Consider the following 115343-nt stretch of genomic DNA (forward strand, 5'->3'; position numbering starts at 1 on the left):
CCAGGATGGCCATGTGCTGGCCATAATTGCCATTGAATAAGACGACGCGCGTGACGTCGGGGCGCTGGCGGAACTGTTCCGCCAGGATGGCCACCGAATTGTCGCGGCTGCCATCATTGATGAAGATGATCTCGTAGCTCGTCTGCAAGGCGTCGAGGGCCGGATACAGGCGGGCGAACAGGCTGGCCAGGCCATCCTGTTCGTTGTAGATCGGAATGATAATGGACAGTTCAGGTTTCATCGGCGCGCTGCTCACTTGATGAGAATGGATTTGACGGTGGCGACGGCGCGTTCCACATCCTGTGTCGTCATGGCGTAGAACATCGGCAAGGTCACGGTCAGGCGGCCGATCTTTTCCGAGACGGGGAACATGCCCTCAGTAAAGCCGCGTTCGCGGTACATGGTAAACAGGTGGATCGGTGCGTAATGATAGCCCGTTCCCACGTTTTGCTGCGCCATGGCCTGCATGAACGCGGCGCGCGTGCCGGGGCCGTTGTCGGGCAGGATGATCTGGAACAAGTGCCAGTTGCTGTTTTCAAAGTCCTGCACGGGCAGCCGGGCGCCGCTGGCCGCTTCGAAGTCGCTGCCGAACTGCGCGAAATAGTGGCGCGCCAGCGCGCGGCGGTGGGCCGTGATGGCGTCGATATTGGCGAACTGGCCCAGGCCGATGGCGGCCATGATGTCGCTCATGTTGTATTTGCCGCCCAGCACATCGACGTCGATGCCGTCCACGCCGCTGCGCGTGACGCCCTGCAGCCGGTATTTCTCGGCCAGTTTCGCTTCTTCCAGGTTGTTCAGGACGAGGCAGCCGCCTTCGCCCGTGGTGATGTTCTTGTTGGCCTGGAAGCTGAACGAGACGAAGTCGCCGAACGCGCCGATGCGCTTGCCTTTCCAGCTGGAGCCGAACGCCTGCGCCGCGTCCTCCACGACCCGCAGCTTGTACTTCTCGGCAATCGCGTACAGGCGGTCCATGTCGACGGGCAAGCCGGACAGGTAGACGGGGATGATGGCTTTCGTCCGCGGGGTGATGGCCGCTTCCAGCTTGTCGAGGTCGATATTCCGCGTGACGGGATCGATATCGGCAAACACGGGCGTGGCGCCCACTTCGATGATGACGTTCGCCGTCGCGACCCACGACACGGGCGTGGTGATGACTTCGTCGCCGGGGCCGATGCCGGCGATGCGCAGCGCGATTTCCATGGTGCACGTGCCCGAATTGAAGGTGCGCACGGGACGCCCGCCGAAATACTCGGACAGCTGGGCTTCGAAGGCTTGCACCTTCGGGCCGCTGGTGATCCAGCCCGAGCGCAGCACCTCGCCGACGGCGGCGATGGTCGCTTCATCGATGGTGGGTTTGGAAAAAGGCAAAAAGGGCAGGGTAGAGGTCATGGGGCGCGGTTCTTGGGTCGGTATGGTGTCGGGTGTCGGTGTCGCCGAGGCTGCCGGTGCGGTCAAACACCGCCGGCAGGCATGGCTATTTTATATCGTTCATAGGGCGGCGCGGCCCCTCGGCGGTGAAAAATCCTGCCGCTGCGGGGCGGGGCAAGCCGGCCGGGGGCGCGATCCGTGCTGCTTCGCGCCCCGGTTCTCCATCTATTTGTTGGCAATGACCATGCGGCGCGCATCCTCGGCAATGACGCGCATGGGCACGCCACGCTGTTGCAATTCCTTGTAACGGTTCAGGCTGATAATGGCCATGTCGTGCACGCCGGCGTTGGCATCGTTCGTCCACTGCGTGATGAACGGCTCGATGGTCGGGATCGACAGTTCCGGCTGCTGTTTCAGGCCAAACGTGAATTCATCCCAGTAATCGACGAGGATCACGGGCCGCTGCAGGTAATACGTCAGCGACTGTTCATAGATGCCGACCGAATAGAGCTTGGTATCGGCCTTCAGTTCGGCCTGGATCTGCGGCAGCATGTCGCTGCCCGCGCGGTTCTGGCCATACAGTTCGGAGCCGGCCAGGATGCAGTGCGTGGCCAGGAAGCCGGCGCCGGCGATCGTCAGCACGGTCATGTCGCGGCGCAGCTGGCGCGCATGCAGCAGGGCCAGGGCGCCGCCGGCCAGGGCGAAGAAGCCGGCCGCCATCAGCCATGGCTGGTAGCCTTTCAATGCGATCAGTGCCGCCGGATCGCGCGCGCTGGCCTTGCCGAAGGCGATCGGCCCGCCGATCAGGATGGCCGCGCCCAGCACGCACAGCAGGCCGGCGGCGAACAGGCGCTGGCGGCGCGATGCCGATTCGAGGTACAGCGCCACCAGCAAGGCCAGCGCCGGGAAGATCGGCACGATATAGCCGGGCAGCTTCGAGGTCGAATAGCTGAAGAAGAAGAAAATGAAGACGGCCCAGACCAGCAGCATCAAGCGCGGCTGGAAGGCGCCCGGCTGGCGCTGGAAGGCGGCGGCCAGGCTTTGCGGCAGCACGCCTATCCAGGGCAGGATGCCGGGAATGAGCAGCACGAGGAAATAGTACCAGGCGCCTTCGCGCTTGTGCCCCTTCATCAGGAAGCGCTGGAAATGCTCGTGGATGAAGAAGAAATGCGGCTGCTCCGGATTGCGCAGGGCCACCAGCACGAACCAGGGCGCGGCGATGGCGAAAAAGACCAGCAAGCCCTTGACCAGGTGCAAACGCGTCCAGATGCGCCAGTCGCGCGCGCACAGCGAATACAGCACCAGCACGGCGCCCGGCAGCACGATGCCGATCAGGCCCTTGGCCAGCACGGCCAGCGCCATGCCGGCCCAGCAGGCCAGCATCCAGTTGCGCCGCTCCGTCGCCGTGGCGTCGTCGCGCTGGGCGATCAGCAGGCTGCCCAGGGTAATCGTCATCATGCCCGACAGGCCCATGTCCAGCGAATTGATCTGCCCGGAAGCGAGCCAGAACAGGCTCGACGCCAGCACCAGGCCCGCGTACAGGCCCACGCGGGGGCCGAAGACCTTCTTGCCCGCATAGGCCGTCATGCACACGCCGATGATGCCGCACAGGCCAGTCCACAGGCGCGCCTGCCACTCGCCCAGGCCGAAGGCGGCGAAGGTCAGCGCATTCATCCAGGTTTGCAGCGGCGGCTTTTCAAAGTACTTGATGCCGTTCAGGCGCGTGGTGATCCAGTCGCCCGTGACGAACATTTCGCGCGCCATCTCGGCGTAGCGGCCCTCGTCGGGCGGCACCAGGGTGCGCACGCCCAGCGCATACAGGGTGACGACGATGAAGATGCCCAGCAGGGACCACATCAGCACCCGCGACGAGTGCAGTTCGTTGACATTGATTTTCATGCGGCCTTGCCTGCGGCCGGGGCCAGGATCAGGGCCAGGGTGACCTTGCGGCCTTCGCCCATGAGGATATTGTAGGTGCGGCAGGCGGCCTGGCTATCCATGCATTCGACGCCGATGCGGCGCATGGTCAGCGCGGCCGTCAGCTTCGGGTGCACGAAGCGCTGGCGCTCGCCCGTGCCGAGGATGACCACGTCGGGCGCATCGGCCAGGATCTGCGCGAAATGCGCCTCGTTCAATTGTTCGAAACTGTCCACTTCCCACGCGCGTGGCGCCATTTCCGGCATGACGATCAGGCTGTAGTTGTAGGGCTGGGCATTGATCTCGACGCCGTTTTCGTCATAGCCGGTGACAGTCTGGTATTGTTGGGTGCTGCTGGCGTGGAGTTTCATGGCGATATCGGGGCTGGTCGTGTCGGTTGATCGGTGCGCGCGCGGCCAAACTGGGTGCCGCGGCCAAGGGCGTAAGCATGCCATAAATGACAGAAAAGAGCGACTGAAAAGCAACATCCTTTCCAAATTGCAATGTTCGGCGCCACAGTGACGCTGCCTGCCTGCGCCATGGTAATGGCGCAAGATTAAGGGAAGATGAAGATGGCGGCCGCCGGATGGGCTTACCGATGCGCCGGCGTGGCAGAATCGGCGTCAAATGCTGCAGTTCGCCATGTTTAATTTGATAAAATGGCCTGTTTTCGGCGAGAATGGTTGTTTTCGCCTTGCAGTCTTTCGCATCGCAGTTTCACGGGTTCATAGTTCTGGCGCGGCGGCCACGCTGCAAGCTCAAGTCTCCGCGCCGCATCACGACAGGGATTTATTTTGCGACCGATTCAGAAATCGAATAAATTGGCGGACGTCTGCTACGACATCCGCGGCCCGGTCCTGGAAAAATCCAGGCAAATGGAAGAAGAAGGCCACAAGATCACCAAGCTCAATATCGGCAACCTGGCCGTATTCGGCTTCGATCCGCCCGACGAGATCGTGCGCGACATGATGCTCAATCTGCAGAACGCGGCCGGCTATACGGACTCGAAAGGCATGTTCGCGCCGCGCAAGGCCGTCATGCACTACACGCAAGGCAAGAATATCGCCGGCGTGACCATTGATGACATTTACCTGGGCAATGGCGCTTCCGAACTGATCGTCATGTCGATGAACGCCCTGCTCAACAGTGGCGACGAAGTGCTGGTGCCGGCGCCCGATTACCCGCTGTGGACGGCCGCCGTCAGCCTGTCGGGCGGCAATCCCGTGCATTATGTGTGCGACGAGCAGAACGAATGGTATCCCGACATCGAGGACATGCGCCGCAAGATCACGCCGCAGACCAAGGCCATCGTCGTCATCAACCCGAACAATCCCACCGGCGCGCTGTACCCGGTTTCCGTGCTGCTGCAGATCGTCGAACTGGCGCGCCAGCATCAATTGATCATTTTCGCCGACGAGATCTACGACAAGGTGCTGTACGACGAAGCCGAGCACGTGTCGATCGCCTCGCTGGCCGACGACGTGCTGTTCATTACCATGAACGGCCTGTCGAAGAATTACCGCTCCTGCGGCTACCGTTCCGGCTGGATGGTGGTCTCGGGCGAAAAGCGTCACGCCAAAGATTACATCGAGGGCCTCAACATGCTGGCCTCGATGCGGCTATGCGCCAACGCGCCGGGGCAGTTTGCCATCCAGACGGCACTTGGCGGCTACCAGAGCATACAAGACCTGGTGGGGCCCGGCGGGCGCCTGTTGAAACAGCGCGATCTGGCGCACAAGCTGCTGACCGACATTCCGGGCGTCACCTGTGTCAAGCCGAAGGCCGCGCTGTACATGTTCCCGCGCCTGGACCCGGAGATCTACCCGATCGCCGACGACCAGCAGTTTGCCTATGAATTACTGGCCGAAGCCAAGGTCCTGATCGTGCAGGGCACGGGCTTCAACTGGATCGCGCCCGACCATTTCCGCGTCGTCTTCCTGCCCAACTCCGATGACCTGACCGAGGCCATGGGGCGCATTGCGCGCTTCCTCGAAGGCTATCGCAAGCGTCACGGCCGGGGCTGAAAGCCAGCAGCAGCAATCTCGATCAACCTGGCGCCGCCCAAGGGGGCGCCACTTATGAGCAGTCAAGCACAACTATGAAATCCATCAAGATCGGCCTGCTGGGCCTGGGCAATGTCGGTTACGGCACGTTCAGCGTCCTGAAACGCAACCAGGAAGAAATCAAGCGCCGCGCGGGCCGCGGCATTGACGTCGTCGCCGTCGCCGTGCGCGACGTGGCGCGCGCCGAAGCGCTGGTCGCCGGCGGCTGCAAGGTCGTCAATGATCCCTACCTGATCGTCAACGATCCCGAGATCGACATCGTCGTCGAACTGATCGGCGGCTACGACCTGTCGAAAACCCTGGTGATGCAGGCCATCGCCAACGGCAAGCACGTGGTCACGGCCAACAAGGCCCTGCTGGCCGTGCACGGCAACGAAATCTTCGCCGCCGCCCAGGACAAGGGCGTGATGGTGGCCTTCGAGGCGGCCGTCGCCGGCGGCATCCCCATCATCAAGGCGCTGCGCGAAGGCTTGACGGCCAACCGCATCGAATGGATCGCCGGCATCATCAACGGCACCACCAATTTCATCCTGTCCGAAATGCGCGACAAGGGCCTCGATTTCGCCACCGTGCTGAAACAGGCGCAGGAACTCGGCTACGCGGAAGCCGACCCCACGTTCGACATCGAAGGCGTGGACGCCGCGCACAAGGCCACCATCATGTCGGCCATCGCCTTCGGCATCCCGGTGCAGTTCGACAAGGCCTACGTGGAAGGCATCAGCAACCTCAATGCCGTCGACATCCGCTATGCCGAGCAGCTGGGCTACCGCATCAAGCTGCTGGGCATCACCAAGCGCGCCACCGTCAACGGCGTGGAAGGCATCGAGCTGCGCGTGCATCCGACCCTGATCCCGGCCAAGCGCCTGATCGCCAACGTGGAAGGCGCCATGAACGCGGTGCTGGTGCATGGCGACGCCGTCGGCGCCAGCCTGTACTCGGGCCGCGGCGCGGGCGCCGAGCCGACCGCTTCGTCGGTGATCGCCGACCTGGTCGACATCACCCGCCTGGCCACGGCCGATCCGGAACACCGCGTGCCGCACCTGGCGTTCCAGCCGAACGCGATGACCGATATCGCGATCTTGCCGATGTCGGAAATCACCACCAGCTACTACCTGCGCATGCACGTGGCCGACCAGCCGGGCGTGCTGGCCGACCTGACGCGCATCCTGGCCGAACGCGGCATCTCGATCGACGCCATGCTGCAAAAAGAGCCGGCCGAGGGCGAGACGCATACGGACATCATCATGCTGACGCACCAGACGCAGGAAAAGAACGTCACGGCCGCCATCGAGAAGATGGAAGCGTTGCATAGCGTGGTGGGCACGGTCACCAAGATCCGCCTGGAAAACCTCAGCTGAGTTTTCAGCGATCCATGCAGAACGGCGCCCGCGGGCGCCGTTTTTTTATGCGTGATGTCGTCGGATTACGCCGCCGTACCGACGGGGCCCACGTCCATGCCGTCATAGCTGGCCAGTTGCTTGTCCTGCGCAAATGCCATCAGTTCGCCATTGCGCGCGTGCAGGCTGTCGACGCCGTGCACTTCGGCCTTTTCCACGTGCAGCACCCACACGGGCGGTGCCGCCGGATCGTCGAGTTCCGGCTGGTACAGTTCCACGGGGCGGTAGCCCTGCAGCGCCAGCAGGGTGGCGGCCTGCTCCAGCGGTTCGGAGGTCGGGTTGGTGAAGTAATAGCCCCACAGCAGCGGCTGGGACAGGTCCCAGGGCGCGTTCTCGGCGATATTGGCAAACAGTTCGGTCACATCTTCTTTGGTCATCATGGCGATGCCTTCCTTGAAATATCAGGGCGCGATCTTAGCATCCATGCCGCCTGCACGTCATTCGCCCATAAAAAAACCGGCTGTATGAACTGAACCCCAAAAGTTGGACACCAACTTTTGGGGTTTTTCATGTCGAAGTACAGTGAGCAATTTAAGCTCAGCATTATCGAGCAATATTTGTCCGGTTCTGTAGGGTATAAACAGATTGCCGACAAGCACAATCTTCATCATTCAACTGTGAGATTGTGGATTAAATTGCATGCAGCGCATGGCATTGACGGTCTGGTAAAAAAGTTCAGCCATTACACTGCAGAGTTCAAGCTCTCTGTGTTGCAGCATATGTGGTCCGCTGATTTGTCTTGCTGGCAAGTCGCTGCCGTATTCAATATCCGCAATCGCGGCATCATCAGTCATTGGGAGCGCTGCTATCATAGCGGTGGTCTAGAAGCCCTGATTCCACGCACACGTGGAAAGCCCAAGCAAATACCCTTACTACCACCTACAGAGCCGTCCGAATCCCTTCCGGATCCCGCAGAACGCACCCACGACGAATTGGTCGCTGAGGTCAACCAATTGCGCATGGAGGTAGCTTACCTAAAAAAGTTAGAAGCCTTAGCTCAAGCGCAGAAGCGGCAGAGTACGACAATGCGCAAAAAACGCAAGTAGTTACTGAGCTAAGGCAGTATTTCCCGTTGAGCGCATTGCTTGAGCTCGCTGGCATACCACGCAGTACCTTCTACTATCAGCAGAAAGCAGCCCAGGCATGTGACAAATATGCAGGACTGAAGAAGCAGATCGCTGCCATCTATGCTCGCCACAAGGGGCGGTATGGCTACCGGCGCATCACTTTGGCCATCAGACAATTGGGCGAGAAGGTCAACCACAAGACCGTTCAAAGCCTGATGCGCAAGCTCGGCCTCAAGTCGCTGGTACGGCCCAAAAAGTATCGGTCGTACAAAGGAGAGGTCGGACAAGCAGCGCCGCATATCCTGAAGCGATGCTTCGAAGCCAATGGCGCCAATCAAAAATGGGTGACGGATGTGACGGAGTTCAAGGTGCGCGGCGAGAAGCTGTACCTCTCGCCGGTCATGGATTTGTACAACGGTGAAATCATTGCATTTGAGACCTCAAGGCATCCAGAGTTCGCATTGGTTGGCAGCATGCTCAGGAAGGCTTTGAAAAAGCTCACGCACGATGAGAGGCCCATCGTGCATTCGGATCAAGGCTGGCAATACCGAATGCCGGCTTATGCTTCTTCGCTGTGCTCAAGACAGAGTTCTTCTATCTGAACAAGTTCGGCAGCGTCGATGAACTACAACGCGGCATCAAAAAGTACATCCACTACTATAATCACGACCGCATCAAGCTCAAGCTAAAAGGGCTGAGTCCCGTGCAATACAGAACTCAGCCCTGGGCAACCTAGCAAACTAAACCGTCCAACTATGTGGGGTCAGTTCAGTATGCCGGTTTTTTTATCAGCCGTTAAAAACGGCTTGATTCTGATTCGCGCGAGCGTGAATTAGAACTTGTAGCGCAGGCCGATCGACAGCAGGTCGGCTTTCAGTTTCATGCCATCCTGGCTCATCGTTTTACCGAAGTTCTCATATTCAGCAACTGCCGACAGGTTTTTATTGATGTTGTAAGCAGCGCCGATGCCAAACAGGGCGGCGGTTTTGTTTTTCGATTCGCTGGCGTTGAAACCGATCAGGTTCAATTTAGCTTTGGTGTGGTTTTGAGTAACGCCAACTTTTGCAAACAGCGAGAACTGTTCGTTCAGTGGCAGCGTACCCGTTGCTGCTGCGTAGATAGCGCTGGTTTCCATGCTCAGCGATTCCTTGCCTTCGCTTTCTTTCAGTTTGCCGAAATTGACGTAGCCGGCTTCTGCGCCGAAGTTAGGCGTGAAGTCGTAACCAGCGTAGACTTTAAAACCGGTTTTGTTTTCTTTGCCCGAAATTTCGTCACCCGACAATTTCAATTCCGAACGGCCGACATTCGCGCCGACATAAATGTTTTCAGCTTGCGCAAACAAAGGGAATGCCAGGGCGGCGCCAACGACTACTGCGAACAATTGCTTTTTCATATTAATCCTAGATAATTAATGCGGGGAGACTGTCTCGCCGCTTAATGGGAGCCGAATTGTATAGGGATGAATATGTTTATGTAAGGCAATTATTTAAAAAATATTACAAATAATGTACTTGTTGTTTTTTTGCAACGTTGAATATCGAAGACATATCTGTCTGGTATCTCATGCTGCGCCGCCGAAATGCACGCTGACCTTCAATCCATGCCCATTCGCCGCCGTGGCCAGTTCCAGCCGCGCGCCGTGCAGGGCGGCGATGTCGCGCACGATGGCCAGGCCCAGGCCGGCGCCGCCCGGGTTGCTCTCGAGCGCCGCGCCGACCCGGTAGAACGGCGTCAACACGCGTTCGCGCTCGGCCGGCGGGATGCCCTTGCCGCTATCTTCCACTTCCAGTACGGCGCCGTGCTCGCGTCCGTTCGCTGCCTGCGCCGCGCGCACGCGCAGGATCACGCTGCCGCCCTGCGGCGTGTAGCGCAGGGCGTTGTCGACCAGGTTGGCCACCAGTTCATGCAGCAGCAGGGCCTGGCCATGCACGGGCGCTTCGTCGGGCGCTTCCAGCGACAGGTCGATATGCTTGCCGACGGCGGCCATGGCCATTTCCAGTCCCACCTGCTGCGCCACGTCGCGCAGCGCGACCGTGTCCATGGCCAGGCTGTCGCCGCCATGCTCGATGCGCGCCAGGGTCAGGAGGCGGTTGGCCAGCAGCACGGTCGAATCGGTGGTGACGGCGATCGAGCGCACGATGTCGCGCAGGGCGGCGGCGTCCTGCGGCGCGCCCGCCTGGCGGTCGCATTCGCGCATGGCCAGTTCGGCCTGGGTTTTCAGCACCGTCAACGGCGTGCGCAGCTGGTGCGAGGCGTCGGCGATGAAGCGGCGCTGGCTGGCGATCAGCTGCTGCAGGCGCGACATGGAACCGTTCATGGCGCTCACCAGGGGCGCATTTCCTTGTGCACCAGCGCGGGATCGACGTCGGACAGGTCGGACAGGGTGCGCGTCTCGACTTCCATTTTCAAGCGCATCAGCGGGCGCAGCACCAGGCGCACGGCAAACCACACGAGGGCGCCCATCACCAGCACCATCGCCGCCTGCCAGATCAGGGTGTCGAACAGGATCTGGTTCGACAGGCCGCGCCGCGCGTCCAGCGTTTCGGCCACCTGGATCAGGGCGATGCCGCGCATCGAGTCGTCATACACGGGCTGCAGCAGGGCGGCGATGCGGATCGGCTTGCCGTGGTAGTCGGCATGGTAGAAGCGCACCAGGGCCGGATAATTCTGCGAGCGGGGCACGTTCTTCGGCACGGGCGGCAAGTCGCCGTAGCCCGACACGAGCTCGCCGTTGATGCCCGTGACCTTGTAGTAGATGCGGCCCAGGGTGTCGGTCTCGAAGCTGTCGAGCGCCACGTAGGGCACTTCGGCCACCACCTTGCCGCCGACGATGGAGACGCGCTCGGCCAGTGCCCGCGTCGACGCCAGCAGGGAGCGGTCGTAGGCCATGTCGGCCGCGTCGAGCGCGTTGCGGTACACAAAGACGGCGTCGAGCAGCACCAGCATCACCAGCGGGATGAGCAGCCAGCGCAGCAGCTGGCTGCGCAGGCTGCCCAGCGGCCGCCCCTGCGCCCAGCGCCGGCGCAGGCGCTCGAACAGGGGCGGGCGTGGGGCGCGCACGGTCATTTTGACGCGGCGGGGGCCATCGCGCTGCGCGGCTGCAGCAGGTAGCCGATGCCGCGCAGGGTGGTGATGACGGCGCCGTCGGGCGAACCGGTTTCCACGCCGCTTTCCAGTTTCTTGCGCACGCGGTGGATATACAGTTCGATGGCGTCCAGGTTGGCGTCGTCGGCCAGCGCGAAGACTTCGTCGAACAGCTTTTCCTTCGATACGGCCCGCCCGGAGCGCGTGATCAGCGCTTCGAGCACGGCGTGTTCGCGCGGCGTCAGCGCCAGCGCCGCTCCGCGATAGCTGAACATGCGCGTGACGGTGTCGAAACTGAGGGCGCCGCAGGTGTGCACGAGCGCTTCGTTGCCCTGGCTGCGGCGCAGCAGGGCTTTTACGCGCGCTTCCAGTTCGGCCAGTTCGAACGGCTTGGCCATGTAGTCGTCCGCGCCCAGGTTCAGGCCCTGCACTTTTTCATCGAGGCCGCCGCGCGCCGTGAGTATCATGACGGGAGTCTTGCCGCGCGTGCCGCCGCGCGCGCGCAGGCGGCGCAGCACGTCCAGGCCGTCCATCTTCGGCAAGGTCAGGTCGAGCAGCACCAGCGAATACTCCTGCGTATGCAGCAGGGCGTCGGCATCGGCGCCGTTGTGGGCGGTCTCTACCGTCAGGTGCGCGTCGCGCAGGGCCTTTGCCAGCCAGTGCGACAGCTCCAGATGGTCTTCCACTAATAATATGCGCATGGTCTCCGCCATTCGTTTGAAACGATACAGTGTAAGCCCGCCGGCGCCGCACCGACAGGGGCGGCGATGAATATGTCTGTTCCCCTTGTGGCTGTCCGGCGACACCTGTCAGTCTGAAAGCGAATTGAAAGGATCGCGATCATATAGTGTGATCCTGATTCATGAAGTTGATCAGGCATATCACCAATAACTATATCTAAGGGAGACACTCTACATGAAGAAATCCGCATTCCCGCTGGCCGTCATGGCGTTGCTCGCCATTGCCGGCAGCGCCCACGCCCAGTCGAACGTCACCCTGTACGGCCGCCTGGACGCCGGCATCAGCAACACCAGCAACGCCGGTCCGAACAAAAGCTCGATGACGCAGGTGAGTTCCGGCGGCATGAACACCTCGCGCTGGGGCATCCTGGGCAGCGAAGACCTGGGCGGCGGCCTGAAAGCCGTCTTCAATCTGGAAGGCGGCATCCTGGTCGATACGGGCGCGGCCGACGGCGCGCTGTTCAAGCGCCAGGCCAACGTGGGCCTGGAAGGCGCGTTTGGCCGCGTCGTGCTGGGCCGCTCGTTTACCACCGTGTACGACTTCGTGCTGCCGTTCGATCCGATGGCCTATGCGCCTTTCTATTCGTGGGCCACCTCGGCCAACGCGACGGGTCCGAGCAAGTACGGCATGACGACGGCCTTCGACAACATGGTCAAGTACTCGGGCAAGACGGGCGACTTCAGCTACGGCGCATCGTACGGCTTCGGCGAACAGTCGACGGGCAGCTCGGACAGCGCCAAGCTGTCCACGGCCGTCACCTACAAGACGGGTCCTGTCAGCCTGCTGGCCACGTATGAGCGGGTGAACGGCAACGCCATCGCCGGCGGCGCGCGCGACAAGACCAGCGTGTACCACCTGGGCGCCATGTATGAGGACGGCCCTTGGAAAGTGCAGGCGGCGGCGCGCGACTACAAGCTCGATCCGGCTGCCTCCGGCAAGGCCGACGTGCGCGGTACCCTGTACTGGGGCGGCGTCAGCTACAAGACCACGCCGGTGATCACCCTGACGGGCGTGATCTACTACCAGGACGTGAAAAACGTGGCCGCCAACCTCGATGCCGATCCGATCATGTACGTGGCGCGCGTGCGCTATGCCCTGTCCAAGCGCACCGACCTGTACGTGGCCGGCGCCTACGCCAAGGCCAAGCACAACCAGTTGGTCAGCCTGTCGCGTGACGACGCCGGTTTCGGCGACACGCAGCGCGGCCTGATCGCCGGCATCCAGCACCGCTTCTAAGCCATGACGATGCTGCGCACCGCGTTCCTGCCGCTGCTGCTGTTGTCCGCGCAGCTGCCCGCGCCGGCAACAGCCGCCGCGCCTGAAGTCGACTGCGTGGTGCCGTCCAAGCCGGGCGGCGCCATGGACCTGACCTGCAAGCTGGCGCAGAAAGGGCTGCTGCAGCCCGATCCGGCGGCGGCGGCGCCGTTCGCGTCCTCTGTGCGCATCAGCTATCTGCCCGGCGGCATCGGTGCGGTGGCGTGGCGCTCGATGGGCTCGCAGCGCCGGCGTGCCGAGGCCAACACCCTGGTGGTGTTTTCGGGCGGCTCGCTGCTGAACCTGGCGCAGGGCAAGTTCGGCAACGCCAAGACGGGCGACGTGCGCTGGGTGGCGGCGCTGGGCGCCGACTACGGCATGATCGCCGTGCGCAGCGACTCCCCCTACAAGACCCTGGCTGCCCTGATCGCCGCGCTCAAGCGCCACCCCGACAAGGTACTGATCGGCGTGTCCGGCACCATCGGCAGCCAGGACTGGCTGAAGATGGCGCTGGTGGCGCGCCAGGCCGGCATCGACCCGAAAGTGCTGCGCTTCGTGGCGCTGGAAGGCGGCGGCGAGATATTCACGGCGATGCAGGCCGATTACGTGCAGGTGATGTCGGGCGACACGTCGGAAGCGACCCTGAACGCGGGCGACAGCCATGCGCGCGTGCTGGCCGTGCTGTCGGAAAAGCGCCTGCCCGGCGTGCTGGCGGGCGTGCCGACGGCGCGCGAGCAGGGCATCGACGTGGTGTGGCCCATCATCCGCGGCGTGTGGATGGGGCCACAGGTGCCGGAGGCGGATTATCAGCGCTGGGTGGCCAGTTTTGATCGCGCCATGGCCACGCCGCAGTTTGCCCAGTGGCGCACGCAGGCGGGCATGTATCCGTTCGCGCTGACGGGCGACAAATTGACGCAGTACGTGAACCAGGCAGTCGAGCGCTATTCCAGGCAGGCCGCCGAACTGGGCCTGATGCGCTGAAACCAATAGCAAACCATACAACAATCACAGACGGAGACAAACCATGCAAACCAAGACCATTCTCGCCATCGCCCTGGCCGCCGCTTTCGCGGGTACCGCCGGCGCCGCTTTCGCCCAGGTGCCGGCAGGTTATCCTGCCGACTACCAGAAGATCATCGACGCGGCCAAGAAGGAAGGCAAGGTGGTGATCTACAGCGCCACCGACAGCAAGGCGGCCGCGCCGCTGATCAAGGATTTCAGCACGCTGTATCCGGGCATCTCGGTCGAATACAACGACATGAATTCCACCGAAGTGTACAACCGCTTCATTTCCGAAGTGGCCGCCGGCGGCAATACGGCCGACGTGATGTGGTCGTCGGCGATGGACTTGCAGATGCGCCTGGCCTCCGACGGCTACGCCCTGAAATACAAGTCGGTCGAAGCGGCGAAGATCCCCGGCTGGGCCATGTGGGACGACCAGGCCTACGGCACCACGTTCGAGCCGGCCGCCATCGTCTACAACAAGCGCCTGCTCGACCCGAAGGAAGTGCCGAAGAACCATGACGATTTCGCCAAGCTGATCGCCACGCCGAAGTTCAAGGACAAGGTCACCACCTACGACATCGAAAAGTCGGGCGTGGGCTTCATGTTCATGTCGCAGGACGCCAAGGAGTATCCGCAATTCCTGGCGCTGCAAAATGCGTTTGGCGTGGCCAAGGTGCGCGTGCAGTCGTCGACGGGCACCATGATGGAGCGCATTTCGTCGGGTGAAAACCTGATCGGCTATAACGTGCTGGGTTCCTACGCCCTGGTGCGCGCCAAGACCGACCCGTCGATCGGCGTGGTGCTGCCCAAGGATTACACCCTGATCCTGTCGCGCGTGCAGTTCATCAACAAGAATGCGAAGAATGTCAACGCCAGCAAGCTGTGGCTCGACTACATCCTGTCGCACCGCGGCCAGACCATCATCGCCAACGGCGCCAAGCTGTTCGCCATCCGCGCCGACGTGACGGGCGAAACGACATCGGCCGACCTGATCAAGGAAATCGGCGCGGCCAACGTCAAGCCGATTCCCGTGCATCCGATCATCCTGCAATTTTTGGGACCTGCCAAGCGCATGGCCTTCCTGAAGCAGTGGAAAGAGACCGCCGGCAAAAAGTAGGAATCGTACCCAGGCCGTCCTGGCCGTCCGCAGGCACATGCCCGCGGACGGATGCTGCACCCTTCATTCATTGGATTCATCATGCAAACTGCCATCTTGCCGCTGCCTGCACGGTCGCGCTCTCCCTTGTCTCGCCTGAACTGGCCGCGCGGCGTGGTCGTGGCGATCACGCTGGTCGCCATTTTCCTGCCGCTGTTCCTGATTTTTTACCAGAGCTTTCTGAACGCGCCGTTTTTCATGCCCGTGCGCGAATTCGGCTTTGACTCTTACCGTTTCATCTTCGATGATCCCGATTTCTCCATGGCCTTCAAGAATGGCCTGATGCTCGCCTGCGGCCTGACGGTGATCGCCGTGCCGCTGGGCGGCATGCTGGCCTTCCTGATGGTGCGCACGGACCTGCCGGGCCGCGGCTGGGTGGCGCCCATGCTGCTGGTGCCGATCTTTGTGTCGCCGATGGTGATGGGCTTTGGCTACGTCGTCTCGATGGGCCCCGTGGGTTTCTATTCGATCTGGGCCAAGGAGCTGCTCGGCTTCGTGCCCTGGAATATTTATTCGTTCACCAGCATCGTCATCATCGCCGGCCTGACGCACGTGCCGCACGTCTACCTGTACGCCTCGTCGGCGCTGAAAAGCCTGGGTTCGGACGTGGAGGAGGCGGCCCGCGTGGCCGGCGCCTCGCCGGTGCAGGTGATGCTCAATGTGTCGCTGCCGATGATCATGCCGGCCCTGGCGTATGCGGGCGTGCTGGTGTTCTTCCTCGGCTTCGAGGTGTTCGGCCTGGTGCTGGTGCTCGGTGATCCGGAAGGCCACCTGGTGCTGCCGACCTATCTGTACAAGCTGACGAACAAGCTCGGTACCCCGTCCTACCACCTGATGGCCGCCGTCGCCGTCTGCCTGGTGATGGTGACCATGCCGCTGGTGATGATACAGCGCTGGCTGCTGAAATCGGCCAACAAGTATGTATCGATCAAGGGCAAGGGCGCGCGCAGCAAGGCCATGCCGCTGGGCCGCTGGAAGTGGCTGGCGTTCGCCTTGCTGGCCGGCTGGCTGATCTTCACCATCATCCTGCCGTTGACGGGTATCGTGCTGCGCTCCTTCGTGCAGTACTGGGGCGAGGGCGTGCACCTGGCCGACGTCTTGACCCTGCAGCATTTCCGCGACATTTTCGACCAGCCGTCGCTGGTGCGCGGCATCGTCAACACCATCCTGATCGGCGTCGTCGGCGGCGCGCTGGCCGTGGGCTGCTACAGCTTCATCGCGCTGGCCATGCACCGCAAGGCGGACGGCATCACGCGCCTGCTCGATTACAGCGTGCTGGTGCCGCGCGCCGTGCCGGGCCTCTTGGCCGGCCTGTCGTTCCTGTGGGTGTTCCTGTTCGTGCCGGCCTGGCTCGACGGCATATTGAAAGGCATGGACAACGGCGTGGCCCTGTGGCTGAGCGGCCACGTGATTCCCGTGCTGCGCGAACTGCGCTCGACGATCTTCGCCCTGTGGCTCGCGTATTCGGTGGTGTGGATGGCCTACGGCATGCGCCTCATTTCCACGGCGCTGCTGCAGGTGGGGCCGGAGCTGGAAGAGGCGGCGCGCGCCGTCGGCGCCAGCCGCGGCCAGGTGACGCGCGACGTCACCCTGCCGCTGATCAAGTACGGCTTGCTGGGCGCCTGGCTGATGGTGTTCCTGATCTTCGAGCGCGAATATTCGACGGGCGTGTACCTGCTCTCGCCGGGCACGGAAGTGATCGGCGCCATGCTGGTGTCGCTGTGGGCGGGCGGCTCGACCGACCTGGTGGCGGCGCTGTCCTTCATCAATATCACCCTGGTGGCCATCGGCCTGGGAATCGCGCTGCGCTTCGGCGTGAAGTTACACAACTGAGCTGCATAACTAAGAATAGACTGAGACCACATCATGAATGAACTGACCGTCAATGAACTGCACCTGGACTACGGCACCGGCGCTGCCGCCAACCAGATCCTGAAGGGTGTCTCGATGCATCTGAAAAAGGCGAAGTGGTCGCCCTGCTGGGGCCTTCGGGCAGCGGCAAGACCACCTTGCTGCGCGCCGTAGCCGGACTGGAAAGCCCGAAGGCGGGCACGATCCAGATCGGCGAGCGCAATGTCTTCGACGGCGCGCAGCACTTCGAGATGCCGGCCGAGCACCGCAACCTGGGACTGGTGTTCCAGTCGTACGCGCTGTGGCCGCACAAGACCGTGTTCGACAACGTCGCCTACGGCCTCAAACTGCGCAAGATGATCAGCACGGAAATCGCCGCGCGCATCAAGGAAGTGCTGACGCAGCTGGGCCTGGGGCACCTGGGCGAACGCTATCCGCACCAGCTGTCCGGCGGCCAGCAGCAGCGCGTGGCGATCGCCCGCGCGCTGGTGTACAACCCGCCCGTGATCCTGCTCGACGAACCGCTGTCGAACCTGGACGCCAAGCTGCGCGAGGAAGCGCGCGCCTTCCTGCGTGAACTGATCGTGCGCCTGGGCCTGTCCGCGCTGATGGTGACGCATGACCAGGGCGAGGCGATGGCCATTTCCGACCGCATCCTGTTGCTCAATAACGGCAAGATCGAGCAGCAGGGCACGCCGCAAAGCATGTATGAAACGCCGGACACCCTGTTTACAGCCGAATTCATGGGCAGCAACAACCGCCTGCCCGGCAAGGTGGTGCAGCGCGACGGCAGCGCCGTGCGCCTGCTGGTCGACGGCGCCTCCATGCAGGGCGTGGCGCGCGGCGCCAACGTGGGCACGCAAGTGACGACCATGATACGCGTCGAGGAAGTGAAGATCAGCGCCACGCAGGTGGACAACGCCATCGAGTTGCCGCTGCTGACGTGCATGTACCTGGGCGACCGCTGGGAATGCCTGTTCGAGCGCGGCGGCGCCGAGAACATCAGCCTGCGCGCGTATTCGCGCCACAAGCTCGAAGCGGGCAAGTACTGGCTGCACATGCCGGCCGATAAACTCTGGGTGTTTTAAGGGTGCCGTGGTGGCCGGGGTCATCTGCCCGCTTCGGCCCCCTTCCTGCATGCGGCGCCTTGCCGCATCGCCAGCGTTGCCCTCGGCACCATGCTCATGTTGGTGCTGGCGGCCACAAGACCTTGCCTCCGGGCGCGCCCATCGCCACGGCCCTTCACGCGGCGCGCATGCCGGTGCCAGTATGGTTGATCGGCCCATTCTTTTCTCATGCTGCCAAAACAGCGCCGCCGGAGTTGAATCTGCCTGCGGGAACTGGCATAAAGCAATCGCTCTGTATTGCCTTTGCTGCGCAGCCGCTTTAATCGCCGCCGACGCATGCGGGCGCATTGCCGTCGCCATGTGCTGGCAATATGTGGATAGCGGTTGTTTTGGGTTTTCCGTCTCGGCGGCGCGCGGGGCAATCATGCCCGATGGCCGCGCTTGCCGCGCTGCTGCGCCACACAGCAGGTGTCATCTAAAAACAACGCTCTGAAGGCAGGCATGCGCAGCTTGTTTTACTCATTGATAAAAATACACCGTTTCCTGGAATGCCGGCGGTTTGCGGGAGAGTGCCGATTTCCATTGGAAGATAATGGATGGGAGTGTTACAAATAGTAACTCGAACGGGGCATTCTTTAAAACGTAATTTTTTGTATTTGCATTTAAAAAGTTGCTCCATGGCCATTTATTTTAGTTATTTTTACTTCCTTCGTTTATAATTTGAAAAGAACGCCGGCGGGGCTTTTTGCGCAGTTTTGACGTGAGTTCGCCCTTTTTTGAGCTCAGGAAAATGTATATGCGCACCGATGGTGTCCGTTTTTCAATTATCAGACATGCCGCCTGGGCGCCAGGCCTGGAAGCACCGGAGCAATGGCAAGCGTGGGCGCAATGCACCTTGCCCGTCGCGCCAATAGCCGTCGCCGGCGAGCCTGGCGTGCGCGCGATGGCGCCGATGCTGCGCCGCCGTGCTGGCCAGTTGGGCAAGATGGCGCTCGAGGTGGCGTACACTTGCCTCGGCGAACAGCGCGATATTCCGCTCGTCTTCTGTTCTCGTCATGGCGAGGTGGCGCGCGCCGTCGAACTGCTGTCGGCGCTGATCCAGGGCGAACCCCTGTCGCCGACGGCGTTCGGCATGGCCGTGCATAACGCCAGCGCCGGTCTGTTTTCCATCGCCCGCGCCGATACGGCGAATCAGTTGGCCATTGCCGCCGGTGCGGCCAGCCTCGAGGCTGCGGTGATCGAGGCGTGCGGCTTGCTGGCCGATGGCGCGGCGCAGGTATTGCTTGTGCTGGCGGAGTGTCCCTTGCCGGATCCATTCGAGGCCTTTGAAGACTGCCATGAGCAGCCGCATGCGTTTGCCTGGCTGCTGCAGGCCGAGGCAGCCCCTGGCGCCGCTTTTAGTTTGACGTGGCGCACCCGCGGCAGCGATGACGCGTTGGCGGTGGGCTCTGGCGGCATGCCTGGCAGCCTGGCCGTGTTGCGATTCATGCTCGGCGGGACCCGCACGTTCGAGCATGCGGCCAACCGCCAGGCATGGCGCTGGAGCCGCCATGCGTAAGCTGGAGGCTGTCCGCACCGGTATCTCGATAGGCTGGCGTACCATCGCGACCGCGGTCAGTTTTGCCGCCTTCGGTCTTGGTGGCTTGCTGCTGCGCGTGCTGGTGTTCCCCGTGCTGCAGGTGCTGGTGTGGCGGCGCGAGACACGCATTGCCTGCGCGCGCGCCATCATCCGCTGGAGTTTTCGCCTGTATATCGGCCTGATGCGTTTTCTTGGTGTGCTGCGCTATGACTTGCGCGGTCTCGACAAGCTGGAACGCGGCGGCTTGCTGATCCTGGCCAATCATCCGACCCTGATCGACACGATTTTCCTGATGGCGTATGTCAAGCAGGCCGATTGCATCGTCAAGTCCGATTTGTGGAATAACCCGTTTACGGGCGGTCCCGTGCGCGCGGCAGGCTATATCAATAACACGGGCGGCGCCGAACTGGTGGACGCCTGCCTGGCATCGCTGGAAAGCGGCAATAACCTGATCATTTTTCCGGAAGGCACGCGCACGCCATGCAGCGGTGAGGTCGTGCTGAAGCGGGGCGCGGCCAATATCGCCGTGCGCGGCCGCCGCGACGTGACGCCCGTGCTGATCCGTTGCCTGCCCAGGACCCTGGGCAAGGGCGAACCATGGTGGCGCGTGCCGGCCCGCCGTGCGCATTTCGAGATCGCCGTGCAGGACGACCTGGCGATCGGCGAGTTTACCGGCGGTGGCGCCAGCGACGTGATGGCGGCGCGTACCTTGACCACTCATTTGCAACATTACTTTAGCGGGAAACAGGAACAACATGCTTGAACAAGAAGTGAAGGAACTGATCATCGAGGCGCTGCAGCTGGAAGACATGAGTGCTGCCGATATCGATACGGATGCGCCCCTGTTTGTCGAGGGCCTGGGACTCGATTCGATCGATGCGCTGGAACTGGGCGTCGCCCTGCAAAAAAAGTACGGCATTTCCCTGTCGGCCGATTCGGCCGATACACGCCGCCACTTTGCCTCGGTACGGGCGCTGGCGGCGCTGGTTGACACTCACAGAAAGAAGTAAGGAGCAGCAAAATGGTAGATATGAGCGCAATGAACCGCGAGGAACTGTACGCATGGGTGGTGCAACTGCTGGCTGAAATGTTCGAACTGGATCCGGCGGCGCTGACGCCGCAGTCGAATCTGTATGCCGAACTCGATATCGACAGCATCGACGCGGTCGATCTGGCCGTCAAGCTGAAGCAGCTGACGGGCAAGCGCCTGCAGCCGGAAGTCTTCAAGACCATTCGCACCATCGACGATGTGGTCGAAGCGTTGCGCGCGATGTCGGTGTCGGAACAGGCGGCATAACGCGTGCTGCTCAATGCCGTCGCGTTGCTGCTGACCGTACTGTATCCGCTGGCGATCTGGTTCGGTTACGGCCAGGTCGAGCCGCGCTGGCTGGCGCTGCTGCTGTTGCTGGCCGTCGCCTGCCGCCTGCCCGCGCTGAAGCTGCAGCGCGCCGCGCGCTGGTCGGTGGCCGCCGCCCTGCTGCTGGCCGCCATCGCCCTGTGGAGCAACCTGCTGTTGCCGCTGAAGTTGTATCCGGTGCTGGTCAACGTCGTCTTGCTGGCCACCTTCGGCTACAGCCTGTGGGCGCCGCCATCCGTGGTGGAGCGCCTGGCGCGCCTGCGCGAGAAGGACTTTCCGCCGGCGGCCGTGCGCTACACGCGCCGCGTGACGCAGGTCTGGTGCGTTTTTCATCGTCAATGGCGGCATCGCGCTGGGCACGGCGCTTTGGGCCAGCGAAGCCGTCTGGTCGCTGTACACGGGCGTCGTCGCATACGTCCTGATGGCCCTGTTATTTGGCGGCGAGTATCTCGTCCGCCTGCGTTTTAAACGTTTGCACCATGCCTGAAGCCCTCATGCCGGAAACCCACTCTCCGATCGATTCCCTTGCCCGCCTCGCGCTGTCCATGCTCGACCGCTCGTCGGCCATGCCTGTTGGCTGGCGCGATGGCGCCGCGCTCGATTGCGCCCACTTTGCGGCGCGCATGACCGCCTGGGCCGGCATGCTGGAGCGCCAGCCTGGCCGTCATTTTGCCCTGTACCTCGATGACAGCATCGAGTTTGGCGCCGCCTTGCTGGGCGCCTGGCAGGCAGGCAAGACCATCTGGCTGACGGCCGATACCCTGCCGGTCAGCTGCGCCTCGCTGGCTGCGTCGGTGGACGGGTTCCTGGGGCAGTTCCCGGCCGCGCATGCGCCGCTGCCGCTGCCATCGGACAGCCTTGCCGAGCGTACGTGGATGCAGCTTGCCGACGATTTCCCGGCGCTGGTGGTGTACACATCCGGCAGCACGGGTGCGGCGCAAGCCATCCCGAAAAACTCTCACAACTGGCCAGCGAGGTGGTCACGCTGGAGCAGCTGTTTGGCGAACACGCCGATGGCGCGGCCGTCGTCGCCACCGTCTCGCACCAGCATATCTACGGCTTGCTGTTCAAGGTCTTGTGGCCGCTGGCTGCCGGGCGTGCCGTGCATGCGCACAGCGTGGATTACCCGGAACAGCTGGCCGCCTTGCTGGCGCGCGGTCCGTGCGTGCTGGCCGCCAGTCCCGCGCACCTGAAACGCCTGCCGGAACACATCGACTGGTCCGGCGCCCGCGCGCAGTTGCGCGCCGTGTTTTCCTCGGGCGGGCCGCTGGCCCTGGACAGCGCGCTGGCGGCGGGGCATTTGCTGGGCCGCGTGCCGCGCGAAATCTATGGCAGCTCGGAGACTGGCGGCGTAGCCTGGCGCCAGCGCGTGCCAGAGCGCCCTGACGACGAGAGCTGGCAGGGTTTTCCCGGCGTGGACTGGCGTCTGCTGGACAACGGCGCGCTGGAGGTGCGTTCGGCGCATCTGGCCGACGAGGGCTGGCTGTGCCTGGCCGACCGCGCGCGCGAAACCGCGCCGGGACGCTTCCAGCTGCTGGGACGCTGCGATCGCATCGTGAAGATCGAGGAAAAGCGCATTTCCCTGAGCGCCATCGAGACGGCCTTGCTGGCCACCCCGCAGGTGGCCGAGGCAAGAGTGCTGCTGTGCGACGCGCCGGCGGGCGAGCGCCAGAAGGTGGCCGCCTTTATCGTCTGCAGCGCAGCCGGCCGCGCGCTGTTCGAGGCAGAAGGCAAGCTGGCCATGAACCGCCGGCTGCAACTGGCGCTCGCTGGACAGGTCGACGCCGTTGCCTTGCCGCGCCGCTGGCGCTACCTGGAACAACTGCCCATCAATGCGCAGGGCAAGACGACGCATGCGCTGCTGCTGGCCCTGTTGGAGAAACCCCGGCTGCCGCATGCGCAGCTGATCGAGCGCTCGGCCGAAGGCGACACGCCACGTCTGCTGTTCGAGCTGCGGGTGCCGGCGAACCTGTTCTATTTCGATGGCCATTTCACGGGCGCGCCCTTGCTGCCTGGCGTGGTGCAGGTGGAGTGGGCGCTGCACTTTGCGCGCCGGTACCTGCACCTGCCCGCGCAGTTCCGCGCCATGCATGCCCTGAAATTCCAGCAGCCGGTGCTGCCGGACCGGCCCGTGCGGCTGGCGCTCGAGTATGACGCGCCCAAGGCCAGCCTGCAGTTTCGTTATCTGTCGGACGTTGGCCAGCATGCCAGTGGCCGCATCCTGTTTCACCCGAATGCCGCTGCCGTTTCCGGTGGCTGCGCCGATACACCCACTCCAGCAGCGAGCGCATGTTAGATAAAAAATTCTCACCCGAACGCCAGACCGCCTTTGCCGCCCGTTTCGAGGCGCAAAAAATCGCTTTCGGCCCCGTCGTCTTTCAATGCGTGCGCTATGCCTGGAAGCGCGGCATGCTGCAGGCGTTGGCCGACACGGGCCACAGCGGCCTGACGATCGCCGACATGGCCGCCAGCGGCCGCTGGACGGAGTATGCGTTGAAGGTGGCGCTCGAATCGTGCCTGTCGGCCGGCGTCGTCTCGCTGCGCGATGGCGCGTATGTGCTCGATAAGGTCGGTTTTTGCATGCTGACGGACAGCATCACCCAGGTCAACCTGGACTTTATGCACGACGTCTGCTATCAGGGCTTGTTCGACCTGGACCGTTCGCTCGACGCCGAGCAGCCGCTGGGACTGGCCGCGCTGGGCGACTGGCCCACCCTGTACCAGGGCCTGTCGGCCCTTTCGGAGCCGGCCAAGGGCAGCTGGTTCGCCTTCGATCACCATTATTCGGATACGTCCTTCCCGGAGATATTCCCGGATGTCTTCGCCACGGCGCCGCACCGCATCATGGACATCGGCGCCAATACGGGCAAGTTTGCCAGCGCCGCACTGGCCTACCATGCGGGCGTGGAATTGCATCTGGTTGACCTGGAGCGCCAACTGGCGGTAGCCGACCGGACCCTGACCGATGCGGGCGTGCGCGAGCGCGCCCACTTGCACGCCTGCGACCTGCTCGACGATGCGGCGCCGCTGCCGGCCGGCATGGACTTGATCTGGATGAGCCAATTCCTCAGCTGTTTTTCCGAGCCGGCGATTGCCAGCATCCTGCGCCGCGTGGCGCAGGCGCTGGGCCCGAACGGCCAGGTGCTGATCATGGATACCTTCTGGGACCGCCAGCAGTACGATATCGCCGCCTACTGCCTGATCAATACTTCGCCGTACTTCACGGCCATGGCCAGTGGGAACAGCAAGATTTACCAGAGCACCGACTATATCCGCCTGGCGCAAGAGGCCGGCCTGGAATTGCTGACCACGCGCGATGGCATCGGCTATTGCCACTCGCTGCTGCGTTTCGGCCGCGCCGGAGCCCGCAGTGACTGAAGTGCGTTTTCGCCCCTGCATCGTGATCCCCGTGTTCAACCATGAACAGGCGATCGGCGCCGTGGTGCGGCGCCTGCTGCCGCATGGCGTGCCGTTGATCCTCGTTGATGATGGCAGCGCCGACGCCGGCGCGGGCACCCTGGATGCGCTGGCCGCCGAGCACCCGTCGCGCGTGACCTTGCTGCGCCATGCGCATAACCAGGGCAAGGGCGGGGCGGTGCTGACCGGCTGCCGCCACGCGCATGCGCACGGCTACAGCCATGCGCTGCAGATCGATGCCGACGGGCAGCACGAGACGGACGATGTGCCGCGCTTCCTGGCGCAGGCGCAGGCCACGCCGACGGCGGTGGTGGTCGGCTACCCCGTGTACGACGCCTCGGTGCCGAAGGCGCGCTATTACGGCCGCTATGCCACGCATATCTGGGTATGGATCAATACCCTGTCGCTGCAGATCCGCGACTCCATGTGCGGTTTCCGCGTCTATCCGCTGGCGCCGTTGGCAGCCCTGGCGGAGAGGCGCCAGCTGGGCCTGCGCATGAATTTCGACACCGATGTGCTGGTGCGCCTGTACTGGGATGGCCTGGAGATGGCGAATCTGCCCACGAAAGTCGGCTATCCCACCGACGGCGTCTCGCATTTCCAGCTGTGGCGCGACAACGTGCTCATTTCGCGCATGCACGCGCGTCTGTTTTTCGGCATGCTGTGGCGCGCACCGCGCCTGCTGGCCCGCCACTGGCGCACGCGATGACGGCAGCACCGCAACATCCGCGCGGACACTGGTCCGGATTCAATGAAGTCAGCTTCGTGGCCGGCATGCGCCTGCTGTTCTGGATCTGCCGCGTCTTCGGCCGCTGGCCTTTCCGTATCGTGCTGTATCCGGTGCTGGCCTGGTATGTGCTGACCAAGCCGCGCGCGCGCGCGTCTCGCGCAGCTATCTGCGCCGCGTCGCGGCCTGCAGCGGCCCGGCAAACCTGAGCGTGCTGCGGCACTTCGCCGCGTTTGCCGAAACCATCCTCGACAAGATGCTGCTATGGGGTGGCCTGTACGACACGCGTAGCGTGAGCCTGTACGGCGTCGAGGGCGACGCTGGCGTCAACCGCTGCCTGGACGAGGGGCGCGGCGCCTTGCTGATCTGCGCCCACCTGGGCAACCTGGATTTGTGCCGCGTACTGTCGCAGCGCAATCCGCGCCTGAAGCTGACGGTGCTCGTGCACACGCGCCATGCGCCGGCGTTCAACCGCATGCTGGAGCGCCTCAATCCGGACAGCCAGCTCAATCTGATGCAGGTGACGGAAATCACGCCTGCCACGGCCATGCTGCTGGCGGAAAAGGTGGCGCAGGGCGAGTTCGTGGTGATCGCCGGTGACCGCGTGCCCGTCTCGCCGCAGCCGCGCGTGGCCGTGGTGCCGTTCCTGGGCCAGGCGGCCGCGTTTCCGATCGGTCCGTATGTGCTGGCCAGCGTGCTGCAATGCCCCGTGTATTTGCTGTTTTCCATGCGCATCGGCCAGCGCTCGGAAATCCATTTCGAACTGTTCCGCCAGTCGCTGCACCTGCCGCGCAAGGCACGCGAGGCGATGCTGGCCGAACTGGCGGCCGCCTATGCGGCGCGCCTGCAGCACCATTGCCTGCGCGCGCCGCTCGAATGGTTCAACTTCTACGATTTTTGGCAACTCCCCGATACTTCAAGACTGGATACTCCCGATGCACCTCGCTGACCTGAAAAACACCCGGCGCGCCGTCCGCTTCGACCGCGAGCGCCTGCGCATCGAAGACATTACCGACATCGCGCATGGCCGTGCCAGCGCCGAACTGTCCAGCGACCCCGTCTTTCTGGCGGCGATCGCGCGCGGCGCCGATTTCCTCGACCGCCTGCTGCGCGAGGACGGCACCATCTATGGCGTGACCACGGGCTACGGCGATTCCTGCACCGTGACCGTGCCGCCGGAACTGGTGGCCGAACTGCCGCACCACCTGTACACCTATCACGGCTGCGGCCTGGGCGAATTCTTCACGCCGGCGCAGACGCGCGCCATCATGGCCACGCGCCTGGCGTCGCTCTCCAAGGGTTTTTCCGGCGTCAGCGTGGAACTGCTGGCGCAGATCGCGCGCCTGCTCGATGCGGGCCTGCTGCCGTTGATCCCGTCGGAAGGCTCGGTCGGCGCCAGCGGCGACCTGACGCCGCTGTCCTACCTGGCGGCGGTGCTGTGCGGCGAACGCGAAGTCTGGCGCGACGGGATACAGGTGCCGGCGGAACAGGCGCTGCGCGAAGCGGGCATCACGCCGCTGCGCCTGCGTCCGAAGGAAGGCCTGGCGATCATGAACGGCACGGCCGTCATGACGGCGCTGGCTTGCCTGGCGTATGAGCGCGCCGAGTATCTGACGCGCCTGACGACGCGCATCACGGCCATGGCCTCGTTTGCGCTCGATGGCAACGCGCACCACTTCGATGAAACCCTGTTCTCCGTCAAGCCGCATCCCGGCATGCAGCAAGTGGCGGCCTGGCTGCGCGCCGATTTGCCCACCGATAGCTGGGAACGCAACGGCAAGCGGCTGCAGGACCGCTATTCGATCCGCTGCGCGCCGCACGTGATCGGCGTGCTGGCCGACGCCTTGCCGTGGCTGCGTTCGTCGATCGAGAATGAACTCAATAGCGCCAACGACAATCCCATCATCGACGCCGAAGGCGAGCGCGTGCTGCATGGCGGGCATTTCTACGGCGGCCATATCGCCTTCGCCATGGACAGCATGAAGAACACGGTGGCCAACCTGGCCGACTTGCTGGACCGCCAGATGGCCTTGCTGGTCGACAGCCGCTACAACCAGGGCTTGCCGGCCAACCTGTCGGGCGCCACCGGCCCGCGCGCGGCCATCAACCACGGCCTGAAGGCATTGCAGATCAGCGCCTCCGCCTGGACGGCCGAAGCGCTGAAGCTGACCATGCCTGCCTCGGTTTTTTCACGTTCGACCGAATGCCACAACCAGGACAAGGTCAGCATGGGCACCATCGCCGCACGCGATTGCCTGCGCGTGCTGGAACTGTGCGAGCAGGTCGCCGCGGCCCTGCTGATTACCGTGCGCCAGGGCGTCTGGCTGCGCTGCAAGGTCAATCCCGACGTGCAGCCGCAAGCGGCGCTGGCGGCGATGATGGAGGCGCTGACCGCCGATATCGCGCCCGTCGAGGAAGACCGCCGGCTCGATCCGGAACTGCGCGTGCTGCTCGAACGCATGCGCGCACAAGCCTGGCCACTGTACGGAGCCGGGCATGACTGAGACGCATAAGGTGCGCGGCAGGAAGGCCGCGCCCAGCCGCTGGCACGCCGAAGTGGAGATGCAGGTGCAGTTCTTCGACCTCGACCCGATGGAGATCGTCTGGCATGGCCGCTACGTGAAATACCTCGAAGTGGTGCGCTGCGCGCTGCTCGACAGCATCGGCTACAACTACGTCGACATGAAAGCGTCCGGCTATGCCTGGCCCGTGATCGACATGCACTTGCGCTATGTGGCGCCGGCCACCTTTGGCCAGCGCCTGACCCTGCGCGCCGACCTGGTGGAGTGGGAAGACCGCCTGAAGATCGAGTACCTGGTCAGCGACAGCGCGACGGGCAAGCGCCTGAACCGCGCCAGCACGACGCAGGTGGCCGTCGATATCGCCAGCGGCGAGATGTGCTTTGCCTCGCCGCCCGTACTGTTTGAAAAACTGGGATTGAAGTCCGCATGAAAAAACAACTCAAAATCCTGCTGGCGGGCGTGTGCCTGCTGGCGATGGCGCCGCTGCACGCGGCCGCGCCGGTGGCGAAGATCGAGGCCATGCTGGCCAAGCCGCAGCAGCTGTGCGGCCGCTTCGACCAGAGCAAGCAGCTGGCCGGCATGAAGAAGGCGCTGGCGTCGAATGGCCGCTTTTGCGTGGTGGCGGGCAAGGGCGTCTTGTGGCGCACCTTGCATCCGTTTCCCAATACATTGCGGCTGACGCGCGACGAGATCGTGCATTTCCAGGGCGAGCGCGTGGCCATGCGCCTGGACGCGAAGACGGAACCGGTGGTCAAGATGATCAACAGCGTGCTGTTTTCGCTGCTGGCCGGCGACCTGGCGCAGCTCGATACCTTGTTTGAAGTCGACGGCAGCATCGACGGCGCGACCTGGCAGGTGGCGCTGAAGGCGCGCCAGCCGGCGCTGGCCAAGGCCATCGGCAGCATCCGCCTCGATGGCGGCGCCTTCGTGAAAAACATCAGCATCAGCGAGGCGAGCGGCGACCGCACGAGCATCGTGTTCTCGGCGATTGAGACGGGACCCGCTGCCATCACGGCGCAAGAGGCGGCTCTGTTTTGAATTCCCTGACGAACCGCGGCCGCAACGCCGGGCGCCTGCTGGCCATCGCCTGGGCGCTGGTGGTGGCGCTGCTGCTGGCGCATAACGCCTATCTGTGGCTGGGCAAGCGCATCGCGCCGGAAACCGACATCCTGGCCTTGCTGCCGGTGCAGGAGCGCGATCCGGTGCTGCAGGCGTCGTTTACGCACATGGTCGACGCGGCGCAGCAGCGCGTAGTGGTGCTGGTCGGCGCGCCCGACTGGGCCGATGCGAAGCGAGCGGCCGATGCCTACAGCGCCGTGCTGGCGCGCCATGCGGGCCTGTTCCGGTCCACGCCGCTCGACGAGCAGACGCAGAACGACTGGCTGGCGTTGTTCCAGCAGCACCGGTTGACCTTGCTGACGGCGTCGCAGGAAACGCAGCTGCGCCAGGAATCACCCGCGTTTTGGCGTGATTCGGCGTTGAGTCAGCTCTACAGTCCTTTCGGCGGGCCGAAACTTGGCGCCTGGCAGGACGATCCCTTTGGCCTGTTCGGCGGCTGGGTGCAGGAGCGCGCACAGGAAACGCCCGTGCGTCCGCGCGACGGCCATTTGTTCGTCGCCGACGGCGAGCGCCAGTATGTGCTGCTGCCGATGACCTTGAGCCTGCCCGCCTTTTCGCTGGGTGCGCAGGAAAGCGTGTTGCCCGCGCTGGCACAAGCCGAAGCGGCGGCGCGGCAGGCCATGCCTGGCGTGGAAATCATCAGCGCGGGCGTGATCCTGCATGCGGCGGCCGCCAGCAGCAAGGCGGCAGGCGAAATGTCGACCATCGGCCTGGGGTCTCTGGCCGGCATCATCCTGCTGACGTGGTTCACCTTCCGCTCGTTCAGGCCGATCTCGCTGATCCTGCTGTCGATCAGCATCGGCTGTCTGGGTTCCCTGTCCGTGTGCTGGCTGCTGTTTGGCAAAATACACCTGATGACATTGGTCTTTGGCGCCAGCCTGATTGGCGTGGCGCAGGACTACGGGATTTATTTCCTGTGCAACCGCCTGGGCGCCGATCCGGCGCTCGATTCGCGCACCTTGCTGCGCCGTTTGCTGCCGGGCCTGTGCCTGACCCTGCTGGCCGCCGTCATCGGCTACATGGGTCTGGCTCTGACGCCATTTCCCGGCTTGCGCCATATGGCCGTATTTTCCGCCCTGGGCCTGGTGTTTGCCTGGCTGACGGTGGTGTTCTGGTTCCCCGCGCTGGTCAAAGGCGGCACCTTGAAGAGCGGCGCGCTGGTCAAACAGTATGGCGTGGCGCGCGCGCGCTGGCCGTTGTTGCGGGCCAACCGCGCCACCCTGGTGGGCGGCGTGCTGTTTGCCCTGTTTGCGCTCTTCGGCATCAGCCGCCTGGACGTTAATGACGATATCCGCTTGCTGCAAACGCCGCCCGCGCACCTGATACGCGACCAGATCAAATTGAGCAAATTGCTCGATGGCCCCACTCCGGTGCAGTTTTACCTGGTGCGCGGCGACAGCGCGGAAGCCGTGCTGCAGCGCGAGGAAACGTTGAAACAGCGCCTGCTGCCGCTGATCGCACAAAAGCACATCAGCGGCTACCAGGCCATGTCGAACTGGGTGCCGTCGCTGCAGACGCAGGCGGCGCGGCGCACGCTGCTCGAGACGGCCATCCTGCAGCCGGGTGCCGCGCTCGACTTGCTGGCGCAGTCCGTCGACGAAGGCCCCGAGTGGGCCGGCAAGGTGCGCGCGCAATTGGCGCAAGCCGGTGCGCCGCTGTCGATCGACGCCTTCCTGAAGGTGCCGGCCAGCGAGCCATGGCGCCACCTGTGGCTGGGCAAGGTCGAAGGCGGCTATGCCTCCATCGTCGCCTTGCGCGGCATGCAGTATGCGGCCATTCCCCTGCTGGCGCAGGCGGGCGAGGGCATGCCCGGGGTGCAGTGGGTCGACAAGGTGAGTGAAATTTCCTCGGTGCTGGGCCGTTACCGCGTCTATATGGGCGCCGTGGTGCTGGGCGCCTACCTGGTGGTCTTCGGCTTGCTGCTGCCCCGTTACCGGCGCCGCACCTGGCGCGTACTGGTGCCCACGGCCCTGGCCAGCGTGGCGGTCCTGGCCTTGCTCGGCTATTTGAACCTGCCGCTACAGCTGTTCCACGTGCTCGCACTGATGCTGCTGCTGGGCGTGGGCGTCGATTACGGCATCTTCATGCAAGAGCATCCCGACCGCCGCAACGATACGCCATGGCTGGCCGTGGGTCTGTCGGCGGCGAATACCATTCTGTCTTTCGGCTTGCTGGCCCTGAGCAAGACGGCTGCATTGCAGGCATTTGGCCTGACCATGCTGATCGGCACGGCGCTGGTATGGCTGCTGTCGCCGTGCTTTGCCGAAGCCGATAACCGTAGCGCGGCTGATGCCGCAGGAGAAATCTGATGTTTTTGCACTGTCAACGATGGGCGCCGGCATTGCTGCTGGCGCTTGCGGGCTGCGCCAGCATGCCGTCTTCGGCACCCGCGCGCCTTGGCCTGAAACTGGCGCCGCGGGCGCTGGGTGCCACGGTCAGCGTGCAGCAGCACCTGGTAGTCGAACGGGCGGGGCGCATCGATGAACTCGATGCGGCGCTGGAGGTGGAGCCGTCGCATCTCGATCTGGTGGGACTGGCGTTTGGCCAGCGCGTGCTATCACTGCATTTCGACGGCAAGGACATGACGTCATGGCGCCACCTGATGCTGCCGGCGCAGGTGCGCGCCGAGGACGTGCTGGAAGACATGCAGCTGACCCTGTGGCCGCGCGAGGCGATCGCGCAAGCCCTGCCGGCTGGCTGGCGCATCGAGGACAGCGGCCTGCGGCGCACCCTGTTCCTGCATGACGAGGCGGTGACGGTGATCGACTACAGCGGCATGCCGCGCTGGAGCGGTACAGTGGTGCTCGACAACCTGCGCTACCGCTATCGCCTGACGATACAGAATGCTCCGGAAGGAAGTTGAATGACTGGCTTGACTGTGTACCTGAATGACTGCGGCATCGTCTGCGCGCTGGGCGCCAGCCGCGAAGAGGTGCGTGCGCGCCTGTTTGCCGCGGATAGCGGTGTGGTACCCGTCGATACCTACACGCCGGGGCGCTTGCTGCCGCTGGGCGTGGTCGATGCGGCCTTGCCATCGGCGGCGCATCACTGCATCGCCGCGCGCAGCCGCAATAACCGGATGGCGCTGGCGGCGCTGGCGCAGATCCGCCTGGCCGTGGAGCAGTCCATCACCCGCTACGGCGCGGACCGCGTGGCCGTGGTGATCGGCACGAGTACTTCGGGCATTGCAGAGACGGAAGGCGCGATCGGCCGGCATATGGCGGGCGACGGCTTGCCTGGCACCTTCCACTATGGCCAGCAGGAGATGGCGTCGCCGGCATTGATGCTGGCCGAGGAACTGGGTATCGATGGCCCGGCCCTCGTGCATTCGAGCGCCTGTTCGTCGAGCGCGAAGGCGATGGCCAGCGCGGCGCGCATGATCCGCATGGGCCTGTGCGACGCCGTGCTGACGGGAGGCGTCGATACCCTGTGCGGCTTTACCGTGGCCGGTTTCTCCGCTCTGGCGTCTGTCAGCGCGCGGCGTTGTAACCCACTGGGCGCGAACCGCGACGGCATCAATATCGGCGAGGGCGCTGCCCTGTTCCTGATGACGGCGCAACCTGCCAGTGTGGCCTTGCGCGGCTGGGGCGAGTCGTCCGATGGCCACCACATGTCGGCGCCGGATCCCGCAGGCGGCGGCGCGCGGCTGGCCATCGCCCAGGCACTCGCGCGCGCGGGCGTCACGGCATCGGAAATCGATTATGTGAACCTGCATGGCACGGCCACGCCGCAGAACGATGCGATGGAAGCGCGCGTAGTGTCCGACCTGTTCGGCGCCACGGCGATGAGCAGCTCCACCAAGCCGCTGACAGGCCATGCGCTGGGCGCGGCGGCGGCCATCGAGGCGGCGCTGTGCTGGCTGGCGATGCAGGACGATAACGCCGAGGGCTTGCTGCCGCCGCACCTGTGGGATGGCGTGCCTGACGAATCGCTGCCGCCGCTGCGCCTGGCCTTGCCCGGCGCGCTACTGGGGCGTCCGCTCGACTGGGCACTGAGCAATTCGTTTGCCTTCGGCGGCTCGAACGCCGCCCTGCTGTTCGGGAGGGGAGCATGAGTTTTCCACCTATTCGCGAGCTGGTGCCCCATTCCGGCGCCATGGTGCTGCTCGACCGGGTGTTGTCGGCCGATGCGGAAAACCTGTGCGCCGAAGTGGCCATCCACGCCGGCAGCGTGTTTTATGAGGCGACGTCGGCAGGCGTGGGCAGCTGGGTCGGCATCGAATACATGGCGCAGGCGATCGCCGCGCATGCGGGCTACCTGGCGCGGCTGGCCGGCGCGCCCGTGAAGATCGGTTTTTTGCTGGGGGCGCGGCGCTACGAAGCGCAGTTGCCCCTGTTTGTGGAAGGCAGCGTGCTGCAGGTGCATGTGCAGCAGGCCTTGCAGGGCGAGAATGGACTGGGCGCGTTCGAGTGCCGTATCGAGATGGCGGGCGCCGTGCTGGCGCAGGCGACGATTACGGTATTCCAGCCCGAAGATGCAAAGCAATTTCTGCAGGAGAGTATGAATGGAGCGCAGCATGAGTAAAAGTGTATTGGTGACGGGATCGTCGCGCGGCATCGGCAAGGCCATCGCCTTGCGGCTGGCGCGCGACGGTTTTGACGTGGTGCTGCATTGCCGCAGCGCGCGCGGCGAAGCCGACGCGGTGGCGCAGCAGGTACAGGCTATGGGACGCGCGGCGCGCGTGCTGCAATTCGATATCGGCGACCGTGCCGCGGCTGCCGCCGCGCTGGAAGCGGACATCGCCGAACATGGCTGCTATTACGGCGTCGTGTGCAACGCCGGCGTGGCGCGCGACAATGCGTTTCCCGCCATGTCGGGCGAGGACTGGGACATCGTCCTGCAGACCAACCTCGATGGTTTCTATAATGTGCTGAACCCTCTGGTGATGCCGATGGTACAGCGCCGCAAACCGGGGCGCATCGTTACCATGGCGTCCGTTTCCGGCCTGATCGGCAACCGGGGGCAAGTCAATTACAGCGCCGCCAAGGCCGGCATCATCGGCGCCACCAAGGCGCTGGCGCTGGAACTGGCCAAGCGCGCCATCACCGTCAACTGCGTGGCGCCGGGCCTGATCGAGACGGACATGATCAGCGAGGTGCCGCTAGACGAAGCGTTGAAGATGATTCCCGCACGCAGAGTCGGCACGCCGGAAGAGGTGGCCGCCGCCGTCAGTTTTCTCGTCGGCGAGGAAGCGGGCTACATCACGCGTCAGGTCATTTCCGTCAATGGAGGCATGGCATGAGCCGCCGGGTAGTCGTGACCGGCATGGCCGGCATCAGCCCGATCGGCAATGACTGGCTGGCCATCCGCCAGCGCCTGGGCGAGTACCGCAACGCCGTCGTGCGCATGGACGAATGGGCCGACTACGAAGGCTTGAATACCCAGCTGGGTGCACCGGCCGCGCCGTTCGCGCTGACGGACCGCTACAACCGCAAGGCCGTGCGCAGCATGGGACGCATCGCGCTGATGGCCACGCGCGCCAGCGAATTGGCGCTCGAACACGCGGGTCTGGCCGGACACCCCGTGGTCAAAGGCGGGCAGATGGGCATTTCCTTCGGTTCGTCGGCCGGCACGCCCAGCGCCATCGGCGACTTTGGCCGCATGATGGAAGAGCGCACCACCAAGGGCATCAACGCCACCACCTACATCAAGATGATGGCGCACACGGCGCCCGTCAACATCGGCGTGTTTTTCGGCGTCACGGGAAGGGTGATTACCACCTCGAGCGCCTGCACCTCGGGCAGCCAGGGCATCGGCTATGCCTACGAGGCGATCGCCGGCGGCAAGCAGCTGGCGATGATCGCCGGCGGCGCCGAAGAACTGTGCGCCACCGAGGCGGCCGTCTTCGACACCCTGTTCGCCACCAGCACGCGCAACGACGCAGGCCATACGACGCCGCGCCCGTTCGACGCCAGCCGTGATGGCCTGGTCATCGGCGAGGGCGCCGGCTGCCTGATCCTGGAAGAATTCGAGCACGCGCAGGCGCGCGGCGCCGCCATCCACGCGGAACTGGTGGGCTTCGGCACGAACAGCGATGGCTGCCACGTGACCCAGCCCAACGCCGCCACCATGCGCCAGGCGATGCTGCTGGCGCTGGCCGACGCGGGACTGCAGCCATCCGACATCGGCTACATCAACGCGCACGGCACCGGCACGCAGCAGGGCGACATCGCCGAATCGCAAGCCACGTTCGAGGTGTTTGGCGCGCATACTCCTATCAGCTCCCTGAAGAGCTACATGGGCCACACCCTGGGCGCCTGCGGCGCGCTGGAAGCGTGGATCAGCATCGAGATGATGCGCGAAGGCTGGTTTGCCCCCACCATCAATTTGCAGCAGGTCGACCCGCAATGCGCGCCGCTCGACTACATCGCCGGCGAAGGCCGGGCTATCGAATGCGAGTATGTGATGTCGAATAATTTTGCCTTTGGCGGCATTAACACGTCGCTGATTTTCAAGCGTTACCGGCCGTGACTTCGCTGGTGATAATTTACCGGCGATATGCCGGGAGTGCATGCATGGTGGCGACACTGGCAGCGCTGACGGCATGTGGCACCCTGTCACGGATGGAAATCGATTCTGACAATGCATCGAGCGAGCGCTACGCCATCAGCGGCGATCTGCGCAAGGAAGTCGATGCGCTGGCACAGCCATTGATTGACAACGGTACTACGCCAGGGCTGGTGGTCGGTGTTGTGCTGCCCGATGGCAGCACGCAGAGCTTTGGTTACGGTACGACCGAACATGCGGTGAGCGGCCATCGTCCCGACGGCGACACCCTGTTTGCCGTCGGTTCGGTTAGCAAGGGCTTTTTGAGCGCAACGACGGCGGTACTGGTACAGCAGGGCGTGTTCGCATGGAACGACACTCTTGAACAGTTGCTGCCACCCGGTACGCCACTGAGCGACTCCGCACGCAAGATCACCTTGCTGCAACTGGTCACGCATACATCGGGCTTGCCGCGGCAGCCATTTACGCCGCAAACCTTGCTGTACTTCGTGGAGTATCTATTTACGGGGGCGAGCTTTTACCGGCATTTTGACCGCGAGTACCTGCTGGCCTACCTTGCCGATTTTGATGCGCCCGCAACGACGGCGCCCAATTATTCGAATATCGGCTATGGCTTGCTGGGACATGTGCTGGAACTGCGTACCGGCAAAAAGATGGATGCCCTGGTGCAGGAAACCATATTGCAACCACTGGCACTCGCTAGCACCGGTTATCGTCCACAGGGTTTGCCTGGCTTTGCTGCGCGTGCCCATGGTCATGTGGGCGATCAGCCCAAATTCATGCGACGCGGGAGCGAAGCGCCGGATTGGGAGTTCACCGATGTGTTGACGGGCTCGGCTGCATTGTATTCGACGGCGAATGATTTGTTGCGCTATGCACGGGCGAATATCCGGGGTAGTGATGATCCCGTGCTGGACCGCGCCTTGCTGGACACTTTGAGCGTGCGGGTTGACCGGCCAGTCGAGGCGGCGGCACTGGCCTGGCTGGTGGATGATATCGATGGCAATAAAATCACCTATCAGGTGGGTTTCGTGGCGGGCTACTCAAGCTATATCGGTCTCGATGTCCAGAATCGGACGGGCGTGGTGGTATTGCAAAACAGCTTTAACTGGACCAATAGCATTGGCCACCGTTTGTTGTTGAGAATTTCCAAACGAAAATCTATTTAAATGTAAAATTGTGGTTAAGATAACTAATGGAGTAATCGTGAAACATGGTTTTAAGCTGTTATTCGTGATGATGTGTAGTCTCGCCATTGCAGGATGCAAGAGCCGGCCGGTGCCGCGTTCCGCCTACCAGACGACCTTGCCGCAAGCGGGCACGGTGGTAACCATTGGCATTGGCGAAAGAATGTTGACCAAGAGCGATGCGTTGGAAACGCGGGCGCTGATTCTGGCGCAGGACCAGCCTCTCGGCGAGTTTGTTGTGCGTAAGGGAACGTATCCGCAAATTGCAGACAAGGAAGAATATCAAACCTTTGGCGGCGTGGTGATCGCGAATGCGCAGGGCACCGTTGCCAAGCATAACAAGCTGCATCTGTTTAGCAAGGATGGTTCCGTATGCATTGGACGTGCGCCGTGTGCGAAGTTCGATTACGTGATGGGCGTCACGACGAACTATCAACAGGCGAGTTTTCAGAGTACCTTGATTTACAGCGGTCGTATCGGTGACAAGATCACCCTGGGGTATCGTGAATTCGATCGCAACATGGCACGGCCGGCGTTCAGTAATGATGTGACTTACGATTTGTCCGAATCCATGATCCTGGGCTATAAGGGGGCAAGGCTGGAAGTGCTGCACGCGAGTAATACTGAAATTAGCTATAAAGTCCTGGCAGGGTTTGATTGATACGTGGCTGTGTCGCGGCGCAGTTTGTGTGGCCACGGCGGCCGCGCCATTTCAGTACTGAGTGAGCATTTCAGTGCCACGGCATGCGAATGTCGGGACGGCACGATGATGACGGGTGTGGCCTTGAGGGACGAGTTCGTGAGGTTGAAAGCAGGTAGTAGCAAGTAAGTAGCAGATAAGCAAGCAGCAGGGAAGTCGTCCCAATCGGTGGCGGGCGCCATCTGGCAGGCCGATAGTGCTCCAAAATCATTCCAATAAAAAATAGAAAGAGAATATACAAAAGTATCAAAAGCAGTCATCGTGGCCGGCGCATTGCTGTCAGTGTCCATGCTGCAAGGCTGCGCCACGCGCATCAAGGCATCGTCGACGGCCAATCCGCCGCCGAGCGAGGCTTTCTCGTCGTTTGGCCGCATTGAAGTCAAGTCAACAGTCTTTGCCGAAGGCTACAAGGGCAACCAGGCCGCCATGGCGAAAATCGACGAGAATATCCGCAAGGACCTGGCCGAATCGCTGACCAGCTGGAATGCCGCCCCGGCCAATGGCGGCGTGTTGATCATCGAGCCTATCGTCGAAGAAATCCAGTTCAAGAGCGGCGCCAAGCGCGTATTCCTGGGACCATTGGCCGGCAGCTCCGGCGTGCGCATGCGCGTCATGATCCGCGACAACAAGGGCGCCCTGGTCGCGACGCCAGAGTTCTTCCAGCGCGCCGACGCGATGGCGGCCGGATTCACGTTTGGCGTGCACGATAACCTGATGCTGACCCGCATCGCCAACCTGACCAGCGCTTACATCAAGGCCAACTATGTACGTGCCGAAGGCGGCCCGACTGGCGCCGACAATAAAGCGGTCGAAGCAGCAATGACGAACTAAGATGGGCGCGGCGCGCAAGCGCCAGCAGACCTGCTGAGAATGGCAGCGCCGGGCAACCGCGCTGCCATTTTTACCGCATGCATGCTGGCAATTTGTGGCAGACTGCGCCTTTACGTATCCAAATATTGTCATGCCACCAGCTTTCCCCGGTAACGGCGCCAGCATCTGGCTGCTCGATTCCCGCAGCATTGATCTCGCGGAGATCAGCCAATATGAAACGTGGCTGGGTGCGACGGAAGCGGCCCGTTATGCGCGGTTTGCGCGGCCGCTGCGGCGGCGCCAGTTCCTGCTCGGGCGCGCCTTGCTGCGAACGGCCATGGGACGGATGCTGGGGCTGTCTCCGGCGGCCATCGCGCTCGAGGAGCGTCCGGGCCAGGCGCCGCGGCTGCTGGCGCCCGCCGGCGGTCCCTACTTCAGTATTTCGCACAGCGGCCACTGGATCGCCTGCGCGCTGAGCGGTACTATGCGGCTGGGACTCGATATTGAGTTGCGCGACCCGCGGCGCGACGTGCTGGCGCTGGCGCGCCAGGCGTTTGGCGCGGCTGTGACCGCCGAGCTGGAAGGCTTGCCAGCGGATGAGCGGCTGGCGCTGTTCTGCCAGCGCTGGAGCGAGGCGGAGGCGCGCTACAAGCTGGGCATGGATGCGGCAAGCTGCGTGACCTTGGCGCATGCCGAGCTGTCCATCGTGCTGTGCAGCGCGGCGCCGCTGGCGCAGGCGCCCGACTTGTTATTGTCCGGCCTGACGCCAGACTAATTCCCCCGCACGACGATCTCCTGCACCTGCGGCTCGCGCTGGCGCATGAAGCGCACGATGGAGTCGACGGTGACGACATCGATCTGGCGCGTCATGCGGCGCTCGAACGGGTGGTCGTCGAAGGCGATATTGGCGCGGAACATGCGCGCGCCCAGGCGCGTGGCGGCGGGGATGCTGAGCGTCTGCGGCGCGTAGCTGGCGCTGCGCAGCCAGCCTTGCGCTTCGGCGCGCGTCTCGATCTTGCCGGGTTCGTTGCTGGCGGCGGCCAGGGTTTCCAGCACCCACTGGTTCGAATTCTGGTACTTGGTGGAAAACGGGTAGGCCAGCATATTGTAGTGCGCTTCATGCAGGCGCTTGGGCGTGTTGCTGGTCAGCAGGCGCGCCAGTTGCTGCTGCGTATCCTGGGCCGGAATCAGGATCAGGGTTTCATACATGAACACATCGTCCATGAAGAAATTGCCCAAGCCTTCGTTGTACAGCGACGATTGCGCCGTGCCGCATTCATTGAGTTCATGCACCACCAGCCAGCGGCCCTTCGGATGGTCGCGCCAGGCCAGCGCCATGTGCGAATAGCGCAAATGGTATTTCGACAGGTCCTGGCCGGCGCGCGCCAGCAGCGCCACCTGCGCGCCCGAAGCGTCGAGCGCCTGCAGGGTCTTTTGCGCCAGGTCCATCGATTTGACGAGGGTGGTCGCATCCGTTTGCTTTTCCTCGCACGAGCGCCCCGCATGGGCGGCACCGGCCAGGGCCAGGCTGAGAACAATGACGGTCAGGCGTTTCATGGGGTTCACGCTTTCGAATGGTGGAGGATGGCATTGCCGGCCGCGTTCGGCACATAGGCGATGGCCTTGCCCGACAGCATCAGCATGTGGCCCGTCGAGACGGCCACTACCTTGACGGCCGTGCCGGCCGCCAGCGACAGGCCTTGTGTGGCCTTCTGGCTCAGCTTGACGGAGGCCGTGGCCGCCTGCGAGGCACCGTTGGCCGCGCTTTTGAGCACGAGCACGCTGCCGTCGGCCACGTCTTCCACCTTGTCGATGACGATTTCACCGGCGGCGGCCAGCACCGACATGGAGCCGACCAGCACGATGGCCGAGGCCATGCTGGCGTTGTCGGACGCGTTGGTGGTGTCGGAGTTGGCCTGGGCCAGCGGCGCCAAGCTGGCGGCGCACAGCAGGGCGGTGGCGAGCAACTGTTTCATGGGATTTCCGTTCTTCATGGTGCTTACACTTTGGAGTGGTGCAGCAGCGCCTTGCCCAGTTCGTTCGGGATGAAGGCGATGGCCTTGCCGGACAGGACCAGCATATGGCCGGTGGACAGCGCCACCACGTTGACCACGGTGCCGGCCGCCAGCGACAGGCCCTTGGCCGCTTGCGTGCTCATCTGGATGGACGCGCCGCCCGCCTCGGAAGCGCCTTTCAGCACGATGACGATGCCTTCGCCCACCGTTTCCACGCTGGCAACGACCACCTGGCCGGAGGCGACCAGCATCGACATGGAGCCGGCGACGACGATGGCGGAACCCTGGCTGAGGTTTTGCGAGCCTTTCGACAGGTTCTCCGAGGCGGCGGCGTGGACCAGGCCGGGGGCGGCCACGGAGAGCGTCAACAGCGACAGGGACAGGCAGAGGGGCAGCAGGCGTTTCATGTGTTTCTCCTTCAAGTGTGCCAAGTGGCAACGCCATCATTGTAGACTGTGGGCAATTGGTCAATGAAAACGCTACTCGTAGCGGGCAGGCATACCGCAGGTAGCGTATTGCGCTACTTTTTTGCCGCCGGAACCGATGCTATTTTTATAAAGGAAGTGCATGCCGCAAACCCACGCCCTGATCGAGGCCCTGAAACGCCTGTTGAAGGCGCGCGCCGTCACGTATGCCGAGCTGGCCCAGCGCATCGGCGTGTCCGAAGCCAGCGTCAAGCGGATGTTTTCGCAGAAACAATTTACCCTGCAGCGGCTGGACCAGATCCTGGTGGCCGTCGGCAGCGATTTCCAGCAGCTGGCGCTGGCCGTGCAGTCAGCCCAGGCGGCGCCCACCCTGATCACGGGCCTGACGTATGCGCAGGAAAAGGAAATCCTCGAGGACACCCGGCTATTCGTGGTGGCCGTCTCCGCCCTGAACCTGCTGCCGCTGGAACAGATCGTCGCCATCTACGACATCAGCGAAGCGCAAGCCGTGAAATACCTGCTGCGCCTCGACAAGATCGGTTTCCTGGAACTGCTGCCGAATAACCGGGTCAAACTGCTGGTGGCGCGCACGTTTGCGTGGATACCGAACGGTCCCATCCACACGTATTTCAAAAGGAAGCCTATGGCGACTATTTGAATTCGCAGTTCGATGGCGAAACGGAATTGCTGCGCCTGGTGAACGTGATGCTGTCGAAGAAATCGACGGCGGCCTTGCTGGAACGGCTGAAGCAAGTGGCGGTGGAATTTTCGCAGCAGCACCAGGAAGACGCGCGCTTGCCCGGCAACGAGCGCTTGGCCATCAGCTTCATGCTGGCGGCCCGTCCCTGGATGCCGCAGACGTTCAAGGCGCTGTTGCGGCAGTGAGTCGGCGAGTACCGCGCTCAAGTGGCTAATGTTCCTGCTTGTCGGTACTGCCTTGCTCCTCTTTCATCTGCGTCAGCAAACGCCAGGCGAAAAAGCCCAGCACGCCCACGCCCAGCAACAGTGCCGCCCACAGTGCGGCCAGGTGCCACGGTGCCCCGTCCTTGGTGACGCGCGGGAGGGGCGCCGCGCCGGCGTTGGGCTGGAGCGGGCCGGCGTTGGCCGTCTTGAGTGCCAGCAGTTCGTCCGCCTTGAAGCCGGGCGCCACCTGCGACAGCGGCTGCGCGACGGCGGCGGCGTCGCTGTTGCCGAATGCCAGCTGGTAGGGCGGCTTGCCGCTGGCCAGGAAGACGACAGTGGCTGGTGTCCAGCCCAGGCGCAAGCCGGGCGCATTGCCGGCGGAGAGCGGGTGTTCCGTGGAGGTCTGCAATACCCATTCGCCGGTCTGCGTCACGGGCATGGCCAGGTCGCCCGAGATCCGTTCCTTGCCATCGAGGCCGATGCGGTAAAACGTCGTGCTCAGCAAGGGATCGAAATACGCGCCTTGCGCGGGACGCGCCTGCTGGCGCAGGTGCAGCCGGTGCCGGGGAACATAGTTGTTCTGGCGATACACGCCCAGGGTCACGGGCAGCACCGTATTGGTCAGCGTCAATTGCAGGGCGATGCTGTCGGCGGGAATGGCGAGGGGCGTGGCGTAGCGCCATTCATTGTCCTGCTTGCCGGGCGCGCCTTGCAGCACGACGCTGGCGCGCGGCGCGGCGATGTCCGTTTCGCTGACGGCTTGCGCCGTGATCGCCGCAAAGGCCAGCGGCTCGCCCGCTTGCCAGCTCAGGCGTGCATAGCGAAACGCGCGCGGCGCAAAGGCGATGCTGTCGTTGGCCAGGGTTTGCGTGTCGCTGTTGCTGAGCCAGTTCAGGGTGGTGGTGCCGATGGCGTCCCATTGCTTCAGGTCATCACTCACTTCCAGCAGCACTTGCGCGCTGTAATTGTCCGTGCGGGCCGGCGGCGTGAAGCGCAAGGCGGCGATGCGCTTGTCTTGCGCTTGCTTGCCCAGGTCGAGGATCAGCGCCTGCAGCGCGGCCGTGCTCGCTGCCGTGCCGGCGCGCGTGCTGACCGACAGCAAGCGGCCATCGTCGGCCGTGCGGATGTCGATGCCTTGCAAGCCATCGCCAGTTGCCGGCGCGCCTGTCACGGGGAAGATACGGGCTGGAATGTTCGTGCGCTGCGTGGCCGATTGCGCGGGCGGCGCGCCGATGGCGTAGGTCAGGCGCTTGCCGTCGGCGTCGAACAGGCGCAGGTCGGCCAGGCTGGCCGAGCTGGCATGCAGGTAGACTTCCCTGGGCAACGCCAGCTGGACGATGCCCGCGCCGGTCGGCGACTGGATGGGCATGCTCCAGCGATAGTCCTGCGGCCGGTCCTGGCCAGGCGCGGCCAGCGCCGCGCCTGCCATCAACATGATGCCGGACATGGGTGTGGTTTTCATGTTGCTCCCGCTTGGGGTTCGGCTGGCGCTGGCGCGGCAGCCTTGGGGAAGGGGCCAGGTAGCCGATCAAGACCATCAGCAAGCCGACACCCACGAAAGACACGATGCGTTCGATGCCGCCCACGTTCGACAGATCGATCAGGAACAGCTTCAGGACAACCAGTCCCAGCAGTACGGCGCCCATGCTCCATTGCTGGCGCCGCTGTTGGCGGGCCGCATGGCGCATCAGCAGCAGGGCCGTGACGCTCCACACCAGCGACAGCATCGCTTGCACGAACTGCGAGGCCAGCATGGCGTCAAACGTGTAGGGCACGCCGAGGTAGTGCGACACCGTGCGCAGCAGCATCAGGTTGAACCAGCCGTACAGCAAGCACGCGGCCACGACGGGCAAGCGCGCTTGCCACAGGGACGGCAGGGGGATCTGGCCGGCCGGGAATAAACGGTAGCTGGCGATGGCCAGCAGGACGGCAAAGCCCGTGCTCAAGTCCAGAGGATTGAGCAGCGGCAAGTAGGGCAGCGGCGCCATGGCGCCGTCATCGACAATATTCCATGCGGCGATCAGCAGCAGCGACCACAGGGCGCCCAGCGGTATCAGGGTGCGCTGGTACCACGCGGCAATCGGCGCCACCGGCCAGGCGCCGGCGCGGCAGCGGCGGATCAGCCAGGCCAGCGCCAGCATCATGGCCCAGGCCGGCAAGTAGCGGGCCCAGGCGGGGCTGACGCTGCCTTCGTGGCGCGCCAGCCAGGCGCCCACATGCATGGCGCCCACGGGCCACAGCATCAGCCATGGCGCGGCCGTGCGCAGCGTATGCAACAGGCGCAGCGCGCGCACGTCGAGTGGCCAGCCCGCCTTGGGCCAGGCCAGCAGCAGGTATTCGCCGGCCGCCAGGGCGCCAGCCAGGGCCAGCCAGCTCAAGCCCGTCGGCAGGTAGTCGCGCACATACAGCGCCAGCAGCATGTTGGCGCTCCACAGGCCCAGGCCGAGCCAGGCAGCCACGGTCAACCAGCGCAGCTGCGGCCAATCGAGGCGCCGCGCCAGGATGGCGAACAAGGGCGTCGTGACGCACACGGCGAGCAGGTACAGCGCCAGCCAGTGCTCGCCCGCGTGCGGCTGCAGTTCCAGGTCGCCGTCGATCAGGCGCAGCAGCCAGCTGGTGAAGGGCATGAGGATGGCGGCAAACCACAGCAAGCCGCTCCACACCAGCAGGGGACGCGCTGCCAGCGCCAGCAGCGCGTCGCCGCCGCGCGCGCGCAGCGCCAGGAAACGGGCGCTGGCAAAGGCGGCGGCGCCCAGCAGCAGGGCGCTGAGGAAGGAGCCGCCGAACAGGCTGGCCGGGTGCTGGTCCCAGGCCCAGCTGGCGCGGCTGAGCATGACCATGCCTGCCAGTACCTGCACGGCCAGCAGCAGGGCGCGCGGCGCATGCCATTGTTCGCGCCGCGCCAGCGCCGCCAGCAGGGCCGCCACTGCCAGCGCGCTGACGGTCAGCAGATTCAGTTGCGTGGCGGCGTCCGTGCGCAGCAGGATCTCGCTCCAGATGCCGCCCAGCAGCCAGGCGGTGGCGGCCGTCAGGAACAGCACGGACATGCTGCTCATGAACTCCGGCTGCAAGTGGCTGCCGTGGCGGCGGAAATTGTAGGCCATCACCAGCGCGGCGGCGGCCAGCAGCGCGCAGCCGAGCCAGATGTTGGCCTGCAGGGCCGATGCCGTATCGAGTTCCTGTATGGCGGTGAGGAAGGCAAGCCAGGCGGCCCCCTGCACCAGCAGGCCGAAGGCCCAGGCCAGGGTCTGGCGCTGGCGCAAGCCGACCCAGACGATGCCCGCGCCTTCCAGCGCCCAGGCGGCCGACGTCCAGCGGCCATCGAGGGCGAACGGGATGGCCAGGGTGCCGAAGACGATGCCCAGCGCGAGGAAGGCTTCGGCCAGCAGTTTGAAACCGTTCCTGCGCCACAGGGCCACGGCCAGGCCAGTGTAGGTCAAACCGGCGGCCAGGGCGGAAAACGCCAGACCAAATTCAAAGTGCCGGACCAGGCCGTATTGCAGGCCCATGGCCGCCAGCGGCGTGCCGAACACGAGCGTGCCATCCACGTAGTGTTTCAGGCGCGGCGCCTGGCGTGCGCAGTAGGCGATCGCGATGCCGATATAGAACAGCACGAACAGGATCAAAAACAGTTGCGTCGACAGATAGTGCTCGGGAGTGTAGCGCAGCAGGCCCCAGGTGGTGGCGACGACGAAGGTGAAGCCAAAGCTCAGCACATTCAGGACGCGCCAGGCGCGTTGCAGGGCGATGGCGAAGACGCCCGCATTGAGCAGCGCGTAATAGCTGAACAGGCCGATATGGTTGCCGCTGCCCGTCGACACGAGCAGGGGCACGGCAAAGCCGCCGACGATGCCGAAGACGGCCAGCCAGACGGCGTTTTGCAGCACGGCCAGCAGACACGTGAACGCCGTCAGCACGAACAGCACGGCAAACGCCAGGCCGGCCGGGATCAGTTCATACAGGCGGAAGGCGCCGAACGTCACCAGCATCAATATCGCCAGCGCCGTGCCCTGCAGCGGCAGGCTGATGCCGGGGCGGCTGAGGCGGATGCGCCAGGCCCAGGCCAGCAGGGCGATGTCGGCCAGCGCGATGCCGGCCAGGCGCAGCTCGATGGGCAGCGTGACCTGCGCCGACACGTATTTGAGCAGGAAGCTGACACCGAGGAAGAGGATCAATAAACCCAGCTTGGCGACCAGGTTGCCGGTAAACAGCCAGTTCTTCGCCTTGGCAAACAGGCCATCCGGGCGCGCGATCCAGGACGGGGTGTTGGTGGCGGCGGATGCTGGTTTGGCAGGCGCCGGCGCGGTAGGCGGCGCAGGCCTGGGCGGGGCTGCCGCCGGCACTGCCGGTGCGGCCTTTGCCAGTTCGAGCGGCTCGGTCATGGCCGCTTGCGGTACCGGTGCCGGTGTCGGCGCGGAAACAGGCACAGGCGCCGGTACTGCACTCTCCTCGGCGGGCGGGGCAAGTGGCGCGTCGGCCTGGCCTTCCAGCGCTTGCAGGCGCTGCTGGATGCCGTTGACTTCCTTGCGCAGGCGCGCCGTCAGCAGCTCCAGGTCGGCCACCTTTCTGCGGTATTGCAATGCCTGCACAAAGGCGGCAATCAGCAAGCCAAGGATGAACAGCGTGATCAATCCAAACATGGAGTAGCTTTCCTGGAAGGGCAGGGCGAAGGCGCCCGAAGTATGCGCACATTACCTTATTATCAAGAGACAGGCGATTTCTGTTGTGTCAGGGTAAGTACCGGGGACGGCATCAGGAAGACGTGGCCAGCATTGCGCGGCAGGCTGTTTTCCGTATTGACGCCAAGCAAGATGACGACATTCAGATTGTCGCGCGCAGGATAGTGCTGTATTTTAGCAATTCCTTAATTGCCGGTTCCCCATGCCATGAGTCAAAGCAGCCAGTTTTCCTTATTGTCGCAGCGCCGTTTCGGGCCCTTCTTCTGGACCCAGTTCTTTGGCGCCTTCAACGACAATCTGTTCAAGACGGCCCTGATGGTGATCCTCGCCTACGATGCGCTGAGCTGGACCACGCTCGACCCGTCCACCATCACCAACCTGATTCCCGGCCTGTTCATCCTGCCCTACGTCGTGTTTTCGGCCACGGCCGGCCAGCTGGCCGACAAGTTTGAAAAGGCGGGCCTGGCCCGTTTCGTCAAATGGATGGAACTGGCCATCATGGCCGTGGCCGCCGCCGGCTGGATGACGCACACGCTGTGGCTGCTGGTGGCCGCCGTGGTGGGCATGGGCATCCATTCCACCCTGTTCGGCCCCGTGAAATATGCGTATCTGCCACAACAACTGAAACCCGAGGAATTGGTCGGTGGCAATGGCCTGATCGAGATGGGCACCTTTGTCGGCATCTTGTTGGGCGAAATCCTCGGCGCCGTCTTGATCGTGCACAAGCCGCTGGGCGTGGAACTGGTGGCGGGCGCGACGATCGCCGTGGCCGTCTTGGGCCTGATCGCCAGCTACCGCGTGCCGCGCACGCCCGCGCCCGAGCCGGAGCTGAAGGTGAGCCTGAATTTTGTCGCCGAATCGTTCCGCAACCTGAATTTTTCGCGCAAGAACCGCCCCGTCTTCCTGGCCATGCTGGGCAACTCCTGGTTCTGGTTCTACGGCGCCCTGATCCTGGCCCAGTTCCCCGTACTCGAAGGATTTCCTGCATGGCGACCACAGCGTGTTCGTGCTGCTGCTGACGGTGTTTTCCGTCGGCATCGGCACGGGTTCCTTGCTGTGCGAACGGCTGTCGGGCCACAAGATCGAGATCGGCCTGGTGCCGTTCGGCTCCATCGGCCTGTCGCTGTTCGGCATCGACCTGTATTTCGCCAGCAATGCCTACGCGAATACGCACATCGTCGATGCCCTGGCGTTTGTGGGCCAGGCCGGCGTGCCGCGCATTTTGCTCGACATCGTCATGATCGGCGTGTTCGGCGGCTTCTTCATCGTGCCCCTGTTCGCCCTGATCCAGACGCGTTGCGACCCGAAACACATTTCGCGCACGATCGCCGGCATGAATATTTTGAACGCCCTGTTCATGGTGGCTGCCGCCGGAGTGGCCATCGTGCTGCTGGGACAAGGATTTACGATCCCGCAGCTGTTCCTCGTCACGGCGATTCTGAATGCGCTGGTGGCTGCCTACATCTTCTCGCTGGTGCCGGAATTCCTCATGCGTTTCCTCGCGTGGATACTCATCCAGACCGTGCATCGGGTCAAAGTCGTCGATGGCGAGCGCATCCCTGCGGAGGGGGCGGCCGTGCTGGTTTGCAACCACGTCAGCTACGTGGACGCCATCGTCATCATGGCGGCCAGCCCGCGCCCCATCCGCTTCGTCATGGACCACCGCATCTTCAAGATGCCGCTGATGGGCTGGATTTTCCGCACGGCCAAGGCGATTCCCATCGCGCCGGCCAAGGAAGATCCTTTCCTGATGGAAAAGGCCTTCATCGATATCGCGCAAGCGCTGCATGAAGGCGAGCTGGTGTGCATCTTCCCCGAAGGCAAGCTGACGCGCACGGGCCAGATCAGCGAATTCAAGGGCGGCATCGCCAAGATCGTCGAGCGCAGCAAGGTGCCCGTGATTCCGCTGGCGCTGCGCGGTTTGTGGGGACATCTGTTGAGCCATCGCAATGGCCATTTGTTCGAGCGCGCCTTCAAGGCGGGTTTGCGCTCGCGTCTGTCGCTGGCCGTGGGCATGCCCGTGGCGCCCGAGGCCGCCACGCCGGAACTGTTGCAGCAAAAGGTGCAGGAGCTGCGCGGCAAGTGGAAATAAGCGCTATGACGTTGTCTGCGTAGCCGTCCCTTCCTGCCGTGCCAGGTGCGCGCGCAGCAGGGCGGTGATGGCGTCGAAATCCACGGGTTTCGTCAGGTGATGGTCGAAACCGGCTTGCTCGGTGCGCGCGCGCGCTTCGCCCTGGCCCCAGCCCGTCAGGGCGATCATCAGCACGTCGCGCCCGTGCGCACGCTGGCGTATCTGGCGCGCCGCCTCGTAGCCATCCATGTCCGGCATGCCCAGGTCCATCACCACCAGTTGCGGCCATACCCTGTCGACGGCTGCCAGCGCCTGCGCGCCGCCATACGCGACTTGGGCGGCATAGCCCTCGAGCTGGAACAGGCTTTGCAGGGAATCGGCCGCGTCGCGGTTGTCGTCCACCACCAGCACTGGCACGGGCTGGCCCGCGCCGGCGGGCGTGTCGCTTCCGGCGGCGGGCGGCGTGGCGGTCGGGGGCGCTGGCGCCGGCCGGCAGGGTGACGATGAAGCGGCTGCCGCGTCCCGGCCCGTCGCTGTAGGCCTCGATGCTGCCGCCATGCATTTCGGCAAATTGGCGCGCCAGGCTCAGGCCGATGCCCAGGCCGCTGGTTATCTGGCCCTCCACCGTGCGTCCCTGTTCGAACATGGAAAAGATGCGCGCGATGGCGTCCGGGTCGATGCCGATGCCATTGTCTTCGACCATCACCTGCAGCTGGCCTTGCGCCAGGCGCGCCGTAATGTGGATGAGCCCGTCGTCAGGCGTGAACTTCACGGCATTCGAGACGATATTGGTAAAGATCTGCACCACCCTCGCATAGTCGGCATGCAATGTGATGGGATGCGGCGGCATATCGCGGGTGATGCGGATGTGCCGGCTGCTGGCCGCGGGTTGGCATAGTTCGATGACATGCTCGAGTACTTGCTGTAACTCAAACTGCTTGCGCTGCAGCAGGACCTTGCCGCTGGTGATGCGCGCCACGTCGAGCAAGTCATCCACCAGCCGCGTCAGGTGCGTCACCTGGCGTTCGATCACGTCGCTCACCTTGCCGACCTGCTCAGATGCCGGAAACAGGTGCTTGAGCAGGGCCACCGACGACTTGATGGGGGCCAGCGGATTGCGCAGTTCATGCCCGAGGCTGGCAATGAATTCGTCCTTGCGCCGCTGCGTCTCGCGCACCTGGTACTGGCGCCGGCGCGCGCGCAGCATGGCGTGCGCCGAGGTGATCAGGGTCAGGATGTGCACGGGGCGTTCCAGCAGGGTCAGGTTGCCCAGGGCGGCGATGGCTTGGCGCACGGGCAGGGAATCGAGTCCCGCGTGCGTCAGCAGGATGATGGGCAAGTCGGACCAGTCCGGTTGCTGCCGGGCATAGGCGTCGAGCACGGAATACACGCCCGCATGCAGCGCCTCGTCGACCGTCAGTACGCCGCCGGCGCCCAGCGCCAGCTGCTCGGCCAGTTCGCCCGGCGAGCGGCAGGCGTGGCTGGCGATGGCGCTGCCCGCCAATACCGTGCCGGCCAGGGCGGCATCCTGGCCGGCAGGCGCGTAGATCAGGATGCGCTGCTCCATGGCATTCCTAAGGGAAAGGCGTGCCGCCGATGGTAGGCAAGCCCGAGAGGATGCCGTGAAAGCCGGCCAGGGCCGGGCCGATGCGGATGCCCTGCGGGCTGATCTCGAAGCGGCGGATGCTGCGCTCGTGCGCGCTGCCGCGTTTCTTGAAGACGGAAATGGCTTGCCGCACCTCGCCTTCCGTTTCGTAGTAGCGCAGCATGATGACGCTGTCGGCCAGATAGCTGGCGTCGGCCGCCGTCGTCATCGAAGTGCCCAGCATGTTTTGCTGCACGCCGACGAGCAGGGTCGTCACGCCGTGCTGGCTCAGGTAATTGAGCAGTTCATGCAGGTAGGTGCTCTGGAAGCGTTCATCGGGCACGGCGTGCATGTAGCCGTTCAGGCTGTCGATGACGATCACCTTGGCGCCCCGCTGCGCCGCGTCGACCACGGCCTGGGCGAATTCGCCCGGTGTCAGCTCGGCCGGATCGATCTGCTGCGCGCTCAGCAGGCCTGTGTCGAGCGCCGCCTGCAGGCGCATGCCCACGCTGTCGGTCCGGTTCAGCAGCTTGCTGCGCGCCTCCTCGAACAGGAACATGGCGCATGGTTCGCCGCGCGTCGTGGCCGCGTGCACGAATTGCGCCGCCAGGGTGGACTTGCCGCTGCCGGCCGGGCCGGAAAGGAGCGTGCTCATGCCTTCTTCCAGGCCGCCGCCTATCATGGCGTCGAGTTCGGGCACGCCGCTCGACAGGCGCCGGTGCCCGCCATCGCGGCGCGTGTCGGCCGCCACCAGCCGCGGATAGACGACCAGGCCGTCACGGGCGATCTTGTAGTCGTGCGTGCCGCTGCGAAATGGCACGCCCCGGTATTTCACCACCCGCACGCGGCGCCGGTCATTGCCATAGGCCTGGTTTTGCAGCTCCAGCGCGATCACGCAATGGGCCACGCTACGCACTTGCAAGCCGTCGTCCAGCGCGGAACGGTCATCGATCAGCACGGTGGTGCAGTGCCGGCTGGCCAGATATTGTTTCAACGCCACGACCTGGCGCCTGTAGCGCAAGGGGTTTTCCGCCAGCAGCTGCAGTTCGGACAGCGAATCGAGCACGAGGCGGGCCGGGCGGTGTTTTTCGATGGCGGCCAGGATGCGCTGGTTGGTCGAGGCCAGTTCGATTTCGGACGGATGGAAGATCGTGTACTGGCGCTCGGGATTGAGTATGTCGTCGCTGGGCGCCACTTCTTCGATGGCGATGCCGGCCAGGTCCCAGCCGTGCGACAGGGCTGCGCCGCGCAGCTCGATCTCGGATTCGGCCAGGGCGATATACAGCACGGGCGTGCCGTTGCGCGCCCCTTCGGCCAGAAACTGCAGCGCCAGGGTGGTCTTGCCTGTACCTGGCACGCCTTCGAGCAGGTACAGGCGATCGGCCAGCAGGCCGCCCGTCAATATGGTGTCGAGGCCCGGGATGCCCGTCGACAGCAGCGGCGGCGCGTCCAGGCCGCCCGCGCCATCGTCTTGCGCCGTTCCTTGCGCCTGTGCTGTCATCATCGCGTCCTCGCTTCGCCATGCTGTGGCCAATATATTAGCGCGTCCGCCGCGGCATGTCTTTTCGATACCATTGGTAAATAATCACCTCGGCATACTTGCGGGCAGGGCGGAGTGTTGCGTCCTTGTCGGCCAGTTCAGCAAAGAACTCTTGACCCTGCTAAAGTATTCACTCAATCCACCTTTTCCGCTTTGCCGTTTTAGCCACCGCTCGCCAGGTTCCTGCTCAACTGTGCTGGCGTGCCACCGCTGTTGCTGTCTTCATTTTATTGCCTCATTGATAAGTTAATTCGCTTGATAGTTACTATGTTTCAATTGTAACGATGCTTGACGATTTTAGAATGATCGTTCATTCTTTGATCTGCGTTAATAAATTTAGTCATTTCTAACGACACTAGCCAGCTTCTTTTTCAGAAAGTCCAAGATGCAACCAACCTTTTCCCTGACGTCGCCGCGTACGAGCGGCGCTATTGCCGTTCTGTGCGCCACTGTAATCATGGCCGGCTGCAGTAAAAAACAGGAAGCACCTCACGCGCAGCAAGCGCCGCAGGTGGTCGTGTTTACTGTTAATCCGGCCGCGTTGCCGATGAGCGCCGAATTGCCCGGCCGCACGAATGCCTACCAATTCGCCGATGTGCGCCCGCAAGTGGGCGGTTTGATCCAGAAGCGCCTGTTCGTCGAGGGTAGCGATGTGAAAGCGGGCACGGCCCTGTATCAGATCGATTCCGCCACCTACCAGGCCGCCGCCAATTCGGCCAAGGCCGCGCTGTCGAAAGCCAAGGCCAACCTGTTGACGGCCGGTCCGAAAGCCGCGCGCTACAAGGAACTGGTGGCCATCGAAGGCGTCAGCCGCCAGGAATACGATGATGCCGTCGCCGCGTTCGAGCAAGCCAAGGCAGACGTCGAGTCCGCCACTGCGGCGCTGGAATCGGCGAACATCAACCTGCGCTACAGCACCGTGACGGCGCCGATCAGCGGCCGCACCAGCCGCTCGACCGTGACGGCCGGCGCGCTGGTGACGGCGGGCCAGGCCGAAGCGCTGACCACCGTGCAGCAACTCGACCCGATCTATGTCGACGTGACCCAGTCGAGCACCGACCTGCTGCGCCTGAAACGCCAGATGGCCGATGGTTCGCTGAAGAAAGTAGGCGAAGGCCAGGCCAAGGTCGACCTGATCCTGCCGGACGGCAGCAAGTACGGCGCATCGGGCAAGCTGCAGTTCGCCGGCGTGACGGTCGATCCGACCACCGGCAACGTCATCTTGCGCGCGCTGTTCCCGAACCCGAAAGGCGAATTGCTGCCAGGTATGTACGTGCGTGCGCAGCTGGAAACGGGCGTGGATGAGAAAGCCATTACCGTGCCGCAAGTGGGCGTGACGCGCAACCAGAAGGGCCAGGCCACGGCCCTGATCCTGAACAAGGAAAACAAGGTCGAGCAGCGCGTGCTGACCACCAGCGGCACCGTCGGCACCAACTGGCTGGTGACGTCCGGCCTGGCCGCAGGCGACCGCGTGATCGTGGAAGGCTTGCAAAAAGTCAAGCCAGGCGCCCCAGCCGTTGCCGTGCCGGCCAAGGCCGAAGCTGCTCCTGCGCCCGCGCCCGCCGCTGCCGCTTCTGCCGCCGCATCGGCTGCCAGCGCCCACTAATTCAGGAGAATATTAATGGCCCGTTTTTTCATTGACCGCCCGATTTTTGCCTGGGTGGTCGCGATCGTCATCATGCTTGCCGGCGTGATTTCGATCCTCAGCCTGCCGATCGCGCAGTATCCGAGCATCGCCCCGCCGTCGATTTCGATCAGCGGCTCCTACCCTGGCGCCTCCGCCAAGACCGTGGAAGATGCGGTCACCCAGGTCATCGAACAAAAGATGAAGGGTATCGACGGCTTGCGCTACATGTCCTCGTCGAGCGATGCGACTGGCGGCATCAGCATCACGCTGACGTTTACCAGCGGGACCAATCCCGACATCGCCCAGGTGCAGGTACAGAACAAGCTGCAGCTGGCCACGCCGCTGCTGCCGACGGCTGTCACGCAACAGGGTCTTGTCGTGTCGAAAGCGACGAAGAACTTCCTGATGGTGTTCGGCTTCATTTCCGAAAACGGCAAGATGGACCAGACCGACTTGAGCGACTATGTGGCCGCCAACGTCGTCGATCCGCTCAGCCGTGTTGCCGGTGTGGGCGACGTGACCCTGTTCGGTTCGCAGTACGCCATGCGTATCTGGCTCGACCCGGCCAAGCTGCAAAGTTTTAACCTGACCCCGGCGGACGTGATCACGGCCGTGCAGGCGCAGAATGCGGAAGTGTCGGCCGGTGAACTGGGCGGCACGCCGTCCGTCAAGGGTCAGCAGCTGAACGCCACCGTGTCGGCGCAAAGCCGTTTGCAAACGGTGGAGCAGTTCGGCGCCATCTTGCTGAAAACCACGACCAACGGTGCCATGGTGTACCTGAAGGATGTGGCCAGCATGGAACTGGGCCGCGAGAACTACAACACCGTGGCCCGCTACAACGGCCATGCGGCCACCGGCGTGGCGATCAAGCTGGCGACGGGCGCCAACGCGCTCGATACGGCCAATGCGGCGAAAGCCATGCTGGGCAACCTGAGCAAGCAATTCCCTGAAGGCATGAGCTACCAGGTGGCGTTCGACACCACCCCGTTCGTGAAACTGTCCATCGAAGAAGTGGTGAAAACCCTGGTCGAAGCGGTGATCCTGGTATTCCTCGTGATGTATCTGTTCCTGCAGAACTTCCGCGCCACCCTGATCCCGACCATGGCCGTGCCGGTCGTGCTGCTGGGTACCTTCGGCATCCTGAACGCCTTCGGCTATTCGATCAATACGCTCACCATGTTCGCCATGGTGCTGGCCATCGGCCTGCTGGTCGACGATGCGATCGTGGTGGTGGAAAACGTCGAGCGCGTGATGAGCGAAGAGGGCTTGTCGCCGCTGGAAGCGACGCGCAAGTCGATGACGCAGATCACGGGCGCGCTGGTCGGTATCGCCATGGTGCTGTCGGCCGTGTTCGTGCCGATGGCCTTCTTCGGCGGTTCGACGGGCGTGATTTACCGCCAGTTCTCGATCACGATCGTCTCGTCGATGGTGCTGTCCGTCATCGTCGCGCTGGTGTTTACGCCAGCCTTGTGCGCCACCCTGTTGAAACCGGTCGAGAAGGGCCATCACGCGACGAACAAGGGTTTCTTCGGCTGGTTCAACCGCAGCTTCGACCGCAGCAGCAACACCTACCAGGGCTGGGTCGGCGCCATGATCACGCACCGTTTCCGCTCGATGCTGCTGTACGTGCTGCTGCTGGCTGGCCTGGTGTTCATCTTCATGCGCCTGCCGACCTCGTTCCTGCCGGAAGAAGACCAGGGCATCCTGTTTACGCAGATTCAATTGCCGACGGGCGCCACGCAAGAGCGCACCCTGAAGGTGATCGAACAGGTCGAAGACCACTTCATGAACAGCGAGAAGGACAACGTCGCTTCCGTGTTTGCCGTCGCCGGTTTCAGCTTCGGCGGTAACGGCCAGAATACGGGTATCGCCTTCGTGCGCCTGAAAGACTGGTCGCTGCGCAAGGACGTGGCGCAGAAGGCGCCGGCCGTGGCCGGTCGCGCCATGGGCAAGCTGTTGCAGATCAAGGATGCGATGGTGTTTACGTTCGCCCCGCCTGCCGTGCTGGAACTGGGTAACGCCACCGGTTTCGACATGCAGCTGCAGGATATCGGCGGTGTCGGCCATGACGCCCTGATGGCGGCGCGTAACCAGTTGCTGGGCATGGCGTCGCAGAATCCGGCCATGGTGGGCGTGCGCCCGAACGGCCAGGAAGATACGCCGCAGTACAAGATCGACATCGACCAGCAGAAAGCCACCGCGCTGGGCTTGCAGATCTCGGAAATCAACCGCGTGCTGAGCGTGGGCTGGGGTAGCTCGTATGTGAACGACTTCCTCGACCGTGGCCGCGTGAAGAAAGTGTTCATGCAAGGTAATGCCGAATCGCGCATGCTGCCGGAAGACTTGAACAAGTGGTTCGTGCGCAACACGGCTGGCCAGATGGTGCCGTTCTCGGCCTTTGCCACCGGCAAGTGGATTTACGCGTCGCCGCGCCTGGAACGCTACAACGGCTTGCCGTCGGTAGAGATCCTCGGTACGCCGGCGCCGGGCCAGAGCACGGGCGCCGCCATGAACGCGATGGAAGAGATGGTGGCCAAGCTGCCGCCTGGCATCGGCTTCAGCTGGACCGGCGTGTCGCTGGAAGAGCGCGAATCCGGTTCGCAGACGCCGCAGCTGTACGCGCTGTCGCTGCTGATCGTCTTCCTGTGCCTGGCCGCGCTGTATGAAAGCTGGTCGATTCCATTCTCCGTGCTGCTGGTCGTGCCGCTGGGCGTGATCGGCGCCGTGCTGGGTACCTGGCTGTTCGGCCTGTCGAACGACGTGTACTTCCAGGTGGGCTTGCTCACGGTGGTGGGCCTGTCGGCGAAGAACGCGATTCTGATCGTCGAGTTTGCCAAGGAAATGCAGGAATCGGGCATGTCGCTGCTGGACGCGACCTTGCACGCGGTGCGTCTGCGTCTGCGTCCGATCCTGATGACCTCGATCGCCTTCGGCCTGGGCGTGTTGCCACTGGCCATTTCCAGCGGCGCCGGTTCCGGCAGCCAGAACGCCATCGGTATCGGCGTGCTGGGCGGTATGTTGACGGCCACGTTCCTCGGTATCTTCTTCGTGCCGGTGTTCTTCGTGCTGGTGCGCGGCTTCTTCTCGAAGCCGGACGCGCCCGCCACGCCGGCGACGCCTGGTTCGCCAGCCGTCACGCTTTCCAAGGATGCACATTAATATGAAAAAATCACTCCTCTCCATGGCGGCGCTGGCCTTGCTGGCCGGTTGCAGCCTGGCTCCCACGTACGAGCGTCCGGCGGCGCCTGCGCCCACGGCGTGGCCGACCGGCCCTTCCTACAAGGCCGATACGGCCGCCGCCGACGCCAAGCCGGTGGCGGACATCGCCTGGCGCGAGTTCTTTGCCGATGCTCGCCTGCGCCAGGTACTGGAACTGGCGCTGGCCAACAACCGCGACCTGCGCGTCTCGATCCTCAACATCGAGAAGGCGCGCGCCACCTACGGCATCGAACGCGCCGCCCTGATCCCGACCCTGTCGGCCTCGGGCGGCCAGTCGGCCACGCGCATTTCGAAAAACGCCAGCCCGACGGGCGAAGCGTCCATCAACCGCCAGTACACGGCGAACCTGGGCGTGTCGGCCTACGAGCTGGACTTCTTCGGCCGCGTGCGCAGCCTGTCCGACAGCGCGCTGGAGCAATACCTGGGCACGGAAGAAGCACGCCGTGCTCAGCAGATCAGCCTGGTGGCCGAAGTGGCCAGCACCTATCTGAACCTGGTGGCCGACCAGCAGCGCCTGCGCGTGGCGCAGGACACCCTGAAGAGCCAGCAGTCGTCGTATGACCTGGCCGTGCGCCGCTTCAGCGCGGGCGCCACCTCGGGCCTGGACAAGTACGACGCCCAGACCAGTGTCGAGTCGGCCCGTTCCGACGTGGCGGTCTTCACGAGCCAGGTGGCGCTGGACCAGAACGCGCTGGTCTTGCTGGTGGGCGGCCCCGTGCCGGCCGACCTGCTGCCGCCAGCCGAGTTCGGCACCGTGACGGCGCTGGCAGACATTCCGTCCGGCGTGCCGTCGGACGTGCTGCAGCGCCGTCCCGACGTGCTGGCGGCCGAGCGCACCCTGCGCGCCGCCAACGCCAACATCGGCGCGGCGCGCGCGGCCTTCTTCCCGCGCATTTCGCTGACGGCCACGGCCGGTTCGGTCAGCGACAACCTGTCGGGCCTGTTCAAGGGCGGCAGCGGCACGTGGAGTTTCCTGCCGCAGATCAGCTTGCCGATCTTCGATGGCGGCGTGAATCGCGCCAACCTCGATATCGCCAAGGTGCAGCGTGAAATCTCCGTGGCGCAATACGAAAAGGCGATCCAGGTGGCCTTCCGTGAAGTGTCCGATGCGCTGGCCCAGCGCGGCACCATCGACGAGCGCCTGCAATCGCAGGTCTCGCTGGTCGAGGCGTCGACGAAGAGCTACACCATCCACGACGCGCGCTACAAGCAGGGCGCCGAGTCCTACCTGAACGCCCTGGTGGCCCAGCGCGCGCTGTACACGGCGCAGCAAAGCCTGATCACGGCGCGCCTGGCCAAGTCGACCAACCTGGTCACCTTGTACAAGGTGCTGGGCGGCGGTTGGCAGCCTGAGCAGACAGCCGTCGCGGCGGCTGGCGGCGCCCAATAATCACGGGGACGCCGACGCCGGCCTTGCCCGCAAGGGCAGGGCCGGCGCGCTACTGGAAAAGTCATGAACCAAGTTGAAAAGAAGCATCCGGACCCCGAGCGCGCCAATACGCGGCGCAAACAGGTGCTCGATGCGGCTGAAAGCTGCTTCAGCCGCCGCGGTTTCCACGGCGCCAGCATGGCCGAGATATCGAAGGCGGCCGGCATGAGCGCGGGCCACATCTATAATTATTTTGACAGCAAGGACGCGATCATCGCCGCCTTCGTCATGCAGAATACGGAGCGGGTGTCGAACCTGATGCAGGACCTGGCGCAGCGCGACGATCCGCTGCAGGCGGTGATCGACAATGCGGGCGAGCATGTGCTCGAAGCGCTGGACCCGACCACGTGGATGATGCCGCTGGAAATCTTTGCCGAAGCGTCGCGCAATCCGGTGATCGCGGAAATGCTGCAATGCTCGGACCGGCGCTCGCGCCAGTTATTTCTCTCCATCATACGCGACGCGCGCATCAGGCGCGGCTTGCCGGCTGGCGAGGAAATGCTGCAAGGGCGCCTTGATGCCCTGGTGGCCATGTACCAGGGTCTGCCCGTGCGCTTCATTCACAATCCGGACGTGAAGGTCGAGCCGCTGATCGCGGGCTTTCGCATCGTCCTGACGGCGCTGCTGCTGAGCGAATAGGGCGCTTGAACGGGGCATGCAAAAAAGTTTGCGCAGATCGACATGAATCGTGCGCAAAGCATGGCAAAAACCTAAAAGCGTCTGCTATAATTCCCACCTCGTCGGGGCGTAGCGCAGCCTGGTAGCGTACATGCATGGGGTGCATGGGGTCGGAAGTTCGAATCTTCTCGCCCCGACCATTAGATTCAAGGAGTTACGGCGCAAGCTGTATCAAAACCCGGCACTGTATATTAGATAATTGTCTAATATCGGTGCCGGGTTTTTCCGTTTACGCGACGTATGATTTCATTGCTGCATGCCGATGTCCGTTATCGGCCTGTCGCGTTGAAGTACGCCAGCTGCGCACGCGATCTTCACGATTTGCCACTGTCCCGGCAAACAACAGGCGGAGGCGGCGATGACGGGACGTCAGGCGAGCTGCCCGAGCCGCAGCGGGGAATTGCTGCCGCATCGCCGGATATCGGCCGGCTGTTCCTTGCCGTTATGGCAGGGTCATGTCCAGGCCGACCATGCTGACAACGACGAAGGTGACGATCCCCAGGGCCAGCAGCAATAGCGCGAAGATGGCGACCACCTTGCCGCTGGCGCGCAGCACCGCGCGATTCTGCTTCGCCTTGTCCTTATCCTTCTTCCCTTGATCGTAATGCCACTTGATGGCGAAGAACATGCCCGTGGCGAGCACGAGAGCCTTGAACGTCACGAAGACTATGGGGGTCCAATCGATCATTTTGCGTATTTCCAGTCTATTACTTGACACTATCTGAGGAGCACTACCTCAACACGCTGCTTCAGCAGCTTCTGTTCACACCATCCCCCAGGCATCCTGTTTGACTCTTTCATTATATCCAGCTATGAAATCAGCATGGCATCGCGCGCCGTGATTTGCCGCATGATGCAGGTGAGCGAGGAAAAAACGTCAGCGACTGCCATGCAAGGATGGTGTTGCTGCACGTTCTGATGCATACTACTTGAAAACAATTTCCATACAATTAGACAAAATGTCCCAGTTGAAACCCATACAAGATGAACATGAGGCTATCTGGTTGCCGCGATTGACCGGGAACAAGGGGCCACGTTTCTTGCAGATCGCGGATGCCTTGCAAGCGGCGGTGGCAGAGGGCTCGGTGAAGCCGGGCGACCGCCTGCCGACGCAGCGCCAGCTGGCAGCACAGCTGGGCGTCGACCTGACGACGATCACGCGCGCATACGACGAAGCCAGGCGCCGCAACTTGCTGGAGGGCCGCGGCGCGCGGGGCACGTATGCCGCGGCGCCGAAAGTCGAATTGACCGCTATCCTCGACCTGAGCATGAATACCCCGCCACCGCCGGAGGGCGTGGACTTCGACGACATGTTGAAACAAGGTTTGTCCCAGGTCTTGATGCGGGCAGACAATGAATTGCTGATGACTTACCACCTGGGCGGGGGAAGCGACTCCGACCGCAAGGCTGGCGCCGAATGGCTGGCACCGATGTTCGGACATCTGGATTCCCGGCAGGTCGTGGTGTGTCCGGGCGCGCAAGCGGCGATCGCCGCATTGATCCTTGCGCTGACGGAGCCTGGCGAGGTGATCCTGGCGGAGCCGACGAGTTATCCCGGCTTGCGTGCCGCGGCGACCCAGTTCGGCCGGCGCGTCATTGCCGTGGAAGCGGACCAGCACGGGATGCTGCCCGGGATGCTCGAGGAAGCGTGCCGCCAGCACCAGCCCGGGCTGGTCTACCTCAACCCGACATTGCAGAACCCGACCGCCATCACCATGCCGGAACGCCGGCGCAGGGAGCTCGCCGGCGTCGCGCAGCGCTGCAATGTACGCATCGTCGAGGACGATCCCTACTGGCTCCTCGCCGATGCCCCGCCGCCGCCCATTGCCACGTTTGCCCCGGAACACGTGGTCTACATCTCGACCCTGTCGAAATGCCTGACGCCCGGCCTGCGTGTCGCCTTCGTGCTGATGCGCGACCCGATTGCGCGCGAACGTTTCCTGATCGCGCTACGATCCTTTGCGCTGATGGCCGCTCCGCTGACGGCCGCACTGGCCACCCAGTGGATACTCGACGGTTCGGCTGACGGATTGATGGAGGGCGTGCGCAACGAGGCGCGCCTGCGCCACCGGATGGCGCGCGATATCCTGGCGGGGCGCTACAGCGGCTGTGGCGACGGCCTGCACGTATGGCTCGAGTTGCCGGCGTATTGGAACTCCTCGCAGCTTGCGCGCGCAGCCGCCTCCGCCGGCATCGCGGTCACGCCGGCGGAGGCATTCGCCACGGGCAGCGCATCGGTGAACGCCATCCGGATCTCTTTGGGCTGCATCAAGGACCGTGGCCGCTTGCAGGCGGGTCTGCAACGGCTGTCTCATCTGCTTGCGCAGCGGCCCGAGTCGTTCAGCGCTGCTGTGGTCTGACTCTCCAGGGCGGGCATGCCCGAGCAAGGGTAATGCCATGGGAATCCCGGAAACATCCGCAATCACGTTCTTATGCAGATGCCAGCCAGCCCCCGTTTTCGCCATCCTGTCCCCCGATTTTCGTCCCCTGTCGCTGCCATCAACCTGGCAACACGGCTTTCGCCTATGATGGGCTGGCACGTGCTCAATGATTATATTTTCCCTTCATTCAACAACCATGAGGTGTCCATGATTCGCTATGTCCTGCCTGCCCTGTTGTTCGCCAGCGTACTGCCGGCGCACGCCCAAGTCCCCGTCAAGGAAACGCCGCTGATCGAGCGGGCCAAGCTGTTCGGCAATCCCAGCAAGTCCGGTGGCAAGCTCAGCCCCGATGGACGTTGGCTGTCGTGGATCGCGCCGCGCGATGGCGTGCTCAATGTGTGGGTGGCGCCGGCCGGCGACCTGGCGCAGGCGCGGCCGCTGACGGACGAAAAGGTGCGGCCCATCCGCGGCAGCTTCTGGTCGCCCGATTCGACAACCTTGCTGTTCATCCAGGACAAGGGCGGCGACGAGAATTTCCTGCTGTACGGCGTGAACGTGGCGACCGGCAAGCAGGTCAATTACACGCCGTTCGAGAAGACGCGCGTGCGCATCGTCCAGATCAGCAGCAAGGTCAGGGACCGCATCCTCGTCGGCATCAATAACCGCGATGCGCGCTGGCACGACGTGTACAGCCTGGACCTGGCCAGCGGCAAGCTGACGCTGGTGCAGCAGAACGATGGCTATGGCGGCTACCTGGCCGATGAATTGCTCAACTTGCGTATCGCCAGCAAGGCGCGCACTGATGGCGGCATGCAGTATTTCCGCCTGACGGATGGCAAGGTCGAGAGCACGCCGCTGACCGAAGTCGGTCTGGAAGACTCGCAGACGACGGCGCCGCTGGCGTTTACGGTCGACGGCAAGACCTTGTACTGGACCGATTCGCGCGGCCGCAATACCTCGGCTCTGCTGGCGCAGGACGTGGCCAGTGGCAAGACCACGGTCATGGCGCAAGACCCGCGCGCCGACATCGCCGATGCGCTGTACGACACGCGCACGGGCCGCGTGCAGGCGTATACGGTCAATTACCTGCAGCAGGAATATTTGCCGCTGGCGGACGACCTGAAAGCCGACCTGGCCTTCCTGAAGAAAAATACCCAGGGCCAGTTCACGGTGACGTCGCGCACGGATGCCGACGATAAATGGCTGGTGAATGTCGATGCCGTCACGGCGCCCCCATCGAGCTGGCTGTACGAGCGCAAGACCAAAAAACTCACGCGGCTGTACGTGACGCGTCCGGAACTGGAAGGCGCGCCGCTGGTGCCCATGTATCCGCAGCAAATCAAGGCGCGCGACGGTCTGAACCTGGTGTCTTACCTGACCCTGCCGCAGGCGTCGAAGGCGGGCGCCGGCGGCAAGCCCACGCAGGCGGTGCCGATGGTGCTGCTGGTGCACGGCGGCCCGTGGGCGCGCGACACCTATGGCTACAACGGCTACCACCAGTGGCTGGCCAACCGCGGCTATGCCGTGCTGTCGGTGAATTTCCGCGGCTCGACGGGTTTCGGCAAGCAGTTCATCTCGGCCGGCGACCTGCAGTGGGGCCGCAAGATGCATGACGACCTGCTCGACGCGGTGCAGTGGGCCGTGAAGAGCGGCGTGACGAGCGCCGACAAGGTGGCCATCATGGGCGGCTCGTATGGCGGCTACGCCACCCTGGCCGGCATGGCGTTCACGCCGACGGCGTTTGCCTGCGGCGTCGACATCGTCGGCCCGTCGAACCTGTTTACCTTGCTGCAAACCATCCCGCCGTACTGGGAAGCGGGCAAGCAGCAGTTCTACAAGCGCATGGGCGACCCGACCACGGAAGAGGGCCGCGCGCTGCTCAAGGAGCGCTCGCCGCTGAACTTTGCGCAGAACATCCAGCGCCCGCTGCTGATCGGCCAGGGCGCCAACGACCCGCGCGTCAACGTGGCTGAATCGGACCAGATCGTGGCGGCCATGGCGGCGAAGAATATTCCCGTCACGTATGTGCTGTTCCCCGATGAGGGCCATGGCTTTGCCCGGCCCGTCAACAACATCGCCTTCAATGCCGTGACGGAAAACTTCCTGGGGCAATGCCTGGCCGGCCGCGCCGAGCCGATCGGCGCCACCCTGAAGGCGTCCACCGCGCAGGTCAAGCATGGCGCCGAGTTTGCGCCGGGCTTGCAGGAAGCGATGCGCTAAGTAACCCCCAATAAATTATTGTGATTTCTGACTTCCATAACCGGCGCTCTGCGGCGTTGCCCGCTGCTAGCAGTGCTCGCACTGCGTCGCAGCGGGCGCCTTGCATAGCATCCGGTTCTGTTCGTCATAAATTCACAATAATTTCCTGAGGATTACTTCGGTAGCGAAAGCCGCATGGCGGTTGCAGTGACGGCGGCCGGGCTTGATGGCCCGGGCCGCCGCGTTGCCGGCGGGCGCAGATGGGGGAAATCTCACGTCAAAAGCTGTGCCAGAGGAGCAATGCTTGCATTAGAATAAATCATTGCTTTAATCACAGCGCTCACGGAATGGACTACCTGCAATGATGAATGTATTGACTCTGGAACACTTCGCCACGCGCGTCAACGATACATTTGCCGCCGTTAGCGACGGGAATGCCGCTTTCATCCTGAAGGAAGTGCGTCCCTTGCCGTCCGCCACGCTGGAGGGCATGCTGCGCGCGCCGTTCAGCTTGGTATTCCACAATCGTTCCCCCATCCTCTTCAGCCAAAAAATCTTTCAGCTGCGGCATGATGCGTTGGGCGAAGTGGGCATCTTTCTGGTGCCGGTGGCGCGTGACAGCGACGGTTTTCTGTATCAGGCGGTGTTCAACTGAGCGTGTTGCCGGAGGGGGCAGACGCGGAGGCAGGCAGGGCCAGGCGGGCGCCGTGCCGGCGCCGCCTGGCCCCCCGTTAAGTATCAATCAAATGCGGGAAACTCGCCTTGCAGGGCGATGCAGAAATTCAGCGCCAGCATGGGCTGGCGGTTTTCGTGCGCCTGCCCGCCGCCCGCCGAGGCGACGGTCTGTGGCGAGAACGTCGTGTTGGGTGTTGTCGCCGGCACGAAGGCGTTCGTACCGGTGATGCTGGTGAGGCCATCGCCCGTTTGCGGCACGTTGCGTTGCAGGCTGGCATTGGTCTGGCGGCTCAATGTCAGTTGATGGGTGTGCGCAGGAATCTGCGTGGCGCCCAGCTGGACCGTGTTGCTGCCGAACGTCTCGCCCATCACGCGCGGGGTGAGTCCCGGTCCTTGTCCCTGGCCGCAGGGCGCACGTCCCGTGAAGTTGGGCAACTGGAAGGTATTGACTCCATCGCCGCCATATTGCGTGCCGATTAATGAAAACAGGGCGGCGTATTGCCGTATCTGCAAAGTGGCGCCATTGCAGCTGGCCCACCCGTAGGGCGTGAAATTGAACCCGAAGACTTGTATTTCGCCAATGTATGGTGATGTCACGGTAGTTTCTCCTGATCGATTCTGTTGGCAGCGTATGCTTGCTGGCTGTTATTGCTGGGATGGGAAAATACCTGCCCATGCGATGCAAAATGACGCGGTCAGGGTTGGCATGGTGTTCTCATGCGGCAAGTTGCCGCCTGCGCTGCCTGTTGCCGCCGGCGCCAATGCATAGGTGGTGAGGCCAGCCAGACTGCTGGTGTACATCTTGTCGTTATTGACCGGGGCCGCCAGCTGCGTGTTGACCGCTGGCGTATCCACCGTCGCCAGCGAGCTGAGCGCACTGACCACGTGCGTATGCGCGGGAAGCTGGGTCTGCAGCAAGGTCACCGTTTCGCTGCCGCTTTTTTGCCCCAGGACGCGTGGCGTCAGGCCAGGACCCGTACCCTGGTGCAGGGGAACCTGGCCGCGCAGGTCGGGCACGGCGAAGGTATTGACGCCGTCGCCGCCGTAGGTGGTGCCCAGCAGGGTGTACAGCACTTCGTTATTGGCGATCGGTTTCAGGCTGCCGTCGCAGGCAAACCAGCCGGAAGGAATACGGGGAAAGGAAAACAGGCGGATTTCGCCGACATAGGGTGTGGACATGACTATGCTCCGTGGGAAGTGGCTGGCACGTTAGTTGCGCGACGGGAAGATACCGCTCAGGGCGATATTGAAATTGAGCACCTGGAATGGCTGCATATTGTTATGCGCCTGGTTACCGCCGGTCTGGCCCAGGGTCTGGCTGTTCAAGGACACTTGCGGGCCCGCCGTGCCATAGATGAATTCCGCGCCGCTGCCGCCGTACAGCGTGTTGGTCGGGTTCTTCGTGGTGCCGGGCGTGGTCGAGGCATTCAGCGCATGCGTATGCGCCGGGATCTCAGTCAGTGTCAAAGTGATAGCTTCCGCACCGGCACGCATACCGATCGGATAGGGTGCAGGTTGCCAGGAACCGTCCACCGAAGCGCCTGCGCCGACAGGGGTGCTGCCCTGCAGGTTGGGCAAGGCGAAGGTGGTCGAGCCGTTGCCCCCGTAGTAGGTGCCCAGCAGTGCAAATAGCGCCTGATTCTGCGCAATTGGTAGCAATTGCCCGTTACATGCTGCAAACCCACGCGGCACAAAACCAAATCCGCTCATCATGATTTGTCCCAGATATACATCAGCCATCGTCGTTCTCCCACGGTTGCAATGTCATCAAATGCCAAATGGTTAACATTTTCCATTTGCAATCAATATTGTTTTTTGAAAAACCCTTTTTGTTATAGTTACTTTATTGAAATCTCGGAGTAGCATACGTTGTCATATGGCAAGCGTCAACATCTGTTGACCCTGTAGAAGAGCCTTGACAGGCCTGGCTTGCAGCCTGAATTCACGTTCCTTTTTTGTCTAAAAAACTGTGTATTGGAGAAAATATGTTGCGTATTAGCAACGATATCCTCGTCCGCCCGGCGTTTTCTTTTTTGCTTTATTTTTTCTGGAAACAAGGGGTGCATGCCAAGCCGTGCCGCTGACGGGCCGTCAGTGTCCGGCCGTTTCGTGCACTGGTTCGCTTCGCTGTGCCTGCTGGTGCTGGCGTTCGGCGCAGGCCCGGCACAGGCGGGGCCGAGCATAAAATGTCCTGCCAATCAGAGTTTTACCGTCGCCTCCGGCGGCTCCCATGTGATTGATATGTCAGCGTGCAGCAGCTTTGGCCTGACGGAAAACAACCCCGGGGCGCTGCACGGCACGATTACCGGCCTTGTCAATAACGGTACCGGCATCGCGACCTATATCAACAATGGCGACGGGGCGCTGTCCGACAGTTTTGTCCTGCTGGATGAGGATAGCCAGACAATGACGTTTACGGTGACCGTCTTGCCTGCCGCGGCGGCTTTTACCGTTTCGCCGGGCAGTTTGACGGCGCCCGTGATTGGCGTGCCGTACAGCCAGGCCATGTCGGCCAGCGGCGGCGTGGCTCCCTACACCTACGCGTTGGATTCCGGCACCTTACCGCCAGGTATCACCGTGTCGTCGAGTGGCGTGATTTCCGGCACCGTGACGGCGACCGGCGCCTATGTGTTCGCCATCAAGGTGACGGACTCGACATCAGGCACGCCGCTGACCGTCACCAAGAATTATTCGGTGTCGATCGCGGTGCCCACCCTGTCCATCACGCCCACCACGCTGACGGCGGGCGGAATATCGACGCCCTACAGCCAGCAACTGAGCACCTCCGGCGGCACCGCGCCCTACACGTATGTGGTGGAATCGGGGTCCTTGCCGCCGGGCCTGACCTTGTCGGCCAGCGGTTTGTTATCAGGCACGCCCAGCGCCATCAACACCTATAACTTTGTGATCAAATCGACGGATGTCACGGGCGGCAATGGGCCGTACAACACGTCCAGAAGCTATTCGATGGTGATCAACGCCCAGCCGCCGCCAACCATCACCGGCGTGTCGCCCGCCTCCGGCCCTACGGCCGGCGGCACGAGCGTCACCATCACCGGTACCGGCTTTACGGGCGTCACGGCGCTGAAGTTTGGCGCCAACAATGGCGTCAGCGTCACCGTCGTCAATTCCACGACCATCACCGCCACCTCGCCAGCCGGCAGTGCCGGCACCGTGAACGTGACCGTTACGGCGACCGGGGGCACCAGCGCCACCGGCGCCGCGAACCAGTTCACGTATATTCCTGCGCCAACGGTCACCAGCATTTCTCCCACGGCTGGGCCCTCCGCCGGCGGCACCACGGTCACCATCACGGGCACGGGCTTTAGCGGCACCACGGCGGTGACTTTCGGCGCCACAGCGGCGAGCGGCTTCACGGTCAACAGCGCCACGCAGATCACGGCGACGGCGCCACCCGGCGTTGCCGGCACGGTGGACATAAGCGTCACCACGGCAGGCGGCGGCAGCACCATCAGCGCGGCCGATCAATTTACCTATGTGGCAAAGCCTGTGGTGAGCAGCGTTTCGCCCACCTTCGGCCCGGTTGCCGGCGGCACGAGCGTCATCATCACGGGCACGGGCTTTAGCGGCACCACGGCCGTGACCTTCGGCGGCACGGCGGCGAGCGGCTTTACGGTCAACAGCGCCACGCAGATCACGGCGACGGCGCCAGCCGGCGTTGCCGGCACTGTGGACGTAAGCGTCACCACGACGGGCGGCAGCAGCACCATCAGCGCGGCCGATCAATTTACCTATGTGGCAAAGCCTGTGGTGAGCAGCATTTCGCCCACCTCCGGCCCGGTTGCTGGCGGCACGAGCGTCATCATCACGGGCACGGGTTTTAGCGGCACCACGGCGGTGACCTTCGGCGGCACGGCGGCGACGGGCTTTACGGTCAACAGCGCCACGCAGATCACGGCGACGGCGCCAGCCGGCGTTGCCGGCACTGTGGACGTAAGCGTCACCACGACGGGCGGCAGCAGCACCATCAGCGCGGCCGATCAATTTACCTATGTGGCAAAGCCTGTGGTGAGCAGCATTTCGCCCACCTCCGGCCCGGTTGCTGGCGGCACGAGCGTCATCATCACGGGCACGGGTTTTAGCGGCACCACGGCGGTGACCTTCGGCGGCACGGCGGCGACGGGCTTTACGGTCAACAGCGCCACGCAGATCACGGCGACGGCGCCAGCCGGCGTTGCCGGCACGGTGGACATAAGCGTCACCACGGCAGGCGGCGGCAGCACCATCAGCGCGGCCGATCAATTTACCTATGTGGCAAAGCCTGTGGTGAGCAGCGTTTCGCCCACCTTCGGCCCGGTTGCCGGCGGCACGAGCGTCATCATCACGGGCACGGGCTTTAGCGGCACCACGGCCGTGACCTTCGGCGGCACGGCGGCGAGCGGCTTTACGGTCAACAGCGCCACGCAGATCACGGCGACGGCGCCACCCGGCGTTGCCGGCACGGTGGACGTAAGTGTCACCACGACGGGCGGCAGCAGCACCATCAGCGCGGCCGACCAGTTCACCTATGTTGCGCCACCAGCGGTGAGCAGCATTTCGCCCACCTCGGGCCCGGTTGGCGGCGGCACGAGCGTCATCATCACGGGCACGGGCTTTAGCGGCACCACGGCGGTGACCTTCGGCGGCACGGCGGCCAGCGGCTTTACGGTCGACGGCGCCACGCAGATCACGGCGACGGCGCCACCCGGCATTGCCGGCACGCTGGACGTGCGCGTCACCACGGCAGGCGGCACCAGCGCCACCAGCGCGGCGGACCAGTTCACCTATGTGGCGACCCCGGCGGTGACGAGCATTTCCCCGACTGCCGGCCCGGCAACCGGCGGCACCACGGTCACCATCACGGGCACGGGATTTGGCGGCACGACGGCAGTGACCTTCGGCGCCACGGCGGCGACGGGCTTCACGGTCAACAGCGCCACGCAGATCACGGCCACGGCGCCAAGCGGTACGGGCACGGTGGACGTGCGCGTCACCACGACAGGCGGCACCAGCGCCACCAGCGCCGCCGACCAATTTAGCTATGTCGCGGCACCAGCGGTGAGCAGCATTTCGCCCACCTCGGGCCCGGTTGGCGGCGGCACGAGCGTCATCATCACGGGCACGGGCTTTAGCGGCACGACGGCGGTGACCTTCGGCGCCACGGCGGCGACGGGCTTCACGGTCAACAGCGCCACGCAGATCACGGCCACGGCGCCAGCCGGCACGGGCACGGTGGACGTGCGCGTCACCACGGCAGGCGGCACCAGCGCCACCAGCGCCGCGGACCAATTTAGCTATGTCGCGGCACCAGCGGTGAGCAGCATTTCGCCCACCTCGGGCCCGGTTGGCGGCGGCACGAGCGTCATCATCACGGGCACGGGCTTTAGCGGCACCACGGCGGTGACCTTCGGCGCCACGGCGGCGACGGGCTTCACGGTCAACAGCGCCACACAGATCACGGCCACGGCGCCAAGCGGTACGGGCACGGTGGACGTGCGCGTCACCACGGCAGGCGGCACCAGCGCCACCAGCGCGGCGGACCAATTTAGCTATGTCGCGGCACCAGCGGTGAGCAGCATTTCACCCACCTCGGGCCCGGTTGGCGGCGGCACGAGCGTCATCATCACAGGCACGGGCTTTAGCGGCACGACGGCGGTGACCTTCGGCGCCACGGCGGCGACGGGCTTCACGGTCAACAGCGCCACACAGATCACGGCGACGGCGCCAAGCGGTACGGGCACGGTGGACGTGCGCGTCACCACGGCAGGGGGCACCAGCGCCACTAGCGCGGCGGACCAGTTCACCTTTGTGGCGGCCCCGGCGGTGACGAGCATTTCGCCGACTGCCGGTCCGGCAACCGGCGGCACCACGGTCACCATCACGGGCACGGGATTTGGCGGCACCACGGCGGTGACCTTCGGCGGCACGGCGGCGACGGGCTTCACGGTCAACAGCGCCACGCAGATCACGGCCACGGCGCCGGCCGGCAGCGGCACGGTCGACGTGCGCGTGGCCACGATTGGCGGCACCAGCGCCACCAGCGCCGCGGACCAATTTAGCTATGTCGCGGCACCAGCGGTGAGCAGCATTTCGCCCACCTCGGGCCCGGTTGGCGGCGGCACGAGCGTCATCATCACGGGCACGGGCTTTAGCGGCACGACGGCCGTGACCTTCGGCGCCACGGCGGCGACGGGCTTCACGGTCAACAGCGCCACGCAGATCACGGCCACGGCCCCAAGCGGCAGCGGCACGGTCGACGTACGCGTGACCACGATTGGCGGCACCAGCGCCACGGTTGCAGCGGACCAATTCACGTACGTGGGCGCCCCGGTGGTGAGCGGCTTGTCGCCCACGTCTGGTCCAACGACGGGCGGTGCCAGCGTGGTGATCTCCGGCGCGGGCTTTACCGGCGCGACGGGGGTGACCTTCGGCGCCACGGCGGCCAGCGGCTTTACCGTCAACAGCGCCACGCAGATCACGGCGACGGCGCCAAGCGGCACGGGCACGGTGGACGTGCGCGTCACCACGGCAGGCGGCACCAGCGCCACCAGCGCGGCGGACCAGTTCACCTATGTGGCGGCCCCGGCGGTGACGAGCATTTCGCCGACTGCCGGTCCGGCAACCGGCGGCACCACGGTCACCATCACGGGCACGGGATTTGGCGGCACCACGGGGGTGACCTTCGGCGGCACGGCGGCGACGGGCTTCACGGTCAACAGCGCCACGCAGATCACGGCCACGGCGCCAAGCGGTACGGGCACGGTGGACGTGCGCGTCACCACGACAGGCGGCACCAGCGCCACCAGCGCCGCCGACCAATTTAGCTATGTCGCGGCACCAGCGGTGAGCAGCATTTCGCCCACCTCGGGCCCGGTTGGCGGCGGCACGAGCGTCATCATCACGGGCACGGGCTTTAGCGGCACCACGGCGGTGACCTTCGGCGCCACGGCGGCGACGGGCTTCACGGTCAACAGCGCCACGCAGATCACGGCGACGGCGCCGGCCGGCAGCGCCGGCACGGTGGACGTGCGCGTCACCACGGCAGGCGGCGTCAGCGCCACCAATGCCGGCGACCAGTTCACCTACGTAGCGGCACCGGCGGTCACGGGCTTGTCGCCGACGTCAGGTCCGGCCACGGGGGCACCAGCGTGGTCGTCACCGGCACGGGCTTTACCGGCGCCACGGCGGTGCGATTCGGCAGCGTCAATGCCACCAGCTTTACCGTCACCAGCGCTACGCAAATCACGGCCACCAGTCCATCTGGCAGCCTGGGAGTGGTAGAGGTGAAGGTCACCACGGTTGGCGGCACCAGTGCCAGCAATGCGGCGGATCAATTTACGTATATCCCGACTGGCGTCATCACGTTTGCCACACCGACTGCGGCAGCCGTTCCATTGGGGAATAGCTTGACCAATGCGGCCACGTCCAGTCTCGCGGGCGGCAGCTATGGCGCCATCAGCTATACCAGTTCGAATGCTGGTGTGGCTACCGTCAGCGGCGCTGGCGTTATCACCCCCGTTGCCGCTGGCACCAGCACCATTATCGCGACGCAGGCCGCAGTGGCTGGCGTGAACGCCCAGGCATCGCAAAGTTATACCTTGACGGTGACATCCGCGATGAACATCACGCCAGCCAGTTTGCCTGCCGCGACAGTTGGTACCGCCTACAGCCAGCAACTGACGGCCAATGGCGGTATTGGACCATACGCGTTTGCGGTCTCCGGTACCGCGCCAGCCGGCATGGCGCTGAGCGCCAGCGGTGTGCTGAGTGGTACGCCAACGGCCGCCGGCAGTTTTGCGCTGACCGTACAAGTGACGGATACGCGTCAGTTCACGGCGACGAAAAACTACACCTTGTCTGTGGCTGCGGCGACACTCGCCCTGACGCCGGCCAGCCTGCCCAATCCGGTCGCGGAAGCCGCCTACAGCACGACAGTGACGGGGACGGGCGGCACGGCGCCCTACAGCTATGCCGTGGTTGGTACCTTGCCAGCTGGCCTGAGCCTGAATGCGTCCACCGGCGTGCTGTCCGGCACGACGAATGTGGCGGGCAGTTTCACGTTCGGCATCAAGGTGACGGACAGCAGCACGGGCGTGGGGGCGCCGTTCAGCGCCAGCAACAGCTACACGCTGGCCGTGGCGGCACCCGCCTTGAGCCTGACACCGTCCAGCCTGGCCGCCATCCGCGCCGGCGATGCCTACAGCCAGCCATTCACGGCGGCCGGCGGCGTCGCGCCGTATGCGTATGCGGTGAGCAGCGGCGCCTTGCCGGCCGGCCTCGTGCTCGATGCCGCCAGTGGCGTGCTGAGCGGCACACCGACCGCGTTCGGCAGCTTCAGCTTCACCGTGCAAGCGAAGGATGCGCACCAGTTCACGGTGCAGCAAGCGCTGACCTTGCTGGTGAACCAGGCGCCGCCGCCCGTGGTCAATGAGTCGGGGACGACTTCGGCCAACCAGGAGGTGAGTCTGACCATTGATGCGGCCGACGGCAGTCCCATCACGGCAGTCACCATCGTCACGCCGCCCAGCCATGGGCGGGTCGATATCGTTTCGTCGGCGCGCATGGCAAGCATGGCACGCGGCGTCGCAGCAGCAGTAGCAGCCCCTGCTGTCAGCCGCTTCATCGTCACCTATACGCCGAACAAGGATTACTTCGGTCCTGACAGCTTCAGCTATACGCTGACGGGCCCCGGCGGCGTATCGGCACCTGCCACCTTCAGCCTGACGGTGGCGCCGCAGCCGGTGCCGGTACCTGTCGCCAAGACGGCGACGGTACTGGCCGGCACGCCGGTGACCCTGCATGCGACGGAAGGCGCGACGGGCGGGCCGTTCACGGCAGTGGCCATCACCACGGCGCCTGCCAGCGGCACGGCGGTCGTCAATGGCATGGACATCGTCTACACGCCGGGCATCAATACCAGCGGCGACGTCAGCATCGGCTATACCTTGTCGAACGTGTTCGGCACCTCGGCGCCGGTGAAATCGACGATTACCGTCAATCCGATGCCGCAAGTGGTCAGTCAGAGCGTCACGGTGGTGGCCGGCCTGACGGTGACGGTCGACCTGACGGCGGGCGCCACGGGCGGTCCGTTCACGGCGGCCAATGTACTGAGCGTGGCGCCGGCGGAGGCGGGCAAGGTGGTGGTGCGCGACGCGGGCACGGCCGGCAAGCCGTCGTACCAGTTGAGCTTTGCAGCGTCGGGCAAGTTCTCCGGCGCGGCCGTCGTCAGCTACACCCTGAGCAATGCCTTTGCCACTTCGAAACCGGGCGTGGTCAACGTCACCGTGACGGCGCGCCGCGACCCGTCGGTCGATCCGGAAGTGATCGGCCTGCAGGCGGCGCAAGCCGATGCGGCGCGGCGCTTTGCCAGCGCGCAGCTGTCGAACTTCACGCAGCGCCTGGAAAGTCTGCATGGCGATGGCTGGGGACGCTCGAACTTTGGCCTGAGCCTGACGCCGCCGAACGACAGCGGCAACCCGACGGCGGCGCTGGCGCGCTGGCAGGAGCAGGAAGCGGACCGCGTGTTCGGCACGGCGGTGAAACCGTTCATGCGCAAGGCGGCCTTGCGCCAGTCTGACGCCGGTTTCAGCAGCGAGCGGCAGCCTGTGGATGTGAGCCAGGCCACCAGCGGCTTGCCGGACATGCCGCAGAAGCCGGACACGCAGAAGCAGGCGCTGGCGCTGTGGCTCGGCGGCGCGGTCGACTTCGGCCAGCACTATGTGAATGGCCGCGACACGGGCTTCCGCTTCCGCACCAATGGCGTCAGCGTGGGGGCGATTACCGCCTCAGCGACCTGGCGACCCTGGGCGTGGGCGCCGGTTTCAGCCATGACCGCAGCGACGTGGGCCAGAACGGCAGCCGCAGCACGGCCGACAGCGCCGTGGCGGCCGTGTATGGCAGCCTGCGTCCGAGCAAGGGCGTCTTCCTCGACGGCGTGCTCGGCTACGGCACCTTGCAGTACGACGCTTCGCGCTACCTGTCCGATGGCAGCGGTTTCGCCACGGGCGAACGCGACGGCAAACAGGTGTTCGGCGCGCTGGTGGGCGGTATCGAGATGCGCCATGACACCTGGATGTGGTCGCCATATGGCCGCGTGGAACTGATGTCGGCCAAGCTCGACCCGTACACGGAGAAGGCGGCGGGCATCAATGCCTTGAGCTACTTCAAGCAAACTGTGCGTTCGCGCATCGGCGCGCTGGGCGTGCGGGCCGAGGGCATCTATGTCGGCGGCCTGGGCACGTGGTTCCCGCGCGCGCGGCTCGAGTACCGCCACCAGTTCCAGGGCGCCGATGATGCGCGCCTGGCATATGCCGACCTGGTGGCCGACGGCCCCGTGTACGTGATCCGCACCGTGCCGCAGCAGACGGGCAACTGGGCGGCGGGGCTGGGCGTCAAATTGCTGCTGTCGAACGGCATGACCATCACCCTGGACTACAACAGCAATCTGAATATCGATAGCGGTCGTACCCAGTCGGTGATGTTCGGGATCGCCATGCCGCTCAAGTAATCAGTCACGCAGTCAGGCTAACCCTGATCGCCGGCCCGGGAAACACTTCCGGTCCGGCGATTTTTTTACCGGTGCGCCGTCACAACGCCCACGGATGTTCTTCCGCGCCGGCGACGATGCCGCCCAGCACGGCCTGGTCGCGTTCGGCATGGCTCTGGCGCAGGAACACGGGCAGGTCGGCCGCCAGGCGCGCGAAGTGGGCGTCGCGGCACAGGGGCCGGCCCCCAGCGCGCGCGTGGCCAGGTGCAGCACCAGCGTGGCCGCGTCTTCCGTTGCCAGGCGCAGGCGCAGCGCCAGGGCCATCGCATCGCTATGCGGGCACCGGTCGATCTCGGCGGCACCCTCGCGCAGCAGGGCGGCCACGGCGCGCAGCGCGCAGTCGATCTGGCCCAGTTGCGCCAGGCGGACTGCATCGGGGGCGGCGTGCTGCGCGCGCGCATGCAGGTGGCCGGCGATGGCGCAGGCGGCGCCATACCAGGCGGCCGCGATCCCGGTGGCGCCATGCCAGAAGCCGGGGCGGGCCGGATAGGCACCCGGCGCGCCCACGGGAAAGGCGCGCGCGGCGGAAAAGGTCACGTCGACGCTGGCGCAGGCGGCCATGCCGACGGCTTGCCAGCCTTCGTCCGTGACGTGCACGCCCGGCTGCGACAGGGCGACGCAGGCGAGGCAGGCTTGGCGATCGTCGTTCCAGCAGCTGATCAAGGCATGGCTGAGTCCCTTCGCCCCGGAACACCAGGCCTTGCGCCCGTCGAGCACATGGCGGCCATCGGCCATCTGCCGCAACCGCACGCGCGCCCCCGGCAGGTCCGCGCTCCAGACGCCCCACAGGCTGCCGGCCGGCACGCCGGGAGCGCCGATTTCCGCCAGGATGGCGAGCGCGTCCGTATGGCCTTCATATAGCTTGAGCAGGGACAGGTCGATGGCGGCGACGGCGGCCAGCATTTGCCAGCGCAACAGGGTGGCGCCGTGGCCGGGCGGGGGCAACTGGTCCAGCCCCGCGTCGCGCAGGCGCCGCAAGCCTTCGATGGGGAGAAAAGCGCTGTCCTGCGGCTGCAGCAGGGTGGCCAGCGCAGCGCTGGACGGCAGGGAGAAAGCGTCGATCGACATGGCAAGCTCCTTTTTCAGCAGGATAGCTTTTTGCTTTTGCAATGTCTGTCCGATTCTACACCTCCCCCGCCGACGGACCCGGGGCCATGAAGCCGCAGGGCCATGGGTCCCGCGGCAAGTCGCGCGCTTACTTTTTTACATACAGCATGTCGGGCACATAGCTGGTGCCGTTATGCGAGAAGGTGTAGAGGTTGTTGTCGCGCAAGAAGATGCCGCCCTTGATGGTTTGCGCCGGGCGCATGCCTTCATCGAGCAGGCAGGTGGAGCCGCCTTCATAGTCGATGCACCATTGCTGCTTGCCATCTTTCTTCACGTATTGCACGCCAGGTCCCGCGACGCTGAAGCTATAGGCGGGGATGGACAGGTTCAGCTTGTCGATGCGCACGTTGCTCGCGCTACCGTTTTCCGTCAGCTTGGCGAGAACGTCAGCCACGCCATCGGGTGTCGCCGTGATTTTCGCGCTCATGGTTTCCGTGCCCAGCAAGGTGCCGCTGCAGCCCGTCTTGAGATAGGTTTCGGTGGTGGAGGTCAGTTCCATCGCGCCGCTGCCATCGGCCTTGGCCGCGATGACCATGGTCTCGCGTTCATGTTCGTCGCATGGCGCTTGCCAGGTGCCGACGTAGGAGGCCAGTGTCGAGCCGGCATTGATATTGCCTGCATCGCCACTGCCGCCGCCACCGCCGCAGCCAGTCAGCAGTGCGGTGCTTGATGTCAAGAAGACTGCCACGATTTTTTTCATGCCCCATCCTTTTATTTCGGCAAGCATGCGTGCCGTAGGCGCGGCAACAGTATAAAAGGATGGATAAGGGGCAATTCTCACCGAATGTATTGGTGACTTGATTTGGATCAACATCAGTGCGCAGGCCGGCGCCACGCTCCGGCACCGGCTGTCGCCCGGGATGGCAGGCTTAAAACTCTTCCCAGTCGTCCCCGGCTGGCGCCTTGGCCTGCGTTCTTTCTGCTGGCGCCGGTTTGGCCGCAGCGAGGCGCTTGCCTGGCGCCGGCGCCTTGATGACGGGTGGCGTGCGCGGCGCGACTGCCGCCACTGGCGCCGCGGTCACTTGTTGCTGCGTTTGCGCGCCCAGCTTGAACACGCTGACCACCTCGGCCAGGTGGCTGGCCTGGTCTTGCAGGCTTTCGGCGGCGGCAGCCGCTTCCTCGACGAGGGCCGCGTTCTGCTGCGTCACGCCATCCATCTGCGCCAGCGCCTGGTTGACCTGGGCGATGCCGTCGCTTTGCTCGGTGGTGGCGACGCTGATGTCGGCCATGATGGCGGTCACCTTGCGCACGCTGTCGACCACCTGTTCCATGGTGGCGCCCGCTTCATCGACGAGCTTGCTGCCAGCCGCCACCTTGCCCACCGAATCGTCGATCAGCAGCTTGATTTCCTTGGCGGCCGCCGCCGAGCGCTGCGCCAGGTTGCGCACTTCCGTGGCCACCACGGCGAAACCGCGGCCCTGTTCGCCCGCGCGCGCCGCTTCCACGGCCGCGTTCAGGGCCAGGATATTCGTCTGGAAGGCGATGCCGTCGATGACGCTGATGATGTCGACGATCTTGTTCGACGAGTCATTGATCGACGTCATCGTCTCGATCACCTTGCCGACCACTTCGCCGCTCTTTTGCGCCACGCTCGACGCGGATGCGGCCAGCTGATTCGCCTGGCGCGCATGGTCGGCGTTTTCCTTGACGGTGCCCGTCAATTCTTCCACCGAAGCGGCCGTTTCTTCCAGCGAACTGGCTTGCTGTTCCGTGCGGGCCGACAGGTCGTTATTGCCTTGCGCAATTTCCGCGCTGGCACGGGCCACGTTGTCGGCGCTGGCCTGCACTTGCAGCAGCACGGCGTGGATCTTTTCCACGAAGGCGTTGAAGCCCTTGCCGATCACGGCCAGCTCGTCGGTGCCCTTGACTTCGAGCTTGACGCGCAGGTCGGCGTCGCCGCTGGACAGGTCCGTCATGGTGCGGCCCAGAGTGCGCAGGGGGCGCGTCAGCTGGTTGACGACGAGGATCAAAATGCCGGCCGTGGCCGCCGCGCACAGCAGGGCGACGATCAGCGTGTAGATCATCAGGTCGCGCGCCGAGGCCGTCGCCACGCTTTTCGGGAAATTCAATTCCACGCTCCACGGCGCGATATCGGGGTGGATCTGCAGCGGCTGCAGCAAATGGATGTAGCCCTGGCCGTCTTCATATTCGTACGGCTGGCCCTGGCGCACCTTTTCCAGGCCGGCGGCCGGCACGTCGTCGGCCTTCTTGCCCAGCCGCTCGGGCACGGGATGGCTGGCGTACAGGCCGCCGTTCGAGATCAGGGCCAGCTTGCCGCCCTCGATCACCTTCAGGCCGGCCAGGATTGTCGCCAGGCGCGTGAGCATGAAGTCGGCGCTGGCCGTGCCCTTGAAGCCGCCGTCGATCATGATGGGCGCCACCAGCGAGGCCATCAGCACATTCTTGCCGTCGACGGGGTAGATGTACGGTTCCGTAAAGTAGGTCTTGCCCGTGCGCTTGGGCACGTCATACCAGTCGTTGGCGCCCGGTTTCGGGTCGAAGACGATGGGTTCCACTTGCAGCTTGCCGCCGGCGCCCCGCGTCCAGTAGGGCATGAAGCGGCCGCTGGCGTCGTAGTACGGCTTCTGGTTGGCGAAATCCGCATCCTTGCCGTCGAGCGCGTTCGGCTCCCAGGTCACGGCCGCGCCCAGCAAGTCTTCCGAGCTGGTCAGGGTGGCTTTGGTCAGTTCGTTGATCTGCTCGCGCTGCAGGGGCAGGCTGGCGCTCCTGGTGCCGCGCATGGCGCCGGCCAGGCTGGAAACGCTGGACAGGTTGCTGGCGATGCGCGCCTGCAGCGCTCCCGCCACTTCGCGCGCCGACGTGCGCGCCAGGTCCAGCGCGGCCGCTTCTGCGCTGGCGCTGCTCTTGTAGCCGATCACGGCCGCCGTGACGCCCAGGCTGAGGACGGCGAGCGCGGTGGCGGCGACGCAGATTTTACTGTTCAGTGAGAGTTGCATGATGCTGTTCCTTGATGGGGAGGGGTATCGGTGTCGTGGGCGTCGCGGGTGGCGCGCCTAGAACGTCTTGCTGATGGCCACGACCAGCGTGGCCGCGGCGGGATTCGAGGTGTCGAACTGGCCGGCCGCATTCGGGATGCCCAAGGTGTAGTGGTCGTAGGCATCGGTGGCGCCCCAGGCGCGCGTCAAGGCCGCGCTGGCGCTCCAGCCGCCGTCGAAGGCGCGGGTGACGCCCACCTTGGCGTCACGCCAGTTCCAGATGGCATTGCCCGTGCCCGCCACGCGGCCATTGCCGGCGTGCAGGTTCAAGGTCCAGGCATTGCCCAGGTCGACATTCGCGCCCACGTCCAGGTAGCCCGTGCCGCGCGCATGCGTGATGCCGAAGAAGTCGCGCGTGACGGTATGGTTGTACTTGGCGTACAGCATCTTGTAGCTGAGGCCCAGCGACAGTTCGCCATAGTCGTACTTGACGCCTGTGGCGCGGTAGACGGCGCCCGGATACTTGTAGTAATACGCGAGCACGCTGTAGCCCAGTTCGCCCACCGTGCCGCCGTAGCCGCCGTACAAGTCCCATTCGACCGTGGCATCCTGAATGTAGCGGTCGCTGACGGTGGAAGCCCAGGTGCCGAGCGACCAGCCGCTCGGGTGCGCGTAGTCGGCCCCCGCCTGCAGCGCGGGCTTGCCCCAGGTCTGGCGAAAGCCGCGCGAAATGTATTGCGAGGCGAGGCTGGCATTGGCGGTGACGCTGGCGGCAGGGCTGTCCGCGGTCTGCGCCTGCACGGGCAGGGCGGCCAGCAGGAAGAGGCAGCCCAGCAAGGATATTCCAGGAAAATGGTGGTGCGATGGCATGGCAGTCAGCTCCGTATTTGCTGGCAGCGGCCGTCCAGGCGCGTTGCCCTGATGGTTGCAATAAAAATGCGGAATGGACTTTTGCAGAGGCGAGGCGGCTTGTCCGCATGCTCGCAGGAGCAGTCAGACATTCTCACCAAACGTAACTGAAAGGATAGGGGCTGGGACTAGTGGAAGTCAATAAAGTTGCGCTGCGGAAAGCGTAAGTTGTTGTTTCCTGGCACTTTTTCATGCGCCTGTCACATGCGCTTGTTACATTCCCGGTCCGCCACGGCTGGCTGCCTCTTGCAGGCTGGCCAGCAAGCCGGGCAGGGCCGCATGCAAGGCCGGCAGGTCGCTCGCCGCCAGTTCGGCCTGCGTTTCCACCCGGCCCGATGGCTGGCCCCAGACGACCTGTGCGCTGAGCCTGGCGAGGGCGTCGAGTCCCGTGACGCTGACCAGCAGGGCGACTTCTTCCGGGGCATCGTCTGGCACGTCTTCGAGCAGGCAGGAAATGCCGAAATGATAATCCTGGAAGGCGCTGGCCGTGCCGCTGGAAAAGGCGAACACGGAGGCGAGCGCCCGTGGCGCGGCGGCCGCGAGTGGGGGCAGGGCGGCGCGGAACAGGGGCAGCAAGTCGTTTTCCAGCTGGAGCACCAGCGGATGGGTGTGGGCGAGGACGGTCATGGCAGGACGGATCAGTTGGCGGCGCGCGATGTTAGCAGCTTTCGCCGCTGCTGTGGCCGTAGACTGGTCCTACCAGTGGCCTCAGTCGTCATCGCCGGTGACGCGCGTGCGCACGAAATCGATGTGGCTTTGCATGGCCGTGCGCGCTTCCTCGGGCTGGCTGGCGCAGATGGCGACGCACAGGGTGCGGTGCTGCGACAGCAGCTGCAGCGAGGTGGCGTCGTCCTGCTGGCGCAAGCCCGTGCCGTTGATGGTGATGTGTTCGCGCAGCATGCCGATGATGCTGGTGTGCAAGTGCAGAAACATGGTGTTGTGCGACGCCTGCGCGATGACTTCATGCAGCCGCGCGTCGGCCTGCGCCTCGCCGTGCTTGTCGTCGCTGGCGCGCGCCTGTTCCAGTTCGGCCAGCAGCGCCATGATCTGTGCGCGCTCGTCGCCGCTGGCCCGCTGCGCCGCAAAGTAGGCCGTCGCCCCTTCCAGTACGCGGCGAAATTCCAGGATGTCGTCGCGCAGGGCGGGGTGGTCGGCCACCAGCTGGCTCCACGGCGACGCCATGCCGGTGCGCAATTGATCCGTCACGAACACGCCGGCGCCGCGCCGGCTGCGCACCAGGCCGCGCGCCGCCAGCCGCTGCACCGCTTCGCGCACGGTGTTGCGCGAGACCCCATATTGCAGCGCCAGCAGGCGCTCGGCCGGCAATTGCGCGCCCGCCGGCAAGCTGCCGTCCAGCAGGGCCGTCTCCAGCCTGCGCATCGTCATCTCGACCCTGCCCCGCGTCTGCATGCCTGTCGCCATCACTGTCTTCCGGTGTTGTTTTAAAGTGGTCCGAGCAATTTGAAGTGGCTTGCGGAAGCTGGAATTATGCGTGAACCGGTCATTCTTAACAACACACAGCGGCGCCGCAGCAACACACAGAGCGCCGGGGGAGACACACTCATGCAGCCAGACCCGCGCCAGCCGCGTCACTATCCGCCATCACCACACGAGGTGTACCTGTTCGCCACCTGCCTGGTCGACCTGTTCGTGCCGCAGGCGGGGCTCGACGCGGTGCGCCTGCTGGAGCGGGAAGGCTTGCTGGTGCATTATCCGCGCGGCCAGAGCTGCTGCGGCCAGCCCGCCTACAGCAGCGGCAACCCGGAACAGGCGCGCGCCGTGGCCCGCGCCCAGCTGGACCTGTTTGCGCAGCCCTGGCCCGTGATCGTGCCGTCCGGCTCCTGCGCCGGCATGATGCGCCACCACTGGCCGCAGCTGTTCCACGACGATCCCGTGGCCGGCCCCAAGGCGGCCGAACTGGCCGGACGCGTGTATGAACTGAGCGAATTTCTCGTCTGCGTGCTGCGGCTCGACCTGGCCGGCCTGGCCCTGGCCAACCCCGGGCAGGCCGATGAAAACGTGGTGCTGCACACCTCGTGCGGCGCGCGCCGCGAAATGGGCACGCGCACCCACGGCGTGGCGCTGCTCGACGCCTTGCCCGGCGTGACGCGTATCGAACACCAGCGCGAATCGGAATGCTGCGGCTTTGGCGGCACGTTTTCACTAAAACATCCGGACATTTCCGGCGCCATGGTCAGCGACAAGATCGCCTCGGCCTGCGCCACGGGCTGCGACCGGCTCGTCTCGGCCGATTGCGGCTGCCTGCTCAATATCGGCCACGCCGCCCAGCACCAGGGCGCGCCGCTGCCCGTCGAGCACCTGGCCAGCTTTCTGTGGCGCCGCACGGGAGGCGCGCCATGAGTACGGCATTGACTGCCCGCGAACGCATGCTGGGACGCCTGCGCGCCGCCGCGCCCTCGGCGCCCGAAGCGGTGGGTGCCATCGATACGGCCATCGACAATCACTACCAGGCGCGCCGCGCCGCAGCGCCCTTGTCGCCGCGTCACAGGATAGCCGCCATGCAGGCAGCCTTGCGCGCCGCGCATGCGCAGGTCGACTGCGTGCGTGGCGATGCCTGGCCGGCCCTGCTGGCGCAGCGCCTCGGTGAACACGGCGTGCGCCGTTTGCTGCTCGATACCGGCAGCGCCGAAGGGCGGGCCTTGCGCGCCGCCTTGCCGCAGGGCGTGGAAGCGCTGTCCTTTGACCGTCCGCTGGTGCAATGGAAGCGCGAACTGTTCGACACCGTCGATGCTGGGTTGACCGTCGCCCGTTCCGGCATCGCCGCCACCGGTACCCTGGTCATCGCGCCCGACGCGGCGACGCCGCGCACGGTGTCCTTGGCGCCTCCGCTGCACGTCTGCCTCGTGTATGCGAGCAGCCTGCACGTGGACTTGCACGCGGCGGCGCGCGCCGAGCGCTGGATGGACGGCATGCCGTCGAACCTGGTGCTGGTGTCGGGCCCCTCGAAAACGTCGGATATCCAGCAAACCCTCGCGTATGGCGCGCACGGCCCGCGCTGGCTGTGGGTGCTGATCGTCGATGACTTGCCAGCCCATGAAGGAGGCCAGCCATGAACGCCAAGCCCTTGCAATTCGTCAAACCGGCCGATTTCCATGCGCGCGCCCGCGCCGCGCTGGACGACCCGAAACTGCGCCAGAGCTTTCGCGGCGCCATGGATTTTTACAGGACAAGCGCACGGCGCAATTCCCCGATGGCGACGAGCTGGAACGCCTGCGCGACATCGGCGAGGCCGTGCGCCGGCACGCGCTGGCGCGCCTGCCCGATTTGCTGGTGCAGCTGGAAGACAGACTGACGGCGGCCGGGGTGCAGGTGCACTGGGCCGAGGACGGCGAACAGGCCAACGCCATCATCCACGCCATCGCGCAAAAGGCCCGGGCGACGCGCTTCATCAAGGGCAAGTCGATGGCCAGCGAGGAAATCGAGCTCAATCACTACCTGGAAGCGCGCGGCATGCGCTGCCTGGAATCGGACATGGGCGAATACATCGTCCAACTGGCAGGCGAAAAGCCGTCGCACATCGTCATGCCGGCCATCCACAAGACCAAGGCGGACATCGCCGGCCTGTTCTCCGAGCACATTCCCGACGCGCCCTACACGGAAGACGTCGACAGCCTGATCCAGACGGGGCGGCGCGCCCTGCGCCAGGCCTTCGTCGAGGCGGATATCGGCCTGTCGGGCGTGAACTTCGCGGCGGCCGACACGGGCACGCTGTGGCTGGTGGAAAACGAGGGCAATGGCCGGCTGACGACGTCCGTGCCGGAGGTCCACATCGCCATCATGGGCATGGAAAAGGTGGTGGCCAAGCTGGAACATATCGTGCCGCTGGCGAGTCTGTTGACGCGCTCCGCGACGGGGCAGGCCATCACCACGTATTTCAACCTGATTTCCGCCCCGCGCCGCGCCGGTGAACTGGATGGCCCGCGCGAAGTGCACCTGGTTCTGCTCGATAACGGCCGCAGCCAGGCCTATGCCGACGAGCAGCTGCGCGCCACCCTGCAATGCATCCGTTGCGGAGCCTGCATGAACCACTGCCCCGTCTACACGCGCATCGGCGGCCACGCCTACGGCACCACGTATCCGGGGCCGATCGGCAAGATCATTTCGCCCCATCTGCTGGGGCTGGACGCGACGGCCGACCTGGCCACCGCGTCGAGCCTGTGCGGCGCCTGCGGCGAAGTGTGCCCCGTGCGCATCCCGATTCCGCAGCTGCTGGTGCGCCTGCGCACGGAGGCCAACCGCAATCCGGTAGAGCAGGTGGCGCATCCGCTGCGCGGTCAGGGGGCCAAGTTCAGCCGCGGCGAAAGCCTGATCTGGCGCTTCTGGAGCGGCGCCTTCGCGCGCCCCGCCAGCTACCGCTTGTTCCGCTGGGCCGCCACGCGCTTGCGGATGCTGACGCCGCGCGCGCAGCTGGGCTGGACGCAGCACCGCAAGCCCTTGACACCGGCGCCGCGCAGCCTGGCCGACCTGCTCAATGCACGGGGGCAGGAAGAATAGCGACGCCCCGCCACACCGCAAAAAACACGCTGCACACAATTACATCAAAAGCCGTTTTTTCATTCAACCCGCATCCACCGGAGGAGACCCGACATGCAAACCTGGACCCAACTTTATACACCGCTCGGCAGCTTGTGGCTGTCGTCGCTGGCGGCAGCCGTTCCCATCATTTTCTTCTTCATCGCCCTGGCGGCGCTGCGCATCAAGGGTCACGTGGCGGCCGCCGTCACCCTGGCGCTGGCGCTGATGGTGGCGATTTTCGCCTACGGCATGCCCGTGCCGCAGGCGCTCGCGGCGGCCGGCTACGGTTTTGCGTATGGCCTGTGGCCCATCGCCTGGATCATCGTCACGGCCGTCTTCCTGTACAAGATCGTCGTGAAGACGGGGCAGATCGAGATCATCCGCGCCTCCGTGCTGTCGGTGACGGACGACCAGCGTTTGCAGGTGCTCTTGATCGGCTTTGCCTTCGGCGCCTTCCTGGAAGGGGCGGCCGGCTTCGGCGCGCCGGTGGCCATCACCTCGGCGCTGCTGGTAGGCCTGGGCTTCAACCCGCTGTACGCGGCGGGCCTGTGCCTGATCGCCAATACGGCGCCAGTGGCCTTCGGCGCCATGGGCATTCCCATCATCGTGGCGGGCCAGGTGACGGGCATCGACCCCTTCCTGATCGGCGCCATGGCTGGCCGCCAGTTGCCGCTGCTGTCGCTGCTGGTGCCGTTCTGGCTGGTCTTCATGATGGATGGTTTGCGCGGCGTGCGCGAAGTGTGGCCGGCCGCCCTGGTGACGGGTTTCAGTTTTGCCGTGACCCAGTACTTCACGTCGAACCATATCGGCCCTGAACTGCCGGACATCACCTCGGCCCTCGTCAGCCTGGTGTCGCTGACCCTGTTCCTGAAGGTGTGGCAGCCGAAGAATGCAAAAGTGGCGCATGCCGTCGGCGGCGGCACGGCCGCGCTGTCCGGTTTTGGCGGCGCGGGCGGCGCCGCGGACCTGCGCGGCGGCGGCAACCGCGCCGCTTCGCCTTACACGACGGCGCAGACCATGCGCGCCTGGGCGCCGTTCGGCCTGTTGACGGCCATCGTCACCGTGTGGAGCCTGCCCGGCTTCAAGGCCCTGTTTGCCGCCAGCGGCGCGCTGTCTGGCCTGGTCATCAAGATCCATGTGCCCTACCTCGATAAACTGGTGATGAAGACGATGCCCATCGTGGCAGAGCCGAAGGCGTATGACGCCGTGTTCAAGCTCGATCTGCTGTCGGCCGTGGGTACGGCGATCTTGCTGACGGCCGTGCTGTCGATGCTGATGCTGCGCATGAAGCCGCGCGATGGCTGGAAGGCGTTCGTGGAAACCGTGGTGGAATTGCGCCGTCCCGTGCTGTCGATCGGCCTGGTGCTGGCGTTTGCCTTCGTTGCCAATTACTCGGGCATGTCGTCCACGCTGGCCCTGCTGCTGGCCGGCAGCGGCGCTGCCTTCCCGTTCTTTTCGCCCTTCCTGGGCTGGCTGGGCGTTTTCCTGACGGGCTCCGACACGTCGTCGAACGCCTTGTTCTGCTCCCTGCAAAACACGACGGCGCACCAGATCGGCGTGTCCGACACCCTGATGGTGGCGGCCAATACGACGGGCGGCGTGACGGCGAAGATGATCTCGCCCCAGTCGATCGCCGTCGCCTGCGCGGCAACGGGCCTGGTGGGCAAGGAATCGGACCTGTTCCGCTTCACCTTGAAGCACAGCCTGTTGTTTGCCGTGATCATCGGCATCATCACCATGCTGCAAGCCTACGTGTTCACCGGCATGATTCCGCACTGAGCGGTCCGTAGAAGTACGTAGTAAAACTAGATGAATTGATAGTAAAACGTGCAGAGGGTCATGAAAATGACCTGATGCACTGCAGCATAGCGAGCAGGGTCCGGCGCAATGCCGGGTCCGCTGCAATGCCCTCCGCATCGAGACCCGACCCCAGCAGGGGCAGGCTGATGCAGGCCTCGTCGATCAGGCGCGCCGACATGGTGCGCACCGTTTCGCGCAGGGCCGCCTGTGCGTGCGTGGCGCGCGGCGAGGCGTTCAGCAGCACCAGCGGCTTGTCGATGAACGACTCATTTCCCACCATCCAGTCCAGCGCATTCTTCATGGGCCCGCTCACTCCGTGCGCGTACTCGGGGCTGGCCAGCATCAGCACGTCGGCCGCCAGGATGGCGTCGCGCAGGTCCGTCACGGGCGGCAGGCTGTCGGCGTCGAGGTCGGGATTGAACAGGGGCAGTTCACCGAGTCCCGGATAGATGCGGACGTCGAATGACGCTGGAGCAAGTCCGGCAATGGCGCGCAGCAGGGCGGTGTTCAGCGAGGCGGTGCGCAGGCTGCCGGCGATGGCGAGGATGGTAATGGGCGTTTGCATCCCGCCTGTATAGCCCATCCTGTGCTCAAGCGCAAGGCGAGCAGGATGGCGCTATCGGTGTTGCAACAGCCGATGATGGGCTGCCATGAGTGGCTGGATACTGCGGCACTCTTAACGGCTCAGGCCGCTCATCCAGCTTGGCTGCGGGTTGGCACGGGCCAGTTCGCGCATGCGGTATTCCAGATCGTAACGGTCGGTCGATTCGGCCAGGTAGGCTTCTTCGTAGGCGCGCTCGCGGCGGTCGCTGCTTTGGTTCAGCCAGGCGCCGACGCGTTTTGCGGCGTGGACCAGGGTGGCGACGATATTGCTGTTTTGCGTGGTGTGGTAGGTAAATGCGGTAGACATGGCAGACTCCTTATGTGGCGTGCCGCGTTGTGCTGCACTGCAATATAAGTATAGCGATTCCAAGTTATAAGGCTACTTTTGATTTCAAATGTCAGCTATTCAATTTTGAAATAACAGGCGGGAAAGCTGCGCAATACGGGGCTTTAAGGCATAATGCCGGCCAAGTATCGTAGTTTTACTACAAGACTGTTTTATCCCGGATGTTGTTTTCAGACGCAGCCCGCAGGCGTGCCGCGCCCACAAGACATCATTCTGACGAGAAACGGTCGGCCGTGCGCCTGCCGCGCGCGCGATTGCCGTGCCTGCCCCCGTACCGCTGATGGCAGTCATGGCCCACGCTGATATCTGCGTGGCGCTTGCGCGTCCTGGTGCTGCCCGGGTGGAAACGCTTCCATGCCTGGCAAGATCAACTTGGAATTGAAAAATGGAGAAGGTATGGAATACGTAAAGCAAGGCCAGGGCGTCCAGTCCGCACAGGCCGGCACGCAAAACAATACAGGCGCCCTGATCATTGTCACGGTACTGTTTTTCATGTGGGGACTGCTGACCTCGCTCAATGATGTGCTGATTCCCCATCTGCGCTCGATCTACACCTTGACCTATGTCCAGGCGATGCTGGTGCAGTTCTGCTTCTTTGGCGCCTACGCCATCGTTTCGCTGCCCGCCGGCATGCTGATCAAGAGAATCGGCTACCAGCGCGGCGTCGTCGCCGGCCTGCTGATCGCCGCCGCCGGCTGCGCCATGTTCTACCCGGCGTCCACCGGCAGCTATGCGCTGTTCCTCTTGTCCTTCTTCATCCTGGCGGCCGGCATCACCGTGCTGCAGGTGGCTGCCAACCCGTACGTGACGGAACTGGGCGACCCGCAGACGGCGTCGAGCCGGTTGACCCTGACGCAGGCGTTCAATGCGCTGGGCACCACCGTGGCGCCTGCGCTGGGCGGCATGCTGATTTTGTCCGGCACCGTGCTGACGGTGCAGCAGTTCGACCTGCTGCCGGCGGCCGAGCAACTGGCTTACCGCGCCAAGGAAGCCGCTTCCGTGCAGGGCCCGTACCTGGTGCTGGCCGCCACCCTGGTGATCCTGGCCGTGCTGTTCGCGCTGGCCAAGCTGCCGAAGATTTCGCATGCCGACGATGCGGCCGCCCTGGCGCAGGACGGCAACAAGGTCTCGATCTGGTCGCACCGCCACCTGGTGCTGGGCGCGCTGGCCATCTTCCTGTACGTGGGCGGTGAAGTCAGCATCGGCAGCTTCCTGATCAACTTCCTGGGCGAGAGCCATATCGCGGGCCTGAGCCACGCCGACGCCGCCTATTTCGTCAGCTATTACTGGGGTGGCGCCATGCTGGGCCGCTTCGTCGGCTTTGCCGTGATGCGCTATGTCAGCCCGGGCAAGACCCTGGCCTTCAACGCCGCCGTCGTCATCGCGCTGATCCTTGTCGCCGTCTTCTCCAGCGGTCACACGGCCATGTGGGCACTGATCGCCGTCGGCCTGTTCAATTCCATCATGTTCCCGACCATCTTCAGCATGGCCCTGAACAAGCTGGGTGCGCAAACGGGGCAAGGTTCGGGGATCCTGTGCATGGCCATCGTCGGCGGCGCCATCGTGCCGTTCATCCAGGGCTTCCTGGCCGACCACATCAACCTGCAGCTGTCCTTCCTCGTGCCGGCCCTGTGCTACACCTTCATTCTGTACTTCGGCTGGAAATACGCCAGCATGTACAACGACGACGCCAAATAAACCGCGCTGTCGCGAGCAAGCAAAAGGGTGGCCTCGGCCACCCTTTACGTCAGTGCGTGCGTCAGTGCGCGAATTGTGTGCCCAGCACGTCCTGGCACACTTCGAGCCAGGCGCGTGCCGCGTGCGACAGATAGCGCCCGCTCCAGACGTGCGCCACCTGCCACGCCACTTCCGGCTCGACGATGCGCACCGCCTCCAACGGTTCGCCGGCCAGGCGGTGGATGAACGGCTCGGGCAGCAGGGCCACGCCCAGGCCGGCCGACGCCATCGCCACCAGCCAGTCCCATTGGCCGCTCTGCGCCGCGATCGTCGGCGTGAAGCCGGCTTGCGCGAAATGCTGGCGCAGGCTGCGCGTCAGGGCGAAATCATCTTTCAATAACACCAGCGGCAAGTCTGCCAGCGCCTTGAAGGGCAGCGTCGTGCGGTTTTTCTGGAACGTGCCCGGCTCGGCCAGGGCCCAGATCGGGTAGCTGGCCACTTCCACGGCCACGAGATCGAGCTCCGGGTCGGCCGGCAGCACCGTCATGCCGATTTCCAGTTCGCCGGCCGCCACCTTGCGCTCGATCTGCTGGCCCGTGTCTTCCTGCAGGGTCAGGCTGATGTGCGGATGGCGTGCTCGAAAGGCCTTTAATACGGGCGTAAACAGCACATTGATCATGGGCGGGATGCCGACCGTCAGGCTGCCGCGCTGCAAGGCCTGCGTGTCGCGCACTTCCAGGGTCAGCTGGCGCATGTTCGCCAGCATTTCCTGGCCGTGCTGGTAGACGATGCGGCCCGTGTCCGTCAGGGTCAGCTTGCGCCCGTCGCGCACCAGCAGCTGCGCGCCCACCTCGTCTTCCAGCTGGCGCACCATCTTGCTGATGGTCGACTGGGTCAGGTGCAGCGATTCGGCCGCCTGCGTAAAGCTCGACAGGCGCACGGTTTCCACGAAATAGCGCAGGGAACGGATATCCAAGAGGGTGCTCGGCAGTGGCAAGACATGAAAATATCGACTGGATGTGGCGAAATTAATTCATGCCATGCATGTAAGCGGGATTTTATACTGAAACCACTTATGGGGCTGGTGTATGACAGCCATCCAGTTTGAGAATATTAAGAAGATCAGGAGCATCACGATGTACGAGGACCGTATCCGCCACCCAGGCTTGCTCGGCAAAATCATGAGCGCTGATGAGGCAGCCAAATTGTTCCACAACGGCATGCGTGTCGGCATGAGCGGCTTCACCCGCGCGGGCGACGCCAAGGCCTTGCCGCGCGCGCTGGCCGAGCGCGCCCTGCAAGAGCCCTTGAGCCTGACCCTGATCACGGGCGCTTCGCTGGGCAACGGCAGCGATGGCCTGATGGCCGAGGCGGGCGTGCTGGCGCGCCGCATGCCGTTCCAGGTCGACCCTGTGCTGCGCGGCAAGATCAACAACGGCGAAGTCATGTTCATCGACCAGCATCTGTCGGAAACGGCTGAGCAGCTGCGCTCGGGCAACCTGGCCGCCGTCGACATCGCCGTCATCGAAGCGACGGCCATCACGGCGGCCGGCGCCATCATCCCGACCATGTCGGTGGGCAACTCCGCCGCCTTTGCCCAGCAGGCAGCGCAGGTGATCATCGAGATCAACCTGTCCACGCCGCTGGCGCTGGAAGGCTTGCACGACATTTATATTCCGCAAACCCTGCCGGGCCGCGAACCGATTCCCCTCACGCGCGTGGACCAGCGCCTGGGCAGCACGGCCATCGCCATCGACCCGGCGCGCATCGCCGCCATCGTCATCACGGACAGCCCCGACAGCCCGTCGAACGCCTTGCCGCCCGACACGGAAACGCAGGCGATCGCCGGCCACGTGATTGCCTTCCTCGAAGGCGAAGTGGCGGCCGGGCGCATGGGGCCGGAATTGCTGCCCCTGCAGGCGGGTATCGGCACCATCGCCAACGCCGTGCTGCACGGCCTGATCGGTTCGCCCTTCCAGAACATGACGATGTATTCGGAAGTGCTGCAGGACAGCGCCATCGAGCTGCTCGATTCGGGCCAGCTGGCGTTTGCTTCGGCCTCGTCGATCACCCTGTCGGCCGCCGTGCACCAGAAGCTGATGGACAATATCGACCATTACCGCTCGAAAATCGTGCTGCGCCCGCAAGAGATCAGCAACCATCCGGAAATCGTGCGCCGCCTGGGCATCATCGCCCTGAATACGGCGCTCGAGTTCGATATCTATGGCAACGTCAATTCCACGCACGTGTGCGGCACGCACATGATGAACGGCATCGGCGGCTCGGGCGACTTCGCGCGCAACGGGCAAGTGTCGATGTTCGTGTCGAAATCGGCGGCCAAGGGCGGGCGCATTTCCAGCGTCGTGCCGATGGTCTCGCATGTCGACCATACGGAACATGATGTCGACGTGCTGGTGACGGAGTGGGGTTATGCGGACTTGCGCGGACTGGCGCCGCGCGAACGGGCGCCGCTGATCATCGAGCGCTGCACCCATCCCGCTTACCGGGACCAATTGCGCGCGTATTACGACGCGGCATGCCAGCGCGGCGGCCACACGCCGCACATCCTGGAACAGGCGCTGTCGTGGCATACGCGCTACCAGGAAACGCAGAGCATGCTGGCAGCGCAGTAAGTTTGCGTCAGCGCAAACACAGGGCAGGGCGGTACGGCACCGCGCCTGCCTTTTTCACTATTCAATACATATGCAGCGCCTTGGCGCCCAGGCCCAGCAGGGCAAACGTGGTGGTGGCCTGGATGCCCATGAACCACAGGAAGTGGGTATGCATGTGCTTGCGGATGTCGCCCAGTTCCGTGCGCAAGGCATGGCAGTCGCCGCGCAGGTCGCCGCGAAATTGCGTCAGGTCGGCGCGCAGCAACTGCGACTCGTCGCGCAACTCCGTGCGCACCTTGTCGAGGCCCTCGCCAAGACGCTGTTCCAGGGTCTTGAACCATTGCCGGTCATGTTCCCGGTCCGTTTCCAGTTTTGTCAGGCGCGCTTCCATGCGTACAGCATTGTTCGCGCTTTGCTGTTTGTCAAGCCGGTCCGTGGCATAGGCATCGTTCATCTCGCACCCCTTCGCGCGGGCCGCGCTGCACCAGCGCAGGCGGCGTCACCCCACTGTCCGCCTTTTTGAGCGGCCCGGTTTGCGCTGGATCAAACGTCAGGAAGCTGGTGCGAAGCGCAGGCGGATGCCTGCCGTGACGACGGCCAGCAAGTCGTCGATATGTGCGTTCATTTCCGGGTGCGGCGTCCATGGGTCGCCCGCATCCATGACGATGCGCAGCGACACGAGGCCGTGCAGCGATTGCCAGAAGATTTGCGTCATCGTGTGCAGCGCCGGCTCGTCCTGGCGTACCTGGCCCGCCTGCGCCAGTTCGCCGAACAGGTGCAGCGCGTAGGCATACGGGTCTTGCTCGATATTACCGTGTTCCACTTCGACGGCGTCGACTTCCGCGTGCGGACGCAGCTCCATGAAGATCAGCGAATACTCGTCGGGATGCTGGAAGCCGTACTCGATGTAGGCGCGGCCGACCAGGCTGATGCGTTCCCATGGGTCCATGCTGGTGTCGCAGGCGGTACGCATGGCGCGCACCAGTTCCAGCAAGTCCTTGTCCATGGCCTGGGCGATCAGGGTGGCCTTGTCGCGGAACAGGGCGTACACGACGGTGGTGGAAAAGCCGGCCGCCTCGGCCACCTTGCGGATGGAGACGGCGCGTGCGCCGCCCTTCTTGATGAGGTCTTTGACGACGTCGATGATGTGCTCGCGCCGCGCCTGCGCTTCGCGTAACTTTCTTTCCTGAATATTGGTCAGCTTCTTGTCCACGACTCTTTCCTGGCGACTCTATGAAAGCTGGAATTATAGGGGGGCGATGGGCTGCCAATGTGTCTGGCATTGTTACAATTCAGTTTTTTGTCCGGCGGATGCGACAGTGGACCGATTTTTCGCGCTTTTGCCCGGCACTTTTCCATCGATGCCCCGGATTGGTGCATAAATCGCCGGGGCAGGCTTTGCGAATGGGGCCAAAGGGCGGAAAATAGCGGGATAGCTTACACTGCGTTTTTTAGCGCGACGGCGGTGGCCCACGAGGCAGCGCCGGAACACTTACATTTGGACGGGATCATTGATGACCATTAAAATCAGCCAGAACTTCGACTCGGGCGCCATCGACGTGGTGAGCGCCACCAGCGCCAGCGCCATCGACCTGAACTTGCGCAAGGATAGCCACGCCGACATCCACCAGTGGTTTCACTTCCGCCTGCAGGGCGCGCGCGGCCAGGCATGCACGATACGTTTCCTGAACGCGGGCCAGGCCACGTATCCGGCCGGCTATGAAGACTACCAGGCCGTGGCCAGCTACGACAGCGAAAACTGGTTCCGCGTGCCGACGGCGTTCGACGGCCAGGTCATGACGATCTCGCACACGCCGGAACTCGACAGCGTGTACTACGCCTATTTCGAGCCGTACTCGTGGGAACGCCATCTGCGTCTGCTGGGCGAAGTGGCCGAGCATCCTCTGGCGCGCGTCTCCGACCTGGGCAGCACGGTCGACGGCCGCGACATGAACATGGTCACCATCGGCAATCCGCAGGCGGAAAAGAAAATCTGGGTCATCGCGCGCCAGCATCCGGGCGAATCGATGGCCGAATGGTTCGTCGAAGGCTTGATCGACTCGCTGCTGGACGATGCCAACCCGATCGCGCGCAAGCTCTTGCAGCGCGCCGTGTTCCACATCGTGCCGAACATGAACCCGGACGGCTCCATCCGCGGCAACCTGCGCACGAATGCGGCCGGCGCCAACCTGAACCGTGAATGGATGACGCCATCGCTGGCGTCCAGCCCGGAAGTGCTGTGCGTGAAAAACAAGATCCACGAAACGGGCGTCGACATGTTCTTCGATATCCACGGCGATGAAGCGCTGCCGTACAACTTTGTGGCCGGCAACGAAATGCTGGAAAACTTCACGCCGGCGCAAGCGGCGCACCAGAAAGCCTTCATCGAGCGCTACAAGCAGGCCAGCCCCGACTTCCAGGACAAGTTCGGCTATGCGGCCAGCAAGTACAAGTCGGACATGCTGACCCTGGCGTCGAAATACATCGGCCACCACTTCGGCTGCCTGGCCTTGACGCTGGAAATGCCGTTCAAGGAAAACGCCGACTTGCCCGATCCGGCCGTGGGCTGGAATGGCGCGCGCAGCGCGGCCCTGGGCGCGGCCATGCTGCAGCCTATCCTGCTGTCGCTGGATTGAACGGCGTTGATCATGGGCGTCGAGATCGAGCGTAAATTCCTGCTGCAAGGCGATGCCTGGCGCGGCCTGGGCCAGGCGGTGCTGCTGCGCCAGGGCTATTTGTCGTCCGCGCGCGAGCGCGTGGTGCGCGTGCGCATCGAAGGCGAGCAGGCGATGCTGACCATCAAGGGGGCCAACGTGGGCGCGACGCGCGGCGAGTGGGAGTATCCGATTCCGCTGGCCGACGCCGTCGAGCTGCTCGACGGCCTGTGCGAACAGCCGCTGATCGAAAAATACCGCCACCGCATCGAGCACGCGGGCATGGTGTGGGAAGTCGACGAATTTCTCGGCGCCAATGCGGGCTTGCTCGTGGCCGAGATCGAGCTGGCGTCGGAAGACCAGCCCTTCGAGAAGCCGGAATGGATAGGCGCGGAAGTGTCGGGCGACGCGCGCTATTACAACGCGAATCTGATCCGCCACCCGTTCTCGCAGTGGTGATAGTGTTTTAAATGACGTTGAAATGAAAAAGGCGGAACCGAAGTTCCGCCTTTTTTATGTGCCAACGCTGTTGTCGGATTACGCCGTTCCGGCTAATCCGACCTACGGTCTGCCTTTCAACCATTGCATCGACACCTATTGCATCGACACCTCTTCAAACCGTAGCGAGCAAGCCCGATATCGGGTTGAGTAACGCAGCTGTACTAAAGGTACAGCGAGTAACGCCGACCCGAGAGCGGGCTGCGCAGTAGGTTTGAAGAGTGTGTCATCAGATCAATGGAAATGCTCGGTACCCTGCGGCGTATCTTCCGGCATTTCCGCATGCGCCAGCTCGCCGACCGGGTCGGCAAAAGGGCGCGCCGCAGTCGTCGCAGTACTCTCCGACGAAGCGTTCCGCGTGGCGCTTGATCTGCGTCACGCCGGCGGCGTTCAGGTGCTCGATAATTTCATCGACGGGCGTCTTTTGCTTGTCCAGCGCGGCGATGCCCACCTGGATCAGGCCTTCGATCGGCGTGCCATCCTCGTCTTCCTGGCCGTACAGGGGCCAGACGATGCCGTAGATGACGTCCGGCGCCTGGCGCAGGGTGAAGGCGATGCGGTACTCGTCCACCTGGCCGTCGGCCGCTTCCTCGCCGAAGCCGGCGATGACGGCGCGCAGTTCCGACGGTTCGATGGCCAGCGTGTGCGTCAGGTAGTGCACGGCGGCGCGCACGGAGACGGGGCGTATCAGCTTGTCCGCTTCGCGGCACGCCACATAATATGCTTCCGGCAGCAGCAGTTCCAGGCCGCAGCCGGGCAGCAGGCGGGCGATGGTCGGCGTCGCCTGCGTGCGCCATTGTTCCAGGCGGCGCTGCGCTCGGCGATGAAGTCGAGCTGGCTCGAAGGCGTCTGCCAGCGGAACAGCGGTGCGCCGGCAGGCGCGACCACGGCCACCAGCAGGTAGCGCGTGTCGGCCAGGAAAGGCGCCGTTTCCGCCTCTTTGCTGGACGGCTTGACGGCCGTGCCCTTCAGGGCGGCCAGGGCCAGCTTCTGCGTCTTGGCATAGGTTTCGACGTGGCTGCGCGGCAACTGGTCGATCGAGTACAGGGTGGGCGCCATGGCCATCTTCGTGCCGTCGGCCAGCAGGTGGGCGGCGAAATGCGCCGACAGCACGCCGTGCGCATCGCCGGCCATGGGGCCGGAGGCGATGGAAAAGCGCGTCCACGCGAGGATGGGCACGGCCACCAGCAGGGCGTCGTAGCGCACGTCTTCATGCGTGACGACGGTCGATTCGCTGACGGCTTCAACGCAGTCCATCAGCACGTCGTAGGCGTTCAAGTCTTCCTTGAACAGGCTGCCCAGGGTGTTGTCGATGGTGTCCTGGTGGCCGGTTTTGAGTAATTTCTGGAGCTGCGTATCCAGGCTGTGTTCCCAGGACCGCTCTTCGAGACGGCTGGCTGCCTGTACGATCGCCTGGGCAAAGGTGACCAGGCGCTGGCTGTCGGCAGTCAGTTTATGGGATGAATCTTTGGAAGGACGACGCATAGCGGGATAAGAGTCTCGGAAAGTGAAAAAAATGGATCAGTCAAACAATGATAAACCCTTATAACCGTATTGTAGAGGATTCAGCCGCACGCAATACGTAAGCTGTCCTCAGATCATGCCAATAGTCGAAATTTCAAGGAAAAACGGGCGCTGCGGACGAAAAAAGCGCCGGTCGGAACCGGCGCTTTTATCTTACCTCACAGCTGGGCTGATTACTCGGCCAGCAGTTGACGCAGCACGAATGGCAGGATACCGCCGTGCTTGTAGTAATCGACTTCGATCGGCGTATCGATGCGCAGCAGGACCTTGACTTCCTGGCTGCTGCCGTCGGCGCGGTGGATCACCAGGGTAGCCAGTTGCTGTGGCTTGATTTCGCCTTCGAGGCCTTTCAGGTCGAAGGTTTCATTGCCGGTGATGCCCAGCGTCTGCACGCTGTCGTCGCCGATGAATTGCAGCGGCAGCACGCCCATGCCCACCAGGTTCGAACGGTGGATGCGCTCGAACGAACGGGTGATCACGGCTTTCACGCCCAGCAGCTGGGTGCCCTTGGCTGCCCAGTCGCGCGACGAGCCCGTGCCGTACTCTTCGCCGCCGAAGACCATGGTTGGCGTGCCTTCAGCAACATATTTCATCGCTGCGTCGTAGATCGACATCTGTTCGCCGGAAGGCTGGTGGATCGTGATGCCGCCTTCGACCGCCGAACCGTCCGCCTTGGCAGGGATCATGCGGTTCTTGATGCGCACGTTGGCGAACGTGCCGCGCATCATGATCTCATGGTTGCCGCGGCGCGAGCCGTAGGAGTTGAAGTCCGCTTTCAGGACGCCGTTTTCCTTCAGCCACTTGCCTGCAGGACCGTTTTCCTGGATCGAGCCGGCTGGCGAGATGTGGTCGGTGGTGATGGAATCGCCGAACACGCCCAGTGCGCGCGCGCCTTCGATGCCGGTGGCCACTGCCGCTGGCGTCATTGAGAAGTTGTCGAAGAACGGTGGTTCAGCGATGTAGGTCGATTTCGGCCAGTTGTAGACTTGACCGGACACGGTGGTGACTTTTTCCCACAGCTTGCCTGGCGCGCCCTTGACGTCCGCGTAGTTGTCCTTGAACACCTTGGCGTTCATGGCGAACTTCATCATGGCCGACACTTCAGCCGAGGTCGGCCAGATGTCGCCCAGGTAGACGTCCTTGCCGCCCTTGCCCTTGCCGACAGGTTCCGTCATCAGGTCGCGCGTCATGTTGCCGGCGATGGCGTAGGCGACGACCAGCGGTGGCGAAGCGAGGAAGTTCGAGCGGATGTTCGGGTGAATGCGCGCTTCGAAGTTGCGGTTGCCCGACAGCACGGCCGACGCGACGATGTCGTGCGTGGCAATCGCTGCGTTCAGCTCGGGCGTCAGGTCGCCCGCATTGCCGATACAGGTGGTGCAGCCGTAGGCGGTCACGCCGAAGCCCAGTTTTTCCAGGTATGGCAGCAGGCCGGCGGCAGTCAGGTATTCGGTGACGACGCGCGAGCCGGGAGCCAGCGAGGTCTTGATGTGCGGCGCGACCTTCAGGCCCGCTTCCACGGCTTTCTTGGCCAGCAGGCCGGCAGCCAGCATCACGCTCGGGTTCGAGGTGTTGGTGCACGAGGTGATCGCGGCGATCAGCACGTCGCCGTTCGACACTTTCACGCCGTTCGTCGTTTCGTACACGGCAGCCAGGTCGGCCGGGTTTTTGTTGAAGCCGTTTTCGGTCGTTGGCTTGGCGAACAGCTCGGCGAAGTTGGCCTTGACGTTGCCGATTTCGATACGGTCTTGCGGGCGTTTCGGGCCGGCCAGCGATGGCGCAACCGATGCCAGGTCCAGTTCCACCACGCGGGTGTAGTCGATGTCGCCCGCTTTCGGCACGCCGAACAGGTTCTGCGCCTTGAAGTAGCCTTCGAACGCGGCGATTTCAGCCTTGCTGCGGCCGGTGCCCTTGAAGTAGTCGATGGTCGCTTCGTCGACCGGGAAGAAGCCCATGGTCGCGCCGTATTCCGGTGCCATGTTGGCGATCGTCGCGCGGTCCGTCAGGGTCAGCGATTCGGTGCCTTCGCCGAAGAATTCGACGAACTTGCCGACGACTTTTTCTTTGCGCAGCAATTCGGTGATGGTCAGGACGAGGTCGGTGGCGGTGCAGCCTTCGCGCAGCGCGCCGGACAGGTTCACGCCGATGACGTCCGGCGTCAGGAAGTAGACCGGCTGGCCCAGCATGCCGGCTTCCGCCTCGATGCCGCCCACGCCCCAGCCGACCACGCCGATGCCGTTGATCATGGTGGTGTGCGAGTCGGTGCCGACCAGGGTGTCAGGGTAGTACACGTCGCCGGCTTTCTTGCCTGCGTGGTGCACGCCGCGTGCCAGGTATTCCAGGTTGACCTGGTGGACGATGCCGAAGCCTGGCGGCACGACGCCGAAGGTGTCGAATGCCTGCATGCCCCATTTCATGAACTGGTAACGCTCGTTGTTACGCGAGAATTCCAGTTTCATGTTCAGGTCCAGCGCTTTCTTTTCGCGGTAGTGGTCGATGGTGACCGAGTGGTCGACCACCAGGTCGACCGGTACCAGCGGTTCGATCTTCTTGGCGTTGATGCCCATCTTGGCGGCCACGTTGCGCATGGCGGCCAGGTCGGCCAGCAATGGTACGCCGGTGAAGTCTTGCAGCACGACGCGCGCCACTACGAACGGGATCTCGTCGGTGCGCTCGGCGGTCGGGCCCCAGCTCGCCAATTGCTTGACGTGTTCTTCGGTGACTTTTTTGCCGTCGCAGTTGCGCAGTACCGATTCGAGCACGATACGAATCGACACCGGCAGGCGGGAGACATTGATGCCCAGGCTTTTTTCCAGCGCAGGCAGGGAGTACAGCTTGCCCTTCTTGCTATCCGAAATATTAAAGTCCTTGAGCGTGTTCAGAGTGTTGCGGGACATGACCTCTCCTTGTTGGGTATCGTCTTATTGATTATTCAAATTACAAAACATGACTGAGCCCCCGAAGAGGCCCTTGCTACGCACATCAGCCGCCGGTCGCCGGCAGCACGCCCAGCGATGGCGCGGCTTCCACCACGGCCGCCGGCTTGGCTTGCTCCGCATCCTTGCATTCATTGGCCAGCTGGCGGCCCTGCTTGGAATCGAGCAGCATGCCCTTGGCCGGGATGCCGATCCAGACGAGACCATACAAGCGGTTCTCGAAGCGGTTGGCGCCGGTGGTGGTGCCAACGCGGCTCAGGCGGTGCAGGCGCTTCTTCCAGCGCAGGGCGATGTGTTTGTCGTCAGTAGCATTGGTGTAGATGGTAATTTTATTACCAAGTTCACAATTGAAATCGGTGGAGGCCGAGCCGGCGGTGTCCGGCTCATCGGACTCTTCCTTGTCGGCGACCGACATGGCCAGTGGATGTGCTTCCTTGGCGGCGGGTTTGGCCTTGCTGGTCTTGGCCTTGGCCTTTGGCTTGGCCTTGACTGCCTTGGGATTTGCCTCTGCCGTGGCAGCGAAGCTGGCCGGCGCCAGCGTGAGGGTCATGGCGCCCAGCGCGACGCTGCAGGCAATGGCTAATTTGGAGAGGGACATCGTGTAATTCCTGTCAGTTTTCAGTGGTGCTGGAAGAGGGGGCGTTGAGTAATGCAGCGGCCGCCTCGGGCAGGCCGAGGCCCGCCAGTTTGGCGCGTTGCAAAACGGTCCAATAATATCGGTAGCTGGCGCGGTCGTGCAAGCGGCCATTTTGCGCAATCGGTCCCCAGTTGGCGCGCAGCGCTTCATTCAGGATGTTGCTGGCCTCGTTGACTTCGGACAGACGCGGCGTGAAGGCCTTGATGATGGGCTTGATCTGGTCCGGGTGGATGCTCCACATGCGCGTGTAGCCGAACTCGGCCGTAGCGCGCTGGGCGTCGTTCGCCACCACGGCCGAATCGCGCACATCGGTCGTCACGTTATGCGACGGCACCTTGCCGTGCGCATGGCAGGCGGCCGCCACTTCGAGCTTGGCGCGCACCACCAGCGGGTGCGTGAACTGGCCCGGCGTGCGCATGGCGGCGGCGGGAATGGCGCCGTAGTGGGCCGAGACGAAATCCATGATGCCGAAGGACAGGCATTCGACCTGGGGCAGGGCGGCGATCGCATAGGCGTCGCGCAGCGCGCCATGCGTTTCGATCAGGATATGCACGGGCAGGTTGTCGCGGCCGGCGCGGCGCGCGTGCAGGTTGATCAGGTCGATGGCCAGCATGGCGTCCTGCACGCCGCCCACCTTGGGCACGGCGATGTAGGCCAGGCGCGATGCGGCACTGCAGATGATTTCCACGTCGCGCGCGAAAAACGCGCTGTCGACGTCGTGCACGCGCACGCCGATGCGGTTGAACTGGTTGTCGTCGCTGGCCAGCAGGCCGGCGATCATCAGGGCGTGGGATTCTTCATTGCCGGCGCTGGCGCCGTCTTCGCAGTCGAACGTGATGTCGAACAGGGGGCCAAGCTCTTGTTGCAAAGCAATCGATTTACGCATCAGCTTTTCGGAGCCGGCGTAGTGGTCGCAAGCGGCGAGCAACAGCGGCTGGCGTTTGCCTTGGAATAAAACCTCGGAAGGGTGCATGCTTAAGGCATTTCTGCAGGTAAAAACTACTTGAGAAAACAGCCGCGCCGCGAATCTCGCGGAGCGGCCTTCTTTGGCGGGCGGCGCATTGCCGCGCCGCCAAAACTGGACTTAGGCCAGCAGGTGTTTCACGCCTTCGCGCTCTTCGGTCAGTTCCTTCAGGGTCAGGTTGATGCGCTCTTGCGAGAATGCATCGATTTCCAGACCTTGAACGATGGTGTACTCACCGTTGTCGGTGGTAACCGGGAAGCCGAACACGGTGCCTTCAGGGATGCCGTACGAACCATCGGAAGGCACGCCCATGGTGGTCCACTTGCCGTTGGTGCCCAGCATCCAGTCATGGATGTGGTCGATGGCGGCGTTCGCTGCCGACGCTGCCGACGACAGGCCGCGCGCTTCGATGATGGCCGCGCCGCGCTTGCCGACGGTCGGCAGGAACACGTTGGCGTTCCATTCCTGATCGTTGATCAGATCCTTGACAGCCTTGCCGTTGACGGTGGCGAAGCGGTAGTCGGCGTACATGGTTGGCGAGTGGTTGCCCCACACGGTCAGCTTCTCGATGTCTTTTACGGCGGTGCCGGTCTTGGCAGCGACTTGCGACAGCGCGCGGTTGTGGTCCAGGCGCAGCATGGCGGTGAAGTTTTTCGCCGGCAGCGATGGTGCCGATTTCATGGCGATGTAGGCGTTGGTGTTGGCAGGGTTGCCGACCACCAGCACTTTGACATTGCGCGAAGCGACGGCGTCGAGCGCCTTGCCTTGCACCGTGAAGATCTGGGCATTCGCTTCCAGCAGGTCCTTGCGTTCCATGCCTGGGCCGCGTGGACGCGCGCCAACCAGGACGGCCACGTCGACATCCTTGAATGCGGTCAGCGGGTCGGAGTGGGCGGTCATTTCCGTCAGCAGCGGGAAGGCGCAGTCGTCGATTTCCATCATCACGCCCTTGAGCGCCTTCTGGGCTTTTTCGTCCGGGATTTCAAGCAGTTGCAAGATGACAGGCTGGTCTTTGCCGAGCATGTCGCCATTGGCGATGCGGAACAACAGGGCGTAGCCGATCTGGCCGGCGGCGCCGGTCACTGCAACACGCATTGGGGTTTTAGCCATGATGAATCTCCAAAAATGGGAAAGAAAACGGGCTTGAAGCTGGGCTTACGCTTATCCGGAAAAACTATAATGATACCAAAACCGGCCCGCGCCACCGAATTGCTGGTGTACGCCGCCGTCACGCTTGTGCTGCACGAGGCCAGAGTGGCTGGCCGACAACATAAAACGCTGGCTCACAAGTTTTATCGAAGGCAGTGTAGGCCTCCGATCCCTATCTGTCAATCATATCTTATGTCTTATATAAGACAGATAACTGCGTGTGTTTTACTGGACGCGGGCGGTGATTTGTGTTGAAATGTCGGACTATGAATTCCGCCTCGTCCAATCTGACCAACAATGCCACTGCTGCAAGCGGGGCGGTCAGTCCGACCGCGGGCACCCCGGCCACGCCCGTTGCCGCCGCGGTCAGCACCGCCGCCCCCGTCGCCAGCGTGAATACCACTGCCGCGCCTGCCGCGAATGCTTCGCCCACCTTCAGTCCCCTGTATCAGCAGATCAAGGCGCTCATCACGCAAAGCCTGCAATCGGGCGAATGGAAGCCGGGCGAGCTGATTCCCAGCGAAGTCGAGCTGGCGGGGCGCTTCAAGGTCAGCCAGGGCACGGTGCGCAAGGCCATCGATGAGCTGGCTGCCGAGAACCTCGTCATGCGCCGCCAGGGCAAGGGCACCTTCGTGTCCACCCATCATGAGGCGCGCGCGCATTTCCGCTTCCTGCGCCTGGTGCCGGACGAAGGCGTGCCGCATTACCCCGAAAGCAAATTCATCGAAGTCAAGCGCGTGCGCGCGCCGGCCGACGTGGCGCGCCTGATGGATCTGAAGTCCGGCGACGCCGTCATCTTCATCAAGCGCGTGCAGTATTTCGACGGCGTGCCGACCATCGTCGAGGAGCTGTGGCTGCCCGGCCTGATCTTCAAGGGCCTGACGGCCGAGCGCCTGGTGGAATACAAGGGCCCCATGTACGGCCTGTTCGAGACGGAGTTCGGCACGCGCATGATACGCGCGTCCGAGCAGATCCGCGCCGTGTGCGCCGACGCGGGCGCCGCGCAACTGTTGAATATCGACCTCGGCACGCCCTTGCTCAGTTCCGAGCGCGTGTCGTTTACCTACGGCGACAAGCCCGTCGAACTGCGCCGGGGCTTATACCTGACCAGTCGCCATCATTATCAGAATGAACTCAGCTGAAGCGGCGGGGTGCCCATCGGTGCCCGGACAAGCGGCAAGGCTGAAGTGCATCGCTTGCAAGATGCCTGCCGCAAGGCGGGCAACGGAGACAACGGAAAGCGCAGCGACAGCATGGCCCGCCCCGGCGGGCCGTGTTTTGCCGGCGATTCTGTAATTAAATTACGTGAACTACGGAAAGTAGCGCGGTATTTTGTAGTAAAAAACCATTTTGGTTATATGTAACAATAGATATTGGTATGGGTTGCGAAAATCGGCGAAAATCGCGGCTTCAATATTTAGTTGAAATTCAAAGGGGAGGTTTTTGTTATGTCTGAAGCCGTAAGAGAAGTACCAAAAAGAACGGCCGCAATTCCGTAACATTCATGTTACCGAGTTGTCGAACTACCGCATGGCTGTCGGCGCCATCGTCTCGATCCTGCATCGTATCAGCGGTTTCATCATTTTCGCCTTGCTGCCATGCATCTTGTACATGCTGGAACTGAGCCTGCGTTCCGAAATGTCCTACGCCTACTTCCAGGGCATCGCCTCGCACTGGTTCGTCAAGCTGATCACCCTGGGTCTGGTCTGGGCCTTCCTGCACCACTTCTGCGCCGGTATCCGCCACCTGTTCATGGATGTGCACGTTGCCATCGAAAAAGATTCGGCACGCAAGACCGCGTCGTCCGTGCTGGTCGTGAGCCTGGTGTTGACGGCCTTGGTCGCTTTGAAACTGTTTGGAGTATTTTAAACATGGCAGACAATAATATCGGACCGAAACGCCTCGTCGTCGGTGCCCATTACGGCTTGCGCGACTGGCTGGCGCAACGCGTCACCGCCATCGTCATGGTGGCTTATGTGGCCATCCTGCTTATTTCTTTCCTGACCGGCAGCAACTTCAGCTATGAAGGCTGGGCCGGTCTGTTCGCACAGCAGTGGTTTAAATTGTTCAGCCTGGTGACCTTCGTCGCCCTGTTCTACCACGCATGGGTCGGCGTACGCGACATCTGGATGGACTACGTGAAAAGCGCTGGCCTCCGTCTGACCCTGCAAATTGCCACCATGCTGTGGTTGATCGCTTGTGCCGGCTGGACGGTACAGATACTCTGGAGTGTGTAATCGTGGCAGCATATAAATCTGCAATCCCTACCCGCCGCTTTGACGCGGTCATCGTTGGCGCCGGCGGTTCCGGCATGCGCGCGTCGTTGCAGCTGGCTGAAGCCGGCCTGAACGTCGCAGTTCTGTCGAAAGTCTTCCCGACCCGCTCGCACACCGTGGCAGCGCAGGGCGGCATCGGCGCGTCGCTCGGCAACATGGCTGAAGACAACTGGTTCTGGCACATGTTCGACACCGTCAAGGGCGGCGACTATCTGGGCGACCAGGATGCCATCGAATTCATGTGCCGCGAAGCACCGAAAGTCGTGTACGAACTGGAACACTTCGGCATGCCGTTCGACCGCAACCCTGACGGCACCATCTATCAGCGTCCGTTCGGCGGCCACACGGCACACTTTGGCGAAAAGCCGGTGCAGCGCGCCTGCGCGGCAGCCGACCGTACCGGTCACGCCCTGTTGCACACCCTGTACCAGCGCAACGTGCGCGCCCGTACGCACTTCTTCGTCGAATGGATGGCACTCGACCTGATCCGTGACGCCGAAGGCGACGTGATCGGTGTTGTTGCGCTGGAAATGGAAACCGGCGAATGCATGATCCTGGAAGCAAAGACGACGGTCATGGCAACGGGCGGCGCAGGCCGCATCTTCGCTGCGTCGACCAACGCCTTCATCAACACGGGCGACGGCATGGGCATGGCGGCACGCGCCGGCCTGCCGCTGCAGGACATGGAATTCTGGCAGTTCCACCCGACCGGCGTGGCCGGCGCGGGCGTATTGATCACCGAAGGCGTGCGCGGCGAAGGCGGCATCCTGATCAATAGCGAAGGCGAACGCTTCATGGAGCGCTATGCGCCGACCCTGAAGGATCTGGCGCCGCGCGACTTCGTTTCGCGTTCGATGGACCAGGAAATCAAGGAAGGCCGCGGCTGCGGTCCGAACAAGGACCACGTGATGCTGGACCTGCGCCATATCGGCGCCGACACCATCGCCAAGCGCCTGCCGTCGATCCTGGAAATCGGCCACAAGTTCGCCAACGTCGACGCCACCAAGGAACCGATTCCTGTCGTGCCGACGATTCACTACCAGATGGGCGGCATCCCGACGAACATCCACGGCCAGGTCGTCACCCCGACCGGTCCGGACAATTCGGCCAAGGTCGTCAACGGCCTGTACGCGATCGGCGAATGCGCCTGCGTTTCCGTGCACGGCGCCAACCGCCTGGGCACGAACTCGCTGCTCGACCTGGTGGTCTTCGGCCGCGCGGCCGGCAACCACATCGTCAACAGCGGCCTGAAAGCCAAGGAAAACAAGCCTTTGCCAGCCGATGCTGCCGATTTCGCCATGGGCCGTCTGCAGCGCCTGGAAAACTCGACCGGCACGGAAACCGTGCAGGGCGTGGCGAACGACATCCGCGCAACGATGCAGAAGTACTGCGGCGTGTTCCGTACCGACGAGATGCTGAGCAAGGGCGTCGAAGAAATCATGAAGCTCGACGAGCGCCGCAAGCACGTCTCCTTCAAGGATAAATCGATGGTCTTCAACACGGCCCGCGTGGAAGCGCTGGAGCTGGACAACCTGATCGAGACGGCGAAAGCGACCATCGTTTCGGCAGCGGCCCGCAAGGAATCGCGCGGCGCGCACGCCCAGGACGACCATCCGCAACGCGACGACGAGAACTGGATGAAGCACACTCTGTGGTATTCGGAAGGCAACCGACTGGAATACAAGCCGGTCGTGACCAAGCCGCTGACGGTTGATACCTTCAAACCGAAACCACGTACTTTCTAAGGCTATACCATGGCACGCACTCTCAAATTCAAAATCTACCGCTACGATCCTGACCAGGATGCCAAGCCGTACATGCAAGACCTGACGGTCGAACTGAAAGACACCGACAAGATGCTGCTCGACGCACTGCAGCGCATCAAGGCGGACGTCGATGACTCGCTGGCCCTGCGCCGCTCGTGCCGCGAAGGCGTGTGCGGTTCGGACGCGATGAACATCAACGGCAAGAACGGCCTGGCATGCACCACCAACCTGAACGAACTGTCGGAGCCTATCGTGCTGCGTCCGTTGCCAGGCTTGCCGGTCATCCGCGACCTGATCGTCGACATGACGCAATTCTTCAAGCAGTACGATTCGATCAAGCCGTTCCTGATCAACGATTCGATCCCGCCTGAAAAAGAACGCCTGCAGTCGCCGGAACAGCGCGAAGAACTCGATGGCCTGTACGAGTGCATCCTGTGCGCATGCTGCTCCACGTCGTGCCCGTCGTTCTGGTGGAATCCGGACAAGTTCGTCGGCCCGGCCGGCCTGCTGCAAGCCTACCGTTTCATCGCCGATTCGCGCGACGAAGCCACCGGTGCGCGTCTGGACAACCTGGAAGACCCGTACCGCCTGTTCCGCTGCCATTCGATCATGAACTGCGTCGACGTCTGCCCGAAAGGCTTGAACCCGAACAAGGCGATCGGCAAGATCAAGGAATTGATGGTCCGCCGCGCGATCTGATCCTCCTGATCGCGTCCGCCGGGCGCCGTTTGCCGGAAGAGGGTATCCTCTCTTGCCTGCAGGCGGCGCCTGCAAAGCAGCACCGTGCCGCAAGGCACACGTAAAGTGGTAAACCAAATGACAGAATCAATTTTGTCCTCGCATCAGGCCGACCCGGCCAACCGCGCCCGCCTGCGCTGGCGTTCACGCCGTGGCCTGCTGGAAAACGACATTATCCTGACCCGTTTTCTCGATGCGTATGAAACCGAATTGACCGATGAAGAAGTTGACGCGCTGACGCGTTTGCTGGATTTGTCGGACAATGCGTTAATGGATCTGGTACTGGCCCGTAAAGAGCCGGAAGGCGAAGTCGATCTGCCGCACGTGCGCGCACTGCTGCAACGACTGCGCATTGCCTAGACGCCTGGGCGATATATTGCAAACGGTGCGAGTGGCGCGCTGTAGCACTGCCGAATGCGGTGCGAATTGCAGCCAGAATTTTTGATTTTAATTTCGACTCACTCCCGAGAAGGAAGAGCCCATGAATATCTCTGACACAAAAGCTACCCTGTCGTTCTCCGATGGCAGCCCATCGCTTGAATTTCCAATCTACAAAGGCACGGTTGGCCCGGACGTCATCGACATCCGCAAACTGTACGCCGGTAGCGGCAAGTTCACCTACGACCCAGGCTTTATGTCGACGGCCGCCTGCAACTCGTCGATCACCTACATCGACGGCGACAAGGGCGAGCTGCTGTACCGTGGTTACCCGATCGAACAGTTGGCCGTCAACGCCGACTTCATGGAATCGTGCTACCTGCTGCTGAACGGCGAACTGCCGAACGCGGCGCAGAAAGCCAAGTTCGTCGACACCGTCACCAAGCACACGATGGTGCACGAACAGATGCAATTCTTCTTCCGTGGCTTCCGCCGCGACGCGCATCCGATGTCGGTCCTGGTGGGCACCGTCGGCGCGCTGGCATCGTTCTACCATGACTCGCTGGACATCAACGACCCGCGTCACCGCGAAGTGTCGGCCATCCGCCTGATCGCCAAGATGCCAACCCTGGTCGCCATGACCTACAAGTACTCGGTCGGCCAGCCGTTCGTGTACCCGCGCAACGACCTGTCGTACAGCGCCAACTTCATGCACATGATGTTCGCCAACCCGTGCGAAGAGTACAAGGTCAACGACGTGCTGGTGCGCGCCCTGGACCGCATCCTGATCCTGCATGCGGACCACGAGCAAAACGCATCGACGTCGACCGTCCGTCTGGCCGGTTCGTCGGGCGCCAACCCGTTCGCCTGTATCGCTGCCGGTATCGCCTGCCTGTGGGGCCCTGCCCACGGCGGCGCCAACGAAGCGGCACTCAACATGCTGAAGGAAATCGGCACCGTCGAGAACATCCCTGCCTTCATCGCGCAAGTCAAGGACAAGAACTCGGGCGTCAAGCTGATGGGCTTTGGCCACCGCGTGTACAAGAACTTCGATCCACGCGCCAAGCTGATGCGTGAAACCTGCTACGAAGTGCTGCAAGAACTGGGTCTGCAAGACGATCCGCTGTTCAAGCTGGCGATGGAACTGGAAAAGATTGCACTGAACGACGAATACTTCGTGTCGCGCAAACTGTACCCGAACGTCGACTTCTACTCGGGCATCGTGCAATCGGCGCTGGGCATCCCTGTGTCGCTGTTCACCGGTATCTTCGCTATGGCCCGTACGATCGGCTGGATCGCCCAGTGGAACGAAATGATCGCCGACCCGGAGCAAAAGATCGGCCGTCCGCGCCAGCTGTTCGTCGGTTCGACCACGCGTGAAGTACTGCCACTGGACAAGCGTTAATCCAGAGCGGTATCGAGCAAACAAAAAAACGGGCTTCGGCCCGTTTTTTTATGCGCGCGGAAGAGGCATGACTCAGTCGAGCGCCGCCAGCAGCGACCGCAGGCAAACGCTGCCGCCTTCGAGTTGCAGGCTGGCGCCTTCGTGAATGTGCGGCATGACGATGCAGCGCGGCGCATTGTGCTTGAGGATGCCGCCCCAGTGGGCGACCTTGGCGCCGGCCTGGCGGCGGATCGCCTCGACCGTGGCGCCGCTGGCCAGGATGCGGGCTTGCGGAAAGGCTTGCCGCAGCACGCCCAGGCCGAAGTACGCTTGCGGTTCGGCCGCGCTGATATAGATGGTGGTCAGGCGCTTGCCGCTGGCGGCGATGGTGTGCGCTAACTGCGCCGCATCGTCGCGCAGGAACTGGGCATTGACGAGGATGGCGTCGGCCACGCCGCTCAGCAGCAGCGAAGTGGACGGCGCGCGGCCCAGCACATCCAGCTGGAAGGTTTCCAGCGTGCGTACGGGGCGGGCGGCGCGTGCAAACATATTATTCTTTCTGCATTAGATGCTCATGTCGCATATTATCCTTTCGACCAGGCGCGACAAATAGGGTAGATTGCAATACTTAGTTGCATGGATCGGATGAATCAAGGGAGTACGCATGGACCGCATCACCGCCGCACAAGTATTCGTCGCCATCGCCGAGCGTGGCAGCATGGTGGCCGCCAGCGAGGCGCTCGACATGTCGCGCGCCATGGTGACGCGCTACCTGGCCGAGATGGAGCAGTGGGCGGGGGCGCGTCTGCTGCATCGCACCACGCGCCGTTTGAGCCTGACGGATGCGGGCGAGGCCACCCTGGCGCGCTGCCGGCAGATGCTGGACGTGGCCGGCGCCATGGCTGTCACCTCGCCCGAAGGCCTCGACACGCCGCATGGCTTGCTGCGCATCACCTGTTCGCAATCCTTGGCGCAGACGGCGCTCGCTGGCGCAGTGACCGCTTACCTGCGGCGCTACCCGCGCGCCGCCGTCGACCTGCAGATGGAGAACCGCGCCGTCAACCTGGTGGAACAGCGCATCGACCTGGCGATCCGCATCACGAACGCGCTCGAACCGAACCTGATCGCGCGCCAGCTGGCCAGCTGCGCCTCGGTGGTGTGCGCCGCACCATCGTACCTGGCGGCGCACGGCACGCCGCGCCGGGCGCAAGACCTGGCCCTGCACAACTGCCTGACCTATACGTATTTCGGCAAGAGCCTGTGGCAGTTTACGCACGACGGGGAAGCGCTCACTGTCCCCGTCAGCGGCCGCCTGTCGGCGAATGAGTCGCTGGTCCTGCTGGTGGCCACGGTGGCGGGGGCGGGCATCGCCATGCAGCCGCGCTATTCGGCCGCGCCGCTGATCGCCAGCGGGCAACTGGTGGAGCTGCTGCCCGCCTACCAGCCGCAGGACATGGGCATCTACGGCGTGTATACCTCGCGCCAGCACATGTCGCCCCTGCTGCGCACCATGCTCGACTTCCTGGTGGAGTGGTTTGCCGGCGATGCCGATTGGCTGGCCGCCATCGCGGCAGCGCCGGTGCCGGGCAGACCAGTCGGGCGCAGGCGGCACGCCGGCCGGGACAGGGAAGTACCGTAAGCGCAACAGTAAAAGGCCGGCAAGCCCGGGAAAACCAACAACACAGCTTACATTTGCTTGCCAAATAAAATCAACATGCAGTTGTTGCGTTACAATACCGCGTGCTATTCTAAATGACGGTATGCAGAATGCTGGTGCAATAAAAAAGCCCTTCCCCACAACTTGATGTGCAATCCGCTAACCGGTCAGGCCGTGTCGCGGAAGGTTAGATTAACCCGCTAATTCCTCGCGAAGCGCGAAGAAAGGTGAGCAATATATGCAGCAATTAACGACCAACTCCTACCTGTTCGGTGGGAATGCTCCGTACGTGGAAGACCTGTACGAGGCGTATCTGAACAATCCAGGCTCGGTCCCCGATAACTGGCGTTCCTACTTCGACGCCATGCAGCACGTGCCTGCCGTCGACGGCACCAACAAGCCTGACGTGGCGCATGCCTCCGTCGTCGCCTCGTTCGCCGAGCGCGCAAAAGCAGGTCCGATCCGCACAGTGACCGCTTCCTTCGATGCTGAAATGGGCCGCAAGCGCGTCGCCGCCACGCAGCTGATCGCCGCTTACCGCTACCTCGGTTCGCACTGGGCCAACCTGGATCCGCTGCAACGCCAGGAACGTCCGATGATCCCTGAGCTCGAGCCGAGCTTCTACGGTTTCACCGACGCGGACATGGACACCGTGTTCAACATCAGCAATACCTATTTTGGCCCCGAGACCGCCACCCTGCGCGATCTGCTGAACTATCTGCGCGATACCTACACGCGTTCGATCGGCGCCGAATTCATGTACATCTCCGATCCGGCCGAAAAGCGCTGGCTGCAGGAGAAACTGGAATCGATCCGCTCCACCCCGAATTTCACCCCAGAGAAAAAATCCACATCCTCGACCGCCTGACCGCGGCGGAAGGCCTGGAACGCTATCTGCACACCCGCTACGTGGGCCAGAAGCGCTTCTCCTGGAAGGCGGCGAAACCTTCATCGCCTCGATGGATGAAACCATCCAGCGCGCCGGCGAAAAAGGCGTGCAGGAAATCGTCATCGGCATGGCTCACCGCGGCCGCCTGAACGTGCTGGTGAACACCCTGGGCAAGGCGCCGCAGGAGCTGTTCGAAGAATTCGAAGGCAAGCATGGCGACGACCTGCCTGCCGGCGACGTGAAATACCATCAAGGCTTCTCGTCGGACATCTCCACCGCAGGCGGCCCGGTCCACCTGTCGCTGGCGTTCAACCCGTCGCACCTGGAAATCGTCAACCCTGTGGTTGAAGGTTCCGTCAAGGCCCGCATGGATCGCCGCGGCGACGTGCACGGCGCGCAAGTGCTGCCTATCCTGGTGCACGGCGATGCCGCTTTCGCCGGCCAGGGCGTGGTCATGGAAACGCTGAATCTGGCGCAGACCCGCGGCTACGGCACGGGCGGCACGGTGCATATCGTGATCAACAACCAGATCGGTTTCACCACCTCGGATCCGCGCGACTCGCGCTCGACCCTGTACTGCTCGGACGTCGTCAAGATGATCGAAGCACCGGTCCTGCACATCAACGCCGATGATCCGGAAGCCGTGGTCCTGGCGACGCAGATCGCGCTCGACTACCGCATGGAATTCAAGAAGGACATCGTCCTCGACATCATCTGCTACCGCAAGCTGGGCCACAACGAGCAGGATACGCCAGCACTGACGCAGCCGCTGATGTACAAGCGCATCGGCCAGCACCCAGGCACCCGCAAGCTGTACGCGGACAAGCTGGTGGCGCAAGGCGTGATCCCTGCCGATGGCGGCGACAAGATGGTGGCCGCGTTCCGCGACGCCATGGACGCCGGCAAGCACACCGTCGATCCGGTCATCTCGAACTTCAAGAACAAGTACGCCGTCGACTGGCTGCCGTTCCTGAACAAGAAATGGACCGATTCGGCCGACACGGCCGTGCCGATGACGGAACTGAAGCGCCTGGCCGCGCGCATCACCACCGTGCCGGAACAGTTCAAGGTCCACTCGCTGGTGGAAAAAGTCCTGGGCGACCGCGCCACCATGGGCCGTGGCGAAATGAACCTGGACTGGGGCATGGGCGAACATCTGGCCTACGCTTCGCTGGTATCGTCCGGCTACGCCATCCGCCTGACGGGCCAGGATGCGGGCCGCGGCACCTTCGTGCACCGCCACGCCGTGCTGCATGACCAGAACCGCGAGCGCTGGGATGCGGGTACCTACATTCCGCTGCAAAACGTGTCGGACAACCAGGCGCCGTTCACCGTCATCGACTCGGTGCTGTCCGAAGAAGCCGTACTGGCCTTCGAATACGGCTACTCGACCGCTGAACCGAACACCCTGACGATCTGGGAAGCCCAGTTCGGCGACTTCGCCAACGGCGCGCAAGTGGTGATCGACCAATTCATCAGCTCCGGCGAAGTGAAGTGGGGCCGCGCTTCGGGCCTGGTGATGATGCTGCCGCACGGTTACGAAGGCCAGGGTCCTGAGCACTCGTCCGCGCGTCCAGAGCGTTTCCTGCAGCTGTGCGCAGACAACAACATGCAAGTGGTGCAGCCGACGACGGCTTCGCAGATCTTCCATTTGCTGCGCCGCCAGATGGTGCGCCAGTTCCGCAAGCCGCTGGTCATCCTGACGCCGAAGTCGCTGTTGCGCAACAAGGATGCCGGTTCGCCGCTGACCGATCTGGCCAAGGGCGGTTTCCAGACCGTCATCGGCGAAGTCGACGACAAAATCGACGCCAAGAAAGTCAAGCGCGTGGTCGCCTGCTCGGGCAAGGTGTATTACGACCTGGTCAACGCACGCAAGACCCGCGGCCAGACCGATACGGCCATCGTGCGCCTGGAACAGCTGTATCCGTTCCCGCACAAGTCGTTCGCTGCCGAACTGAAGAAGTTCCCGAACCTGGTCGAAGTCGTCTGGGCGCAGGACGAGCCACAAAACCAGGGCGCCTGGTTCCAGATCCAGCACAACATCTTCGAAGGCCTGGAATCGGGTCAGCGTCTGGCCTACGCCGGCCGTCCTGCCTCGGCGTCGCCTGCTGTCGGTTACTATGACAAGCACTACGCCCAGCAAAAAGATCTGCTGGAAACGGCATTCTCGAAGCTGAAGGGTTTTATCCTGACCAAGTAAGTGGCAGGATAGCGGGTGCCATGCGTATGCATGGCACCTGTTCGCATACATCGTGACGGAGCGCCGCCCTTGCTACGTAGGGGCGGCGCCGCAATAACAAAATAAACGGAGTTTTACATGGCACAAATCGAAGTCAAAGTTCCCCAGTTGTCGGAATCGGTTGCGGAAGCGACCCTGCTGGCATGGCACAAGAAAGTCGGCGAAGCAGTCGCGCGCGACGAAAACATGATCGACATCGAAACCGATAAAGTGGTGCTGGAACTGCCGGCGCCGGCCGCCGGCGTGATCGTGCAGATCATCAAGGATAACGGCGCCACCGTCGTTGCCGGCGAAGTCATCGCCATCATCGATACCGACGGTTCGGCCAAGGTCAGCCCGATGGAAGTGTCGGCCGTGCCTGCGCCAGCCCTGGCTGCCGCCGCGCAAGACACCGCCAGCGCTTCGGCGCCAGCTGCTGCGACCAAGGGCGATGTCGCCATGCCTGCCGCCGCCAAGATCCTGTCCGAAAAAGGCCTGTCCGCCGGCGACGTCGCCGGTTCGGGCAAAGACGGCCGCGTGACCAAGGGCGACGCCCTGGCCGCTTCCGCCAAGCCAGCTGTCGCGCCGCTGGCGCCAGCCGCTGCCAAGCCAGCGCTGCAGCAAGTTGCCACGCCGTCGGCCGCCAGCCTGGGCGACCGCCCGGAAGAGCGCGTACCGATGAGCCGCCTGCGCGCGCGTATCGCCGAGCGCCTGCTGCAATCGCAATCGACGAACGCCATCCTGACCACGTTCAATGAAGTGAACATGCAGCCGGTCATCGACCTGCGCAACAAGTACAAGGACAAGTTCGAGAAAGAGCACGGCGTCAAGCTGGGCTTCATGTCCTTCTTCGTCAAGGCCGCCGTCGCCGCCCTGAAAAAGTACCCGATCATCAATGCCTCCGTTGACGGCAACGACATCGTCTACCACGGCTACTTCGACATCGGCATCGCCGTCGGTTCGCCGCGCGGCCTGGTCGTGCCGATCATCCGCAACGCGGACCAGCTGTCGATCGCCGACATCGAGAAAAAATCGGTGAATTCGGCGCGAAAGCCAAGGAAGGCAAGCTGACCCTGGACGACCTGACGGGCGGCACGTTCTCGATCTCGAACGGCGGCACCTTCGGCTCCATGCTGTCGACCCCGATCATCAACCCGCCGCAATCGGCCATCCTGGGCGTGCATGCGACCAAGGACCGCGCCGTTGTCGAAAACGGCCAGATCGTGGTGCGTCCGATGAACTACCTGGCCATGTCCTACGACCACCGCATCATCGACGGCCGCGAAGCCGTCCTGGGCCTGGTGGCGATGAAAGAAGCGCTGGAAGATCCTGCACGCCTGCTGCTGGACCTGTAAGCACCGTAGTCCCCGGCGTAGCCGCCGGGGCAATGTAGCTGATACCCCTTGCCAGAAGACGCAGCTGGCTGATCTCAATGAAAGAGGATTCCCATGAACGTCTCTGAAGAAATCAAGCGTCTGCACGAGTTGCACCTGGCGGGCGCCCTGAGCGACGCGGAATTCGCGCAAGCGAAAGCCAAGCTCCTGAGCAATATCAACCTGGACAAGCCGGACGGCACGTCCGGCGCCGCTGCCGGCTCCGGCCCGTCGAACGACCTGGTGCAGGAATTCAACCGCCTGCGCCGTTCGCGCAACGACCGCTGGCTGGGCGGCGTCTGCGGCGGCCTGGGCCGCGCTTCCGGCATGGAAGCGTGGATCTGGCGCCTCGTCTTCGTCCTGTTTACATTAACCTTCGGCTTCGGCGTGGTGATTTACCTTCTATTGTGGATTTTCGTACCAGACGAAGAGATTGGAATAACAAAACATGAGTACTAAACAATTTGACGTAGTTGTCATCGGCGCGGGCCCTGGCGGCTACATCGCCGCCATCCGCGCAGCGCAGCTGGGCTTTTCCGTCGCTTGCGTCGACGAGTGGTCGAACGCCAAGGGCGGCGCCGCGCCTGGCGGTACCTGCACCAACGTCGGCTGCATCCCGTCGAAAGCGCTGCTGCAATCGTCCGAGCATTTCGAACACGCGGGCCACAGCTTCGCCGAGCACGGCATCGACGTCGCCGGCCTGAAGCTGAACCTGGGCCAGATGCTCAAGCGCAAGGACACCGTCGTCAAGCAAAACAACGACGGCATCCTGTATCTGTTCAAGAAGAACAAGATCGCCTTCTTCCACGGCCGCGCCGCTTTCGCCGCCGCCGCCGCTGGCACGTACGAGATCAGCGTGACGGGCGAAGCCAACGAAACCCTGAGCGCCAAGCACGTGGTCATCGCCACGGGCTCGAACGCGCGCGAACTGCCGGGCGCACCATTCGACGAGAAACTGATCCTGTCGAACACGGGCGCACTGGCCATCGACGCCGTACCCGCCAAGCTGGGCGTCATCGGTGCCGGCGTGATCGGCCTGGAAATGGGCAGCGTCTGGCGCCGCCTGGGTTCCGACGTCACCGTGCTGGAAGGCCTGCCGGTCTTCCTGGGCGCCGTCGACGAGCAGATCGCCAAGGAAGCGTCCAAGCTGTTCACCAAGCAAGGCTTGAAGATCAACCTCGGCTGCAAGATCGGTGCGATCACGCCAGGCAAGAAAGACGTCACCGTGGAATTCGTGGACGCCAAGGGCGAAGCGCAAAAAGCCGTGTTCGACAAGCTGATCATCTCGATCGGCCGCACGCCGAACACGAACGGCCTGGGTGCCGACAAGGTCGGCCTGCAGCTGGACGAGCGCGGCTTCATCGCCGTCGACGGCGACTGCAAGACCAACCTGCCGAACGTCTGGGCAGTGGGCGACGTCGTGCGCGGCCCGATGCTGGCGCACAAGGCCGAAGAAGAAGGCGTTGCCGTGGCCGAGCGTATCGCCGGCCAGCATGGCCACACCAACTTCAACACGATTCCTTGGGTGATCTACACCTCGCCGGAAATCGCGTGGGTCGGCAAGACCGAGCAAACCCTGAAGGCCGAAGGCATCGCCTACAAGGCCGGCACCTTCCCGTTCATGGCCAACGGCCGTGCGCGCGCGCTGGGCGACACCTCGGGCATGGTGAAATTCCTGGCCGATGCGACGACCGATGAAATCCTCGGCGTGCACATCGTCGGCCCGATGGCGTCCGAACTGATTTCCGAAGCCGTCGTGGCGATGGAATTCAAGGCCTCGGCCGAAGACATCGCGCGCATCTGCCACGCTCACCCATCGCTGTCCGAAGCGACCAAGGAAGCGGCACTGGCGGTTGACAAGCGTACCTTGAACTTTTAATTGTAGTTAGTCCAGCAGGGGCGCTCGCGGATT

The 115343-nt window shown here is 63.7% G+C and carries 91 protein-coding genes, 1 tRNA gene and 12 pseudogenes (1 of these 104 running past the window's edge); 67 read left to right on the plus strand and 37 right to left on the minus strand.

The genetic code is table 11. From position 1 onward, the window contains the following. The 4 genes from ACRHIG_RS11120 to ACRHIG_RS11135 form a co-directional block, all read right to left on the minus strand. Positions 1 to 241, minus strand: partial view of a glycosyltransferase gene (locus ACRHIG_RS11120; RefSeq protein ID WP_326456826.1) — the beginning only. Its footprint begins 755 nt before the window's first position; 241 of the gene's 996 nt are visible here — the first part of the coding sequence; it begins with the start codon at positions 239 to 241; its stop codon lies off the left edge, out of view. Positions 242 to 252: 11 nt separating this feature from the next. Further along, complete coding sequence (locus ACRHIG_RS11125) at positions 253 to 1389, minus strand: DegT/DnrJ/EryC1/StrS family aminotransferase (protein WP_489630197.1); 1137 nt, start codon at positions 1387 to 1389, stop codon at positions 253 to 255. Positions 1390 to 1593: 204 nt separating this feature from the next. Next, on the minus strand, positions 1594 to 3267 hold the full coding sequence (locus ACRHIG_RS11130) for a glycosyltransferase family 39 protein (protein WP_475415551.1): 1674 nt from the start codon (positions 3265 to 3267) through the stop codon (positions 1594 to 1596). Then, positions 3264 to 3656, minus strand: a complete 393-nt coding sequence (locus ACRHIG_RS11135; RefSeq protein WP_489630198.1) for an Mth938-like domain-containing protein — start codon at positions 3654 to 3656, stop codon at positions 3264 to 3266. Before ACRHIG_RS11135 ends, ACRHIG_RS11130 begins: the two co-directional genes overlap by 4 nt. A gap of 423 nt (positions 3657 to 4079) precedes the next feature. Here ACRHIG_RS11135 and ACRHIG_RS11140 point away from each other — a divergent pair, with 423 nt between their 5' ends. Both ACRHIG_RS11140 and ACRHIG_RS11145 read left to right on the plus strand, forming a co-directional pair. Continuing rightward, positions 4080 to 5309 carry a pyridoxal phosphate-dependent aminotransferase gene (locus ACRHIG_RS11140; RefSeq protein ID WP_034750427.1) on the plus strand — a complete coding sequence of 410 codons (1230 nt, stop codon included), beginning with the start codon at positions 4080 to 4082 and terminating at the stop codon, positions 5307 to 5309. 74 nt (positions 5310 to 5383) lie between these two features. Further along, a complete protein-coding gene (locus ACRHIG_RS11145; RefSeq protein WP_489630199.1) occupies positions 5384 to 6706 on the plus strand; it encodes a homoserine dehydrogenase in 1323 nt (440 codons plus the stop codon). Between the two features lie 65 nt (positions 6707 to 6771). On the opposite strand, the gene ACRHIG_RS11150 is transcribed toward ACRHIG_RS11145, so the two are convergent. Next, the gene (locus tag ACRHIG_RS11150; RefSeq protein WP_475415549.1) at positions 6772 to 7125 is read right to left on the minus strand and encodes a ribonuclease E inhibitor RraB; all 354 of its coding nucleotides are present in this window, start codon (positions 7123 to 7125) and stop codon (positions 6772 to 6774) included. 129 nt (positions 7126 to 7254) lie between these two features. Here ACRHIG_RS11150 and ACRHIG_RS11155 point away from each other — a divergent pair. Next, positions 7255 to 8548: pseudogene (locus tag ACRHIG_RS11155) on the plus strand (IS3 family transposase). Between the two features lie 96 nt (positions 8549 to 8644). Here the strand turns inward: ACRHIG_RS11155 and ACRHIG_RS11160 are convergent. The 3 genes and pseudogenes from ACRHIG_RS11160 to ACRHIG_RS11170 form a co-directional block, all read right to left on the minus strand. Then, positions 8645 to 9205 (minus strand): outer membrane beta-barrel protein, encoded by a 561-nt coding sequence (locus tag ACRHIG_RS11160; RefSeq protein ID WP_489630200.1) that lies wholly within the window; start codon positions 9203 to 9205, stop codon positions 8645 to 8647. A gap of 168 nt (positions 9206 to 9373) precedes the next feature. After that, positions 9374 to 10878, minus strand: a pseudogene (locus ACRHIG_RS11165) (sensor histidine kinase). Next, on the minus strand, positions 10875 to 11597 hold the full coding sequence (locus ACRHIG_RS11170) for a response regulator (protein ID WP_475415547.1): 723 nt from the start codon (positions 11595 to 11597) through the stop codon (positions 10875 to 10877). Before ACRHIG_RS11170 ends, ACRHIG_RS11165 begins: the two are co-directional and overlap by 4 nt. A gap of 214 nt (positions 11598 to 11811) precedes the next feature. Between ACRHIG_RS11170 and ACRHIG_RS11175 the strand changes: the two genes are divergently transcribed. From ACRHIG_RS11175 to ACRHIG_RS11310, 28 genes and pseudogenes are all read left to right on the plus strand, one after another. Then, a complete protein-coding gene (locus tag ACRHIG_RS11175; protein WP_489630201.1) occupies positions 11812 to 12873 on the plus strand; it encodes a porin in 1062 nt (353 codons plus the stop codon). Positions 12874 to 12876: 3 nt separating this feature from the next. Continuing rightward, positions 12877 to 13872, plus strand: a complete 996-nt coding sequence (locus tag ACRHIG_RS11180; protein WP_489630202.1) for a Bug family tripartite tricarboxylate transporter substrate binding protein — start codon at positions 12877 to 12879, stop codon at positions 13870 to 13872. 43 nt (positions 13873 to 13915) lie between these two features. Beyond that, on the plus strand, positions 13916 to 15013 hold the full coding sequence (locus ACRHIG_RS11185) for an ABC transporter substrate-binding protein (protein WP_489630203.1): 1098 nt from the start codon (positions 13916 to 13918) through the stop codon (positions 15011 to 15013). A gap of 81 nt (positions 15014 to 15094) precedes the next feature. Continuing rightward, on the plus strand, positions 15095 to 16885 hold the full coding sequence (locus tag ACRHIG_RS11190; protein WP_475415543.1) for an ABC transporter permease: 1791 nt from the start codon (positions 15095 to 15097) through the stop codon (positions 16883 to 16885). Positions 16886 to 16918: 33 nt separating this feature from the next. Further along, positions 16919 to 17991, plus strand: a pseudogene (locus ACRHIG_RS11195) (ABC transporter ATP-binding protein). A 775-nt stretch (positions 17992 to 18766) separates the two neighbouring features. Continuing rightward, a complete protein-coding gene (locus tag ACRHIG_RS11200) occupies positions 18767 to 19528 on the plus strand; it encodes a beta-ketoacyl synthase chain length factor (protein WP_489630204.1) in 762 nt (253 codons plus the stop codon). After that, positions 19521 to 20312 carry a lysophospholipid acyltransferase family protein gene (locus tag ACRHIG_RS11205; RefSeq protein ID WP_475415540.1) on the plus strand — a complete coding sequence of 264 codons (792 nt, stop codon included), beginning with the start codon at positions 19521 to 19523 and terminating at the stop codon, positions 20310 to 20312. Before ACRHIG_RS11200 ends, ACRHIG_RS11205 begins: the two co-directional genes overlap by 8 nt. Continuing rightward, complete coding sequence (locus ACRHIG_RS11210; protein ID WP_230541064.1) at positions 20305 to 20559, plus strand: phosphopantetheine-binding protein; 255 nt, start codon at positions 20305 to 20307, stop codon at positions 20557 to 20559. The genes ACRHIG_RS11205 and ACRHIG_RS11210 overlap by 8 nt, the downstream gene beginning before the upstream one ends. A 20-nt stretch (positions 20560 to 20579) precedes the next feature. Next, positions 20580 to 20846 (plus strand): acyl carrier protein, encoded by a 267-nt coding sequence (locus tag ACRHIG_RS11215; protein ID WP_442908084.1) that lies wholly within the window; start codon positions 20580 to 20582, stop codon positions 20844 to 20846. A 3-nt stretch (positions 20847 to 20849) separates the two neighbouring features. Beyond that, positions 20850 to 21393, plus strand: a pseudogene (locus tag ACRHIG_RS11220) (COG4648 family protein). Between the two features lie 489 nt (positions 21394 to 21882). Next, the gene (locus tag ACRHIG_RS11225; protein WP_489630205.1) at positions 21883 to 23202 is read left to right on the plus strand and encodes an ApeI family dehydratase; all 1320 of its coding nucleotides are present in this window, start codon (positions 21883 to 21885) and stop codon (positions 23200 to 23202) included. After that, positions 23196 to 24284, plus strand: coding sequence for a class I SAM-dependent methyltransferase (locus tag ACRHIG_RS11230; protein WP_475415537.1), 1089 nt, complete (start codon positions 23196 to 23198; stop codon positions 24282 to 24284). Before ACRHIG_RS11225 ends, ACRHIG_RS11230 begins: the two co-directional genes overlap by 7 nt. Further along, positions 24277 to 25032 (plus strand): glycosyltransferase family 2 protein, encoded by a 756-nt coding sequence (locus ACRHIG_RS11235; RefSeq protein ID WP_489630206.1) that lies wholly within the window; start codon positions 24277 to 24279, stop codon positions 25030 to 25032. The genes ACRHIG_RS11230 and ACRHIG_RS11235 overlap by 8 nt, the downstream gene beginning before the upstream one ends. Further along, positions 25029 to 25259 carry a hypothetical protein gene (locus ACRHIG_RS11240; RefSeq protein WP_489630207.1) on the plus strand — a complete coding sequence of 77 codons (231 nt, stop codon included), beginning with the start codon at positions 25029 to 25031 and terminating at the stop codon, positions 25257 to 25259. The genes ACRHIG_RS11235 and ACRHIG_RS11240 overlap by 4 nt, the downstream gene beginning before the upstream one ends. A 2-nt stretch (positions 25260 to 25261) precedes the next feature. Next, the gene (locus ACRHIG_RS11245) at positions 25262 to 25999 is read left to right on the plus strand and encodes a lysophospholipid acyltransferase family protein (RefSeq protein WP_489630208.1); all 738 of its coding nucleotides are present in this window, start codon (positions 25262 to 25264) and stop codon (positions 25997 to 25999) included. Next, entirely contained in the window at positions 25986 to 27554 is a 1569-nt protein-coding gene (locus ACRHIG_RS11250) for an HAL/PAL/TAL family ammonia-lyase (protein ID WP_489630209.1), read from the plus strand. Before ACRHIG_RS11245 ends, ACRHIG_RS11250 begins: the two co-directional genes overlap by 14 nt. After that, positions 27547 to 28002, plus strand: coding sequence for an acyl-CoA thioesterase (locus ACRHIG_RS11255; RefSeq protein WP_475415533.1), 456 nt, complete (start codon positions 27547 to 27549; stop codon positions 28000 to 28002). Before ACRHIG_RS11250 ends, ACRHIG_RS11255 begins: the two co-directional genes overlap by 8 nt. Next, positions 27999 to 28610 (plus strand): LolA family protein, encoded by a 612-nt coding sequence (locus ACRHIG_RS11260; protein WP_475415532.1) that lies wholly within the window; start codon positions 27999 to 28001, stop codon positions 28608 to 28610. Before ACRHIG_RS11255 ends, ACRHIG_RS11260 begins: the two co-directional genes overlap by 4 nt. A 5-nt stretch (positions 28611 to 28615) precedes the next feature. Beyond that, positions 28616 to 31000 carry an MMPL family transporter gene (locus ACRHIG_RS11265; RefSeq protein WP_489630792.1) on the plus strand — a complete coding sequence of 795 codons (2385 nt, stop codon included), beginning with the start codon at positions 28616 to 28618 and terminating at the stop codon, positions 30998 to 31000. Further along, positions 31000 to 31554: a DUF3261 domain-containing protein gene (locus tag ACRHIG_RS11270; protein ID WP_489630210.1), complete on the plus strand. Its 555-nt coding sequence runs from the start codon at positions 31000 to 31002 to the stop codon at positions 31552 to 31554. Before ACRHIG_RS11265 ends, ACRHIG_RS11270 begins: the two co-directional genes overlap by 1 nt. Continuing rightward, positions 31555 to 32745, plus strand: a complete 1191-nt coding sequence (locus ACRHIG_RS11275) for a beta-ketoacyl-ACP synthase (protein ID WP_489630211.1) — start codon at positions 31555 to 31557, stop codon at positions 32743 to 32745. Further along, entirely contained in the window at positions 32742 to 33215 is a 474-nt protein-coding gene (locus tag ACRHIG_RS11280; RefSeq protein ID WP_489630212.1) for a hotdog family protein, read from the plus strand. The genes ACRHIG_RS11275 and ACRHIG_RS11280 overlap by 4 nt, the downstream gene beginning before the upstream one ends. Further along, on the plus strand, positions 33208 to 33933 hold the full coding sequence (gene fabG / locus ACRHIG_RS11285; protein WP_374106824.1) for a 3-oxoacyl-ACP reductase FabG: 726 nt from the start codon (positions 33208 to 33210) through the stop codon (positions 33931 to 33933). The genes ACRHIG_RS11280 and fabG overlap by 8 nt, the downstream gene beginning before the upstream one ends. Next, the gene (locus ACRHIG_RS11290) at positions 33930 to 35162 is read left to right on the plus strand and encodes a beta-ketoacyl-ACP synthase (protein ID WP_489630213.1); all 1233 of its coding nucleotides are present in this window, start codon (positions 33930 to 33932) and stop codon (positions 35160 to 35162) included. The genes fabG and ACRHIG_RS11290 overlap by 4 nt, the downstream gene beginning before the upstream one ends. Before the next feature lie 44 nt (positions 35163 to 35206). After that, the gene (locus tag ACRHIG_RS11295) at positions 35207 to 36367 is read left to right on the plus strand and encodes a serine hydrolase domain-containing protein (protein WP_489630214.1); all 1161 of its coding nucleotides are present in this window, start codon (positions 35207 to 35209) and stop codon (positions 36365 to 36367) included. 37 nt (positions 36368 to 36404) lie between these two features. After that, positions 36405 to 37046 (plus strand): hypothetical protein, encoded by a 642-nt coding sequence (locus tag ACRHIG_RS11300; RefSeq protein ID WP_139091605.1) that lies wholly within the window; start codon positions 36405 to 36407, stop codon positions 37044 to 37046. A gap of 300 nt (positions 37047 to 37346) precedes the next feature. Beyond that, positions 37347 to 37916, plus strand: a complete 570-nt coding sequence (locus tag ACRHIG_RS11305; protein WP_489630215.1) for a hypothetical protein — start codon at positions 37347 to 37349, stop codon at positions 37914 to 37916. A gap of 130 nt (positions 37917 to 38046) precedes the next feature. Continuing rightward, positions 38047 to 38670, plus strand: a complete 624-nt coding sequence (locus tag ACRHIG_RS11310; protein ID WP_489630216.1) for a 4'-phosphopantetheinyl transferase family protein — start codon at positions 38047 to 38049, stop codon at positions 38668 to 38670. Here the strand turns inward: ACRHIG_RS11310 and ACRHIG_RS11315 are convergent. From ACRHIG_RS11315 to ACRHIG_RS11325, 3 genes are read right to left on the minus strand one after another with little or no spacing between them, the layout of a single operon-like run. Next, complete coding sequence (locus ACRHIG_RS11315) at positions 38667 to 39452, minus strand: DUF2145 domain-containing protein (RefSeq protein ID WP_489630217.1); 786 nt, start codon at positions 39450 to 39452, stop codon at positions 38667 to 38669. The genes ACRHIG_RS11310 and ACRHIG_RS11315 overlap by 4 nt on opposite strands. Positions 39453 to 39457: 5 nt before the next feature. Then, positions 39458 to 39871: a hypothetical protein gene (locus ACRHIG_RS11320; protein ID WP_489630218.1), complete on the minus strand. Its 414-nt coding sequence runs from the start codon at positions 39869 to 39871 to the stop codon at positions 39458 to 39460. 23 nt (positions 39872 to 39894) lie between these two features. Continuing rightward, on the minus strand, positions 39895 to 40317 hold the full coding sequence (locus tag ACRHIG_RS11325) for a hypothetical protein (protein ID WP_251350458.1): 423 nt from the start codon (positions 40315 to 40317) through the stop codon (positions 39895 to 39897). 160 nt (positions 40318 to 40477) lie between these two features. Here ACRHIG_RS11325 and ACRHIG_RS11330 point away from each other — a divergent pair, with 160 nt between their 5' ends. Both ACRHIG_RS11330 and ACRHIG_RS11335 read left to right on the plus strand, forming a co-directional pair. Continuing rightward, positions 40478 to 40993 (plus strand): helix-turn-helix domain-containing protein, encoded by a 516-nt coding sequence (locus ACRHIG_RS11330; protein WP_489630219.1) that lies wholly within the window; start codon positions 40478 to 40480, stop codon positions 40991 to 40993. Then, on the plus strand, positions 40990 to 41220 hold the full coding sequence (locus ACRHIG_RS11335; RefSeq protein WP_489630220.1) for a hypothetical protein: 231 nt from the start codon (positions 40990 to 40992) through the stop codon (positions 41218 to 41220). Before ACRHIG_RS11330 ends, ACRHIG_RS11335 begins: the two co-directional genes overlap by 4 nt. Positions 41221 to 41245: 25 nt before the next feature. Here the strand turns inward: ACRHIG_RS11335 and ACRHIG_RS11340 are convergent, their stop codons facing one another. Together ACRHIG_RS11340 and ACRHIG_RS11345 are read right to left on the minus strand one after the other, a co-directional pair. Then, the gene (locus ACRHIG_RS11340; RefSeq protein ID WP_489630221.1) at positions 41246 to 42700 is read right to left on the minus strand and encodes a DUF3999 family protein; all 1455 of its coding nucleotides are present in this window, start codon (positions 42698 to 42700) and stop codon (positions 41246 to 41248) included. A 103-nt stretch (positions 42701 to 42803) separates the two neighbouring features. Beyond that, positions 42804 to 45878 (minus strand): annotated as a pseudogene (locus ACRHIG_RS11345) (DUF2339 domain-containing protein); the annotation flags it as partial. A gap of 246 nt (positions 45879 to 46124) precedes the next feature. Here ACRHIG_RS11345 and ACRHIG_RS11350 point away from each other — a divergent pair. Continuing rightward, a pseudogene (locus tag ACRHIG_RS11350) lies at positions 46125 to 48009 on the plus strand (MFS transporter). Positions 48010 to 48012: 3 nt separating this feature from the next. Here the strand turns inward: ACRHIG_RS11350 and ACRHIG_RS11355 are convergent. The 3 genes and pseudogenes from ACRHIG_RS11355 to ACRHIG_RS11365 form a co-directional block, all read right to left on the minus strand. After that, a complete protein-coding gene (locus tag ACRHIG_RS11355) occupies positions 48013 to 48546 on the minus strand; it encodes a response regulator (RefSeq protein ID WP_489630793.1) in 534 nt (177 codons plus the stop codon). Beyond that, positions 48536 to 49555: pseudogene (locus tag ACRHIG_RS11360) on the minus strand (sensor histidine kinase); the annotation flags it as partial. The gene ACRHIG_RS11355 and the pseudogene ACRHIG_RS11360, both read right to left, overlap by 11 nt. Positions 49556 to 49562: 7 nt before the next feature. Continuing rightward, positions 49563 to 51074 (minus strand): DUF7125 family protein, encoded by a 1512-nt coding sequence (locus ACRHIG_RS11365; protein ID WP_489630794.1) that lies wholly within the window; start codon positions 51072 to 51074, stop codon positions 49563 to 49565. A 424-nt stretch (positions 51075 to 51498) separates the two neighbouring features. On the opposite strand from ACRHIG_RS11365, the gene ACRHIG_RS11370 reads away from it, so the two are divergent. The 5 genes from ACRHIG_RS11370 (at position 51499) to ACRHIG_RS11390 (ending at position 58206) form a co-directional block, all read left to right on the plus strand. Further along, on the plus strand, positions 51499 to 52719 hold the full coding sequence (locus ACRHIG_RS11370) for an efflux RND transporter periplasmic adaptor subunit (protein ID WP_489630222.1): 1221 nt from the start codon (positions 51499 to 51501) through the stop codon (positions 52717 to 52719). Positions 52720 to 52734: 15 nt separating this feature from the next. After that, positions 52735 to 55899: an efflux RND transporter permease subunit gene (locus ACRHIG_RS11375; RefSeq protein ID WP_475415515.1), complete on the plus strand. Its 3165-nt coding sequence runs from the start codon at positions 52735 to 52737 to the stop codon at positions 55897 to 55899. Position 55900: 1 nt separating this feature from the next. Next, on the plus strand, positions 55901 to 57349 hold the full coding sequence (adeC, locus tag ACRHIG_RS11380) for an AdeC/AdeK/OprM family multidrug efflux complex outer membrane factor (protein WP_489630223.1): 1449 nt from the start codon (positions 55901 to 55903) through the stop codon (positions 57347 to 57349). A gap of 63 nt (positions 57350 to 57412) precedes the next feature. After that, entirely contained in the window at positions 57413 to 58027 is a 615-nt protein-coding gene (locus ACRHIG_RS11385; RefSeq protein ID WP_489630224.1) for a TetR/AcrR family transcriptional regulator, read from the plus strand. A gap of 102 nt (positions 58028 to 58129) precedes the next feature. Beyond that, positions 58130 to 58206: transfer RNA gene (locus ACRHIG_RS11390), tRNA-Pro, on the plus strand. 302 nt (positions 58207 to 58508) lie between these two features. On the opposite strand, the gene ACRHIG_RS11395 is transcribed toward ACRHIG_RS11390, so the two are convergent. Continuing rightward, positions 58509 to 58754, minus strand: a complete 246-nt coding sequence (locus ACRHIG_RS11395) for a hypothetical protein (RefSeq protein ID WP_475415512.1) — start codon at positions 58752 to 58754, stop codon at positions 58509 to 58511. Positions 58755 to 59025: 271 nt separating this feature from the next. On the opposite strand from ACRHIG_RS11395, the gene ACRHIG_RS11400 reads away from it, so the two are divergent. The 3 genes from ACRHIG_RS11400 to ACRHIG_RS11410 all read left to right on the plus strand — a co-directional run bounded on the left by ACRHIG_RS11400 (position 59026) and on the right by ACRHIG_RS11410 (position 63301). Further along, on the plus strand, positions 59026 to 60426 hold the full coding sequence (locus tag ACRHIG_RS11400; protein WP_489630225.1) for an aminotransferase-like domain-containing protein: 1401 nt from the start codon (positions 59026 to 59028) through the stop codon (positions 60424 to 60426). A gap of 228 nt (positions 60427 to 60654) precedes the next feature. Beyond that, complete coding sequence (locus ACRHIG_RS11405) at positions 60655 to 62667, plus strand: S9 family peptidase (protein ID WP_489630226.1); 2013 nt, start codon at positions 60655 to 60657, stop codon at positions 62665 to 62667. A gap of 340 nt (positions 62668 to 63007) precedes the next feature. Next, positions 63008 to 63301, plus strand: a complete 294-nt coding sequence (locus ACRHIG_RS11410; protein ID WP_475415510.1) for a DUF6916 family protein — start codon at positions 63008 to 63010, stop codon at positions 63299 to 63301. 83 nt (positions 63302 to 63384) lie between these two features. Here ACRHIG_RS11410 and ACRHIG_RS11415 read toward each other — a convergent pair whose 3' ends face one another. Genes ACRHIG_RS11415 through ACRHIG_RS11425 form a run of 3 tightly spaced genes read right to left on the minus strand, consistent with a single transcriptional unit; the run spans position 63385 to position 65061 of the window. Then, positions 63385 to 63918 (minus strand): phage tail protein, encoded by a 534-nt coding sequence (locus ACRHIG_RS11415; RefSeq protein WP_475415509.1) that lies wholly within the window; start codon positions 63916 to 63918, stop codon positions 63385 to 63387. A 48-nt stretch (positions 63919 to 63966) separates the two neighbouring features. Continuing rightward, a complete protein-coding gene (locus ACRHIG_RS11420) occupies positions 63967 to 64500 on the minus strand; it encodes a phage tail protein (RefSeq protein WP_475415508.1) in 534 nt (177 codons plus the stop codon). Between the two features lie 30 nt (positions 64501 to 64530). Then, on the minus strand, positions 64531 to 65061 hold the full coding sequence (locus ACRHIG_RS11425) for a phage tail protein (RefSeq protein ID WP_475418107.1): 531 nt from the start codon (positions 65059 to 65061) through the stop codon (positions 64531 to 64533). Positions 65062 to 65385: 324 nt separating this feature from the next. Between ACRHIG_RS11425 and ACRHIG_RS11430 the strand changes: the two genes are divergently transcribed. From ACRHIG_RS11430 to ACRHIG_RS11440, 3 genes and pseudogenes are all read left to right on the plus strand, one after another. Continuing rightward, positions 65386 to 70602, plus strand: a complete 5217-nt coding sequence (locus tag ACRHIG_RS11430; RefSeq protein WP_489630227.1) for a beta strand repeat-containing protein — start codon at positions 65386 to 65388, stop codon at positions 70600 to 70602. Beyond that, a pseudogene (locus ACRHIG_RS11435) lies at positions 70509 to 72035 on the plus strand (putative Ig domain-containing protein); the annotation flags it as partial. The gene ACRHIG_RS11430 and the pseudogene ACRHIG_RS11435, both read left to right, overlap by 94 nt. A gap of 1094 nt (positions 72036 to 73129) precedes the next feature. Further along, the gene (locus ACRHIG_RS11440; protein ID WP_489630228.1) at positions 73130 to 73828 is read left to right on the plus strand and encodes an autotransporter domain-containing protein; all 699 of its coding nucleotides are present in this window, start codon (positions 73130 to 73132) and stop codon (positions 73826 to 73828) included. A gap of 12 nt (positions 73829 to 73840) precedes the next feature. Here ACRHIG_RS11440 and ACRHIG_RS11445 read toward each other — a convergent pair whose 3' ends face one another. The 6 genes from ACRHIG_RS11445 to ACRHIG_RS11470 form a co-directional block, all read right to left on the minus strand. After that, positions 73841 to 74935: an acyl-CoA dehydrogenase family protein gene (locus tag ACRHIG_RS11445; RefSeq protein WP_489630229.1), complete on the minus strand. Its 1095-nt coding sequence runs from the start codon at positions 74933 to 74935 to the stop codon at positions 73841 to 73843. A 127-nt stretch (positions 74936 to 75062) separates the two neighbouring features. After that, positions 75063 to 75674, minus strand: coding sequence for a hypothetical protein (locus ACRHIG_RS11450; RefSeq protein WP_489630230.1), 612 nt, complete (start codon positions 75672 to 75674; stop codon positions 75063 to 75065). A 169-nt stretch (positions 75675 to 75843) separates the two neighbouring features. Further along, positions 75844 to 77931 (minus strand): methyl-accepting chemotaxis protein, encoded by a 2088-nt coding sequence (locus tag ACRHIG_RS11455; RefSeq protein WP_489630231.1) that lies wholly within the window; start codon positions 77929 to 77931, stop codon positions 75844 to 75846. 57 nt (positions 77932 to 77988) lie between these two features. Further along, positions 77989 to 78747, minus strand: coding sequence for a TorF family putative porin (locus ACRHIG_RS11460; RefSeq protein WP_489630232.1), 759 nt, complete (start codon positions 78745 to 78747; stop codon positions 77989 to 77991). 285 nt (positions 78748 to 79032) lie between these two features. Continuing rightward, on the minus strand, positions 79033 to 79446 hold the full coding sequence (locus ACRHIG_RS11465; RefSeq protein WP_489630233.1) for a hypothetical protein: 414 nt from the start codon (positions 79444 to 79446) through the stop codon (positions 79033 to 79035). Between the two features lie 81 nt (positions 79447 to 79527). Next, positions 79528 to 80241, minus strand: a complete 714-nt coding sequence (locus tag ACRHIG_RS11470; RefSeq protein WP_489630234.1) for a FadR/GntR family transcriptional regulator — start codon at positions 80239 to 80241, stop codon at positions 79528 to 79530. Positions 80242 to 80382: 141 nt separating this feature from the next. Here ACRHIG_RS11470 and ACRHIG_RS11475 point away from each other — a divergent pair, with 141 nt between their 5' ends. The 4 genes and pseudogenes from ACRHIG_RS11475 to ACRHIG_RS11490 all read left to right on the plus strand — a co-directional run bounded on the left by ACRHIG_RS11475 (position 80383) and on the right by ACRHIG_RS11490 (position 85134). Next, the gene (locus ACRHIG_RS11475) at positions 80383 to 81180 is read left to right on the plus strand and encodes a (Fe-S)-binding protein (protein ID WP_489630235.1); all 798 of its coding nucleotides are present in this window, start codon (positions 80383 to 80385) and stop codon (positions 81178 to 81180) included. Then, entirely contained in the window at positions 81177 to 81893 is a 717-nt protein-coding gene (locus tag ACRHIG_RS11480; protein WP_489630236.1) for a LutC/YkgG family protein, read from the plus strand. Before ACRHIG_RS11475 ends, ACRHIG_RS11480 begins: the two co-directional genes overlap by 4 nt. Further along, positions 81890 to 83334: pseudogene (locus ACRHIG_RS11485) on the plus strand (LutB/LldF family L-lactate oxidation iron-sulfur protein). Before ACRHIG_RS11480 ends, ACRHIG_RS11485 begins: the two are co-directional and overlap by 4 nt. 93 nt (positions 83335 to 83427) lie before the next feature. Continuing rightward, on the plus strand, positions 83428 to 85134 hold the full coding sequence (locus tag ACRHIG_RS11490; RefSeq protein ID WP_489630237.1) for a lactate permease LctP family transporter: 1707 nt from the start codon (positions 83428 to 83430) through the stop codon (positions 85132 to 85134). A 58-nt stretch (positions 85135 to 85192) separates the two neighbouring features. On the opposite strand, the gene ACRHIG_RS11495 is transcribed toward ACRHIG_RS11490, so the two are convergent. Both ACRHIG_RS11495 and ACRHIG_RS11500 read right to left on the minus strand, forming a co-directional pair. Further along, the gene (locus tag ACRHIG_RS11495) at positions 85193 to 85720 is read right to left on the minus strand and encodes an NADPH-dependent FMN reductase (protein WP_489630238.1); all 528 of its coding nucleotides are present in this window, start codon (positions 85718 to 85720) and stop codon (positions 85193 to 85195) included. Between the two features lie 111 nt (positions 85721 to 85831). Beyond that, entirely contained in the window at positions 85832 to 86065 is a 234-nt protein-coding gene (locus tag ACRHIG_RS11500; RefSeq protein WP_080698581.1) for a DUF3563 family protein, read from the minus strand. 435 nt (positions 86066 to 86500) lie between these two features. Here ACRHIG_RS11500 and fucP point away from each other — a divergent pair, with 435 nt between their 5' ends. Then, positions 86501 to 87802, plus strand: a complete 1302-nt coding sequence (gene fucP / locus ACRHIG_RS11505) for an L-fucose:H+ symporter permease (protein ID WP_489630239.1) — start codon at positions 86501 to 86503, stop codon at positions 87800 to 87802. A gap of 61 nt (positions 87803 to 87863) precedes the next feature. On the opposite strand, the gene ACRHIG_RS11510 is transcribed toward fucP, so the two are convergent. Beyond that, positions 87864 to 88757, minus strand: a complete 894-nt coding sequence (locus ACRHIG_RS11510; RefSeq protein WP_099400290.1) for a LysR substrate-binding domain-containing protein — start codon at positions 88755 to 88757, stop codon at positions 87864 to 87866. Positions 88758 to 88917: 160 nt separating this feature from the next. Between ACRHIG_RS11510 and scpC the strand changes: the two genes are divergently transcribed. Then, a complete protein-coding gene (gene scpC / locus ACRHIG_RS11515) occupies positions 88918 to 90414 on the plus strand; it encodes a succinyl-CoA:acetate CoA-transferase ScpC (protein ID WP_489630240.1) in 1497 nt (498 codons plus the stop codon). 61 nt (positions 90415 to 90475) lie between these two features. Here the strand turns inward: scpC and ACRHIG_RS11520 are convergent, their stop codons facing one another. Both ACRHIG_RS11520 and ACRHIG_RS11525 read right to left on the minus strand, forming a co-directional pair. After that, on the minus strand, positions 90476 to 90847 hold the full coding sequence (locus ACRHIG_RS11520; RefSeq protein ID WP_077407401.1) for a hypothetical protein: 372 nt from the start codon (positions 90845 to 90847) through the stop codon (positions 90476 to 90478). A 96-nt stretch (positions 90848 to 90943) separates the two neighbouring features. Next, the gene (locus ACRHIG_RS11525) at positions 90944 to 91606 is read right to left on the minus strand and encodes a TetR/AcrR family transcriptional regulator (RefSeq protein WP_475415492.1); all 663 of its coding nucleotides are present in this window, start codon (positions 91604 to 91606) and stop codon (positions 90944 to 90946) included. Between the two features lie 301 nt (positions 91607 to 91907). Between ACRHIG_RS11525 and ACRHIG_RS11530 the strand changes: the two genes are divergently transcribed. Genes ACRHIG_RS11530 through ACRHIG_RS11540 form a run of 3 tightly spaced genes read left to right on the plus strand, consistent with a single transcriptional unit; the run spans position 91908 to position 93699 of the window. After that, a complete protein-coding gene (locus tag ACRHIG_RS11530) occupies positions 91908 to 93029 on the plus strand; it encodes a M14 family metallopeptidase (protein WP_489630241.1) in 1122 nt (373 codons plus the stop codon). A gap of 12 nt (positions 93030 to 93041) precedes the next feature. Then, positions 93042 to 93506, plus strand: a complete 465-nt coding sequence (locus ACRHIG_RS11535) for a CYTH domain-containing protein (RefSeq protein ID WP_475415490.1) — start codon at positions 93042 to 93044, stop codon at positions 93504 to 93506. Between the two features lie 22 nt (positions 93507 to 93528). Next, positions 93529 to 93699: a hypothetical protein gene (locus ACRHIG_RS11540; RefSeq protein WP_489630242.1), complete on the plus strand. Its 171-nt coding sequence runs from the start codon at positions 93529 to 93531 to the stop codon at positions 93697 to 93699. An 80-nt stretch (positions 93700 to 93779) separates the two neighbouring features. Here ACRHIG_RS11540 and ACRHIG_RS11545 read toward each other — a convergent pair. The 5 genes and pseudogenes from ACRHIG_RS11545 to ACRHIG_RS11565 all read right to left on the minus strand — a co-directional run bounded on the left by ACRHIG_RS11545 (position 93780) and on the right by ACRHIG_RS11565 (position 100713). Beyond that, positions 93780 to 95030: pseudogene (locus ACRHIG_RS11545) on the minus strand (DUF2863 family protein). A 212-nt stretch (positions 95031 to 95242) separates the two neighbouring features. Then, complete coding sequence (gene acnA / locus ACRHIG_RS11550) at positions 95243 to 97963, minus strand: aconitate hydratase AcnA (protein WP_121670133.1); 2721 nt, start codon at positions 97961 to 97963, stop codon at positions 95243 to 95245. An 85-nt stretch (positions 97964 to 98048) separates the two neighbouring features. Next, positions 98049 to 98600: a hypothetical protein gene (locus ACRHIG_RS11555; protein WP_475415488.1), complete on the minus strand. Its 552-nt coding sequence runs from the start codon at positions 98598 to 98600 to the stop codon at positions 98049 to 98051. Positions 98601 to 98613: 13 nt separating this feature from the next. Then, positions 98614 to 99612, minus strand: a complete 999-nt coding sequence (locus tag ACRHIG_RS11560) for an HpcH/HpaI aldolase/citrate lyase family protein (RefSeq protein ID WP_489630243.1) — start codon at positions 99610 to 99612, stop codon at positions 98614 to 98616. Positions 99613 to 99723: 111 nt separating this feature from the next. Further along, on the minus strand, positions 99724 to 100713 hold the full coding sequence (locus tag ACRHIG_RS11565; RefSeq protein ID WP_070219190.1) for a malate dehydrogenase: 990 nt from the start codon (positions 100711 to 100713) through the stop codon (positions 99724 to 99726). Between the two features lie 305 nt (positions 100714 to 101018). On the opposite strand from ACRHIG_RS11565, the gene ACRHIG_RS11570 reads away from it, so the two are divergent. From ACRHIG_RS11570 to gltA, 8 genes are all read left to right on the plus strand, one after another. Continuing rightward, complete coding sequence (locus tag ACRHIG_RS11570; RefSeq protein ID WP_475415486.1) at positions 101019 to 101894, plus strand: GntR family transcriptional regulator; 876 nt, start codon at positions 101019 to 101021, stop codon at positions 101892 to 101894. Positions 101895 to 101903: 9 nt separating this feature from the next. After that, positions 101904 to 102116, plus strand: a complete 213-nt coding sequence (locus ACRHIG_RS11575) for a hypothetical protein (protein ID WP_489630244.1) — start codon at positions 101904 to 101906, stop codon at positions 102114 to 102116. Between the two features lie 166 nt (positions 102117 to 102282). Beyond that, positions 102283 to 102621: a succinate dehydrogenase, cytochrome b556 subunit gene (sdhC, locus tag ACRHIG_RS11580; protein ID WP_489630245.1), complete on the plus strand. Its 339-nt coding sequence runs from the start codon at positions 102283 to 102285 to the stop codon at positions 102619 to 102621. Positions 102622 to 102623: 2 nt separating this feature from the next. Continuing rightward, positions 102624 to 102989 (plus strand): succinate dehydrogenase, hydrophobic membrane anchor protein, encoded by a 366-nt coding sequence (sdhD, locus tag ACRHIG_RS11585; protein WP_034752078.1) that lies wholly within the window; start codon positions 102624 to 102626, stop codon positions 102987 to 102989. A gap of 2 nt (positions 102990 to 102991) precedes the next feature. Continuing rightward, positions 102992 to 104773 carry a succinate dehydrogenase flavoprotein subunit gene (gene sdhA, locus ACRHIG_RS11590; protein WP_086146040.1) on the plus strand — a complete coding sequence of 594 codons (1782 nt, stop codon included), beginning with the start codon at positions 102992 to 102994 and terminating at the stop codon, positions 104771 to 104773. Between the two features lie 9 nt (positions 104774 to 104782). Continuing rightward, positions 104783 to 105493: a succinate dehydrogenase iron-sulfur subunit gene (locus tag ACRHIG_RS11595; protein WP_034752075.1), complete on the plus strand. Its 711-nt coding sequence runs from the start codon at positions 104783 to 104785 to the stop codon at positions 105491 to 105493. Positions 105494 to 105610: 117 nt separating this feature from the next. Then, complete coding sequence (locus ACRHIG_RS11600; RefSeq protein WP_034752073.1) at positions 105611 to 105892, plus strand: FAD assembly factor SdhE; 282 nt, start codon at positions 105611 to 105613, stop codon at positions 105890 to 105892. Between the two features lie 121 nt (positions 105893 to 106013). Next, positions 106014 to 107315, plus strand: a complete 1302-nt coding sequence (gltA, locus tag ACRHIG_RS11605) for a citrate synthase (protein WP_034752071.1) — start codon at positions 106014 to 106016, stop codon at positions 107313 to 107315. 72 nt (positions 107316 to 107387) lie between these two features. On the opposite strand, the gene ACRHIG_RS11610 is transcribed toward gltA, so the two are convergent. Beyond that, positions 107388 to 107843, minus strand: coding sequence for an MBL fold metallo-hydrolase (locus ACRHIG_RS11610; RefSeq protein WP_489630246.1), 456 nt, complete (start codon positions 107841 to 107843; stop codon positions 107388 to 107390). Positions 107844 to 107958: 115 nt separating this feature from the next. Here ACRHIG_RS11610 and ACRHIG_RS11615 point away from each other — a divergent pair, with 115 nt between their 5' ends. The 5 genes and pseudogenes from ACRHIG_RS11615 (at position 107959) to lpdA (ending at position 115310) form a co-directional block, all read left to right on the plus strand. Beyond that, entirely contained in the window at positions 107959 to 108933 is a 975-nt protein-coding gene (locus ACRHIG_RS11615; protein WP_489630247.1) for a LysR family transcriptional regulator, read from the plus strand. Between the two features lie 256 nt (positions 108934 to 109189). After that, positions 109190 to 112040, plus strand: a pseudogene (locus tag ACRHIG_RS11620) (2-oxoglutarate dehydrogenase E1 component). Positions 112041 to 112157: 117 nt separating this feature from the next. Beyond that, positions 112158 to 113413 (plus strand): annotated as a pseudogene (gene odhB / locus ACRHIG_RS11625) (2-oxoglutarate dehydrogenase complex dihydrolipoyllysine-residue succinyltransferase). Positions 113414 to 113506: 93 nt separating this feature from the next. After that, complete coding sequence (locus ACRHIG_RS11630; protein ID WP_475415482.1) at positions 113507 to 113890, plus strand: PspC domain-containing protein; 384 nt, start codon at positions 113507 to 113509, stop codon at positions 113888 to 113890. Beyond that, positions 113880 to 115310, plus strand: a complete 1431-nt coding sequence (lpdA, locus tag ACRHIG_RS11635; protein WP_099400301.1) for a dihydrolipoyl dehydrogenase — start codon at positions 113880 to 113882, stop codon at positions 115308 to 115310. Before ACRHIG_RS11630 ends, lpdA begins: the two co-directional genes overlap by 11 nt. The last annotated feature ends 33 nt before the right edge of the window (positions 115311 to 115343 follow it).

Source organism: Janthinobacterium sp. C22 (genome assembly GCF_057919405.1).

Bases quoted from the DNA above. Each gene is read 5' to 3' on its own strand.
- ACRHIG_RS11125 (WP_489630197.1), bottom strand. From the start codon at position 1,389: ATGACCTCTACCCTGCCCTTTTTGCCTTTTTCCAAACCCACCATCGAT.
- ACRHIG_RS11130 (WP_475415551.1), bottom strand. From the start codon at position 3,267: ATGAAAATCAATGTCAACGAACTGCACTCGTCGCGGGTGCTGATGTGG.
- ACRHIG_RS11135 (WP_489630198.1), bottom strand. From the start codon at position 3,656: ATGAAACTCCACGCCAGCAGCACCCAACAATACCAGACTGTCACCGGC.
- ACRHIG_RS11145 (WP_489630199.1), top strand. From the start codon at position 5,384: ATGAAATCCATCAAGATCGGCCTGCTGGGCCTGGGCAATGTCGGTTAC.
- ACRHIG_RS11150 (WP_475415549.1), bottom strand. From the start codon at position 7,125: ATGATGACCAAAGAAGATGTGACCGAACTGTTTGCCAATATCGCCGAG.
- ACRHIG_RS11160 (WP_489630200.1), bottom strand. From the start codon at position 9,205: ATGAAAAAGCAATTGTTCGCAGTAGTCGTTGGCGCCGCCCTGGCATTC.
- ACRHIG_RS11170 (WP_475415547.1), bottom strand. From the start codon at position 11,597: ATGCGCATATTATTAGTGGAAGACCATCTGGAGCTGTCGCACTGGCTG.
- ACRHIG_RS11175 (WP_489630201.1), top strand. From the start codon at position 11,812: ATGAAGAAATCCGCATTCCCGCTGGCCGTCATGGCGTTGCTCGCCATT.
- ACRHIG_RS11180 (WP_489630202.1), top strand. From the start codon at position 12,877: ATGACGATGCTGCGCACCGCGTTCCTGCCGCTGCTGCTGTTGTCCGCG.
- ACRHIG_RS11185 (WP_489630203.1), top strand. From the start codon at position 13,916: ATGCAAACCAAGACCATTCTCGCCATCGCCCTGGCCGCCGCTTTCGCG.
- ACRHIG_RS11190 (WP_475415543.1), top strand. From the start codon at position 15,095: ATGCAAACTGCCATCTTGCCGCTGCCTGCACGGTCGCGCTCTCCCTTG.
- ACRHIG_RS11200 (WP_489630204.1), top strand. From the start codon at position 18,767: ATGCGCACCGATGGTGTCCGTTTTTCAATTATCAGACATGCCGCCTGG.
- ACRHIG_RS11205 (WP_475415540.1), top strand. From the start codon at position 19,521: ATGCGTAAGCTGGAGGCTGTCCGCACCGGTATCTCGATAGGCTGGCGT.
- ACRHIG_RS11210 (WP_230541064.1), top strand. From the start codon at position 20,305: ATGCTTGAACAAGAAGTGAAGGAACTGATCATCGAGGCGCTGCAGCTG.
- ACRHIG_RS11215 (WP_442908084.1), top strand. From the start codon at position 20,580: ATGAGCGCAATGAACCGCGAGGAACTGTACGCATGGGTGGTGCAACTG.
- ACRHIG_RS11230 (WP_475415537.1), top strand. From the start codon at position 23,196: ATGTTAGATAAAAAATTCTCACCCGAACGCCAGACCGCCTTTGCCGCC.
- ACRHIG_RS11240 (WP_489630207.1), top strand. From the start codon at position 25,029: ATGACGGCAGCACCGCAACATCCGCGCGGACACTGGTCCGGATTCAAT.
- ACRHIG_RS11250 (WP_489630209.1), top strand. From the start codon at position 25,986: ATGCACCTCGCTGACCTGAAAAACACCCGGCGCGCCGTCCGCTTCGAC.
- ACRHIG_RS11255 (WP_475415533.1), top strand. From the start codon at position 27,547: ATGACTGAGACGCATAAGGTGCGCGGCAGGAAGGCCGCGCCCAGCCGC.
- ACRHIG_RS11260 (WP_475415532.1), top strand. From the start codon at position 27,999: ATGAAAAAACAACTCAAAATCCTGCTGGCGGGCGTGTGCCTGCTGGCG.
- ACRHIG_RS11270 (WP_489630210.1), top strand. From the start codon at position 31,000: ATGTTTTTGCACTGTCAACGATGGGCGCCGGCATTGCTGCTGGCGCTT.
- ACRHIG_RS11275 (WP_489630211.1), top strand. From the start codon at position 31,555: ATGACTGGCTTGACTGTGTACCTGAATGACTGCGGCATCGTCTGCGCG.
- ACRHIG_RS11280 (WP_489630212.1), top strand. From the start codon at position 32,742: ATGAGTTTTCCACCTATTCGCGAGCTGGTGCCCCATTCCGGCGCCATG.
- fabG (WP_374106824.1), top strand. From the start codon at position 33,208: ATGAGTAAAAGTGTATTGGTGACGGGATCGTCGCGCGGCATCGGCAAG.
- ACRHIG_RS11290 (WP_489630213.1), top strand. From the start codon at position 33,930: ATGAGCCGCCGGGTAGTCGTGACCGGCATGGCCGGCATCAGCCCGATC.
- ACRHIG_RS11295 (WP_489630214.1), top strand. From the start codon at position 35,207: ATGGTGGCGACACTGGCAGCGCTGACGGCATGTGGCACCCTGTCACGG.
- ACRHIG_RS11310 (WP_489630216.1), top strand. From the start codon at position 38,047: ATGCCACCAGCTTTCCCCGGTAACGGCGCCAGCATCTGGCTGCTCGAT.
- ACRHIG_RS11315 (WP_489630217.1), bottom strand. From the start codon at position 39,452: ATGAAACGCCTGACCGTCATTGTTCTCAGCCTGGCCCTGGCCGGTGCC.
- ACRHIG_RS11320 (WP_489630218.1), bottom strand. From the start codon at position 39,871: ATGAAACAGTTGCTCGCCACCGCCCTGCTGTGCGCCGCCAGCTTGGCG.
- ACRHIG_RS11325 (WP_251350458.1), bottom strand. From the start codon at position 40,317: ATGAAACGCCTGCTGCCCCTCTGCCTGTCCCTGTCGCTGTTGACGCTC.
- ACRHIG_RS11330 (WP_489630219.1), top strand. From the start codon at position 40,478: ATGCCGCAAACCCACGCCCTGATCGAGGCCCTGAAACGCCTGTTGAAG.
- ACRHIG_RS11340 (WP_489630221.1), bottom strand. From the start codon at position 42,700: ATGAAAACCACACCCATGTCCGGCATCATGTTGATGGCAGGCGCGGCG.
- ACRHIG_RS11355 (WP_489630793.1), bottom strand. From the start codon at position 48,546: ATGGCGGCAGCATCGAGGCCTACAGCGACGGGCCGGGACGCGGCAGCC.
- ACRHIG_RS11365 (WP_489630794.1), bottom strand. From the start codon at position 51,074: ATGACAGCACAGGCGCAAGGAACGGCGCAAGACGATGGCGCGGGCGGC.
- ACRHIG_RS11370 (WP_489630222.1), top strand. From the start codon at position 51,499: ATGCAACCAACCTTTTCCCTGACGTCGCCGCGTACGAGCGGCGCTATT.
- ACRHIG_RS11375 (WP_475415515.1), top strand. From the start codon at position 52,735: ATGGCCCGTTTTTTCATTGACCGCCCGATTTTTGCCTGGGTGGTCGCG.
- adeC (WP_489630223.1), top strand. From the start codon at position 55,901: ATGAAAAAATCACTCCTCTCCATGGCGGCGCTGGCCTTGCTGGCCGGT.
- ACRHIG_RS11385 (WP_489630224.1), top strand. From the start codon at position 57,413: ATGAACCAAGTTGAAAAGAAGCATCCGGACCCCGAGCGCGCCAATACG.
- ACRHIG_RS11395 (WP_475415512.1), bottom strand. From the start codon at position 58,754: ATGATCGATTGGACCCCCATAGTCTTCGTGACGTTCAAGGCTCTCGTG.
- ACRHIG_RS11400 (WP_489630225.1), top strand. From the start codon at position 59,026: ATGTCCCAGTTGAAACCCATACAAGATGAACATGAGGCTATCTGGTTG.
- ACRHIG_RS11405 (WP_489630226.1), top strand. From the start codon at position 60,655: ATGATTCGCTATGTCCTGCCTGCCCTGTTGTTCGCCAGCGTACTGCCG.
- ACRHIG_RS11410 (WP_475415510.1), top strand. From the start codon at position 63,008: ATGATGAATGTATTGACTCTGGAACACTTCGCCACGCGCGTCAACGAT.
- ACRHIG_RS11420 (WP_475415508.1), bottom strand. From the start codon at position 64,500: ATGTCCACACCCTATGTCGGCGAAATCCGCCTGTTTTCCTTTCCCCGT.
- ACRHIG_RS11425 (WP_475418107.1), bottom strand. From the start codon at position 65,061: ATGGCTGATGTATATCTGGGACAAATCATGATGAGCGGATTTGGTTTT.
- ACRHIG_RS11430 (WP_489630227.1), top strand. From the start codon at position 65,386: ATGCCAAGCCGTGCCGCTGACGGGCCGTCAGTGTCCGGCCGTTTCGTG.
- ACRHIG_RS11445 (WP_489630229.1), bottom strand. From the start codon at position 74,935: ATGTCGATCGACGCTTTCTCCCTGCCGTCCAGCGCTGCGCTGGCCACC.
- ACRHIG_RS11450 (WP_489630230.1), bottom strand. From the start codon at position 75,674: ATGAAAAAAATCGTGGCAGTCTTCTTGACATCAAGCACCGCACTGCTG.
- ACRHIG_RS11455 (WP_489630231.1), bottom strand. From the start codon at position 77,931: ATGCAACTCTCACTGAACAGTAAAATCTGCGTCGCCGCCACCGCGCTC.
- ACRHIG_RS11465 (WP_489630233.1), bottom strand. From the start codon at position 79,446: ATGACCGTCCTCGCCCACACCCATCCGCTGGTGCTCCAGCTGGAAAAC.
- ACRHIG_RS11470 (WP_489630234.1), bottom strand. From the start codon at position 80,241: ATGGCGACAGGCATGCAGACGCGGGGCAGGGTCGAGATGACGATGCGC.
- ACRHIG_RS11475 (WP_489630235.1), top strand. From the start codon at position 80,383: ATGCAGCCAGACCCGCGCCAGCCGCGTCACTATCCGCCATCACCACAC.
- ACRHIG_RS11480 (WP_489630236.1), top strand. From the start codon at position 81,177: ATGAGTACGGCATTGACTGCCCGCGAACGCATGCTGGGACGCCTGCGC.
- ACRHIG_RS11490 (WP_489630237.1), top strand. From the start codon at position 83,428: ATGCAAACCTGGACCCAACTTTATACACCGCTCGGCAGCTTGTGGCTG.
- ACRHIG_RS11495 (WP_489630238.1), bottom strand. From the start codon at position 85,720: ATGCAAACGCCCATTACCATCCTCGCCATCGCCGGCAGCCTGCGCACC.
- ACRHIG_RS11500 (WP_080698581.1), bottom strand. From the start codon at position 86,065: ATGTCTACCGCATTTACCTACCACACCACGCAAAACAGCAATATCGTC.
- fucP (WP_489630239.1), top strand. From the start codon at position 86,501: ATGGAATACGTAAAGCAAGGCCAGGGCGTCCAGTCCGCACAGGCCGGC.
- scpC (WP_489630240.1), top strand. From the start codon at position 88,918: ATGTACGAGGACCGTATCCGCCACCCAGGCTTGCTCGGCAAAATCATG.
- ACRHIG_RS11520 (WP_077407401.1), bottom strand. From the start codon at position 90,847: ATGAACGATGCCTATGCCACGGACCGGCTTGACAAACAGCAAAGCGCG.
- ACRHIG_RS11530 (WP_489630241.1), top strand. From the start codon at position 91,908: ATGACCATTAAAATCAGCCAGAACTTCGACTCGGGCGCCATCGACGTG.
- ACRHIG_RS11535 (WP_475415490.1), top strand. From the start codon at position 93,042: ATGGGCGTCGAGATCGAGCGTAAATTCCTGCTGCAAGGCGATGCCTGG.
- ACRHIG_RS11540 (WP_489630242.1), top strand. From the start codon at position 93,529: ATGAAAAAGGCGGAACCGAAGTTCCGCCTTTTTTATGTGCCAACGCTG.
- acnA (WP_121670133.1), bottom strand. From the start codon at position 97,963: ATGTCCCGCAACACTCTGAACACGCTCAAGGACTTTAATATTTCGGAT.
- ACRHIG_RS11555 (WP_475415488.1), bottom strand. From the start codon at position 98,600: ATGTCCCTCTCCAAATTAGCCATTGCCTGCAGCGTCGCGCTGGGCGCC.
- ACRHIG_RS11560 (WP_489630243.1), bottom strand. From the start codon at position 99,612: ATGCACCCTTCCGAGGTTTTATTCCAAGGCAAACGCCAGCCGCTGTTG.
- ACRHIG_RS11565 (WP_070219190.1), bottom strand. From the start codon at position 100,713: ATGGCTAAAACCCCAATGCGTGTTGCAGTGACCGGCGCCGCCGGCCAG.
- ACRHIG_RS11570 (WP_475415486.1), top strand. From the start codon at position 101,019: ATGAATTCCGCCTCGTCCAATCTGACCAACAATGCCACTGCTGCAAGC.
- sdhC (WP_489630245.1), top strand. From the start codon at position 102,283: ATGGCTGTCGGCGCCATCGTCTCGATCCTGCATCGTATCAGCGGTTTC.
- sdhD (WP_034752078.1), top strand. From the start codon at position 102,624: ATGGCAGACAATAATATCGGACCGAAACGCCTCGTCGTCGGTGCCCAT.
- ACRHIG_RS11595 (WP_034752075.1), top strand. From the start codon at position 104,783: ATGGCACGCACTCTCAAATTCAAAATCTACCGCTACGATCCTGACCAG.
- ACRHIG_RS11600 (WP_034752073.1), top strand. From the start codon at position 105,611: ATGACAGAATCAATTTTGTCCTCGCATCAGGCCGACCCGGCCAACCGC.
- gltA (WP_034752071.1), top strand. From the start codon at position 106,014: ATGAATATCTCTGACACAAAAGCTACCCTGTCGTTCTCCGATGGCAGC.
- ACRHIG_RS11610 (WP_489630246.1), bottom strand. From the start codon at position 107,843: ATGTTTGCACGCGCCGCCCGCCCCGTACGCACGCTGGAAACCTTCCAG.
- ACRHIG_RS11615 (WP_489630247.1), top strand. From the start codon at position 107,959: ATGGACCGCATCACCGCCGCACAAGTATTCGTCGCCATCGCCGAGCGT.
- ACRHIG_RS11630 (WP_475415482.1), top strand. From the start codon at position 113,507: ATGAACGTCTCTGAAGAAATCAAGCGTCTGCACGAGTTGCACCTGGCG.
- lpdA (WP_099400301.1), top strand. From the start codon at position 113,880: ATGAGTACTAAACAATTTGACGTAGTTGTCATCGGCGCGGGCCCTGGC.